This is a genomic window from Rhodanobacter sp. OR92 (genome assembly GCF_000427545.1).
Classification (GTDB): domain Bacteria; phylum Pseudomonadota; class Gammaproteobacteria; order Xanthomonadales; family Rhodanobacteraceae; genus Rhodanobacter; species Rhodanobacter denitrificans.
In genome coordinates this window covers 441,170-553,107 of the sequence record NZ_ATYF01000001.1, presented here as the reverse complement: position 1 = coordinate 553,107, position 111,938 = coordinate 441,170, and the positions used below count along the sequence as shown (strand labels likewise).

The window sequence follows — 111,938 nt, the reverse complement described above, 5'->3', positions numbered from 1 at the left end:
GGATGTCGCACGGCAAGCTGGCGACGGTGGCGAAGGACCGGCGGAAGCTGGCGACCCGCGCAGGGTCGTCGCTGTAGCGGAAGCCATCGCGGCCGAGCGCGGTGAGGCTGTCGACGTAGGCCAGTGCGAGGCAGCGTTCCTTTTCGCAGGAACGCCAGGTCCATGACGTGCTGCCCGGCGTGTGGCCTGGCGTGTAGTGCGCCGTGATGGCGATCGGCCCCACCCGCACGGCGGCACCATCGGCGACCACCTCGACCGGCGTGACCGCCGGATAGCGTGGCGCCATGCCGTATTGCGGGTCGTCGGGATCATTGCCGCCCGAACGCAACTCCTTCGCTCCGGCCACGCTCGCCGCCACCGTGGCGCCGCTGTCGTGCGCCAGCCTGGCGATCGCTCCGGCATGGTCGGAGTGGGCGTGCGAGTTGAGGATCAGCTTGACGTCATGCAGGCGGAAGCCGAGCGTGCGGATGTTCGCCTCGATCTGCGCCGCATTGCCTTCCAGCGTGCCGTCGATCAGCACGTGACCCTGCGGCGAGGTGATCAGGATCGCGCTCAGTCCCTGCGTGCCCACGTACCAGCTGTTGCCGTAGATGCGGAACGGCTGCTGCGGCGCGCTCCAGTACGCCTCATCTGCCTGCGCGACACCCGCCGCGGTCAAAAAGGCAAGCAACCATAGCGCGCGTAAAAATGGATTCATGCGTGGGACTCCGTGGGGACGAAGCCGCCATGCTGGCGGGCGGCGCGGCACTGGTGCGGGCGCCGCGCGGGCAAATTGCGGGCGCGACGCCGCTCAGGCCAGCCGCGTGCCGTTCGGTACCGGGCGTTCGACCGCGGTGAGCACCACGCCCTCGCCGGTGGGAAAGCCGGTGAGCAGGAACTGCGAGCGGAACGGGCCGATCTGCTTTTCGGGGAAGTTGATCACGCCCACGACCTGTCGGCCGAGCAGGTCCCCGGCCTGGTACAACGCGGCGATCTGCGCGCTGGTCTTCTTCTCGCCATAAGGGCCGAAATCCACCCACACTTTCCACGCCGGCTTGCGCGCTTCGGGAAACGGTTCGACCCGGATCACCGTGCCGGCGACGACCAACACTTTCTCGAAATCGGCCCAGCTGATCTCGGGGTGATTCGCTGCACTCATCCTTCCAACCTCGTCTTCAGACAGTCGCGGCTTTGCTGCCACCAGTAGCTGGCCTGCGCCGCCAGATAACCGAACGGACGGTGCGTGTTGCCCAGGCCATAGTCGGCAAAACGTTTCCAGCCATCGTCGCCATCGGCGATCGCCGCCGCCAGCAGTTCGCCGGCCGCACAGGTCGGGGCCAGGCCGTGGCCGCCGAACGCCTGCGCCCACCAGAGGCCGTCGTCGCTGCCGCCGATCTGCGGCATCTGGTGCCGTGCGTAGCTCATCAGGCCCGACCAGGCGTGCTCGATCCGCACGCCGGCCAGTTGCGGGAACACCCGCAGCAGGTCCCGCGTCAGCAGGCGCTGCACGCCGCGCGGCGAGCGGTTGAGCACCGAGATGCGCCCGCCCCACAGCAGCCGCGTATCCGGCAGCGCGCGGTAGTAGTCGAACGCGAAGCGGCTGTCGTAGATCGCCGCACGGGTGTGCAGGCATTCGTCCAGCCGATCGCCGAGCGCTTCGGTGACCATCACGTAGGTGGCGATCGGCAGGATCGCCCGGTCGATCGGTTTGCGCAGGCCGGCCAGATAACCGCCGCAGGCCAGCACGACCTGGTCGGCCAGCAGCTCGCCCTGCGCCGTACGCAGGCGCCACTGCCGGCCTTCGCGCGCGAGGCTGCGCACGCCGCTGTGCTCGTGGATGCGCACGCCCTGCCCGGCCGCCGCCGCGGCCAAACCGATCGCATAATTGAGCGGATGCAGGTGCAGCGCGTCACGCTCGTACAGGCCGTCGTGATAACGCTCGCTGCGGATGCGTGCGCGCAACTCCGCTTCGGGCAACCACTGCCAGTTCACGTGGTAGTGTTCGGCCAGCAGTTGCTGGCGCCGGCGCAGCACCGCGGGGTCACGGAACCAGTTGGCCCAGATCACACCTTCGTCGACCGCGTCGCAGGGGATGGCGTATTCGGCGACACGCCGGCGGATGCGCCCGACCGCCGCGGTGGTCAGCTGGAACAAGGCCTGCGCACGCGCCTCGCCCAACTGGTCGAGCAGCGCCTGCTCACCCAGCGAATAGCCGGCGAAGACGAAACCGCCATTGCGACCGGATGCGCCGAAACCGACCTGCTCGCGCTCCAGCAGCACCACGTCGCGCACGCCGCGCTCGGCCAGGCCCAGCGCAGTGTTCAAGCCGGCAAAGCCGCCGCCGATCACGGCAACACGTGCATGCGTGCTGCCCTGAAGCGGTTCCCAGGCCGGGTACGGCGTGGCGGTGGCGCGGTAGTAGGACGTAGGCGAGGGGGATTTCATGCTGCAGCGACAGGCGGCACCGGTGTCCGTGACTGGGCAAGCATATCCTTCATGCCAGGACGTCGTGGCAGCCGTGGTTCAAAGCTGGCCGAGGAACTCTCGCACGGTGGGCGCGAGTTTCGGGTCCTGCATGGCCATGTGCATGGTGGCGCGCACCAGTCCGGCCTTGTTGCCGCAATCGAAACGGGTGCCTTCGAAGCGGTAGGCCAGCACCTTGCCCTGCTCCTTCAGCAGCGCGTCGATCGCGTCGGTGAGCTGGATCTCGCCGCCGGCACCGGGCGTGGTCTGCTCCAGCAACTGGAAGATGCGGCCGGGCAACACGTAGCGGCCGACCACGGCCAGGTTCGACGGTGCGTCGGCCGGCTTGGGTTTCTCCACCATGCTGCGGATCCGCGCGCTGCGCTCGTTGACCGGCACGGCGTCGACGATGCCGTACTTGTCGGTCTGGTCGTGCGGCACTTCCTCCACCGCGATCACGCCGGCGGCTTGCGCATCGGCGAGCTCCGCCATCTGCCGCAGCGCGCCCTTGCCGGCGCCGTTCCAGATCAGGTCGTCAGGCAGGATCACGCCGAACGGCTCGTCGCCGACCACCGGCTTGGCGCACAGCACGGCGTGGCCCAGGCCGAGCGCCTCGGGCTGGGTCACGAAGATCGCCCGCACGTGCCGCGGCAAGGTGCCCTGCACCAGCGCCAGCAGTTCGGCCTTGCCCTTCTCCTGCAGCTTCGATTCCAGCTCGTAGGCCTTGTCGAAATAGTCGGCGATCGCGTGCTTGTAGCGGTTGGTGACGAAGACCAGGGTGTCGGCACCCGCATCCACCGCCTCGTCGACGGCGTACTGGATCAGCGGCTTGTCGAGCACCGGCAGCATTTCCTTGGCGACCACCTTGGTCGCCGGCAGGAAACGCGTGCCGAGTCCGGCCACGGGAAACACCACTTTGCGCAGGGGCTTGCTCACTCATTGATCTCCGGGTTGGCACGGCGGATCGACACCACGTTGTCCGGTTGCACCGTTTCGCTCCAGCGGAACGAGGGCAACAGGCTGGACACGCAGCGCCGAAGTTCTTCCTCATTAAAAACCTCGGCCGCCTCGGCAGCCTTGTGCAGCAGGGCCTGCAGCAACTCCCACGACACCTCGCGATGTTGTGCCAGGAAAATCTTGGCATGCGCGGTGGCGCTGTAGTTTTCCAGCGGATGGAATAGTTCCTCGAACAGCTTTTCGCCCGCGCGCAGGCCGGTGTACACGATCGGGATCTCGCTGCCGGGCTTCTTGCCGGCGAGGCGGATCATCTGCTCGGCCAGATCGCGGATCTTCACCGGCTCGCCCATGTCGAGCGCAAAGATCTCGCCGCCCTTGCCGATGCTGGCGGTCTGCAGGATCAGCTGGCAGGCTTCGGGGATCGTCATGAAGTAGCGCGATATTTCCGGGTGCGTCACGGTGACCGGGCCGCCGTCGCGGATCTGCCGGCGGAACAGCGGCACCACGGAACCGGCCGAATCCAGCACGTTGCCGAAACGCACCGTCATGAAGCGGGTAGCGGCATGTGCGTCGAGATTCTGGCAGTAGATCTCGGCAATGCGCTTGCAGGCGCCCATCACGCTGGTCGGGTTGACCGCCTTGTCGGTGGAAATCAGCACGAAACACTCGACCCCGGCTTCGCAGGCCGCATCGGCCACCGTGCGCGTGCCCAGCGCATTGTTGCGGAACGCCGCGCGAAGCTGGTTCTGCAACAGCGGCACATGCTTGTAGGCGGCGGCATGGAACACCACCTGCGGCCGGACGTCCGCAAATGCCTTGCGCATGGCGACCTGGTCGCCGCAGTTGGCCAGGATGCCGTCGAAGATCAGTTCGGGAAAATCCGCGCGCAGCTCCTGGCTGATCCGGTACAGGTTGTATTCGCTCTGCTCGACCACGGTGAGCGACTGCGCGCCCAGCCGGGCGACCTGGCGGCACAGTTCCGAGCCGATCGAGCCGCCGCCGCCGGTGACCAGCACGCACTTGCCGCTCAGCGTTTCGCGGATCGCGGTCCAGTCCAGCTCCACCGTGTCGCGACCGAGCAGATCCTCGATCGCCACTTCCTTGATCTGGTTGAACTGGGCGCGGCCAGCCACCACGTCCTCCAGCCGCGGCACCGTCCGGTACGGCAGGCCGGTGGCGTCGCACAGCGAAACCACCCGCCGCATCTCGCTCGTCGACGCACCGGGCAGCGCGATCAGCAGCATGTCGATCGCCACTTCGCGGGCTACCTCGGGCAACTGGTCGAGTTGCCCCAGCATCGGGTGGCCGTTGATGCTGGCGCCGCGCAGGCTGGGCTTGTCGTCGACGAAGCCGACCACGGCATAGCGGTTGTCGCGGTGCAGGTCGCGCGAAAGCACTTCACCGGCGCGATCGGCGCCGACGATCAGCACGCGTTTCGCAACCTGGTTCTGCAGCAGGTCGTTGCGGCTGTCTTTCCAGTAGCGGTAGGCCAGGCGCGGCACGCCGAGCAACGCGGCGAGCAGCAGCGGGTAAAGCGCCAGCACCGAACGCGGTACGCCCTCCAGCCGGTCATACAGGAACAGCGACACGCCGACGAACAGCGAACCGATCACGACCGCGCGCGCGATGTTCCACAGGTCCGGCAGACTGGCGAAACGCCAGACGCTCTTGTACAACCCGGTCCAGCGGAAGATCAGCCCCTGCACCAGCAGCACGATCGGAAACTCGAGTATCCCGAAACTGATGACCTCGTCCGGTCTCAGCGCATACCTCAGCAGTTTGGCGATCCACCATGCGAGCACGGCCATGGCCAGGTCGTGCAACACGACGGCGATACGCGGATGGATGAAGCCGACGAGCTTACGCAGCGACATGGGAGGCCTTGGGCAGATGGCGTCGCAGGCAGCGACGTTTCAGCGCCAGCCAAGTGACCGCCGCTCCAAGATAGACGGCTATGGTAATCGGCAGCGCCATGCGCAGATGACTCCAGGCCAACCAGGCCGAGGGTGCCGCAACCAGCAGGTTCCAGCCCATATAGGCCATGTCCGTCCGTGCATGCGTTCCTCCGCGGCGCACCAGCCACTGATAGAGGTGTTCGCGATGGGCAGTGTACCAGCGCCGCCCGCGCCACATGCGGGTCAGCAGGGTCAGGCTGGCATCCGCCACGAAGGCGGACGACAGGATCAGCGCCGGCCACAACGCCTCCGGCGCGACCCGCCACAGCATCGCGCTGAACGCAAAGACCAGCAGGCCTGCGCTGCCGCTGCCGACGTCGCCCATGAAGATCCGTGCGGGTGGCCGGTTGAAGCACCAGAAGCCCAGTGCCGATGCCGCGAAGACCGCCGCCGCGGCGGCCAGCGCAGGTTGCTCCGCTGCCCCCGCCAGCCAGGCCAGGCCTGCGCCCACGAAGACCGCCTGCTGTGCCAGCAGCCCGTCGATGCCATCCATGAAATTGTGCAGGTTGATGCTCCAGACACCGCCGACCAGCAACAGCGGTATCCACCATCCTGACAAGCCGGTGGCCAGCAGCCCCAGCGAGAACAGGCCGGCCGCGAGCAGCTGGGCGCCCAGCCGCGGCAGTATCGGCAGCGAGCGGTGGTCGTCCCACCAGCCGGCCAGCGCCACCAGCACCAGTGCGGCGAGCAGGCCCGCGATCACGCTTGCTGGCCAAGCCGCCGGCGCATGCCACAGCACGCCCGGCAGGCAGACCAGCATCGCCACGACGATACCGATGCCACCGCCGCGCGGGGTCGGCAGCCGATGCGAACGGCGTTGCCCGGGCTGGTCCAGCATGCCGCGCCGCTGCGCATAGCCGATCGCGCCGCGCACCAGCAGCAAGGTGATCGACAAGCTGGCCAGCAACCATCCGGTGGTCAGGTACATGCTCCGCTCACTCGCTGGCGACACCGTGGATCGGCCGGATCGTGCTCCAGCTCTTGCAGCTGGGGCACTGCCAGTGATGGGCCTTGGCGCCGAAGCCGCAGCGGCTGCAGCGATACATCGCCTGGCCTTCCAGCAGCTTGCGGGTCAGGTCGCGCAGGATCAGGAAATTCTCGCGCGCCTCGCCTTCGATCTTGTCCATGGTGGCGTCGATCAGCGCCATCAACCCGCGCACCGACGGCCGCTGGCGCAATTGGGCGGTCAAGAAGTCGACCGCTGCCCGCTCGCCGTCGCGCTGCCGATACAGGTGGGTCAGCGCCAGCACCGGCGAGACGCCGTGGTAGCGCCCGAGCATGTCGTGCAGGAAATGTTCGGCACGTTCCATCTGCTGTGAACGGGCATAGCTGTTGAGCAGCGGCGGCAGAATGTCCGGGGTGAACGCGATATCGGCCTTGATCGCCGCCTCGTAGGCTGTCACCGCCTCGGCGTGCTGGCCGTCCTCGGACAGCAGGCGGCCGGTCAGCATGAAGGCGCGCACGCAGCCGGGCTGGCATTCGAACGCCTGGCGCAGGTAGTCGCGTGCCTCGGCGCGGGCGCCATGCTGGCGCGAGCGGTCGGCCAGTTCGCAGTAGAACTGGGCGATCATCGGCGCCTCGTCCTCGCCGGTCATCACCTCCAGCCGGCGTGCGTGCTCGATCGCCTTGTGCCAGTCGCGCTCGTGCTGGTAGATCGCGATCAGGTGGCGCAGCGCCGACGGTGCATGCGCGTCCATCGCCACCAGGTCGGAGAACAGCGCCTCGGCGCGATCCAGCAGGCCGGCACGCATGTAGTCCTCGCCCAGCTCCAGCAAGGCCACCGTCTTCATCGCGTCGGTCAGGCCCGGTCGCGAGACCAGGTGCTGGTGCAGCCGGATGGCCCGGTCCACCTCGCCGCGGCGGCGGAACAGGTTGCCCAGCGCCAGGTGGGTCTCGACCGTGTCGCGGTTGTACTCGGCCAACTTGAGGAAGACCTCGATCGCCTTGTCCTGCTCCTCGTTGAGCAGGTAGTTCAGGCCGCGGAAATAGTCTGAGGACAGCTCGCTGACCTCGGCGCCGGAACGGCGTGCACCGGCCTGGCGGGAGGCCCACCAGCCCAGCACAAATGCAGCTGGCACCAGCGGAACCAGCACATACAGGAAATTCATGGCCGGGCCGGCAGCTTCTTGTCGGCACGCGGTTGCCGGCGATGCCGGCGCATGCTCACGCCGAGCCACGCGGTGAGCCCGCCCAGCAGCCAGCCGATCACCAGTGCGCCCAGCAAGGCCGCGCCCTTGGGCAGTTGCATCCGGACGAACGCGAGGTCGTAGCCGACCATGTCGGCATTGAGTGCGCCCAGCACGACGCCAGCGGCGATGAAGATCACGAGGACGATGATGGCGAGCAGTCGCATGGCCGAGACTTTACCCGATTGCTCGTGACAGGCACAGGCAGCGTGGGTGGTCCATGCGGCAACGATTCATGGCGGCCCGGTGGCCGCACGACGGCGCGCAGCAAAAAAGGCAGGACCGACCTGCGTCGCCTGCCTTCGGTCGATCTTTCCTGAGTGGTGGCCGGGATGTCAGGCGATTTTCTGCTCCAGATCCTGGTTGACGCGCTCGCGCAATTCCTTGCCCGGCTTGAAGTGCGGAACGTGCTTGCCGGGCAGCGCCACGGCCTCGCCCGTCTTGGGGTTGCGTCCCATGCGCGGCGGCCGGTAGTGCAACGCGAAACTGCCGAAACCACGCACCTCGATGCGTTCGCCATGGGCCAGGGCGTGGCTCATCTGCTCGATGACGCTCTTGACGGCCATCTCGACGTCGGCAAACGCAAGATGGGTCTGGCGCCTGGCGAGCGCCTCGATCAATTCGGATTTAGTCATGGGCCCCAATGTCCGTGACATGAAACGACGGGGCGGCGGCGACAAGCTGCCGCCCCGTGTCAGGCTGCTGCAGGCGATCAGTCGGCCTTGTTGAACTGCTCCTTGAGCAGCGCACCAAGCTTGGTCGTGCCGCTGGCCGCGGACGAGTAATCCACCGACGTGTCGGGCGCGTCTTCCTCGTCCTTGGCGCGGATCGAGAGCGCCAGCTGGCGCCCCTTGCGATCCATGCCGGTGAACTTGGCCTCGACCTTGTCGCCCACCTTCAGGTGCTGGGTGGCGTCGTCGATGCGCTCCTTGGCGATGTCGTTGGCGCGCAGGTAACCCTCCACGCCCTCGCCCAGGTCGATCACCGCACCCTTCGCATCGACTTCCTTGACGGTGCCGTTGACGATGCTGCCGCGCGGATTCGCCGCCATGAACTGGCCGAACGGATCCTGCTCCATCTGCTTGATGCCGAGCGAGATGCGCTCGCGCTCCGGATCCACCGCCAGCACCACGGCCTCGATCTCGTCGCCCTTCTTGAAGTTGCGCACGAGGTCTTCGCCGGACATCTGCCAGGAGATGTCGGACAGGTGCACCAGGCCGTCGATGCCGCCGTCCAGGCCGATGAACACGCCGAAGTCGGTGATCGACTTGATCTGGCCGGAGACCTTGTCGCCCTTCTTGTGCATGGCGGCGAACGCTTCCCACGGGTTGGAACGCGTCTGCTTGATGCCCAGCGAGATGCGGCGACGCTCTTCATCCACGTCCAGCACCATCACTTCGGTCTCGTCGCCGACCTGCACCACCTTGGCCGGGTTGACGTTCTTGTTGGTCCAGTCCATCTCGGACACGTGCACCAGGCCTTCCACGCCCGGCTCGATCTCGACGAAGCAGCCGTAGTCGGTGACGTTGGAGACCTTGCCGAACAGGCGGCTGCCGACCGGGTAGCGACGGGCGATGGCGACCCACGGGTCGTCGCCAAGCTGCTTCAGGCCCAGCGAAACGCGGTTGCGCTCCTTGTCGTATTTCAGCACGCGCACGTCCAGCTCGTCGCCGACGTTGACCACCTCGGACGGATGACGCACACGCTTCCACGCCATGTCGGTGATGTGCAGCAGGCCGTCGATGCCGCCCAGGTCCACGAACGCGCCGTAGTCGGTGAGGTTCTTGACCGTGCCCTTGACCACCGCGCCCTCGGTCAGGCGCTCCAGCAGCTTCTCGCGCTCCTCGGAGAACTCGGTCTCGACGACGGCGCGGCGGCTGACCACCACGTTGTTGCGCTTGCGGTCCAGCTTGATGATCTTGAACTCGAGTTCCTTGCCCTCGAGATAGGTCGGCTCGCGCACCGGGCGCACGTCGACCAGCGAACCCGGCAGGAACGCGCGGACGTCCTTGATGTCGACGGTGAAGCCACCCTTGACCTTGCCGGAGATCATGCCCTTGATCGTCTCTTCCTTGTCGAACGCCTGTTCCAGGTCGTCCCACACCATCGAGCGCTTGGCCTTCTCGCGCGACAGCTTGGTCTCGCCGAAACCGTCTTCCAAAGCTTCGAGGGCTACCTTCACCTCGTCGCCTACCTGCACCTCCAGCACGCCGTCCTCGCTCTTGAACTGCTCGATCGGGACGATGCCTTCGCTCTTCAGGCCGGCATTGATCACGACGACGTCGTTGCGGATTTCCACAACGATGCCGGTGACGATGGCGCCGGGCTTCAGCTTGGAGATGGCCTGTTGGCTCTGTTCAAACAGTTCGGCAAAACTTTCAGTCATGTTGATTCCATAGTGGGAAAAGACCGTGATCCGTTGCGCCTGGTTGGGTGTTGCGCACGAACTTTCCGGTCCACCGGTTGAGGGTGCCTTCGGGTGGTTGCACAGAACCGACCGTCGTCACCATTGGCCAAAACCCCCTGCCGCGGCAGGGGCACAGAAACCGCCGCGCAACCCGCTCAGGACTGCACGACGGCAAGTACTTTCGCGACGACCTCGTCGATGCCCATCCCGGTGGTATCCACCAGCACGGCATCCTCGGCAGGCTTGAGCGGCGCAACCGCCCGCGATGCATCGCGGCTGTCACGCGCCTCAATTTCTCGCTGAAGGCCGGCAAGTGTAACGCTGAGTCCCTTTTCCTTCAACTGCTTATAGCGCCTTTTCGCCCGCTCGGCGGCGCTCGCGGTGAGGAAAACCTTGTGCACGGCATCCGGGAAGATCACCGTGCCCATGTCGCGCCCGTCGGCGACCAGGCCGGGCGCCTTGCGGAAGCCCAGTTGCAGCGCCACCAGCGCCTCGCGCACCGACGGCATCGAGGCGATCGCCGAGGCCGCCGCCCCGGCGGTCTCGGTGCGCAGCTCGTCAGTGGCGTCGTGTCCGTTGACGATCACCCGGGTCTCGCCGCCGTCGCTGGCAGCGCGGAACTGGATCTTCGTGCCCTGCGCGCAGCGGGTCACCGCCTCCACGTCCGACAAGTCCAGCCCGGCCATGCCGGCGGCGTAGCCCACGGCGCGGTACAGCGCGCCGGAATCCAGCAGCCGCCAGCCCAGCCGTTCGGCCACCAAGGCGCTGACGGTGCCCTTGCCCGACCCCGACGGCCCGTCGATCGTGAGTACGGGTACGACGGGAGCATGGCTCATGGAAGGACCCTGGCTGAATGGCTAAGGCCGGAAGTTTACCGCGTTGACCCCACCGGGGACGCGTGCTATCTAGCCGATCTCCTTGTCTGCAGCCCTGTCCGAACCGCCTTATGACCGACCTTCGCCGCGAGTTCGAGCAGGCTGCCAAGGACATCCGGCAATTGGCCCGGCGCCCCGACAACGACACCTTGCTGAAGCTCTACGCGCTCTACAAGCAGGGCTCAGAGGGTGACCTCAAGCGCGTCCAGCCCGGTTTCTTCGACTTCGTCGGCACAGCCAAGCACGAGGCCTGGGCGCAGCTGAACGGCGTCTCCGAAGAAGAAGCCATGCGCCGCTACATTGCGCTGGTTTACCAATTGCTGGCCTGATCCGGGCTGCCGTACTCACGAGAGGCTTGCTTTCAAACGCCGAACACCGGCACATTCATACGATCGTTTGAGCCTCGTGTGGATCGCATGCATTACCCGAACCTGTTCGCCCCGCTCGATCTGGGCCATGTCACCCTGCCCAACCGTATCCTGATGGGCTCGATGCACACCGGGCTGGAAGACAAGGCCAGCGACTACGACAAGCTGGCTGCGTACTTCGCCGAGCGCGCCCGCGGCGGCGTCGGGCTGATGGTCACCGGCGGCATCTCGCCCAGCATCGAAGGCTGGCTGAAGCCGTTCGGCGGCCGGCTCACCCTGCCTTGGCACAAGCCACGCCATCGCAAGCTGACCCGCGCCGTGCACGCTGCAGGCGGGCGCATCTGCCTGCAGATCCTGCATGCCGGCCGCTACGGCTACCACCCGTTGTCGGTGGCGCCATCGAGGATCAAGTCTCCGATCACTCCATTCACGCCACGGGCGCTCACCGCACGCGGCGTGGAGCGCACCATCGGCGACTTCGTGCACTGTGCGCGGCTGGCGCAGGATGCCGGCTACGACGGCGTCGAGGTGATGGGCTCGGAAGGCTACCTGATCAACGAGTTCATTGCCGCGCGTACCAACCGGCGCGACGATGCCTGGGGCGGCGACGCGACGCGGCGCATGCGCTTTCCGGTCGAGATCGTGCGCCGCACGCGCGCGGCGGTCGGCCGCGACTTCATCATCATCTACCGGCTGTCGATGCTCGACCTGGTCGAGGGCGGCCAGGACTGGAGCGAGGTCGCCACCCTGGCCAGGGCGATCGAGGCCGCCGGCGCCAGCATCATCAACACCGGCATCGGCTGGCACGAGGCGCGCGTGCCGACCATCGTCACCAGCGTGCCGCGCGCCGGCTTCGCCTGGGTCACGCAAAAGCTCAAGGGCGAGGTGGCGATCCCGCTGGTCGCCACCAACCGGATCAACATGCCGGACGTGGCCGAGCGCATCCTCGCCGATGGCGAAGCCGACATGGTCTCGATGGCGCGCCCGCTGCTGGCCGACCCGGCATGGGCGAACAAGGCGAAGGCCGGGCGCAGCGAACGCATCAACACCTGCATCGCCTGCAACCAGGCCTGCCTCGACCACGTGTTTCAGAACAAGCGCGCCAGCTGCCTGGTCAACCCGCGCGCCTGCCACGAGACCGAGCTGAAGGTCGAACCGGCCAGCGTGCGCAAGCGCATCGCCGTGGTCGGTGCAGGCCCGGCCGGCATGGCCTGCGCCGCCACGCTGGGCGAGCGCGGCCATGCCGTGGTCCTGATCGACCAGGCCAGCGAGATCGGCGGCCAGTTCAACTACGCCAAGCAGATTCCGGGCAAGGAAGAGTTCCACGAAACGCTGCGCTATTTCCGCCACCAGCTGGACGACACCGGCGTCGACGTCCGCCTCGGCCAGGTTGCGGACGCCGCCTCGCTGCGCGCCGGCGGCTATGACGAAGTGGTGATCGCCACCGGCATCACGCCGCGCCAGGCGAGCTTTCCCGGCAGCGACGACCCGCGAGTGCTGGGCTATCTCGATGTGCTGGCCCGGCATCAGCCGGTAGGCGCCAGGGTGGCGGTCATCGGCGCCGGCGGCATCGGTTTCGACGTAGCCGAGTTCCTGGTCGAACATGCGCCCTCGCCCACCACCGACGTGGCCCGCTGGACCCGCGAATGGGGAGTGGACATGCAGCTGCAGCAGCGCAGCGGCCTGCAGCCGCCACAGCCGGAAGCGCCGGCGCGCCAAGTCTGGCTGCTCCAGCGCAGCGAGGGTCGCCCCGGCGCGCGGCTCAACAAGACGACCGGCTGGGTACATCGGGCCACGCTCAAGGCGAAACGGGTGACCATGCTGGGCAATGTCGGCTATGAACGTTTCGATGACCTGGGCCTGCACATCACCGTCGACGGCAAGCCACAGATCCTGCCGGTCGAGCACGTGGTGGTCTGCGCCGGCCAGCTGCCGAACCGCGGGCTGGCCGACGAACTGATCGCCGCCGGCATGAAGGTGCACGTGATCGGCGGCGCCGACGTGGCCGCCGAGCTGGATGCCAAGCGCGCCATCGCCCAGGGCACCCGCGTGGCCAGCGCAATCTAGGCGCCGGTACGCCGACACCGCTGCCCGATGGCAGCGGTGTCGGTCATCCAAAAGAAAGCGCCCCGCAGGGAAGACGCATCGACATGGGCTCAGGGGGGGAGTTGAACCAGATGTCGTATTTAGCGTCGCTGCGGGGCGAGGGCCGCCGCCACCAGGGGGGAGGGGAAGTGGCGGGACGGAAGTGATTTTATGATCGACGGAATAAAGTATCTAATATATATTTAGGCCGTTATTGATTTCGAATCACTATATGTTTGACCTTCGCCAGCTGCGCTACTTCATCGCCGTCGCGGAAGAGCTGAGTTTCACCCGCGCTGCGCTGCGTCTGCATCTCTCCCAGCCGCCCCTGTCGCAACAGATCCAGTCGCTGGAACGGGATCTGGGCGTGCGCCTGCTGGAGCGCACCAAACGCAGTGTGACGCTGACCGAGCCCGGTCGGGTGTTCCTGGAGCAGGCACGACAGATCCTGGCCAAGGTGGACGAGGCGCGTAGCCAGACGGTGGCCGCCGCCGCGGGTTACAGCGGCCAGTTGCGGCTGGCCTATACCGTCTCGGTCTCGTTCCATCCGGCCATGCCGCAAACCTTGCTGCGTTTTGGCCAGATCGCTCCCGACGTGCGCCTGCAACTCAGCGAGATGTACACCGAGCCGCAGTTCGCGGCCCTGCTCGCCGGCAAGATCGACGTCGGCTTTGTCCGTGACGAGCCGTTGCAGGCGCAGTACGCCCGCGACCTGCGCTGCAGCGTGATCGATCGCGAACCCCTGCTGCTTGCGTTGCCTGCCGGCCATCCGCTGGCTGGCCGCAGCAGCCTGCGTCTGGCCGAAGTGGCCGGCGACGCGTTCGTGTCGCAACCGCGTGAGCTCGCTGCCACGCTTTACGACCGGCTGGTGAAACTGGCGACGCGGGCCGGTTTCCAGCCGTCGATCACCCAGCATGCCCAGCAGATCAACGGCCTGCTGGCCCTGGTTGCCGCCGGGCTGGGGCTGGCCCTGGTGCCGGCCAGCATGCGCACCGTGCGCCTGGCCGGGATCTGCTACGTGCCACTGGAGGACCCCGATGCCTTTCTGTTGCTGGCCGTGGCCTGTCGGGCCAGCGATCAGTCCCCCACCCTGCAGCAATTCCTGGCCACGGTGGCGCAGACGGCCGTCGCGTCGGACTTGTGACAAACCATGTGGCTCGCTATACTTGCCCGCTTACATTTTAGTCTAGTGTCAGGAGCTGGCCGTGAAGGTGCTTAACTCTTTGAAGTCCGCCAAGGCGCGGCATCGCGACTGCAAGGTTGTGCGCCGTCGCGGCAAGGTATTCGTGATCTGCAAGAGCAACCCCCGTTTCAAGGCTCGCCAGCGCTGAGTGCAGTCTGACGATGCCACGAAAAAGGCCGCGCAAGCGGCCTTTTTCGTGGGTGTTCCTGCGGCCTGCGGCGGCGCAAGCCGTCACTCGTAACGGACGTCGATGATCTCGTAGTGCTTGACGCCGTTCGGTGCGGTGAACTCGAAGCTGTCGCCGGCGCTCTTGCCGATCAGCGCGCGGGCGATCGGGGAGGACACCGCAATCAGCCGTTGCTTGATGTCCGCCTCCAGGTCGCCGACGATCTGGTAGGTCACTAGGGTACCGGAGTCCTCGTCCTCCAGATCCACGGTGGCGCCAAACACCACGCGGTTGCCCGGGTTGAGTCGGGCGACGTCGATGACCTCGGCGGTCGACAGCAAGGCCTCCAGTTGGGCGATGCGGCCCTCGGTGAAGCTCTGCAGTTCGCGCGCCGCGTGGTACTCCGCGTTCTCCTTGAGGTCGCCGTGGGCGCGGGCCTCGGCAATCGCCGCGATGATGCGCGGACGCTCGACCGATTTCAGCCGCTCCAGTTCCGCGCGCAGGCGCTCGGAGCCGGTCTTGGTGATGGGAGCGCGACTCATGCGCTGAGCTCCTTGTGCAGTTCCTGCAGGCTGTGTACTTCACCGTCGCCGTGAAAGTCCAGCGAATGCACGAGCGCGCGGGCACCAGCCACCGTGGTGGAATAGGTGACGCGATGCTGCAGCGCCTCGCGCCGGATCGAGAACGAATCGGCGATCGCCTGCTTGCCCTCGGTAGTGTTGACGATATAGACGATCTCGCCGTTCTTGATCAGGTCAACGATGTGCGGACGCCCCTCGAGCACCTTGTTGATCCGCTCGCAGGCCACGCCGTGCCCAGTCAGGTAGCTGGCGGTACCGGCGGTTGCCACCAGGTTGAAGCCGCGTGCAATGATCTCGCGAGCCACCGGCAACAGGCGATCCTTGTCGCCGTCGCGCACCGACAGGAACGCCTTGCCGACCGTCGGCGCCTTGATCCCGGCCGCTTCGTGGCCACGCGCGAACGCCGCGCCGAAACTGCGCCCCACGCCCATCACCTCGCCGGTCGAACGCATCTCCGGGCCAAGGATCGGGTCGACGTTCTGGAACTTCAGGAACGGGAAGATCGCCTCCTTCACTGAGTAGTACGCCGGGATCACCTCGCGCGTCGCGCCCAGGCTGATCAGCGAACGCCCGGCCATCACACGGGCGGCGATCTTGGCCAGCGGCACGCCGGTGGCCTTGGACACGAACGGCACCGTGCGCGATGCGCGCGGATTCACTTCCAGGATATAGACGGTGTCGCCCTGGATCGCGAACTGCGTGTTCATCAGGCCGATGACCTTCAGCTCTTTCGCCATCGCGCTGACCTGACGGCGCATCTCGTCCTGGATCGACGTGCTCAGCGAATACGGCGGCAGCGAGCAGGACGAATCACCCGAATGCACGCCGGCTTCCTCGATGTGCTCCATGATGCCGCCGATCAGCACGGTGCCTTCGGCATCGGCGATCACGTCCACGTCGACTTCGACCGCGTGGTCGAGGAAGCGGTCCAGCAGCACCGGCGAATCGTTCGATACCTTCACCGCATCGCGGATGTAGCGCGACAGGTCGGCGTCGTCATGCACCACTTCCATCGCGCGGCCGCCGAGCACGTAGCTCGGCCGCACCACCAGCGGATAGCCGATCTCGCGGGCCAACGCCAGCGCCTCGTCGGCGTTGCGCGCGGTGCGGTTCGGCGGCTGCTTCAGGCCGATCTTCTCGATCATGTGCTGGAAGCGCTCGCGGTCCTCGGCCAGGTCGATCGAGTCGGGGCTGGTGCCGATGATCGGCACGCCGGCCGCTTCCAAGGCGCGCGCCAGCTTCAGCGGGGTCTGCCCGCCGTACTGCACGATCACGCCCTTCGGCTTCTCGACGTGGACGATTTCCAGCACGTCCTCCAGCGTCAGCGGTTCGAAGTACAAGCGGTCGGAGGTGTCGTAATCGGTCGACACCGTCTCCGGGTTGCAGTTGACCATGATGGTTTCGTAGCCATCCTCGCGCAGCGCCAGCGAGGCATGCACGCAGCAATAGTCGAACTCGATGCCCTGTCCGATCCGGTTCGGGCCGCCGCCGAGCACGATGATCTTGTCGCGACCGGTCGGCGCCGCTTCGCATTCTTCCTCGTAGGTCGAATACATGTAGGCGGTGCTGGTGGCGAACTCGGCCGCGCAGGAATCCACCCGCTTGTACACTGGGCGCACGCCCAGGGTGTGGCGCAGGTGACGCACGGCGGCTTCGTCGGTACCGATCAGCTCGGCAATGCGCGCGTCGGCGAAGCCGAGCCGCTTGAGCTCGCGCAGGCGCGGCGCATCGAGCGCGGTGATGCCCTGCCGGGTGATCTCCGCTTCAGTCAGCACGATGTCCTCGAACGCGGCAAGGAACCACGGATCGACCCGGCTGAGGTTGAACACTTCCTCCAGCGACAGCCCGGCGCGGAACGCATCGGCCAGATGGAACACGCGATCGGGGCGCGGCTCGCGCAATTCCCGCTTGAGCACGGCCAGCCCGTCGTCGGTGCCGAGGTCCAGGCCGGTGGGATTGAGGCCGGTCTTGCCGATCTCCAGCCCGCGCAAGGCCTTCTGCAACGACTCGTGGAAGCTGCGGCCGATCGCCATCACCTCGCCGACCGACTTCATCTGCGTGGTCAGGCGCGCATCGGCCGCCGGGAACTTCTCGAAGGCGAAACGCGGGATCTTGGTGACCACGTAGTCGATCGACGGCTCGAACGAGGCCGGCGTCAGGCCGCCGGTGATGTCGTTCTTCAGTTCGTCCAGCGTGTAGCCCACCGCCAGCTTGGCGGCGACCTTGGCGATCGGGAAGCCGGTCGCCTTCGACGCCAGCGCGGACGAGCGCGACACGCGCGGGTTCATCTCGATCACCACCACGCGGCCGTCGACGGGGTTGACGCCGAACTGCACGTTGGAGCCGCCGGTGTCCACGCCGATCTTGCGCAGCACCGCGATGCTCGCGTCGCGCAGGCGCTGGTACTCCTTGTCGGTGAGCGTCTGCGCCGGCGCCACGGTGATCGAGTCGCCGGTGTGCACGCCCATCGGGTCGAGGTTCTCGATGGCGCAGATGATGATGCAGTTGTCCGCGGTGTCGCGGACAACTTCCATCTCGAACTCCTTCCAGCCCAGCACCGATTCGTCGATCAGCACTTCGTGGGTGGGCGACATTTCCAGGCCGCGCTTGACGATGAGCTCGAACTCTTCCTTGTTGTAGGCGATGCCGCCGCCGGTGCCGCCCAGCGTGAAGCTGGGCCGGATGATCACCGGAAAGCCGAGCCTGGCCTGGATCTCCACTGCGTGCTCGAAGCTCTTGGCCACGTCGGATTTGGGGCTTTCCAGCCCGATCTCGGTCATCGCCTGCTTGAACAGTTCGCGATCCTCGGCCATGCGGATGGCTTCGCGCCTGGCGCCGATCAGTTCGACCTGGTACTTCTCCAGCACGCCGTGGTCGGCCAGGTCCAGCGCGCAATTCAGCGCGGTCTGGCCGCCCATCGTCGGCAGCACCGCATCCGGGCGCTCCTTGGCGATGATGCGCTCCACCGTCTGCCAGTTGATCGGCTCGATGTACACCGCGTCGGCGGTCTCCGGATCGGTCATGATCGTGGCCGGGTTGGAGTTCACCAGGATCACCCGGAAACCCTCTTCCTTCAGCGCCTTGCAGGCCTGCGCGCCGGAGTAGTCGAACTCGCAGGCCTGGCCGATCACGATCGGGCCGGCGCCGATGATGAGGATGCTCTTGATATCGGTGCGCTTAGGCATGCGTGCGGGCCTCCTGCATCAGTGCGGCGAAACGTTTGAACAGATAGCCGATGTCGAGCGGGCCCGGGCTCGCTTCGGGATGGCCCTGGAAGCAGAACGCCGGCCGGTCGGTCAGTGCGAAGCCCTGCAGCGAACCGTCGAACAGCGAGGTGTGGGTAAGCCGCACGTTTGCCGGCAGCGTGGCCGGATCCACCGCGAAGCCGTGGTTCTGGCTGGTGATCAGCACGCGGCCGTCGTCCAGATCCTTCACCGGGTGATTGGCGCCGTGATGGCCGAACTTCATCTTCAGCGTCTTGCCACCCAGCGCCAGGCCCATCAGCTGATGGCCGAGGCAGATGCCGAAGAGCGGAATTTTCGCGTCGAGGAATTGCCGGGTCGCCGCGATGGCATAATCGCACGCCGCCGGATCGCCGGGGCCGTTGGACAGGAACACGCCGTCGGGCTGCATGGCGAGCACTTCGGCGGCGGGCGTCTGCGCCGGCACCACGGTGACCTCGCAACCCTGCTCGGCCAGCAGGCGCAGGATGTTGAGCTTGGTGCCGAAGTCGTAGGCGACCACCTTGAAGCGCGTCGCGGGCTGGTTGAACGCGGTGCGGTCGAGGTCGTACACGCCCTGCTTCCACACGTACGGCCTGGCGGTACTGACCACCTTGGCCAGATCCATGCCGTTCAGGCCGGGGAACGCGCGCGCCTTGGCCAGCGCCGTTTCCGCGTCAACCTGCTCGCCCGCCACGATGCAGCCGGCGAGCGCGCCCTTGTCGCGCAGGATGCGGGTCAGTCGACGGGTGTCGATGCCGGCGATCGCGACCGTGCCGTGGCGCCTCAGGTAATCGGGCAAGCTCTCGGTGCTGCGCCAGCTGCTGGCGCGGCGCGGCACGTCGCGCACGATCAGTCCGGCCGCATGCACCGCGGTGGACTCGACGTCCTCGGCGTTGACGCCAGTGTTGCCGATGTGCGGATAGGTCAGCGTGACGATCTGGCGTGCGTAGGAAGGATCGGTGAGGATTTCCTGGTAGCCGGTCATCGCCGTGTTGAAAACCACCTCGCCGACGGTCTCGCCGACAGCGCCGACGGCGTAACCATGAAACAGGCTACCGTCTTCGAGGGCCAGCAGGGCAGGAATAGGCATCGGGGTAACCGCCTTTTGGATGCAGCAAAATCCGCAAGCCGCAGTATTGCTGGCTTGTGGAGCTTTGGTGGGGAAAGAAATTCGGGCGGGTGGAAATGATAAGCGGCGAGGTCGTTTCTGTCCACCTCACAGAACGTGAATCCGGGCATTCCCTGGCTCTTTTGCGCCGAGCGGTCGGCGCTACACTAGGCCACTGTTTTGCCGGAGTCCGATGCCCCATGCGTGCTGCCGTACTGCTCGATCCCGCCCGTCTCGATCGTCCGGATACCACGGTTCAGCACCAGCCTTTCCCGTTCATGATGGCGCACGGTCAGTTGCCCGACGAAGTGCGCGACGACCTGGATCGCGACTTTCCGCGATACGCCAGCGCCGGCTTTTTCCCCTACGACCTGGCCGACTGCGGCCCGAGCGTCAACGCGCTGATCGAGAGCATGACCGCGCCGGCGTTTGCCCGTGCCATCGGCGCGCGCCTGGGCGTCGAGCATCTCGACCAGTACCCGACCCTGGTGACACTGTGCCGCCTGCTCAACAAGCGCCACGGCACCATCCATACCGACAGCAAGTCCAAGGTGGTCACCGCGCTGATCTATCTGAACCCGCAATGGCCGGACACCAGCGACGGCTGCTTGCGCTTTCTGCGCAAGATCGACGACATCGACAGCATCGTGGCACCGGAGCTGGCGCCGCTCTACGGCGAGTTCGCCGTGTTCAAGCGCTGCGAGAACTCCTTCCACGGCCACTTGCCTTACGAAGGCGAGCGGCGGGTGATCCAGGTGGCCTGGCTGACCAGCGAAGAAGAGAAGCGGCGCAAGACGAAACGCGGCAAGTTCTCACGCGCTTTCAAGAAATTGTTCGGTAGTTTCGATACCCGGCTGGGCGCAGGCCGCGATCGCAACGCTTCGCATCGCGACTGAATCCGATCACGCCGTGGGCGCACCATGCTGGCGCTGGCGGCTCAGCGCGGCGCGGCGATCATGTCGTCCAATTGCCATGACCCTGCTGCACGCCCCGCCAGCCAGTGTGCTGCGTGCAAGGCGCCACGCGCGAGGATCGTGCGGTCGGTGGCGCGATGGATCAGCTCCAGTCGTTCGCCCTGCCCAATCAGCATGGCGGTGTGTTCGCCCACGATGTCGCCGCCGCGTACCACGGCGAAACCGATGCTGCCTTCGTTCCGCTCGCCGGTACGGCCTTCACGGCTGCAGACCGCCGCTGCTTCCAGCGTGGTGTCGCGTGCCACCGCCGCCGCCCGGCCGAGCGCCAACGCGGTACCGGACGGCGCATCCTGCTTGCGGCCGTGGTGCGCCTCGACGATTTCCAGATCCCAGTCCGGCAGGGCCGCCGCTGCCTCGCGCAGCAGGCGCGTCAACACCGCCACGCCCAGGCTGAAATTGGCGGCGCGCAGGATCGCGATGCGCCGGGCGGCATCGGCCAGCCGCGCCTCGAGCGCGGCGTCGATGCCGGTAGTGCCGCTGACCAGCGCCGCACCTTGCGCGAGGCAATGATCGAGCGCATGTGCCAGCGCGGCGGGACTGCTGAAGTCGATGACGACATCGATCGGCGGCGCGTGCAGCCAGTCATGTGCATAACGCAGGAAACCCGCCGCGGAGCCGGGCACCGGCTGGCCGTCGTGAACCGAACCGGGCGCCACCACGGCATGCACCAGTTCGATGTGCTCGTCCCCGCCGAGCAGGTCGAGCAGCGCGCGGCCCATGCGACCAGAGGCGCCGCTCAAGGCAAGGCGAAGGGGACGGGTCATGGGCGGCGCGCTCGCAGAGTCGGGGCGTACATGCTAACCGCGCAACGGGATTTACGCGGTGACCTTGGACCAGAATTTCTTCACGCCGTCGACCCAGCCCTTGGCACGCGGCGTATGCTTGCCGGCGTCGCTGCTCTCGAAGGTGGCTTCCAGCGACTCCAGCAATTCGCGCTGTTGCCTGGTCAGCCGCACCGGCGTCTCCACCACCACGCGGCAGATCAGGTCGCCGTGGCGGCTGCTGCGCACCGACTTGACACCGCGACCGCGCAGGCGGAACTGGGTGCCAGTCTGGGTTTCCGGCGGAATGCTGACCGGTACTTCGCCCTCCAACGTCGGCACCGGCAGTTCGGCCCCCAGAGCCGCCTGCGAGAAACGGATCGGCAATTCGCAGTACAGGTCGTTGCCGTCTCGCTGGAAGATGTCGTGCTCGCGCACGCGCACTTCCACGTACAGGTCACCGGCCGGTGCGCCGGCCGGGCCGGCCTCGCCCTGCCCGGAAAGGCGAATGCGGTCGCCGTTGTCGACGCCTTCGGGGATCTGCACCGACAGCGTGCGGTTTTCCTCCAGACGGCCTTCGCCGTGGCACTTCTTGCACGGCTTTTCAATCGCCTGGCCGCTGCCGCCGCAATGCGGGCAGGCCTGCTGGATCGAGAAGATGCCGTTCTGCATGCGTACCTGGCCGTGGCCGTGGCAGGTCTTGCACTTGCTGATCTTGCCGTCCTCCGAGCCGCTGCCGTTGCAATGGTGGCAGTTGACCTGGGTCGGCACCTCGATCTGCCGGCTGACGCCGAACACGGCCTCCTCCAGGTCCAGCTCGATGATGTAGCGCAGGTCGGCGCCGCGTCGAGGCCGACCACGCCCGCCGCCGCTGCGGCCGAAGATGTCGCCGAAGATGTCACCGAAGATGTCGCCCATGTCGCCGAAGCTGGCGCCGCCGCGACCGCCGCCCATGCCGTTCTCGAAGGCGGCGTGGCCGTGCTGGTCGTACATCGCGCGCTTCGACGCGTCGGACAGGACTTCGTAGGCCTCCTTGGCCTCCTTGAACTTGTCCTGCGCGGTCGGGTCGTCCGGGCAGCGGTCCGGGTGGTATTTCATTGCCAGCCGGCGGAAGGATTTCTTCAGTTCGGCTTCGCCAACGCTGCGCTCGACGCCCAGCACCTCGTAGTAGTCACGCTTGCTCATTCATGCATCCACACTGCTTGTCACCACTCCGGCCGGCGAGGTCGACGGTCCCGCATACCCAATCAACAGACAGCCCGTGCCGGGGTTTCCCGGCACGGGCTGATTCATCGGCCGTGCCGACAATGCTTGCCGATTACTTCTTGTCGTCCTTCACTTCGGTGAACTCGGCGTCGACCACATCGTCGGGCTGGGCCGAGCCGCCCGGTGCGGATTGTGCACCGGCATCGGCCGTGCCACCACCCTGCGCAGCGGCATGGAGCGCCTGGGCGACCTGCTCCAGCTTCTCCACCTTGGCCTCGATCGCCGCCTTGTCGTCGCCGTCCTTGACCTTCTCCAGGTCGGACAGCGCGCCCTCGATGCTGCTGAGCTGATCGGCCGGCACCTTGCCGCCGTGCTCCTTCAACGCGCTGCGGGTGGCGTGCACCAGCTGGTCGGCCTTGTTGCGGGTGGCGACCAGTTCGTGGAACTTCTTGTCCTCTTCCTTGTTCGCCTCGGCGTCGGCGACCATCCGCTGGATCTCTTCCTCGGACAGGCCCGAACCGGCCTTGATCTCGATCTTCTGTTCCTTGCCGGTCTTCTTGTCCTTGGCCGACACGTGCAGGATGCCGTTCGCGTCGATGTCGAAGGTGACCTCGATCTGCGGCATGCCGCGCGGCGCCGGCTCGATGCCCTGCAGGTCGAACTTGCCCAGCGACTTGTTCGCGCTGGCGCGCTCGCGCTCGCCCTGCAGCACGTGCACGGTCACCGCGGTCTGGTTGTCGTCGGCGGTGGAGAAGGTCTGCGAGGCCTTGGTCGGCACCGTGGTGTTCTTCTCGATCAGCTTGGTCATCACGCCGCCCATGGTCTCGATGCCCAGCGACAGCGGGGTGACGTCGAGCAGCAGCACGTCCTTGACCGAACCGCCCAGCACGCCGCCCTGGATCGCCGCGCCCACGGCGACGGCCTCGTCCGGGTTGACGTCCTTGCGCGGCTCCTTGCCGAAGAAGTCCTTCACCGCTTCCTGCACCTTCGGCATGCGGGTCTGGCCGCCGACCAGGATCACGTCGTCGATGTCGGCCACGCGCAGGCCGGCGTCGTTCAACGCGGTGCGGCACGGCTCGATGGTGCGCTTGACCAGGTCTTCCACCAGCGCTTCCAGCTTGGCGCGGGTCAGCTTGATGTTGAGGTGCTTCGGGCCGGACGCGTCGGCCGTCACGTACGGCAGGTTCACGTCGGTCTGGTGGTTCGAGGACAGCTCGATCTTGGCGCGCTCGGCCGCGTCCTTCAGACGCTGCAGCGCCAGCGGATCCTTGCGCAGGTCGATGCCCTGCTCTTTCTGGAACTCCTCGACCAGGTAGTCGATGACGCGCATGTCGAAGTCCTCGCCGCCGAGGAAGGTGTCGCCGTTGGTGGCCAGCACTTCGAACTGCTTCTCGCCGTCGACTTCGGCGATCTCGATGATCGACACGTCGAAGGTGCCGCCGCCGAGGTCGTACACCGCGATCTTGCGGTCGCCGCCCTTCTTGTCCAGACCGTAGGCCAGCGCGGCCGCGGTCGGCTCGTTGATGATGCGCTTCACGTCGAGGCCGGCGATCTTGCCCGCATCCTTGGTCGCCTGGCGCTGGCTGTCGTTGAAGTACGCCGGCACCGTGATCACCGCTTCAGTGATCGTCTCGCCGAGATAGTCCTCGGCGGTCTTCTTCATCTTCATCAGCACTTTCGCGGCGATTTCCTGCGGCGCCATCTTCTTGCCGTCGGAGGTCTGCACCCAGGCATCGCCGTTGTCGTGGGCGAGGATGCCGTAGGGCACGATGTGCAGATCTTTCTGCACTTCCTTGTCGGTGAACTTGCGGCCGATCAGGCGCTTCACCGCGTAGAAGGTGTTCTTCGGATTGGTCACGCTCTGGCGCTTGGCCGAGGCGCCCACCAGCACCTCGCCATCCTTGGTGAAGGCGACGATGGAGGGGGTGGTGCGATCGCCTTCCGAGTTCTCGATGACCTTGGTCGTGCTGCCGTCCATCACGGACACGCAGGAGTTGGTCGTGCCCAGGTCGATACCGATGATCTTGCCCATGTGATTGCTCTCCGAATTTTGCTTGCGGCCCCCGCGGCCGCGATGGTTTCCAGATGGGGGTCTGCCTTGGCGATTCAATGCCGGCAAGGCCCCGGATGCGATTTGGCGATGTCCGCCACCGCGCCGTTCAGGCGGGCGCCAGCAGCGGCGCCGCTCAGTCCTTTGCGACCGCGACCAGCGCAGGACGCAACAGGCGATCGTTCAGTACATAGCCTTTCTGCAGCACGCTGACCACGGTGCCCGGCGCCTGGCCCGGCGCCTCGACCATGCTCACCGCATGGTGGCGTTCCGGATCGAGCGGCTGGCCCAGCGGGTCGACCTGCGCCATGCCGTGGTTCTCGGCCACCTTGAGCAGCGCCTTCAGGGTCAGGCCGAGGCCTTCGCGCATCGAGGCGACGTCGCCGCCCTCCACGGCAAGGCCGCTTTCCAGGCCGTCGTAGACCGGCAGCAGTTCGCTCAGCAGTTTCTCGTTGGCGAAGCGGCGCGCCTGTTCCAGGTCGCGATGCAGTCGGCGTCGCTGGTTTTCGAGTTCGGCCTTTTCGCGCAGCACGGTCTCGCGCAACTCGGCATTGCTTGCCTCCAGCCCAGCCACGCGCGCCTGCAGGTTCTCCAGTTCCGTGTTCGACGATTCACCCGGCTGGCCCTGGACTGGCGTATCGCCAGGCGACTGCGGATCGTTGTTCTGCATGCTCACTCCAAACGATTGTCAATGGCCGGCATGCATGCCGACCGCCCTGGAAAATTGGCGAGAAACCCCGCTCCCGCAGCGGTTATAAGGTCGTGGCGGCGCGATTCAAGGCGTCGCTGAGCAATCCGGCGGTGGCCTGCACCACCGGGATCACCCGCTCGTAGGCCATCCGGGTGGGGCCGATCACGCCGACCGCGCCGAGCACGCGCCCCTGCGCGCCGTAACTGGCGGTGACCACGCTGCAGCCGTCGAGTGCGGTGAAGCCGGATTCCTCGCCGATGAACAGGCGTACGCCTGGCGCCCGCGCGCAAACTTCCATCAACTGCAGCAATTCGTTCTTTTGCTGGAACGCCTCGAACAATTCGCGCAGGCGCTGCAGGTCGGCCAGCTCGGAGTAGCCCATCAGATTGGTCTGGCCGCTGACCAGCACGTCCGGGCCAGCCGGGCCGCTCGCCGGCGGTGCGAACGAGGCGGTGGCCAGCTCCACCGTGCTGGCCAGCAGCTGGTTGAGTTCGCTGCCGGTCTTGCGCACTTCGGCCAGCAGGTGGGCGCGAATATCGTCCACGCGCAGACCGGCGAAATGGCTGTTCAGATAGTTCGCCGCCTGCTCCAGCTCGCGGCTGCCGAGCGGCCGGGCCAGTTGCACGATGCGGTTCTGCACCTGGTTGTCGCTGAACACCAAGATCACCAGCACCCGTGCGTCCGGCAGCGCCATGAAATCGATATGCCGCAGTGGGAAATCGGCCTGGCGCGGCACGGTGACCACACCGGCGAAATGGGTCATCGCCGACAACAGGGTCGACACGTTGCCGAGCAGGTCGCGCGTGGTAGTCGGCCCCGGCGGCAGTTCACGCTGCAGGCGGGCCATCTCCGCGCGCGGCAGCGGCTGCAGTTCGATCAGGCTGTCGACGAACAGGCGCAAGCCGCGCGGCGTGGGCACCCGCCCCGCCGAGGTGTGCGGCGAGGCGACCAGCCCGGCATCCTCGAGGTCGGCCATGATGTTGCGGATCGTCGCCGGGCTCACGTCCAGGCCGGACGAACGCGACAGCGTGCGCGAACCGACGGGCTCGCCATCGACCAGGTACTGGGCAATCAGCGTGCGCAACAAGCGGCGCGCGCGCGCGTCGAGGTCGTGGCCATGCGGCTTGATCATGCTGTCGTAGCAATCCTTGAGACGCTACAGAAATAAGGTCTGCGCGCGCAGCTTGCAAGTGGAACGGTGTCTTGTGCCGCCGGGCTGCCGCTACAATCCCGCCATTCCACCACCAGCCTGCCCATGCTCACTTCGCTCTACGTCCGCCATTTCGCCGTCGTCGAAGCCGCCGAGGTCGCGTTCGGCCCGGGCCTGACCGTGGTCAGCGGCGAGACCGGTGCCGGCAAATCGCTGCTGGTCGACGCGCTGATGCTGCTGGCCGGCGCCCGTGCCGACAGCGGCATGGTACGCGCCGGCAGCGATCGCGCCGAACTGGCGGCCGAATTCGATCTGACCGGACTGCCCGCCGCGCGCAACTGGCTGCAGCGCGAGGAACTGGATGAGGACGGCGGCTGCCAGCTGCGCCGGGTGATCCGCGCCGAGGGTAGTTCCAGGGCCTGGATCAACGGCCGCCCCGCGAACGCCCGCCAGCTCGGCGAGCTGGCCGCGCTGCTGGTCGAGATCCACGGACAGCACGAGCACCAGGCGCTGCTGTCGCGCCCACACCAGCTCGCCCTGCTGGATGCTTACGCCGGCCACGATGAGCTGCTGGCGCAAGTGCGCGACAGCGCCGCGCAGTGGCGCGAGCTGGGTGCGCGCATGCGCAAGCTCAGCGGCGGCGACGATCGCGGCCAGCGCATCGAACTGCTGCGCCATGAAATCGGCGAACTGGAGAAATGGGCGCTGCCTCCTGCCGAACTGGCCGAACTGGAGGCGGACCACCGACGCCTCGCCAACGCCGGCCGTCTGGCCGAAGGCTCTGCGGGCGTGGTCGAGCTGCTCGATGGCGACAGCGAATTCGCATTGCGCCGCGCCCTCGGCCGGGCCCACGCCGAACTCGGCAAGCTGGCTGCGCTCGACGACAGGCTGAACCCGCTGCTGGAACTGCTCGACAATGCCGGCATCCAGCTCGGCGAATCCGCCGACGGCCTGGCGCGCTATGCGCAGGATGTCGACCTCGACCCGCAGCGATTCACCGAAGTCGACAACCATCTGGCCCGCCTGCACGAGCTCTCGCGCCGGCACCGACTGCCGGTGGCCGAGTTGCACGACCGGCTGGCCGCCCTGCAGGCCGAACTGGCCGAGCTCGAAGGCGCCGGCGACGCATTGGAACGGCTGGCGGAGCAACGCCGGCGACTGCAGGACGATTACGTCGGTGCGGCGGCCAGGCTCAGCGCGGCGCGCGCGGCGGCCGGCGACCGGCTTGGCGACGAGGTCAGCACGTTGATGGCTGAACTGGGCATGGCCGGCGGGCTGCTGCGCGTCGAGCTGGAGCCATCCGCCGGCAGCGAGCCGGACCCGCAGGGCGAGGAGCGCTGCGAATTGCTGGTGAGCGCGAACCCCGGGCAGCCGCCGCGGCCGCTGCGCAAGGTGGCCTCCGGCGGCGAGCTGGCGCGCATCAGCCTGGCGATCGAAGTGGCCACTCTGGGCAAGGACACCATCGGCAGCATGATCTTCGATGAGGTCGACAGCGGCATCGGCGGCGCGGTCGCTGAAGTGGTCGGGCAGAAACTGCGTGCGCTGGGCGTCCAGCGCCAGGTGCTGTGCGTCACTCACCTGCCGCAGGTGGCCGCCCAGGGCCATGCGCATCTCAGGGTCAGCAAGTCCAGCGATGGCGACGCCACCCGTACCCAGATCGAACGGCTCGACGCTGCCGGCCGGCGCGACGAGCTGGCCCGCATGCTGGGCGGCGTCGAGATCACCCGCGAGACGCGGGCCCATGCGAAGCAGATGCTGGAGCGCGCGCAGACCGTCTGATCCGGCGACCGCTCACCCGGCCGGCGGCAACATCCCGCGCTCGGTGGCCATCCGGTACAGGTCCAGTTCCGAACCGGCGCCCAGCTTGCCCATCAGGCTGGCACGATGGATGTAGACCGTCTTCTGGCCGATACCCAGTTCCGCCGCTACCTGCTTCGGCGCGCGACCACCGGCCAGCAGCAGGAAGACCTCGCGCTCGCGTGCGGTCAGCCGGTTGATCGGGTCCAGCGCCGCATCCGGCCGGTCGGCCCGGCGCTGGCGCAAGTCGGAGCTGAGGAAGCACTCGCCCTGCATCACTGCACGCAGGCCTGCCACCAGTTCCTCCGGTGCCACGCCCTTGGTGACGTAGCCACTGGCGCCGCGACGCAGCGCTTCGGACACGTAAGGCTCGCCGTCGTGCATGCTCAGCACCACCACATGGGTTTGCGCATGCACGCTGAGCAAATGTTCGATCAGCGGCAACCCGCTGCCATCCGGCAGCGAAAGATCGAGGGCGACCAGGTCGGGGTGCCAGTGTCCCACCGCCTCGACCGCGTCGTCGGCGCTGCGGCACTCGGCCACCACGTCGAGATCGGGCTCCATCTCGATCAGCCGCTTGAAACCCTCGCGAACGATGGCATGGTCATCAACCAGAACGATGCTGTACATCCCACTACTTTACACAGGGACTCCCCGGTCATGCACATCCGGCTCGCCGACAGCCGGGCCGGCCACCGCGCCGCGGCGCACATGTAACATCCGCGCATGCGCCTGAAACCCCTACGCCTGCCCGACTCCGGCCCGCTGCTTGCCGCCGGCTACCTGTTGCTGTGGCTGCTGCTGTGGCTGACGGTGCAGCCGTACTGGATGCTGCCGTACGGCCTGCGTTTCGGCGCCCTGCTGCTGACCCCGGTCCGTTACTGGGGCTGGCTGCTGGGTGGCGAACTGGTCGCCACCGCCGGCATCGGCCTGGCCCATGGCCTGCCGCAGGGCTGGCTCGGCTTTGCCATCGACGAGTTGCCCGAGCCGCTGGTGATGGCCGCCGGCTTGTGGCTGCTGCGGCGATTCAACCTGCACGCCAGCCTGCACAGTCCGCAGGAAGTGACCCGCCTGCTGCTTTCCGTGGTGCTGGTGGTGACCGCCACCACCGCCGTCGACGCCGCCCTGCTGGCACTGGTCAGCACGCCGGGCTCGCCGGAATTGATCATCGGCGTACTCGGCGAGGAACTGCTCAGCCACTACCTGGGCATCCTGCTGATCGTGCCGCTGATGATCATGCTGCTGCGTACCCGGATCGAGCAGCGCGCCCTGGTCAGCCTGTTCATGGATGGGCTGCTGGTGATGCTGCCTTCCATGACGATCCTGCTGGTGCTGTCCGAGCAAGCCGCTCCCCAGCCGCAATTCGCCCGCGTGCTGTCGCTGGCGCCGGTGCTGTTCTTCGCATTCCGCCATGGCTGGCGCGGCGCCAGCCTGGCCATGCTGATCACCAGCCTCGGCATGACCCTGGCCGACCAGCACCTGGGCCACGCCCCCTCGAACGCCGCGGCCTATCTGTTCCTGGCCGTGGCCGGGACCGGTGCGCTGATGCTGGGTTCGGCCACCGATGCATTGCGCCGGAGCAGCGAGCGAGTCGCCGAGCAGAACGTCTACCTGGGCGCGGTCAATCGCCGCCTGGATCAGTTGGCCCATCAATTGCGCGATGCCGCCCGCGGCAACCTGCAGGCGGACGAGAACCAGCGCCGGCACCTGGCCGCCGAACTGCACGACGAACTGGGCCAGAACATCACCGCGATCCAGACCCACGTGAAACTGGCCCAGGCACGCCTGCTGCAGGCCGGCATGGAGGACATCAGTACCTCGATCAACACCATCCTGGCCCATATGCGGCGTGCCCTGCACCGCCTGTTGGACGACCTGCGCCCTGCCGTGCTGGACGAATTCGGATTGCTGCGCGCACTCGACGAGGGTCCGATCCGCGACCTGTTGAACGCCGCCGGGATGGCCTACTGTACCGAACTGCACGGCGATCCGCGCCTGCTGGACGACGACACGCGCACCGCGATCTACCGGCTGGTGCAGGAGAGCGCGACCAACGCCGTCAAGCATGCCAAGGCCAGCGAGTTCCGTCTGCGTCTGCGCATCGGCGAACGCCAGGGCATCGCAGTGGCCCTGCTCGATCTGCGCGATGACGGCACCGGCCTGCCCAGTCGACTGCCCCGGGGCGGTCGCGGCCTGCAGGGCATGCGCGACCGGGTCACTTCGCTGGGTGGGCAGTTCCGCCTGCGTCCCACGCCGGCCGGTGTCCACCTGCGGATTTTGCTGCGGGGCAACAACCATTTCTCCGAAAACAGCCGGTGAAACTAGGAATTTTTCCGATACCGGAAACGTGAAGCCCTCGTTAGCATCCTTCCATCGATGTGGGGGAGCCACCATCGCGAGATGGTGGATCAGGGTCGCCGTGGGGACGGAGGCTCTGAAACAACGGCAGGATGCCGTTTCGCCGCTACCTGGCGAGAGTCAAAAGGCGATGGCGAGCCATTCGCGTCGCCGACCGGCAGGTAGCGGAGCCGCCGCGGGTGGACAGGAGTCCTCCCCGCGGCTTTTTTATGTCCGTCTGCCTGCGCCCTTACGCCCGGGCCGATGCTCCGCGGTCGGCACGCCCCTCAGCTTTTGTGCGCGCGCTGCTTCGGCCGCACGTACAGCACCAGGCTGTGATCCTCGATCACGTAACCGTGCTTCGCGGCTATCTCGTGCTGCAGTCGTTCGATCTCTTCGCTGATGAACTCGATCACTTTTCCGCTGTCCACATCGATCATGTGGTCGTGGTGCTTGCCGCGGTCGAGCTCGTAGACAGCCTGGCCACCTTCGAAATTGTGCTTGACGATGATGCCCGCTGCCTCGAACTGGGTCAGCACGCGATACACCGTGGCCAGGCCGATGTCTTCCTGGTGGGCCAGCAGTTTCTTGTAGACATCCTCGGCGGTGAGGTGCTGTGTGCCCTCCTCGTCGAAGATTTGCAGGATGCGCATGCGCGGATGAGTCACCTTGAGGCCAACCCTGCGCAGCTCTTTGGTTTCCTGTTCCATGACTCACCCCGCACACGGCGTTTCCGAGCCGGTAGTGTATCATCCGACACCTTCACGATCCGGACGCAACACGCATGCAAAAGCTGATCACCCTGCTGGTTTTCGCCATGCTGGCGCTCTCCGTCGCCGGCTGCCATATCGTCTACAAGCCCGACGTGCAGCAAGGCAACCTGCTCGACAAGAAAACCGTGGATCAGCTCAAGCCCGGCATGACCAAGCACCAGGTTCTGGTGCTGATGGGCACGCCTTCGGTGAATACGCCGTTCGACCAGAGCCGCTGGGATTACGTATCGACCTTGGCGCACCGCGGCGGCGCGATGAAAGTGCGTACCTTCACCCTGACCTTCAACAACGACACCCTGGTGCGCACCGAGGGCGATTTCTTTGCACAGGATGCCCAGCAGTTGATCAAGGACAGCAAGAAATACAACGCCGGCTACCCGGTCAACGAGACCCAGGGCGACAAGAGCACGTCACCGGACGACAAGAAGAACGACGGCGGCTTCGGCCAGGGCGGCAATCCGGGCGGCAACGACGGTCATTGAGCTGAGCCTGGCGGGCCGATCCTCAACGAGCGCGTCGACGGCGCGCCTCCATCGGATCAAGTACCAGTGGCCGGCAGATCTCGATCCGGTCTCCTTCGCGCAGCAGCCGCTCTGGTGTCACCCTTCGCGCAAACATGCCGAGGCGAGCTGGATCAATCGCGTCGCCCGGAAGCAAGGCGGCGATTCCCGAAGCAGCAATCGCCTGCATCACGGTGCTGCCATCGGCCAGTTCGACGCGACGCCGGATCGGTTGCCCCGCTCCGGCGTAAACCACCTCGACGCGAATGGTAGGCTCAGCCATAGACCCGCTCCGCCTCGCGGCAGAAGTCGTCCACCATGCGACCGGCCAATCCCTGGAAGCCCAGTTTCAAGGCGCCTCCACCGAGCCGGCCGGCGTAATCGAAATCCAGCGCGAACGCGACCTTGCAGCCGGCGTTGCCCAGCGCGATGAAATCCCACGTGCCTTCCAGGCTGCGAAACGGGCCGTCGACCAGATCCATGCGCAGGCGCCGCGGTGGGTCGATCGTGTTGCGCGTGGTGAAACTCTGGTGAAACCCGGCAAACGTGAGATCCAGCCGCGCCACCAGGGCATCGCCGTTGCGCCCGAGGATCTCGGCCCCGGCACACCAGGAGAAGCGCTTTGGGTATGCTTCAACCTCATTGACCAGGTTGAACATCTGCGCTGGTGAATATTTCACCAGTGCACTGCGACGAATTTCGATCACGGCGATCCTCGATGGTTCTTGCATTCGTCCTTGAATGCGGGAATCAGGAAGCGGCTATCCATGGCTGCACCTTTCAACGAGTCCGTTCCCCACGGGACAGGGCCGACCACAGGGCGACGCGCCCGAGTTTAACGGACATGGCGAAAACGAAGGAAAAGGACAACAAGGGCGGCGGCACCATCGCGCTCAACAAGCGCGCACGCTTCGAATACCACATCGACCAGCGCTTCGAGGCCGGCGTCGCCTTGCAGGGCTGGGAGCTGAAGGCGCTGCGCGCGGGCCGGATCAACTTCGGCGACAGCTACGCGGTCGTGTTGAAGAACGAGCTTTTCCTGGTCGGTGCCTCGATTCCGCCGTTGATCAGCGCGTCCACCCACGTGGTCGCCGAGGACCGACGCACCCGCAAGCTGCTGCTGCACCGCAAGGAGATCGATCAGCTGGTCGGCGCGGTCGAGCGCAAGGGCTATACCCTGGTGCCCACCGCGATGTACTGGAAAGGCAACAAGGTGAAGGTCGAGATCGGGCTTGCCCGCGGCAAGCAGGAGCACGACAAGCGCGACACTGAGAAGCAGCGCGACTGGCAGATCGAAAAACAGCGAACCATGCGCTCGCACAATCGTGCCGCCTGACGCCACCACCTTCGAACCATAAAAAACCCCCGATCGCTCGGGGGTTTCGTGTTGGTGGAGGTGGCGGGAGTCGAACCCGCGTCCGAAGGCGTTCAACGCCTGGATCTACATGCTTAGCTCACCGTTCGATCTCGTTCCGCGACAAGCACGATGGGCGAGGCGCACCGCGGAACCAGCCTGATTGATCTAGCCTAGAACCGCCAGGCGGCAGCGTTCGGCGATCTCATGATAATGACCCTACACCGACGAGCATGAGCACAAGTGGGTTCGGGGCTTACGCCTTAAGCGGCGAGAGCGTAGTTGTCGTCGTTGGCAACTATGAGTTTGCTGCTGGATTAACGAGGAAAGCTGCCCCCTCGGCATGCACCAAGTCATCTCACTACCCCCGTCGAAGCCAGGACACCCCCGGGGAAAACGATCCGACTGCGACAGTATATGGGGGCATGCATCGCAACACCAATACCGCGCGATGAAGCCGGCCATATCGGATATGTGCTGCGCAAACATTGACCAACGTCAAGTCGAGTGTTGTTAGGGTGTTAACGCAACGTCTATACTTGGTGACTGGCGTACTTCCGTATCCGTCGCACTCGTGGGAATGATCTCGATGACTCGATTGCCATTGCTTGGCCTGACCGTGGCCGCAGCCCTCTTTGCCACCAGCCTTCACGCCGAGGGCGACAAGGCCGCCGGGCGTGCACTGGTCTATACCTGCGCCGGTTGTCACGGCGTGCCCGGCTACACCAATGCCTATCCGCAGTACCCGGTGCCGAAAATTGCCGGACAGAACGAGCAATACATCATCAATGCGCTGCAGGGCTACCAGAGCGGGGGCCGCAAGCATCCGACCATGGATGCGCAGGCGCAAAGCCTGTCGGCCACCGACATCCAGAACATCGCCGCCTATCTTTCCAGCCTCGCCAAGTAAGTAGCCAAGGACTTCCCGCATGAAACGTGCGATCACCCTGCTTTCATTCGGCGCCATCCTGGCGTTCGCTTCCTCCCAATTGCTGGCCGCCGGCAACGCCGAAAACGGCAAGCAGAAGGCGGCCACCTGCTTCGCCTGTCACGGCACCGACGGTAATGCGGTGGATCCGCAGTACCCGCGCCTCGCCGGCCAGTACAACCTCTATCTGCAACGCGTGCTGCATGAATACAAGGAAGGCCAGCGCGACAACCCGATCATGAAGGGCATGGTGGCCACCCTGTCCGACCAGGACATCGAAGACGTTTCGGCGTACTTCTCCAGCCTGCCGAGCAAGCTCGACACCCTCAAAGGCCACATCAGCGGCAACAGGTAAATCCGCCGCGGCGTCGTACGAAGAACAAAGGGTCCGCATCTGGCGGGCCCTTTGTTTTGGCGGCCGCGCCGCCACTCAGGCGAGTGCCGACTTGCCCCCGGCTTTGCCGTAGTACGGCTTTTCGCCGGAGGCATGGTCGGTGGCGTCGCGCACCGAGGTCACTTCCGGCACCCGCTCGCGCAGAGTCTTTTCCACGCCCTGCTTCAATGTCACGTCGACCATGCCGCAGCCATGACAGCCGCCGCCGAACTGCAGCAGCACGGCACCGCTGGCATCGATCTCCAGCAGGCTGACCCGGCCGCCGTGCGAAGCCAGTTTCGGATTGATCTCCGCTTCCAGCACATAGCGCACGCGTTCGATCAGGCCCGCTTCCACGCCGGGTACGTCGCCCTTGATCTTCGGCGCGCGGATGTTGAGCTGACCACCGGTGGCGTTCGGCTCGAAGTCGATGCTGGCCTGGTCCAGCCAGCTGGCGCTGTCGCCGTCGATATGGAAGTCGAAGCCGGCGCATTCGATCGTCCACTCCCCACCGGCCAGGTCCGCGGGCTCGCAGAACTCCAGCTCGCAGTTGGCCGCCGGCGTGCCCGGCGAGGTCACCCGCAGGCGGATGCCCAGCCCGTCGATGCCTTGCTGCGAAAGAAGCCGCAGGAAATGCTGCTGCGCGCGTTCCGAGATTTCGATCATGCCTGCTCCAGGGTCGCCAAATCGATGCCGGCGGGCCACACCGGCGAAACAGCACCATTTTAGTCCGGTTTCGCGTCCGGGTGCGTGCTTTGACATTTGCGCAGGCAACTTCGACGCTTCACCCTTCCAGAATCTCAAACCCGATGGAGACCTCCATGAACGCCAACGACCTGGCCAGCCGGCATTGCCAACCACGCAAGGGCAAGGAACATGCGCTGGACGCCGCGCAGGTGGTCGAACTGCTGCAGCAACTGCCGGACTGGCAGCTGCGTGGGGACGGCATGGCCATCGCCAAGGATTTCCGTTTTAGCGACTTCCACCACACATTGGGCTTCATCAACGCGGTGGGCTTCATGGCCAACCAGGAAGACCACCACCCGGATCTCGAGGCCGGCTACGGCCATTGCCAAGTGTTGTGGTCGACCCACGACGTGGGCGGCCTGTCGCTGAACGATTTCATCTGCGCGGCGCGGGTCGATGCCCTGCTGGCGCGCTGATCAGAAGTCGATGCGTGATTTTTCCTGCATCCACACCAGTCTCTTGCCCTTCACCGCCAGCACGTCGAGAAAATCCTTGAGGTCTTGCGGCAGTGGTGCGGAAAAGCTGTAGGCACGCCCGTCCAGGTCGAAACTCATGTGCGAGGCGTGCAGGAACATCCGGTTCAGGCCCATCTCGCGGTAGCGCTTGTTCATCTCGCGATCGCCGTATTTCGGGTCGCCGGCCAGCGGATGGCCGATGTGTGCCGCGTGCACGCGGATCTGGTGGGTGCGGCCGGTACCCAGCGTGGCCTGCATCAGGCGGGCGCTGGGGTATTGCTCCATTTCGCGGAAAAAGGTCAGCGACGGCTTGCCGTTGTCGGCCACCCGCACCATCCGCTCGCCGCCCTGCAGCACGGATTTCAGCAGCGGCGCGTTCACGTCAAATTTCGCCTTGGACGGGTGGCCGAGCATCAGGCACAGGTACTGCTTGGTCACCTCGCCGGCCCGGATCGCCGCCTGCAGACCGGTCAGTCCCGCCCGGGTACGGGCGAACACCAGCACGCCGCTGGTGTCGCGGTCGAGCCGGTGCACCAGTTCCAGGTGCTCCTGCGGGCGAGTGGCGCGCAGCAGTTCGATCGCACCGTGGCTCACCCCGCTGCCGCCATGGCTGGCCACGCCGGCCGGCTTGTCGATCACCAGGAAGTGCTTGTCCTCGAAAATGATCGCGTCGGCCACCGAGGCCACCAAGCCGCTGGCCGGGGCCCGTTCCTCCGGCCGTTCCGCCACCCGCACCGGGGGGATTCGCAGCGTATCGCCGTCGGCGAGACGCGTGTCCGGCTTGGCTCGCTTGCCGTTCACGCGCACCTGGCCAGTGCGCAAAAGCCGGTAAATCATGCTCTTGGGCACGCCCTTGAGCAGCGTCACGAGTGCGTTGTCGATGCGTTGCCCGTCCCGCTCGGGGCCGATCTCGACTTGACGTACACCGTGAGGTGCATCATGGGAAGTTGCCGTCTGCATTGAAAAAAACCTGCTGAAATAGGATACTCGGCGGGCGCTACATTCTGCCCGCCGAAGTCCGGACTGGGCCGAGTGCCCGCCCGTAACGTCGGCGAGGATTGCTCCAGTTGCCTTCGGGCGGCCGGTCGCGACTCCCTTTCATCGTAACGGTTTGGGCCGTCGTTTGTCCGATGCCATTGCGGTGTCGGGGCGGCAGGCGCAGCTGACCGAATCATCCCGACGCCGGAAACGGTGCCGTTTTTTTTGCCGCTTAACCGCAGCGGCGCGATCCCCGGCAGGCCGCCATTGTGGCGCCACCGTGGCACGCGACGCGCGGCCAAGCCGAGGATTACCACCATGAAACGCATGTTGATCAACGCGACTCAGCGTGAAGAGTTGCGCGTGGCCATTGTCGATGGCCAGAACCTCTACGACCTGGACATCGAAATCCCTTCGCGGGAGCAGAAAAAGTCCAATATTTACAAGGGTCGAATCACTCGGGTTGAGGCTTCACTCGAAGCCTGCTTCGTCGAGTACGGCGCCGAACGTCATGGCTTCCTGCCGCTGAAGGAAATCTCCCGCGAGTACTTCACCGCCGGCCTGGATCCGCACAAGGCGAACATCCGCGAGCTGATCAAGGAAGGTCAGGAAGTCGTCGTGCAGGTGGAAAAAGAGGAGCGCGGCAACAAGGGCGCTGCCCTGACCACATTCATCAGCCTGGCCGGCCGCTACATGGTGTTGATGCCGAACAACCCGAAGGCCGGCGGTGTCTCGCGCCGGATCGAGGGCGAGGATCGGCAGGCGCTGAAGGAGGCGCTGGATCACGTCACAGTGCCCGACGATGTCGGCCTGATCGTGCGCACCGCCGGCCTCGGCCGCGATGCCGAAGAGCTGCAGTGGGATCTGGACTACCTGCTGACCCTGTGGAAGTCGATCTCCGAAGCGGCCAGCAAGCAGAAGGCGCCGTTCCTGATCTACCAGGAATCGAAGCTGTTCATCCGTGCCCTGCGCGACTACCTGCGCAGCGACATCGGCGAGATCCTGATCGACGACGAACCGCTGTACAACGACGCCCGCGATTTCATGCAGCAGGTGATGCCCAACGCCCTGCGCAAGCTCAAGCTGTATCGCGACGACACCCCGCTGTTCACCCGCTACCAGATCGAGACGCAGATCGAGAGCGCGTTCGACCGCCAGGTACGCCTGCCGTCGGGCGGTTCGATCGTGATCGACCAGACCGAAGCGCTGACCGCGATCGACGTCAACTCGTCCAAGGCCACCAAGGGCAGCGACATCGAGGAAACGGCGTTCAACACCAATTGCGAGGCCGCGGTGGAAATCGCCCGCCAGGCGCGCATCCGGGATGCCGGCGGCCTGCTGGTGATCGACTTCATCGACATGGACAGCCCCAAGCACCAGCGCGAAGTGGAAGATCGCCTGAAAGACGCGCTGAAACTGGACCGCGCCCGCGTGCAGATCGGCCGCATCTCGCGCTTCGGCCTGCTCGAGATGTCGCGCCAGCGGTTGCGCCCGAGCCTTGGCGAGGCCACTCAGATCACCTGTCCGCGCTGCGAAGGCCACGGCCACATCCGCGGCGTGGAATCGCTGTCGCTGTCCACCCTGCGCCTGATCGAAGAGCATGCGATGAAGGACAACACCGGCCAGGTGCTGGTGCAGGCGCCCACCAGCGTCGCCAACTTCCTGCTCAACGAAAAGCGCGCCAGCGTGGTCGAGATCGAGCTGCGCCACAAGGCGCACGTGGTGATCGTCGCCGACGAGAAGCTGGAAACCCCGCACATCGAGATCCAGCGCATCCGCGAGGCGGAGATGGGCGAGCACAGCAAGCCCAGCTACGAACGCCTCACCGCGGTCGAGGCCAGCGAACTGCCGAAGATGGGCCAGACCCTGGGCAGCGGCGAGCAGCCTGCCGTAAGCGGCATCGTGCCGGCCAGTCCGGCACCGGTGCGCGAAGAAGTCGCCGCACCGGTCGCTGCGGCGGCTCCGCCGGCCGCACGCCGTCAAGCGGCGGCAGCACCCGCCGCCGCAGCGCCAAGCGGCGGCATCATCTCGCGCCTGTTTGGCTGGTTCCGCAGCGCGGAAGCGGCAGCGCCCGCGCCGATACCGAAACGCGTCGACAACGGCGGCGACGGCAGCAGCCGCAGCCGTCGTGACGAGCGTGGCAATCGTCCCGGCGCCAGCTCGGGCGCACCATCCCCGCGCCAGCCGCGGCGCGAGGCCGCCCAGCAAGGCTCGTCGAAGCCCTCTGCCCAGCAGCCGGCCCGCGGCAACCGTCAGCGCGGCAACGAGACCCAGCCGCGCCCGGCACAGCAATCCCAGGCCCAGGCCGCCAGGGCGGATCGCCAGCCCAAACCGGCCGCAGCAACCGAGAACACCCCTGCGCGTGCAGAGCGCAAGCCGAATCCGCCTCAGTCGCCCAAGGTCGAACGCCAGCCGCGCATCACCGTCGACGAGCGCCCCACCGCGGCACCACCGGATGATGCCGCGAAGGAAGCCGAGCCGTTGCTCGCACCGCTGGCCGCCTCGTCGGTGCCCGAATCTGCCGACAGCCCCCTGGATGCCGAAGGCAGCCAGGCGCGCCGCCGCCGCGGTCGTCGTGGTGGCCGCCGGCGTCGACGTCACGACGAAACCGCCGAGAACGGCACGGACATCGACAGCGCCCTGGCGCTTGACGACGAGGATCGCGAGGAAGCCATTGCAGACGCCACTGCAGCGACCCCGGTTTCGCACAGTGGGCCGTCGCCGCGTGAATCGTCGCCCGTGGTCGCCGCAAGCTATGGCGACACCGCACCGGCCATCGTGCCGGCTCGCCCACCGATGCCTGCCCGGCCGATCGAAACGAGCACCACGCCTTCCATCGACGCGGAGATCAGCGCCACGGTGCCTGCCGCCACGGCATTCAACCTGCCAACCCTGCCGCCGATTCCCGACCCGGTGAAATCCGCAGTGGCAACGGCCGCGGCTGACGAACACGATCTTGTCCGGATGACCCCGGCGAGCACGCCTGCGCCAGAACCGCAACCTGCCGCAGTCGCGATGAGCGCCGGGGATAGCCATGCGACGAAGGCGGACCCTCTTCCGATGGCCGTCACCATGGCCGCCGCCACACCGACGACGCTCAGTCGGCCGGCTTCCGACACGGTGTCATCGACGGTCGTGGCATCGTCGAGCACGCAGCCGGCGCTGGCAGCAGTGACTGCGGCAAGCCCGACGGTCGTGATTCCCGGGTCGGCTGCAGCTTCGGCACCGACCGCGCCGTTTGCGCAAGAGGTCGACCCTTCGATGAGCGTGGCGGTACCGGCGGTTGCCACCGACAAGCCTGAATCGGCAACCGATCCCGTGACTTCGCTGCAGCAACCCACGCAAGGCGATTTGCTGGCCCAGCCGAATCACCCGGCAAGGCCGCTGCCGTCGCTCAGCGAGGAAAGCGAACCTGCCTCGCCGCGCTCGCACGACGAGTCCGACGCGCACAAGGGCGACACGAACAGCTGAGTGGTCACGCCACCGTGCAGCACGACGAAAAAAACCGGACCTCACGTCCGGTTTTTTTTACCGCTTCCGATCACCCGGATGCCTGGCCTGTTGCATCAATTGCCGACGTGGTGATTCGGAGTATCGATCAGTCCATGTACGGTCATCAGATGGGCCAGGCTGAGCACGTGGTCCACGTGCAGTTTCTCCATCAGGCGCTGTTTGTAGGTGGACACGGTCTTGGGACTCAGGTTGAGCTGTTCGCCAATGATGGTCAGCGGTTTGCCGCGCACCAGCATCATCGCCACTTCGAGTTCGCGACTGGACAGTACGTCGAACGGCGAGGCGCTGCCGTCGAGGGTGGCCAGCGCCAGCTGCTGGGCGACGGCCGGGGCAAGATAACGCCGGCCACCGGCCACCTGGCGCACGGCAGACACCAGCTCATCGGCGCTGCAACCCTTGGTCAAGTAGCCGAGTGCGCCAGCGTCGAGCAGACGCTTGGGAAAACGTGCGTCATCGACCACCGTCACGATGACGACGTGGGTGGACATTTTCGAGCGGCAGACGCGCTCGGTAAGCTCGATCCCGCTCATGCCGGGCATGTGCACGTCGACCAGGGCGATGTCCGGCGCCAGGCTCCGGATCAGGTGCAGGCCTTCTTCGGCGCTGCCTGCCTCGCCGCCGACACGAATGTCCGGTTGCTGCTGCAAGATCATTCGGAAGCCGGTGCGAACCAGCTCGTGATCGTCCACCAGGACCACATTGATCACTTGACGCCCTCCTTGGTTGGGCTGCATGAAATTAGGCCGCACGGAGCGCCTTTGCAAGCGGTTCGCCAGGTGAAGCGCTCGGCACGGCATACTCGCCGACGGCGGCTGCGTCGGGGAATGTCGACGTCAGGCCACCAGCGTCACGGCGGCATCGCTGCTGCTTCCATCACCATCATCATCGCCAGCGTAATGGGCCAGCACGATTGCGGAACTCGGCCCGGGCATTTCCACGCGGACCCGATGTCCGAGTCGCTCATGTTCATCACGAGCCATCTCGCGGGCAAGCTTGATCGCCACACCCAGTTGCAGGTTGCTGAACAACGTGATCTGGCCGCGACGGACGCACCAGTCACCCGCGACCGCCTGTCTCAGCGAAATCGTCACCATGGACACCCCTGCCCCCTTGCCCCGAGGAAGCTGGCAACGGCATGACCGGCCGGCCATTCGACACCCTCGTGGTCTGGGCGCAATGTGTCATGTCCACCGCGGCGGATATGTCGGCCGACGCCTACGCACGCTGTACGGGAAGCGTGCTGCGGTCGTCGATCCAATACTGGTTTGCGTCGAGCTGCGCATCGTTGGCCTGAATACGTTCACGGCCCGATCCGTCGCAAACAAAAAAACCGCCAACGGCGGTTCTTTTGTTTGCGGCTTCAGTGTGACGCTCAGCGAAGCCTTCTATGTGGTGCCCAAGAGGGGACTCGAACCCCTACGACTTGCGTCGCTACCACCTCAAGGTAGTGCGTCTACCAGTTCCGCCACCTGGGCAGGTGTGTTGCTCAGTGTTTCGCCGGCGGCTCGGTGGCTGCCGGCACCTCGCCCTGACTGCGGGTCGGAGCGGGGGCTGCCGCCGGCTGTGCGGCCGGAACGGCGTTGTTGGTTGTGGCAGGAGCCGCCGACGGCACTTCCGTGCCGGCCGCAGGTTTGGCCGGAGTCGCCTTGCCCACAGCAGGCTTGTCGGCCAGCGCCCCCATCACGCCCAGGTCTTGCGTACTGGCGTGCGGTGCGCCGTTGCCGTGCAGGTAGATGCCCATGCCGAGGCTGAGCAGGAAGAACAGGCCCGCGAGAACGCCGGTGGCACGGGTGAGGAACGTGGACGAGCCACGCGCGCCGAACACCGTGGCCGAAGCGCCGCCGCCGAAGCCCGAACCGGCATCGGCGCCGGCACCGTTCTGCAGCAGGATCAGCACGATCATCGCCGCAGCGATCAGGATGTAGAACACGCTGAAAATGACGAACATAAGGTTTCTATTGAGCCTGTGGCGCCTGGTGCGCCGCGGCGCAGATTCCAAGGAAGTCGGATGCGGCCAGGGAGGCCCCGCCGATCAGCCCTCCATCCACGTCCGCCTGCGCGAACAATTCCGCGGCATTGGCCGCCTTGACGCTACCGCCGTAAAGCAGCCGGGTCAGACGGGCAATCATAACATCTTCTTTTTCCAGTTGGCTACGAATGAAGGCGTGTACCTGCTGCGCCTGCTCCGGGCTGGCGGTGCGGCCGGTGCCGATCGCCCAGACCGGCTCATAGGCAATCACCGCGGTGTCGAAACTGGCCACGCCATTGAGTGCCAGCACCGCCCGCAATTGCCGCGCGATGACCGCCTCGGTCTCGCCGGCTTCGCGCTGGGTCAGGGTTTCCCCCACGCACAGGATTGGCGTCAGGCCACCGGCGCGGGCCGCGGCGAATTTGCGCGCCACCAGTTCGTCGCTCTCGCCATGGTATTGGCGCCGCTCGGAGTGGCCGACCAGCACCCACTGTGCGCCGATGTCCGCCAGCATCGCGGCGGAGACTTCGCCAGTATATGCACCCTGCCCTTCATGCTCGCTCACATCCTGTGCGCCGATGCCGAGGCCGGAGTCGACATGCTGCCGAGCCAGTTCGGCCATGTAGGGAAAGGGAGGGAACACCGCCACGTCGATGCCATCCGGCATGCCGCTGGCAATATCCTCCACCAGCGCCTGGGCCATCGAGCGGCTGCCGTGCATTTTCCAGTTTCCGGCGACGAGTTTCTTGCGCATGGCTGCTTCCGTTGCGGTCAAACCGCAAGCTTACCGATGGCTCCGAAGATGGGCAAACCTGTGCGGCCACTGGCGCCAGCGGGAATCTCCGGTCAAGAATGGTGTGATTCGCCACACGGAACGCCGCATGACGCCTCCCCGCCCGCTCAGTCTGGTCACCGGCGCTTCCTCGGGCATCGGGGCCGCCTTTGCCCGCCAGCTTGCCGCGCTCGGCCACGACCTGGTGCTGACTGCGCGTCGTGTTGACCGGCTGGAAGCCCTCGCTGCCGAACTCCATGAGCGCCATGCTGCCCAGACCACCGTGCTGCCTCACGACCTGGCCGAGCCGACCGCGGCGCAGACGCTGTGCGACGAGCTGGAACGGCGCGGCCGGCAGGTGGACTGGCTGATCAACAACGCCGGCTACGGCGTACCCGGCACCTTCGTCGCCAACGACTGGGCAACCCACGCGGATTTCCTGCAGGTGCTGCTGGCCGCGCCGACCGAACTCGCCTGGCGGCTGCTGCCCGGCATGCGCCAACGCGGCCACGGCCGCATCATCAACGTTGCCTCGCTGGCCGGACACGTCCCTGGCCCGGCCGGGCACACCCTGTACGCCGCCAGCAAGGCCTACCTGATCAAGTTCTCGCAGTCGCTGGCATTGGAAAACCACGCGGCCGGCGTGAACGTCTGTGCGCTGTGCCCGGGCTTCACCTGGTCCGAATTCCACGATGTCACCGGCACCCGCGACAAGATGAACCGGCTGCCCGGCTTCATGTGGCTGAGCGCGGAAGAAGTGGTGCGCCAAGGCATCGCGGCGGTCGAGCGCGGCGACGCCGTGTACATCCCCGGCCGGGTCAACCGCACCCTCAAGACGCTGGTGCAGTTGCTGCCGGACCGGCTGGCCCTGTGGCTTTCGGCACGGGAATCGAAGCGCTATCGAAATACCTGAATCCAGACGACGTCGCCGCTTCCGTTACTGTTGCCCGCATCTTCGCCACCGGCTTTCACCGACATGTCCCTGTTCCCGACCCAGATGCGTCCACTGCCCTACCGCAAGCCCGTCGAGGGGCGCGACTACTGGGTGATCGACGAGGCGCTGCCGAACGCCGACGAGGTGCGCGCACGCTGCCTGGCCAAAATCGACTGGGAAATGGGCTATCCGTACACCGGCGAAGTCTGGCCGGGCATGCGCGCCAGCCCCGCCCTGCTGGATGACGAACTGGCCGCGCTGGAGGCGCAGGTGCGCCGGCTCACGGGTGTGAAGAAACTGTGGGTCGAGCAGACCGAAGCCGGCATCCGGCTCAACCACAACTGCGTGCAGGTGGTCGGCGCGGTCGAGGGGGCGGTCAAGCCGCACACCGATTCATCGAATCTGTGCCGCTACGCCGCCGTGCTGTACCTCAACCCCGACGTGCCCGAACACTGCGGCACCAGCTTCTTCCGCCAGCGCATGCCCGGCGGCCAGCTCGGCGGCAACATCGTGCTGCCGCCGCACCGCAACCTGGCCGAGGCGCTGGGCAACCGCTTCGTGCAGCCGAACGCCTTCGTCGAGGACGTGCGCGTGACGCACCGCTGCAACCGCCTGCTGGTCTACAAAGCCAACCTGATCCACAGCGCCAGCGCGTACTGGGGCCTGGAAGGAGCTGCCAGCAAGCGCATGACCGCGGTGTTCTTCTGGATGGCGTGACTGCCGGCCCGATCTCGCCAGGCCCTCCTGAAACCCGGCTCAGATCAGCTTGATCTCGCGCAGGCGCTGCAGCAGGTACTCGTGCGAGGTGATCGAGCTGTCGTAGCGGCGCGGGTTGTCCGGCGTGACGCATGAATCGAGCGGATCCAGCACCACGTCCGGGTTCGGGTGCAGGAAGAACGGCACCGAGTAGCGCGGCTTGCGCGCGTTCTCGTTCTTCGGGTTGACCACGCGGTGCGTGGTGGACGGGAACACGTGGTTGGACAGCCGCTGCAGCATGTCGCCGATGTTCACCACGATCGCATCGCCCTCGGTGGTGATCGGCAACCACTTGCCTTCGCGGGTGAGCACTTCCAGCCCTTCCGCGCTGGCGCCGACCAGCAGGGTGATGAAGTTGATGTCCTCGTGCGCGCCGGCGCGCACGTTCGGGATGTTCTCTTCCGTGATCGGCGGGTAGTGGATCGGCCGCAGGATCGAGTTGCCGACGTCGGTCTTGTCCTCGAAGAAGTTCTCCGCCTCGCCGAGGTGCAGGGCCAGCGCACGCAGCACGCGGGTGCCGAGCTGGTCCAGCGCCTGGTACAAGCCGTAGCCGTACTGCCTGAACTGCGGAACCTCGGCGGGCCAGAGGTTCGGCGGCATCACGTCGGCGAATTTCGAGTCGCGCGGGATCTCCCGGCCGATGTGCCAGAACTCCTTGAGGTCGGCGTACCGGCTGTCCTTGGCGGTCTCCACCTTGAACGGGGTATAGCCGCGTGCGCCGCCGGCACCGGCGAGGTGGTACTTCATCTTGGTGTCGGTGGGCAGCGCGAAGAAGCGCCGGAACACGTCGTACGAGCCGTCGATCAGCTCGCGCGCAATGCCGTGGCCGCTGATGCAGCAGAAACCGAATTCGCGGTAGGCCGCGCCGATCTCGGCGACGAAGGCGCCGCGGTCGGTGTCGTAACGGCGGATGTCGAGAGTAGGAACATTCTTCATGGCTGTAGTCATCAGGTTGGCGTGCGGTCGATTCATCCGCCACCGCAAGAGGCGGGGCACGTCGGGCCAATCCATGGCGACCCGGTACGGCTACAGGTTCACGAGCGTTCGGCGGCGGATTTTACCGTTCCGGCAAGCTTTTCCGCCAACTGCTGCACTTCCGCCGCATCGGCTCCCTCGATGGTGACGCGCACCAGCGGCTCGGTGCCCGAGGCGCGCAGCACCACCCGGCCGCGACCGTGCAGGACCTGCTCCACTTCGGCCAGTGCCTGCCGCACCTGGTCGCTGGCCAACGCCTCGCGCGCACCGACCGCGCGCACGTTGAGCATCACCTGGGGCATCTTGCGCAGGCCCTGCCGCGCCGCGGCCAGATCCTCTCCCGAACGCACCAGCGCCTCCAACACGGCCAGCGCGGCGATGATGCCGTCGCCGGTGGTGGCCCGGTCCAGGCACAGGATGTGGCCGGAGGTCTCGCCGCCGAGCACGCCGCCGTGCTGCTTCAGCTGCTGCAGCACGTAACGGTCGCCGACATTGGCGCGGATCAGCGGCACGTCGAGCCCGGCCAGCGCCAGCTGCAGGCCGTAGTTGCTCATCAGCGTGCCGACCACCGGCCCATGCAGCTTCCCCTGCGCCTGCCAGCTGCGCGCCAGCAGGTAGAGGATGTCGTCGCCATCGGCGAGCACGCCAAGCCGGTCGACCAGCTGCACGCGGTCGCCGTCGCCGTCGAACGCGATGCCGAGATCGGCACCGTGCGTCAGCACCGCTTGCTGCAGGGCCTGCGGATGGGTCGAGCCGACCTCGCGGTTGATGTTGAAGCCGTCCGGCTTGTCGCCGATGGCAACCACCTCGGCGCCGAGTTCGGCAAATACCTTCGGCGCCACCTGGTAGGTCGCGCCGTGCGCGCAGTCCAGCACCAGCCGCAGCCCGTGCAGGCTGAAATCCTCGGCCACCGTGGACTTGCAGTATTCCGCGTAACGGGCGGCCGCATCGTCGAGCCGGCGTGCCTTGCCGAGTTGTTCGGAGGGCACGGTGACGAACGCGGCATCGACCTCCCGCTCGATCGCCAACTCGACTTCGTCGGACAGCTTCTCGCCGTCGGCGGAGAAGAACTTGATGCCGTTGTCGTGGTGCGGGTTGTGCGAGGCGCTGATCACGATGCCGGTCTGCGCGCGCATCGAGCGGGTCAGATAGGCCACCGCCGGGGTCGGCATCGGACCGAGCAGGTCCACGTCGGCGCCGGCTGCGACCAGGCCCGCCTCCAGCGCGGCCTCGAACATGTAACCGGAGATGCGGGTGTCCTTGCCGATCAGCACGTTCGGCCGCTTGGTGCCCTCGCGCGCCAGCACGCTGCCGACGGCGCGGCCCAGCTTCAGCATGAAGTCCGCGCTGATCGGCCATTGCCCGACCAGGCCGCGGATGCCGTCGGTACCGAAATACTTGCGTTGAGTCATGGGCTGCCTGGAAGCGGTGATGGGGCGAAGGGAAAGAGGAAGGCGCCGCTCAGTCGTCGTCCGGCCAGCGCGGCATGGCCGGCTTGTCAACGCGCCGCGGCACGGCATCGACCGCATGCACCGCCTGCCATACCGCCAACGCATCGACTGTGGTGGCCACGTCGTGCACGCGCACCAGGCGTGCGCCGCGCTGCACAGCGATCAGCGCGGCCGCCGCCGAACCGGCGGCGCGCTCGGCCGGCACCGTCCTGCCGGTCATCTCGCCGATCATCGCCTTGCGCGACAGCCCGATGTACGCGCCGCTGCCGAGGTCGGCAAAACGTTCCAGCGCGCACAGCAGCGCCAGGTTGTGCTGCAGCGTCTTGCCGAAGCCGAAACCCGGGTCGACCATCACCTTGCGCCGGTCGATCCCGGCCAGTTCGCAGGCAAACAGCCGGTCGGTGAGGAAGCGGTGCACCTCGCCCACCACGTCGTCGTAATGCGGCTCGGCCTGCATGCTGCGCGGCTCGCCCTGCATGTGCATCAGGCACACCGGCACGCCCAGCTCGGCCGCCGCCGCCATCGCGCCGTCGCGGCGCAGCGCATACACGTCGTTGATCATGCCGGCGCCGGCGGCCACCGCCGCACGCATCACTTCCGGCTTGGAGGTGTCGATCGCGATCGGCAGCGTGGTGCGCGCCATCAGCTGCTCGATCACCGGCAGCACCCGGCGCAATTCTTCCTCCACCGGCACCTCGGCCGCACCGGGGCGGGTCGACTCGCCGCCGACGTCGATCATGTCGGCGCCCGCCTCCGCCAGCGCCAAACCATGCGCCACGGCCGCGTCCACGCTGTCATGCGTGCCGCCGTCGGAGAACGAATCGGGGGTGACGTTGAGGATGCCGACCACGCGCGCGCGGTCGAGCCGCAACGGACGCCCGGCACAATCCAGCACCGGCGCCAACAGATCGTTCGACATGCTCATGGCCTCGTCAATATGCGGGAACAGCGCGGCGCTCAGGCTTCGAGCCTGCCGCCAAGCTCACCCATGTAGCGGCGATAGTGACGCAGTTCGGCGATGGAATCGCGGATGTCCGACAGCGCGGTATGCGCCGATTCCTTGCCGACGCTCCTGGCAATCTCCGGCGCCCAGCGGCGGGCCAGTTCCTTGAGCGTGGAGACGTCCAGGTTGCGGTAGTGGAAGTAGCGTTCCAGCCGCGGCATCTGCCGATGCAGGAAGCGGCGGTCCTGGCAGATCGAGTTGCCGCACATCGGCGACTTGCCCGGCGGCACCCACGCGCGCAGGAAATCCACGGTGGCCTGCTCGGCCATCGCATGATCGGTTTCCGAGATCAGCACCTGACGCCACAGGCCCGACTTGTGGTGCTGATTGCAGTTCCAGCTGTCCATCGATTCCAGCCGATCGATCTCGTGGCGTATCGCGAACACCGGCCCTTCGGCCAGCACGTTCAGTTCCTTGTCGGTGACAATCGTGGCGATCTCCAGGATCGAGTCGTTGTCGGTGTCGAGGCCGGTCATCTCCAGATCGATCCAGATCAGGTTGTCTTCGTGGGCTTGGCTCATGGGCTCTCCTTGTGCGCCGGAGTTTATCAGCCCCATGCCGTGCCGGTCCGGCTTTCGGCCATGCGATCATGCCCGCATGCAGACCTTCTTCTGGCACGACTACGAGACCTCCGGCGCCGACCCGCGGCGCGACCGCCCGCTGCAGTTCGCCGGGATCCGCACCACGCCGGAGCTGGAAATCGTCGGCGAACCGGTGATGTTCTACGGCAGGTTGTCGCTGGAGATGCCACCGCACCCCGACGCCTGCCTGATCACCGGCATCACCCCGCAGCAGGCCGAGCGTGAAGGGCTCGGCGAGGCCGAATTCGCCGCCCGCGTGCACGAACAGCTGGCGGCGCCGGGCACCTGCGGCGTCGGCTACAACTCGCTGCGCTTCGACGACGAGTTCACCCGGCAGATGCTGTACCGCAACTTCTACGAGCCGTACGGCCGCGAGTGGGAGAACGGTAACTCGCGCTGGGACCTGATCGACCTGGTGCGCATGTGCCAGGCGCTGCGGCCCGAGGGCATCGTCTGGCCGCTCCGCGAGGACGGCTCGCCCAGTTTCAAGCTGGAACACCTGGCCAGCGCGAACCGGCTCACCCAGGAACGCGCCCACGACGCGCTGTCGGACGTCCACGCGCTGATCGAGCTGGCCCGGCTGATCCGCGTGCGCCAGCCACGGCTATGGGACTGGTACTACGGCCTGCGCCGCAAGCAGAAGGTGTTCGAGCTGCTCGACGTGGTGAACATGACGCCGCTGGTGCACGTGTCCTCGCGCTACCCGGCCAGCCGCCATTGCCTGGCCGTGATCGCGCCGCTGGCAGCGCACCCCAGCCGCGCCGGCGAGGTGATCGTGTACGACCTGGCCACCGATCCGGCCACATGGCTGGCGCTGGACGAGGACGAGATCGCCGACCGCATCTTCACCGCGCGCACCGACCTGCCCGAGGGCATCGAGCGCATCCCGTTGCGCACCGTGCGCGCGAACCATGCGCCGGCGCTGGCGCCCCTGTCGGTACTGCAGGGCGTGGACCTGGATCGCCTGCAACTGGACCTGGCCCGCTGCCAGGCCCATCGCGACGTGCTGCATGCCGTCGACGGACTCGCCGAGAAACTGCGCCGCGTCTTCCAGCGCGCCGCCGAACTGCCGCCACCGGAGGACCCCGAACTGGCCCTGTACGGCGGCGGCTTCCTGCCTGACGCGGACAAGCGCCTGCTGGCCCAGGTACGCGCCACCCCGCCGCAGGAACTGGGCGCGCGCGCGTTCCCGTTCCGCGATCCGCGCTATCCGGAGCTGCTGTTCCGCTACCGCGCCCGCAACTGGCCCGAGACGCTGGATGCCGACGAACACGCGCGCTGGGAAGATTTCCGCCGCGCACGCCTGACCCGCCACACGCCGCTGACCGGGCTCACCCTCGACGACTACTTCGCCCGCCTCGGCGAACTGCGCCGCGATCCCGCGGTGCAGGACAAACTGCCCCTGCTCGACCAGTTGCAGGCCTGGGGCGAACAGCTCGCCGCCAGCGTCAAACCTCTCTGATCCCCCACCCGATCCGCCCTCCAGACCCGCCATGCCCCAGAGCTACTTCACCCCGGCCACCTTCCGCTTCCTGCGCGCCGTCGAACGCAACAACAACCGCGAATGGTTCCACGCGCACAAGGACGATTACGAGCGCCACGTGCGCGAGCCGTTCCTGCGCCTGATCGCCGACCTGCAGGCGCCGCTGGCGCAGATCAGTACGCACTACCGCGCCGACCCGCGCAAGAACGGCGGCTCGCTGTACCGCATCTACCGCGACACGCGCTACTCCAACAACAAGCTGCCGTACAAGTCGTGGCAGGGTTCGCGCTTCTTCCACCAGCGCCGGCACGAGATCCAGGCGCCGGGTTTCTACCTGCACATCGAGCCCGGCGAGTGCTTCGCCGGCGGCGGCATGTGGCACCCCGAACCCGATGCGCTGAAGCACATCCGCGAGTTCCTGGTCGACAACCCCGCCGCGTGGAAGCGCGCCACCCGGGGCAAGGCGTTCCGCGAACACCTGCAGCTGGGTGGCGAATCGCTGGTGCGTCCGCCGCGCGGCTACGACCCCGCGCACGAGTTGATCGCGGACCTCAAGCGCAAGGACTTCATCGCCACCACCGCGCTCAGCGAGGCGCTGGCCTGCTCGGACGAACTGCTGCCGTGGACGGTCGCCACGTTCAAGCAGGTCGCGCCACTGGTCGACTACCTGTGCGCGGCGCAGGAACTGGAGTTCTAGGCAGGAACCGCCGCGCGCCGTGCGGACAACAGCCAGACCGCCACGGCGATACCGATCACGGCGGTGAACGCCACGTAGTGCGCCGGTGCGAGCACGCCGAACCGCCTCATCAGCAGGCCGATCAGCGGTGGCGTCAATCCGCCGAACAACGCATAGGCGACGTTGTACGAGAACGACAGGCCGGAAAAACGCACCGCCGGCGGAAACGCCACCACCATCAGCGCCGGCACCACGCCGACCACGCCCACGGCAAACCCCGCCAGCGCGTACAGCGCGACGAAATGCGCGGCACCGGCCTGCAGGTCGAAATACAACGCGTAGCCGCACACCAGCAAGCCGATCGCGCCGGCCAGCAGCGCCCGCGCGTAGCCGAGGCGGTCGGCCAGCCAGCCGTAGAAGAGACAGCCCAGCGCCAGCGCGAACGAGGCCACGCTGTTGCCGAGGAACGCGCGCGTCGGCACGACATGGAACGCCGACTGCACCAGCGTCGGCGTCATCAGGATCAGCACCACGATCGCGGCGGTGAGCATCCAGGTCACCAGCATCGACAGCAGCACGCCGGGCAGATGCCGTTCGAACACCCGCCGCAGCGGCAGCCCCGAGGCCAGCTCCTTGCGTGCATGCATCGCCTCGAACACCGGCGTCTCGCTGAGCCAGCGGCGCAGCCACACCGCGAAGAAGCCGAATACGCCGCCGGCCAGGAACGGCAGCCGCCAGCCGTGGTCGAGCACCTCGGCCGGAGTCATCCGGCTGTTGATGGCCGCGGCCACCAGCGAACCGATCAGGATGCCCACGGTGAGGCCCGAGGTAAGACTGGCGCAGGCAAAACCGATCCGCTTCGGCGGCACGTGCTCGGCCACGAACACCCACGCGCCCGGTACTTCACCGCCCACCGCGAGGCCCTGCACCACCCGCAGCAACAGCAACAGCAGCGGCGCCAGCATGCCGACCTGCGCGTACACCGGCAGCAGGCCGATACCCAGCGTCGGCAGCGCCATCAGGAACACGCTGAGCGTGAACATCCGCTTGCGCCCGCGCTTGTCGCCGTAGTGCGCCATCACGATGCCGCCCAGCGGCCGCGCCAGGTAGCCCGCCGCAAAAATGCCGAACACGGGGTTTGGGGAGCAATGGAACGGAAAACCGGGATAAGAACGAAAAGTCGTTACGGATCATAGTATTTCGTATTGACCATGTTCTCATTTTTGCTTGGATTGACGGCGTTTGTGGCCCACAGTCAACTGACTCTCTGCGGCCACTGCGCGGGCTTCCGCTGATTGAAGCGCCAAAGTCAGGCCACTGACCTGTCCTCGCGTGGCAGCCAGCTCCAAGGCGAGCTGGTCACGCTCGCCGGTGACGCTGGTCATCGCCGCCAAGCGCGCTTCGCCATCGGCCAATTCTCGACGAATGCGCGCCATGTTCAATCGCAATTCCGTGAGGCTGGTCTGCTGGTCTTCGCTACGTTGCCGCAGCTTGGCCAATTGCTGCTCTGCCTGCCGCTGTCCTTCCCGTGCTGCATCGGTTTCTTGCAGCATGCGGGCTTGAGCGGCCTCCACGCGCGCGTTGGCTTTGTCCCGTTCCACCTGAAAGGTAGCATCGCGGGCTGCAACGGTCGCTTGGAATTCGGTGGTCAATCGGTCGTGGGCCTGCCGTGCGGCCTCTAGTTGCTGAGCCATGTCGGTACGAACGGCCGCCACCTCGTGCTGCAACGATTGAACCTGGCCAAGGGCATCGCGCTTGGCCTCGGTTTCCCGGGTGAGCTGCTGCTGCACCTCGATGCCTTGCTCGCGTAGTTGACTGACCTCGTGCTGCAGCTGATGAACCGTGGCCTGTGCCGCATCCCGTTCGACAGCAACGTCATCGTACGCACGCTTCTGTGCGTCCAGATCAGGGGTCCAGCCGAGATACGTGTAAAAATGGGACACTTGTTCTGAAAAGGAATGCTCTTTCAGAAGCTTGGCTAGAAATTTAGCTTGAGAGCTCAGCGTTCGCCCGGCTGAACGGACTGCGGCTATTCCAGCATGAGTTCCACCACAAAGGGATCGGGAACAGCTTCGATATCGATCAGATAGTCACCGAAGCGCTTAATGTGACCGGTCATATACGGACTCATGATGGCGACGTCCTCTCGCTTCGGCTTCAGTCCCTCGGTCGCCAGTTCACGAAGAATGCGTGTGAGGTCCACCGCATTGCTGAAAATGATCGCGTTGGTGACCAGATCGTTGTACTTGACTGTCTTCTCCTGCTCTTCGGGATCGTTGTCGGCGATCACCCCTTCCCCGCCGAAGAAGTTCCACTTGGCGAAGCCATTGTAGGCTTCGACCTTGTTGGTTGAGGCCGTGATTTTCTCGCGCAAGTCCAAGTCGGAGATGTAGCGCAACAGGAAGTTGGTGCGTACCACACGACCCAACTCGCGGAATGCCTGATAGAGCCGATTCTTGCGGCTGTTGTTGCCCAGTTTGCGCAACAGTGTCACGGATGAAATCTTGCCGGCGGTGATCGACAGCACCACCCGCATCAAATCCTTCCAGTGGGTTTCGATGAGCGCCCAGTCGATGGTGTCTTTGAACAGCGAGTCGATGTGTTCGTAGCGCGTCTCGGCGGAAGGGCGAAAGAACTTCAGATCCTGCCAATTGCGGATACGTGGCATCAGCTTTATGCCAAGCAGGTGCGACAGTGCAAAGACCGGCGCCGACTGTCCCTGGGTATCGGCATGCACCGTGTCGGGCTGAATATCGGACTTGTTCTTCAACAAGCCTTCGATGATGTAAATCGCCTCCCACACGCCGGACGGGATGAAGTGGGAGAACAGCGCGACATAGGTATCGGAGACATGGTGGTAGGCGATGCCGCCGTAGCCGCCATAACGGATGTGGTACTCGGCCATCAGATTCTGATCGCGCATGTCGTACTTCGTGCCGTCGGCGGCGGCACTCTTCCCGTCTCCCCACACCTTAGGCAGGTGCAGGGTGTTGTAGGCGTTGATGATGTCCTTGATCGCCAGGTCCAATTTCTTGCCGTTGATATGCCTGCGATTGACGAAAGAGAGCATGTGCGGTGTCACCGCGCCCCGGAAATGCCGTGCCGCCTGCACGGGCCCCAGATTGCTGCCATAGGTGAACGTGGTCAGGACGTAGCGTTCGGTGGCGCGTTCGAGCTTGGGATCGGAGCCGGAGAGCGGACCAAAATGTCGAGGGAAATTCACCCAATGGGCGACGTTGCACAGGATGTCGAGAATGTTGCGCTCGGGCATACGTTGAAGAATGGCGGTCTCCAGCGCCTTGGCCGATTCGGTGGGCTCCTTGGCGACAACGCGCTTGAGAACGGGAACCCCACGGTCATCGATCACGATCTGATTGTTGTCCGGATACGCGGCATCGATCTCTTCCGCCGTGCGGGTGAGTTCCTCCCGTAGTTGCGCAACAAACAGCGCGGCATCGGCGGGCAAGCCCAACTGGCCGCAGTAATCGGCCAGTCGGCTTTCGCATTCGTCCCAGGTCAAAAGCTGGCCACGATAGTCGGCATATTCCTCGGAGCCGCCGATTGCCATGTCGCCGGTCTTCAGCTCGTTGGCCAGGCAGGAAAAGACGCACACCTCAAGGTGCCGGCGGTGCAGACGAACGGTGCCGTCCTCGGCCCGATGGGACACGACACGCCGCCATCGCTCGTTGGCAAACGCCAGATCAACGGGCTCGTCGATCCAGTCACCGCGACGGGATTCGTGTTCCAGCACCAGCGCCAGGGCCTCCACCAGCGAACGATCTTCGCTGGTCGTGGATAGCTCAAGAAGCCGGACCATGCGATAGATCGTAGGCCGGTGGCTCTTGAAGAACTTCCATAGCAACGGGTAGTAGTTGTCGCCACTGTACGCATTGATCGCAGCGCAATCTTCCTGCAGCACCTCGATACCGCCTCGCTTGCTCAAGAGCTGCCGGATTTCACGCCCCGCCTCGGTGTCGCTCGGGTGCGTATCCAGCACCTGGATGACGTCGGTGAGAGTGGCAACGATGGTCTCGGTCTTCTCGCGATGGCGGACACGCAGCCGGTCCAACTCCTCCTTGCCACGACGATGCAGATTGTTCATCCGCTTGATGTACATCGCGGCCAAGTCGTCTCGGGCCTGAATGCGGGCCCGGTGAATGAGGCTGAGCAGCAGCAGGTGCCGTTTGGGCGGACCGAAATCCCGCAGTTCGGCGGCATCCAACGCTTTCGCTTCCGCCGCAAAATGCTTGATTTTGGTCTCGGGTACGCCGGCCAGGAGGTGGGCTTCACCGACCAGATTCGAGAGCCTGGCAATATGCTCGATCAGTCGCTGGAAATGTTGCAGCGAAGAGCGCTTGGGCAATTGCTTGATCAGCTGAAGCGGACTCTGGCGACGGCCGGACTCGACATCGAGCAACGCGTCCAGCTGGCTGATGTCGGACGGCGACAGGCGTTGTTGGACCAGGTTGAACAGTCGCTGGTTGACCAAGGCACGGATTCGCCGTGCCATCCGATCCAGCGTACTGAAGGCCGGCAGCTCGATCTTGTCTTTGATGAGCTGCTCGATCGATGCGTTGATCAGATCCGCCGGATGATCCATCACCTGGGCGGCCGTTCCCATGGCGCGGGCGGCGACGTGCATGCCGCGGTCGCGGAAGGCTGTCACGCCCAACCATCGGCGGATGGCAGCGTGGTACCGATAGAGCGTGCGTGGTTCAAGAACGGCCGGGCGTGCATGGCCGCTCAGACGCAAGGCATCGCGAACGCATCGCATGATCGCCAGAGGCACGTCATCCACGACGGGGAAGTAGCCCAGCCGCTGAAACCCCTTCAACAGGAGCAAGAAGCTCAGACGGCGGGCGGGCTCTCGAACTTGTCTGGTGGCCAGCGAGAGTTCGTCATCGGTGGGGGTATAGATCTGTTCGAGTTCATCGGTCGAAGGATGACGTTTGAAGCGCGGGTATGCAGTCCGTTCGATCGATGCCATGGTGACCTAGCCGATAGCGGCGCTCAGGCGCCGGTTCCATCACACTTTCAGGTAGTCGTCGCATTCCACAATAAGTTGCTGGATGCTCGGCTGATCCGCGTCGGGCCGTGACAGCAAAATGGCACGTAGATCACCGATCTGTTCATTGTTCGGGATCAGCTCCGAGGGGCTTTCCCACATCCAGTCGATCACGATCGGAGCCAATGCCGCCGCCTCAAGCGTGGCCACTTCGCGCCGGGTGGGCACATACATGCCGGCCCGGATGACCGGGTTATCCCGTCCATGGCTATCTAATGCTGCCTCGAATGCAGTGGCGGGCATACCAAAACGGTCATCGTCTGATCGAGGCATGGGTGTTTCTCCGGTGCTCGGGAACTTGAGAACTTTTCACAGGCTCAGATGATCTTCAGTGCGGTTGCGCTGCTCTGCCGGCTAGGCGCGCGGTTGAGTCGAGCGCATGGCGGGGTTGCGCTCATTCCGTGCCCCCGTGCGTCGCCAATAAGGATCGCCAGGCGGTGCGTGTTAGATGCCATCGTGCCCCACCTGCAAGGTAGCTCCATCGGTTAATCCGCGCTCGATGCGAGCTTGCGCAAACGGGTCGTTTCCGTCGAGGTAGCGCATGGCCGAGTGCACGTCTTTCCAGCCGACGTATTCCATTAACGCTTTCACATCCCAGCCGTTGGTGTTGGCCCAGCCGGCAAAGCCCCGGCGCAGCGAGTGACCGCTGTAGAGATCCGGGGTGGACAGGCCGGCCAGAGTGAACAAGCGGCGCATTAGGGGAATGATGCTATTGACGTGCAGCGGGCGCTCCGGCACGTGACCCCAACGATCGACCTGGCGAAATAACGGTCCGTGGGTAAGCTGCGCGGCAGCGATCCAGTCCATCGTGGCCGTGACCGGGCACCAGCACGACAGCGCCGGAACGCGAAACGTGGTGCCCTCGTGCTGACGATCGCCCTTCGTGCGAGGCAGAAAGCAGGTCATGCCCTGACCTGGCACAAGCTGCAGATGCTCCACCTGCAGGCGGATCAGCTCGTCGCCGCGGAAGCCACGCCAGAAGCCGAGCAGAATCAGGGCGCGATCGCGACGGTACCGAAGAGCTGCGGCACCGTCGTTCCGTCCAAGCGCACCTTCGATGACCAGGTCAAGCCAATCGACAACCGTGGCTAGTTGGGTCAGTTGCAGAGGCTCGGCCCGCTTTTCCATCGCTGGATGCAGGGCCTGGATTCCCTTGAGCACCTGTTTGACGACGGGTGCACCCGTCGGATCGACAAAGCCCTGCGCGGTGTGCCATTGCGCAAGTGCAGCGAGGCGCTGTTTGAGCGTATTGGTCGACAGCGTGCCAGCATAGGCGGCCAGATAGCGCGCCACGCTGTCGGCCGTGGCCGGCAAGTGGCCACCCCAGGTAACTTCGAAATGACGCACCCCCGACGCATAGCTGCGCCGGGTATTGGCGCGCGTGGCGGCGGCGAGGTACCGATCGATCGACGGCGGCGGCGAATCGTTCATCTCAACGGCTGTGCAACGAGGCAATCAGGGGACAGGCAATCGTGCCGCGACGCGAATCGCACTGAGCCACCAGTCGGGACAGGACCGTCTCCATGCGCTTGAGGTCTTTCAGGCGCGCGCGCACGTCGACCAGATGCCGCGAGGCGAATTCCGCCGCCTCGCTGCAATGGGTGCCATCCTCCAAGGTGAGCAGTTGTGCGATTTCGTCGAGGCTGAAACCCAGCCGTTGCGCGGATTTGATGAATTTCACCCGAGCGACATCCACACCACCATAGCGCCGGATGCTGCCATACGGTTTATCCGGTTCCGGGAGCAGACCCTTGCGTTGGTAGAACCGGATGGTTTCCAAGTTGACCCCGGCGCTTTTGGCGAACGCGCCGATGGTCAATGACTCTGCACTATGTTCCATACCGGTTGACTCCGTATATGACTACGGAAGTAGCTTACGCCCGGTTCATCCCTTTGGAGAAGTCCATGTCCGTGTCCGTTGGCATCTACTCGGTGCCGCTCGTGTGCGAGGCGGTGCCGCAGATCGGTTGCGGGTGCCTTGCCAAACCCGTATTGGCACGCCTGGACGTTCACCCTGATATTGCTGAAGCCTGGCTGCACCATCGCGGTGACGTGATCGCGATCGAATGGTTGCGTGAGCTTGAGGTCGACCAGCAGATCGGCCTCTTGCGTGCGGCCCTCGGCGGTGACAGCCATGTTGCTTTGGTAGCTGCTGCGTCGTCGTTGGCGTTGCTTGCTACTTTTCCGAACCCTTCGTCCTGGTACCAGCACGAGACGGTCGATCAGCTCAGTCAGCAGGAGGCACACACCATCGCCGCTCGTCTCGTCCAACGGCTGTCACGCGCGCGCATTGCGTTGCCCGATGGGGCCGCGCTGCAATGCGATCTCGCGTGTGCGCTGCAAGAGGTTCTTGTGGCGGACGAAGCCATGCCCATCGAAGCCCGGCTTGCACGGCTACTCGGGGTGGCGCGAAACACATTCCAGCGGTATCTCGGATCACAGGCATTGTCGCAGCTGGATGCGTGGTTGACGCCCGCAACGCTCCTACCCGAGGACGCGGGTTGACGTGCCGAATTCGCACCGTGGATCGTGGATACGACTCCGTGCCTCAGGCTAATGCAGGGGGCGACGTCTGCGATCCGCTGCGTCTCAGGCTACGACAGGACGGCCCCGCCACGCGAGCTGGATCATGAATGACGTTTGCGTGTGCAACAGCGTGACCGAGGAGGACATCCGCCACGCGGTGGTGGCGGGGGTGCGCAGTTTCGAAGAATTGCAATGGCTCACCGGTTGCTCGGGTGGCTGCGGAGGCTGCGAACAGGAAGCACGCCAGCTGCTAAACGACATCATCACGGAAATCGCATGCGCACATCCGACCTTCCATCTCAGGCCGGGTCAAGACGGACAGTAGGCGTCGGCCAAGGCTTCCGTGGGTCTTGGAACCCATGCTTGATGTCGTACCAAAGTACGGCAGTAGGCTCTGTGACATTGGCGGGCAATGACCGGTCGCGCGATTCGAAGATGAGGAGGTCGCTGGTCGGTATGGAAAATGTTTCCGCATGCGTTCCGCGTGTCACCTTCAAAGAAGGCCAGAGGGTTTCTGGCCACGTACTGGAGAGTTGAGAATGAACACCGCAGCCATTCTGAAATCGGTTCTGGCGGGAGGACTCACGTTGGGTCTAACCACGGTCGCATCGGCTGCAGCCATGCAGAGCAAAACGATGTCGATGAGCAATATGGAGAAATGCTACGGCATCAACGCCGCGCACAAGAACAATTGCAAAACGCCGGGTCACTCCTGCGCCGGTCAGGACACCAAGGCCCGCGATCCAAACTCCTTTGTCGCGGTACCCAAGGGTCTTTGCGAGAAAATCGACGGTGGCAAGCTCGAACCGGCGCAAAAGGGCTGAGCAGCGCCGTGATGCACGATGCGAGCACGCTCGCGACGCGACCGATCCCGGCTGCGGCCGGGGTCGGTCTGCGTGCCCCCCACATGCAACGCGTACTGGACGAGCATCCACGCGTGCCGTGGTTCGAAGTGCACAGTGAAAATTTCTTCGGCGCGGGCGGCGCCGCCCTTGACGTCCTCGAACGCGTGCGTGCCGACTACCCGCTGAGCCTGCACGGCGTGGGTCTCTCGCTGGGATCGGCCGACACCTTCGACGACAAGCATCTGGCGCAGCTGCGCATGTTGGTGCAGCGTTATGAGCCGGGTCTGGTTTCCGATCACATCTGCTGGGGCGCGATCGACGGCACCCACTTCAACGATCTGTTGCCGCTGCCGTTCACCCGCGAGGCGCTGGACCTGATGGTGGCACGCGTGCAGCAGGTACAGGACACACTGGGCCGCGAGTTCCTGGTCGAGAACGTCTCCAGCTACCTCACGTTCCAGCATGCCGAGATGAGCGAGTGGGCGTTCGTCGCCGAGTTGGTGCGCCGTAGCGGCTGCGGCCTGCTGCTCGACGTCAACAACGTCTACGTCAACAGCATCAACCACGGCTTCGACGCGTACGCCTACCTGAGCGCGATGCCGCGCGTGGCGGTGCGCGAAATTCACCTTGCCGGCTTCACCCGCAAGACTGGTCTCGCGGTACCGCTGCTCATCGACAGCCATAGCCGGCCGGTCGACGAGGACGTCTGGGCGCTCTACGCCAAGGCGCTGGATCTGTTCGGCCGCGTCCCCACGCTGGTCGAATGGGATCAGGATATTCCCGAACTTGAGGTGTTGCTGGCGGAAGCCACTCGCGCCGAGGCGCTGCTCGATGCCTGCCGTGCCCACACTGCTTGAGCTGCAACGCGGTTTCGCCGATGCCATGCTTCATCGTGGCGACGACGTCGTCGCGCAATGGGTTGTCGGTGCCGGCCTCACCTCCGCTGCGAGATTACAGGTGTATTGCAACGCCATCGCCGGTACGCAGATCGAAACGCTGCGTACCACGTACCCCGCGGTGAGGGCGTTGGTTGGTGAAGCTTTCTTTGAGGCTGCAGCGACGCGTTATTGCCTGCACCATCCGTCGACGCACGGCAACCTGCAGACGTTCGGAGACGCCTTCGCCGCGTTTCTCGCCACGATGCCTGAAGCAGCAGCGCTTACCTATTTGCCCGATGTGGCGCAGTTGGAGTGGCTACGGCAGCAGTCCGCGCTGGCCGCCGAGGCATCGGCGCTGGATCCGGCCACGTTCGACGAGACAATATCGTTGCCCATTCGGTTACATCCCAGCTTGCGCCTGCTGACCAGTGCGCACCCGGTGCTGACGATCTGGCATTACACCAACGCCCCTGGGGGTGAGCGGCTGCAGCTGGATGGGCGCGGTGAACAGGTCGCGCTGTGGCGCGACGGCAGCGAGGTGGCGATGGCTAGCCTGGACCCAGCGAGCTTTGTCTGCATCGCTGCGCTGATCGATGAGCGCGATCTGGCAGTCGCGCATGCGGCGGCGCTGGCCATTGACGGGAAATTCGATCTTGTAGCGTGTCTGCACACCCTGCTGGCACGCCGGCTGGTCGTCGCGGATCGCCGCGTGGGTCGCCGTCCAGAAATTGACGCTTGACTCTGTACCTAAGTACGCGAATAGAGTGCTCCCGTAGATTCCTCACTCATCTGGATCATCCATGGAAACCACCACACAAAGTCCCAAGAAAACCGGTTCTGGCGCGCTTCTGGCCGGCGGTCTTACCGCACTTCTTGCGTCGACCTGTTGCTTGGGTCCACTGGTGTTGGTCGCTCTCGGGTTCAGTGGCGCCTGGATCGGCAATTTGGCCGTGCTTGAGCCGTACCGCCCGTACTTTATCGGCGCGGCGCTGATCGCAATGGTTTTTGCCTGGCGACGCATCTACCGGCCTGCAGCGGCCTGCGCGCCCGGTGACGTCTGCGCTGTGCCGCAAGTCAAGACGGCCTACAAAGTGTTGTTCTGGATCGTCGCAGCCCTGGTGCTCGTGGCGCTGACCTTCCCCTATCTCGCCCCGCTGTTTTACTGACCCGTCGGAGGATCCACCCATGAAGAAACTTGCCGCTCTCATCGTTCTTGCCACCGTCGTTTCTGCCCCTGCCTGGGCGGCTACGAAGACCGCCACTCTGTCGGTGTCCGGCATGACATGTGCCACGTGCCCCATCACCGTCAAGAAAGCGCTGTCCAAGGTTCCCGGTGTCGAAAAGACCGAGATCCTGTTCGACAAGAAGGAAGCCGTCGTGACCTTCGATGACGCCAAGACCAGCACCCAGGCACTCATCAGTGCCACGACGGATGCGGGCTACCCCTCCACCGTTAAGAACTGAAGCGTCCAAGGTCATTCCTATGTCCCTAACTAATCCTCTCACACGCACGGCCGACAAGGCCGGCGTGATCGGTGCCATCGTCACGGCGATGGGCTGTGCGGCGTGCTTTCCCGCCCTTGCCAGCCTGGGTGCCGCCATCGGGCTGGGCTTTTTGAGCCAGTACGAGAGCGTGTTCATCCATTACCTGCTGCCGCTGTTCGCCGTCATCGCCTTGCTGGCCAACGTGATCGGCGGACTTCGCCACCGGCAATGGCTGCGGATGGTCCTTGGCATGGTCGGTCCCGTTCTGGTGCTGGCGGCTGCCTTGCTCATGAGCAGCATGGGTTTGCCCACGGCGTGGTTGCTCTATCCCGGCCTGGTGCTGATGGTAGGGGTATCGATCTGGGATCTGGTATCGCCGCCAGGAAAAGGTCACGGCGGAGCGAACCCGGACCCCACTTGTTGTTGAGTGGCCGCCATGGCCTTCCGCTGACTTGGTCTTGGATCGAGCCCGCGAATAGCCAACGGCTAGGCCCCTTGGCATCGCATCTGGAGATGAAACACATGAAGGCGTGGCTGATGGCCAAGAAAACCGACCTCATCACGGCAGCGATCGTCATTGGCATTGTGCTTCTGTTGATCGTCGTCGTGCCCTATTGCTGCTGATCGGGGCCATACCGTGACCGTGATGGTTGGTACGGCCTTTTTATCGATTCAACGATGTGCCGCTCTGCTCGAAACCGAAGCGACGCATGCTTATTTGCCAGGAACATCATGAACGAACAGACCCTCTCCGTAACCGGCATGACCTGTGCGGATTGCGCCCGGCATGTCGAAAAGGCGCTCAAGACACTCACCGACATCGTCGCGGCCGATGTCGCCTACCCGCAAGGCGTGGCGCACATCCGCAGCATCCAGCCCATGAGTCTGGATCAACTCAACGCGACCTTGCCAAAAAACTACCGCGTCGCCGCAGCCCCGCCATCGCACGCCGACACACCCGCGGCCAAGCCGTCCAAGCTCAATCAGGCACTAGACTCGTTGGGCGGTTTGTTCAAGCCTCGCGGCGATGGCGACACCAAGCCCACCGATACCGAGCAGCGTCTGCGTGTCGCTGTCATCGGCACGGGCGGTGCGGCCATGGCTTCGGCACTGAAGGCCGCGGAACTCGGCGCTCAGGTGACGGTCATCGAGCGCGGCACCATCGGCGGCACTTGCGTCAATATCGGTTGCGTGCCATCGAAGATCATGATCCGTGCCGCGCACGTGGCGCACCTGCGCCGGACCAGTCCGTTCGATGACGGCATCTCCAGTACGGCGCCGGTGGTTCGGCGTGACCGACTGCTCGCCCAACAGCAAGGTCGTGTCGACGAACTGCGTCACGCCAAGTACGAGGGCATTCTCGACACTAGCCCCAATATCCAGCTGCTGCGTGGCGAAGCGCGTTTCAAGAACGCGAACACCCTGGTCGTCAGGTCGACGGTGGGGGATGAAACGGAGGTGTCCTTCGATCGCTGCCTGATCGCCACCGGTGCCAGCGCGGCGGTTCCGCCCATCCCGGGCTTGAAGGACACGCCGTACTGGACGTCTACCGAAGCACTGGTGAGCGGCACCATTCCACCACGGCTCGCCGTCATCGGCTCGTCCGTGGTCGCCGTGGAACTGGCGCAGGCGTTTGCCCGGCTGGGCAGTCGCGTGACGATCCTGGCTCGCAGCACCTTGTTCTTCCGTGAAGACCCAGCGATCGGTGAGGCCATCACGACGGCGTTCCGCGCCGAAGGCATCGACGTCTTGGAGCACACGCAAGCGAGCCTGGTCGCGTATACGAACGGTGAATTCGTGCTCGCCACCGGACACGGTGAAGTGCGTGCCGATCAGTTGCTCGTCGCGACCGGCCGCACTGCCAATACGCGCGCTCTCGCGCTGGATGCCGCGGGTATTGCCGTCAATGCCCAGAACGCCATCGTGATCGACCGCGGTATGCGCACCAGCGCGCCGCACATCTACGCCGCTGGCGATTGCACCGACCAACCGCAATTCGTCTACGTGGCAGCGGCCGCCGGCACACGCGCAGCCATCAACATGACGGGCGGCGCAGCGACCCTGGATCTCACGACCATGCCGGCAGTGGTGTTCACCGATCCGCAAGTAGCCACCGTGGGCTTGTCGGAAGCCGAAGCGCACTTGAAAGGCACCGAGACCGATAGCCGCACGCTTTCCCTCGACAACGTGCCACGGGCGCTCGTCAACTTCGACACCCACGGGTTTATCAAGCTGGTCGCCGAGGCCGGCAATGGCCGGCTCATCGGGGTACAGGCGGTCACGCCCGAAGCGGGCGAGATCATCCAAGCGGCTGCACTTGCCATCCGGGCACGCATGACGGTGCAGGAGCTCGCCGACCAGTTGTTCCCCTACCTGACGATGGTCGAGGGCTTGAAGCTGGCGGCGCAGACCTTCACCAAGGATGTAAAACAGCTGTCGTGCTGCGCGGGATAACCGTAAGGAAGGTGGAACCATGAGCTGTTGCAGCCTGCCAGTGGTCGAGTGCGTTGTTTGCGGTACGTGGATTCCTTACGACTCGGTATTCGCGTTTGAGGACGGACAGGATTCCGAACCGGTTTGCAGCGCGGCATGCCGCGCTGCCTTCCTGAAGCCGCGTTCCTTCAATGAGGAACGCGGCAAGGCGAGTATCGAAGTGAGACGACCGTGACCGCCTACACGATATCCAAACTGGCGCAGGACGCTGGCGTGAGCGTTCACGTGGTGCGCGACTACGTGCTGCGTGGCTTGGTCCACCCAGCGTGGCGCACACAGAGTGGCTACGGCATCTTTGATGGCCTAGCCTTGGCGCGGCTGCGCTGCGTGCGCATGGCCTTCGAGGCCGGCGTCGGTCTGGATGAATTGGTTCGCCTGTGTCACGCGCTGGACCGCGGTACCACCGATGTCGAGGGATGCCTGGCGCGCCTACATTTGTGGATTGCGGCACGACGCGAGACGCTGGCGCTGCTGGACCGGCAGTTGGTGACGATGGTGACTGCCCAGTCTTCGCGTGCTGAAGCGGAAAGCACCCATGCGTAATACCGATCTCAACGGAGCAACACACACCTCGCGTGGGCGAGTCTACGCCTGGGGTGTGCTCGCATTGTTGACGTGTCCTTGCCACCTTCCGCTGTTGGCACTCCTCCTGTCAGGGACAGCCGCGGGTGCTGCGCTCAGCAACCACTTCGGTGTTGCCATCCTCGGGTTAGCCACACTATTCATTCTGTCGTTGACGAGCGCGCTGCGAGCCTTGCGGAAGCGGCCATGACGGTGTCGCCGGCCAACGGTGCGCTGATCACGAGACCTCGACCGCAGGGGGACCTCCCCATGAATACGCTCCACACCCCCATCGTCAATTGCGCGATCTGTTGCACAGAGATTCCACTGAGCGCCGCGCTGACGCCGGAAGGTATGGCCTACGTCGCGCACTTCTGCGGCCCGGCGTGCTTGCAGCGTTTCTCGGCGCGCGCCGAGCACGAAACGGTGCCGGCGGCCACGCCTTCCCCGGAAAGTAACGAGACGGATCAGGCTCAGAGCTAAAGGCTCTGTCACCCATGAATCCCGTGCCGCCCGCAACGCCTCATGCTGATACCGCAACCTCGTTGTTTTCGGTGCTGACGCTGGATGGCGGTGGCGCTCGCGGATACCTGACCCTCAAGATTCTCGAACGCGTCGAGGGGTATCTGAATACACTGACCGGCGTCGTGCTTCCTTTGGGTGCCCGGTTCGACCTCATCTGCGGCACCTCGACCGGCGGGATCATCGCTCTGGCACTGGCGCTCGGCCGACCGGTCAGCGAGATATCGGCGTTGTACGAGGCACATCTGCCACGCATCTTCGGCTCAGCGATGCGGCGCTTCGGGTGGATCGGGAACTTCCGCCCCCGTTACCGCAGGGATGCGTTACGTGAGGCCATGCAAGCCTTTTTCGGCAACCTGACGCTAGCTGAGGTGCAGACCGATGTCTGCGTCACTGCGGTCTCGCTGATCAACGCTCGACCTCATCTGTTTCGGAGCGACTATGTCAAGTCAGGGGTATGGCGCGACGATGATCGCCTCGCCGAACTGGCGCTGGCCACGTCCGCTGCACCAACCTTCTTCGCTGCCCATTCGACGGACCATCTGGCCGACCTCGTCGACGGTGGGCTGTATGCCAACAATCCCGCACTGCTGGGTGTGGTCGAGGCGTTCCGGTTCAGCCGCCCGAGTCGTCGCGGCATTGCACCGCCTTACGATCTTGGCGCCACCTGTCTGGAACAACTGGCCGTACTGTCGGTGGGCACCGGTGAACAATGCGCCATGCCCTACGACCCGGATCGCTTGCGTAGCGGTGGGCGCCTGGCTTGGGGCGCGCATTTCCACAGCGTTGTCAACGAAAGCCAGTCGCAGTACATCAATCTGTTGGCGGCAGGCCTGCTCGGCTCGGCCTACCACCGCATCAATCCCCGCCTGGATTTTCCGATGGCCATGGATGAGGTACGCCGCCTGCCAGCACTGAAGAACTTGGCGGAACTGTCCGAACTGGATGAGACATTCCTACGCACCCGAATCGCTGCGTTCTGAAGCATGTATGGCCTTCACGCGTTACGGGCAACGACCCCCTTATCGTTAGTTAAAGGAGAGCGTCATGATCAAACCGTATGATCTCGTCGTGATCGGTACCGGAACAGCGGCCATGGTGGCTGCGATGCGGATACGCGCAGCTGGTTGGCGCGTTGCGGTTATCGATCGCCGTCCCTTCGGTGGCACCTGCGCCTTGCGTGGCTGTGATCCCAAAAAGATGCTCATTGGCGGTGTGGATGCCACCGACCACGTCCGTCGGATGCAGGGCAAGGGCGTGGCCGGAAACGTCACGATCGATTGGCCCGATTTGATGGCGTTCAAACGCAGCTTCACCGATCCCGTGCCGGCGAACCATGAACGTCGATATCGCGAAAAAGGGATCGATACCTATCATGGGCAAGCGCGGTTCACGGGGCCCAACACCATCGAGATTGATGGGGACATCCTCGATGCCAAACACGTAGTGATTGCCTCCGGTGCGGAGCCCGTCAAATTGCATATCCCGGGCGAGGAGCATCTGGTCACCAACGAGGACTTCCTGGCGTTGCCCGCGCTGCCACGACGCATCGTGCTCGTCGGTGGCGGTTACATCGCTGCCGAGTTCTCGCACATCGCGGCTCGCGCCGGTGCGCAGGTGACCATTCTTCAGCATGGCGCGCGCCTATTGAATGGCTTTGATCCCGACCTCGTCGCCTGGCTCATGCAGGCATTCGATACTATCGGCGTAAATGTACGGCTGGAGACCACGGTCACCGCGGTCGAAAAAACAGCCACCGGCTACCGTGTGCGTTCAACCTCCCATGGTGCGACAACGACGACCGATGCCGATCTCGTCGTTCACGCCGCCGGGCGAGCGCCTGCACTGGCGTCGCTTGACCTCGAAGCGGGCTAATTTTGCCCAACCCCCAAAAATGTAAAGTGCTCTTTCAATGTTCAATGTTGCCGGCGTTTTCGAGGCGTAGCACGTGTCTCAGCCAACCAAGCCTCGCGGCTTTCGCCCTGGCTTTGAGCGACTGCTTGATGCGACTCACGCCGCTGGCCGCATGCCTAGCTGCCCACGGCATGCCGTGCGATTTTCTTCTCCTAGCCGCTAGCTTGATTTTCGCGTCCGCCGTGGCGCCATCCAACTTTGCTTGGAGCGCCATTTCCACAAGTGATTGTTTTTAAATAATTAGCTGAACCTTGCTAAAATTAGCAAGAAGAGCGAAAGCGTGCTAATTCCTGCTGGATGGCCATCGGCTACCGGGCTCCAGACGGACTTCGTGGTTTCTTTCTAGTGCCCGACGGCTTCACCTTGAGGCTCTCCAATTTAGTGTGTAGCGCCGCTTCACGCAGGGTCGCCGCGTGCAGCGCCTGCTGAGCCGCGAGCAATGCTGCGGGAAGACCGTCCATCCGTGCCAGTTGCTGCTCCAGCATCTGGGCGCGGGTTCCTTGTTCGGCGGCGAGATGCTCCGCTGAGCGAGTCGACATCAAAGCCTTTTCCAGCCGCGTGGCGACGGTCGATGCTTCTCGTTCCTGCCGGTGTAGCGTTGTCTGGAGGGTTTTGGTTTCTGACCTGGCTCGGTCGACTTCGGCATGCGCCCGATCTTCGACGGCCCGCAGATGTTGCGATTGGGTTTCACGCTCAGTATCCATCGCGCTTTTGTGCGTCTCCAACGCTTCGGCGAGTTGATCGGCGCGCTGTTGCAGCCCGTCGCGTTGCCGGCTTAACTCATTTAACTGGGTGGCCTGCTGCTCGACAAGACGTTGCACATCCATCAGTCGCGTTTCGGCGATACCACGCGCCTGAGCGGCGCTGTGAGTTTGCCTCTGGGCCTCGGCGAGCTGTTCTTCCCATTGGATCCGTTCTTGGGCCAAGACGGTCTGTGCAACGACCAACTCTCCTTGCTCTTGGGCTAATCCAGACCGAGCGGCACCGGCGGCATGCTCGCTGGCAGTCGCCCACACCGCCCGAAACGCCGCGGCTACCTCTGGCGGTAGTTCGGGCAATCGCGCCTCACCGGCAAGCCGTTTGGCCAACGCCTCCCACCACGTTTCCAACAGCTGGCCGACGCGCGCCGGACTGCCTCGTCCCAGTTCGGACCGCACGCGCTCCACCGTTGGGCGCTCGCCACGTGCCAGCACCCGATCGGCCGCGGCAAAAACGTCTGTTTCCGGCACCCCGATCGCCATGCCCTGCCCTCCATAAATAAGGTACGATAAGGGAACGGTTATCGTACCTTATCTGCCTGATAGCGCAATTTTACTACGGCCAACGTAATGAATATACTACATGAGCTGCGACCGCTCGCTAGCGTACCGGTCCTGGATCCGGCGCTGTTGGACGCCGCCGGCGCCCGCGCGGCCCAGGAATTCGTCGCTGATGGCACGCCGGCCAACACCGCGCGCAGCTACGCCAGCGCCCTGCGCTACTGGGCGGCTTGGTATGCGTTGCGTTACGGCCAGGTATTGGGCGACACGCCGGTGTCGGTCGCCGTGGCCAGCCAGTTCATCGTCGACCACCTCGAACGCAAAGCGGCCCACGGACTGCAGCACGAACTGCCGGCGGCCCTCGATGCGCGGCTCGTGGCGCTCGGGGCCAAAGCGAAGCTCGGAGCGCTGGCGTATGCCACGGTGGCGCACCGGCTCGCGGTGCTGGCCAAGTGGCATCGCCTGCACGACTGGGAACCGCCCGGCGACGATCATCGGATCAAAACCTTGATGGCCAAGGCGCGCCGCGCCCAAGCCAAGCGCGGCGTGACGGTGCGCAAGAAGACCGCGTTGGTGGCTGAACCGCTGCAAGCGATGTTGGCCACCTGTACGGATGGCGTCCGCGGCCTGCGGGATCGCGCCCTACTCCTGCTGGCCTGGAGCGGCGGTGGTCGGCGCCGCTCCGAAGTGGTGGGGATCCAGATCGATGACATTCGCCGGCTGGGTCCCACCACGTGGACCTACGCCTTGGGTCATACCAAAACCAATGCCACCGGCGGGCGTCGGGAGAAGCCCCTGCGCGGCGAGGTGGTGCTCGCCCTAGAGGCCTGGATCGAGGCCGTGCAGCTCACCGAGGGCGCTCTCTTCCGCCGGGTATACCGCAACGGTCGCGCCGGCGCCGCGCTCACGCCGGATCAGGTGGCCCGTATTGTCCAGCGGCGCGCGACGCTCGCAGAGCTGCCGGGCGATTGGGCGGCGCACAGCCTGCGCTCAGGCTTTGTGACGGAAGCCGGCCGTCAGGGCGTGCCGCTGGGTGAGGTGATGGCGATGACCGAGCACCGCAGTGTGGGCACAGTGATGGGGTATTTTCAGGCGGGGGCGCTGCTCAGCAGCCGTGCCACCGATCTGCTGGCAAAAAAATGAGGTCAATGCCGGTTCGACGACAGGTGGAGAGTCGGCAGGAATTCATCCAAAAATCGGCAATTCGGCTTCTAAGTTACCGTTTGTAGGAACATTTCAGTTGCCTAGTAGTTCATTCTCGGGCAATTGTGCAGCAGCCTGCTGCACAATTCAGGCGCCCCAGTGACGGTTCATCGGCCTACGGCACTACTTTTCTGGATCGCGGCCTTGCCTGCTCGTCACATACTGCGGTGACATGAAATGACTGCTATTACACTTAGTGTGGTAAGGTCATTGACACAAAAATGAAGGGGCGCTAGGCTCAACATCATGGATGTGGATTTCGAAGACGCCTCGCTCAAGAGGCTTGAGGCGGACCCGGGATTTACGGCCGGCTACGAGGCCGCCATCGTCAAGGCGTTCCGAAAACGGATGCAACTCATCCGTGCGTCGGTCGACGAGCGCGCCTTTTATGCCATGAAGTCCCTGCATTACGAAAAACTGAAAGGAGACCGGGACGGTCAATGTTCGATGCGATTGAACGATCAATGGCGGCTGCTCTTGCGCGTGCGGCAAGACGAGGACGGTAGAACGGTCGTGATCATTTCCATCATCGATTATCACTAACCTTTCCCGAGGATGACCCCATGAACACTGTTGCTGAAATCTTCCCGCCGGGTGAGTTTCTCCGCGAAGAACTGGAAGCTCGCGGTTGGTCGCAGACCGAGCTGGCCGAGATCATCGGCCGTCCGGTGCGGCTGATCAATGAGCTGATCGCCGGCAAGAAGGCGATTACTCCGGAAACGGCCATCCAGTTGGGCGACTCGCTGGGCACCGGCCCGGAGTTGTGGATGAATCTGGAAAGCCAGTATCAGCTGTCCAAGGTCCGCTCTACCGACGGCCTGATTGCTCGGCGCGCCAAGCTCTACGAGCGGTTTCCGGTACGCGAGATGATCAAGCGCGGCTGGATCGAGGCCACCAAGAGCATCGAGGTGCTTGAACAGCAGTTTCTCACGTTCTTCGACGTGAACAGCCTGGAGGATGAGATTCCGTTCTGCCACGCCGCCAAGAAAACCGAGGTCCACGATCTGCCCAGCATGTTGCAGCTGGCCTGGCTGTGCCGGGCTCGCCGCATTGCGTCGGAGCTCGTGATCGCCCCCTACACCGAAGCCGGCTTGCGGCAGGCCCTGCCGCGTCTGTCGGCGCTCTTGTCCGCCCCCGAAGAAACTCGGCATGTCGCTCGGGTGCTCGCCGAGTGCGGCGTACGCTTTGTGATTGTGGAGCCCATTCCGGGCTCCAAGATCGACGGCGCCTGCTTCTGGCTCACCGACGTGCAGCCCGTGGTGGCGCTGTCGTTGCGCCTGGATCGCATCGACAACTTCTGGTTCGTGCTGCGCCATGAGCTGGAGCACGTGCTGCGCCGCCATGGTCGGGAACGCGGATACATCCTGGACCAAGACATGGAAGGGACCGCGGCCGACCAGATCAATGACGAGGAAGTGGTGGCGAACACCGAAGCTGCTGAATTTTGCGTGGCGCAGGACGAGATGACCGGATTTGTGGCCCGCGTGGCGCCATTTTTCGCCGCAGAACGCGTCGTGCTATTTGCGCAGCGCCTCGACGTGCACCCCGGCCTGGTGGTCGGCCAATTGCAGCGGCGACTCGGACGCTACGACCTGTTTCGCAAGTTTCAGGTCAAGGTGCGGCAAGCGGTGACGTCGTCGGCGCTGACCGATGGCTGGGGTATGGTTCACACGGTTTAGAGGAGCGGAACATGTCTGGTTATACGAATGCCGTCAAAGAGTACGTCGAGCGCTACAAGGCCGAGGTCGGATCCGATGCGTTGCTCGATCCGCACGCGGTCGCCGAATGGGCTTTTCGCAACGGCCTTCACAAGCCCAGCGTCAAGACCGTCATCGACGCGATCGCCACTGACATCGCCCAAGTCTTTCGCGAGGAATACCGAGTCGATCGCCTCGGGCGCCGCTATCGCGCCAAACATGCCGCGACTCAGAAACGGGGCACCCAGACGCTATCGCTATGGGCGGATCTTGACGATCCAAACGCGCCCCACACCCACTTCGTCAAATCGTTCGCCCAGCGCCGCCTGCAAATCGTTGGCGACTGCGTGCAACTGGCGACGGACGTGGACGTCTACAACGACAAGCGTTGCCCCACCGTGCCGATCCAGGTCCCGCTCGACTTCACTCTGGACGTGATGGAGTTGCAGCAGGCCGTCAAGAAAGTGGCCTAGTCGAACGGATGAAGTACCCAGCACGACTGCCGGACGTACGTAGCACAGGTTGTTTTAGCGATCAGGTCCTCATTCCACCAGGAGAAGACGCATGGCAAAGAACGAAAAGACCGGCCCTACGGTGACAAAAGCCGCTTCGACGGTCTTGCGCGACCCCGGGGCCAGCAGGGTTGCCAAGTCGTTGGCGGGCAGCGCGCTGGCCCAGGCCCACACGGGCAAACAGTCCTCGCCGTCGACCGCGAAGACCGCCGCCAAAGTGCTCAACGATGGCCGCACGAGCGCGACCACGAAGTCGCTCGCCGGCAGCGTATTGACGCAGAAGACCCGGAAGTAATGGCCGGACTCGTGGACCGAGCTATCCATCGAATGCTCCACAGCGACCGGTATTCATGGGCTGCTCAAGCAAGGTATCCGCGTCCTTGCATTTTTTGGATGTGAAGTCCGGGCAGCGCCATGAGCCAACCGTTTGACGAGGCCAGCGACCATGCTCTCCTGCGACGCACGGTGCTCCTCGTGGCGTTGCTCAACCTCGGCTACTTTGGCATTGAATTTGTCGTGGCCCTTCGCATTGGGTCCGTCTCGCTGTTTGCCGACAGTGTGGATTTCCTGGAGGACGCATCGGTCAACCTGCTGATCTGGACCGCCTTTGCGTGGTCGCTCAAAGCCCGCGCACGCGTCGGCATGGGGCTGGCGGCCATCCTGCTCATCCCTGCGCTCGCCACGCTCTGGGCGGCATGGAACAAATTCCACGCGCCGCTTCCACCGGCACCGATACCGCTGTCGATCACGGCGCTGGGCGCGCTCGTTATCAACCTCTCCTGCGCGTTGATGCTTGCACGTTACCGAGCCCATCGAGGAAGCCTGACACGGGCGGCTTTTCTCTCGGCGCGCAACGACGTCTTGGCCAACATCGCCATCATCGCCGCCGGCCTCGTGACGGTTTTTTCTCCGTCGGCGTGGCCCGATCTGATCGTCGGTCTTGGCATCATGGCGATGAATGCCGACGCCGCCCGCGAGGTCTGGCGGGCAGCTCGGGACGAACATCGCAGCGCGATCGAAGCGGAGTCCTGATCCGTTTTATCGCACGACGAAGCTCCACCCTGACCGACTCATACGGACCCTGCTCCAACCTCTGCCATGGTCAACCAGCGGATGGCATCCCTTGGCAAGGGATGCAAGTTTCCATAGATGTCCGGTTCGGCGTTGCGATGAAGCGCCTCTCGCGCGGCATCGGCAAATCCGGAGTCGCGATGGGCGAGCCGTTCACGGCACAGGACCGCCAGAGCTACGCAGTCACTCAGTGCACCGCGGATCAGTTCGGCCCGACGTATGTTGTCCTGCGTGTCGTCGAAAAGTGCAGCGGCTGCACGAATCGCCGGATGGCCGTCTGCAAGCGCACGGCGTAGCACCCAAGGCGGCAAACGTGCGTGCATTCGCCGCAGAACAAGCAAGGCGCGTATGGCGGCAAGCCGACTGTGTACTCGCGACCCAGCCTCTTCGAACAGCGCCGGCAATGCCTGCAGCAAGGCGGCCCGGCCATATTCTTCAAGGCTTTCGAGGGAATCGGCCGCGGCTCGCTCCAGCACATCGTCTCTCAGCATGTCGACGAGTACAGGAGCCAGCGACGAAAGTCCAAGTCGGCCGGCCGCAGCCACGGCCGATGGCAGGCGCTCCACGTTGGCCGCGTAGATAGCGTCGACGCATCGTTCAGGGTAGTCACGCGTGATCAGGTGGCGAATGGCGACATCCTTGACCTGATACTCAGCCTCGCGCCGACTCGACGGAAGCCGCCGCCATGGGATGTCGTGCAAGACGTCCCTCAAGCCCTCACGAGCCATCGGCGACCGCAGACGTGCGAGCATGGAGATGGCAAACAGACGCCCGTGTGGGATTACCTGCGCGCCTTCACGCAGATAGCGACGCAGCGGTGCAATCGCGTGCTCACCCAGCGCCATGATGCGCTCGGTCGCGTCCACGCGATTTGCAAGATCATCGATGGATGCTTGCACCTCGGCCTCCCGATCCGGGGAACCTGGCACAAGGGTCGTGGCGGCATGCTTCGGGGTATGAAGTTCCCTAGCCGTGCGCGCAACAGCCCGCACCGGATGGTCGTGGAGCAATCGAACGGCGTCGTTCCATGATTCGTCGCGCCGCAACTTGGCCACTGCCCTGACAATCGCCAGGCCCTGCGTCACATCCACGGGGTGCGCAAGCGCGCATCGCGCCAATGGCAGGGCCGCCGCCGGATCACCGCGGCGTCCGAGCGCCTCGATGGCCATCATCCGCACATCGGCCAGCGGATGCCCCAAAGCGTGCACCAGGCGCGTATCGTATGGACGGCAACACCACTGCGCGATGTCGACACCGCAGCGCGGGCAGATCGGTAGCGCCTGCTCGATTTCGGCAAAGCAGTGCGGGCAGAAATAGACTGTCGTGGTCGCCTACCACGGCGACGCAAAGCCGGACCGCACCAACCAACGCGCGTGGCGGGAAAAACCCAGCCTAGACACGGGATGCAGATCATCACTCGACTCCTGATCCGGAGATTTCGAGTCACTGCAGGAGTCATCAGCCCTAGAGGCGATCGTAGGCGAACTCCATCGCCCATGCGCTTTCACGATACACCACGTCATTCAAGGATGGGGCGGCGGTCTCATCGGTCTGCGAGCTTGCTTTCCCCTGCCGTGTACGGCTAACGTCTGAGCTGGAGATGGCATTCTCCTGGAACCGCCGCAAGGCTGATGATGCCTACCTGTCCGGTTTCCGGAGGTAGGTTGCGTCCCTCCTCCGTCAAACCCGCTATGTATCGCCACGGGTGACGACGATGAATATTGAATCCCGAAGTTTCGCTAGATACCGCTCCTGCTCCGACGGTGCAGGCGCGTGGCTGCGTCAGTCCCGACCAGTCGCGATGGATGCAACCCTCGAACCCGTTAAAACGAATTCCGCGGAGGTTCTATGAACGGCTGCTCGCTTCGTTTCTACATGCACGAGAACCAGAAGCACCGGGGCATGCTCCTGTACGAATGTACGAATGGTTGCTTGAGCAGGCCAAGAAGCAAGGTATTCATGGCGGTTCCGCCTTCAAGGCCATTGCCGGTTATGGACGCCACGGTGTGATGCACGAACAGCATTTCTTCGAGCTTGCCGGCGACAATACCGTGCTGGTGGAATTCATCCTGGGCGATGCGGAAACCACCACCATGCTCAAGATCGTCCAGCAAGACGGTGCCCCCTTGTTCTGGGCGAAATTCCCGGCCGAGTTCGGCATCGTCGCCAGCACGGACACTGTGAAGTAATCGCGCGTTAGCCACCGCTATTTCGCAAGGAATACACCCCTGATGGTCGATAACGAACGCAACTGAAATCGTCGCGAGGAGATGGCATTCTCCCCGAATTGCCGCAAGGCTGATGATGCCTACCCGTCCGGGTTTCCGGAGGTAGGCATTTTTTTGTGTCCGCCTTCGCCAGACCTGCCCGTCTACCGGCCGCGAACGGTATCGAAGATTGGAACTTGGCATGGGTGCTGCACGATGCGCAGCGGTTCTGGCCCATCAGCAAGGAAGCATGCGTTTGCGGCAACACGCTGGCGGCTTCGTCAGGGCAGTACGACGAGCGCCGGGGAGGCTCCCATGAAGGGTTGTTCACTGCGTTTCTACCTGCATGAAACCGCGATGCATCGTGGTGGATTTTTTACCTATGAACAGGTGCTGGCGCTGGCCAGGAAACAGGGCATTCACGGGGGCACCGTGTTCAAGGCGGCCGATGGCTATGGCCGACACGGCACCATGAATGAGCAACGCATGCATACGCTGTCGGGATACCAGATCCTGATCATCGAATTCATTCTGGATGAAGCCGAGGCCGACGCCTTGCTCAAGGCTATCCAGGAGGATGACTTTCCGTTGTTCTGGGCGAAGCTTCCTGCCGAGTTCGGTTCGTTCGGCATGGACTGATCGCGAAACGTGGGGACGCCTTCCCATACGTCAGCAGCCCTTACCTTCGACGCGAGGGGACGGCACGGAAGGTGGTGTTGGGTGCGTGCCGGCGAGCAACGCACGGATGCGTTCCAAATCGGTACGCATCGCGGCTTCGCCCGCATGAGAACCCTGCGTCGCAAGCACACCGCTGCCCAACGATTGTCGCAGTTGCTGGCAGACGTGGGCCAACCAGTCCTTGAGTTCCTGGGCGTAAGCCAGGAACGCATGTTGAAGTGGTGCCTGCCAATCTTGCCGCAGGTACCGTTGTAGCCGGTACTGTCGCCAGGCCCGCGGGCCGCGCAGCAAGTAGCGGTGCGGCATGTCCGAGGGTGGAAGGACAAACGGGGGTGCGCCACGCAACATGGCCGACAGCCGCTCATCGTCGAGATCCTTACCCACGCGCTGCAACTGGGTGACGATATCGCGCACCACCTCGTCCGCCAGTTGCCCGGCCAATGTGCCGAGGTGATGGGGCACCTCCGGAGCGTCTGCCATAAGCACATGCACGGCATCCTTGAGTACGACGTCCGCCCCACGATAACCAAGGTCACTGCACAAGTTACGCAAGGTGGCTTCGGCTCCCGATAACGCGTCGAGTGCCGCACCGGAGCCTTGTTGAGCCTGGGGTGAAGTATCCGCCGACGGTTCGTTCAACGCCTGCTCAAGCATCATGCTGACACGCCGCGCCAGATGGCCGAGACGCTGCTGTGCGCGCTCATTGCTCTGCGCCGCGCACGCGGCCAACGTCGTCTGCAGTTCAGTATCCCGCCAGCGGTGCAACGAAACGCTGTGCGAGGGCGCCACACTGACTTCAGCCACGGTCACGGGTTCCTGCAAGACCTCCGATAACGAACGCTCGATGTAGCTCCGCTGCTGTTCCAGTGCGTCGGCTGACACGGTATCGGATTTGGTCAGCAGCACGAGGCACGAAGCATGGGCCTGCTGCAAGGCACGTGCGAGATCCACGTCCTGCAACGAAAGAGTGGCCGACGCATCAATGGTTATGATGCCGAGGTCGCACTGGGGCAGATAGGTAAGCGCATGAGCAGACGCCTTGGCATGCAGCGAACCGAGTCCGGGCGTATCGGTGAGCACCACGCCGCTGTGCAGCACGTCGGCGGCCACTTCGATGGTGACTTCCCGCAGCCGCCGATGGTTGCCGGCATTTCCGCTCTCGGCGATGTACTGCGGCAACGCATCCACCGAGACTTCCTCGACGCGCCCCTCCAGGTCGATGGCCCGGATGCGCAGGGCATCGCCATGGCGGATACGCGTGACCACCGCCGTTACAGGAATCGCGCCCACCGGCAGCAGCGCCTGCCCCAGCAACGCGTTGACCAGGGACGATTTGCCGCTGCTCACGCGACCCAGCAACGCTACCTCGACCCGGTCGCTCTCCTGCCCGGCCAGCAGGATCTGCACGCTGCTTCGCAGCTCCAGCAGATGGTGGCGTTCGATCACTTCGGCCAGCGTCACCAGCAAGGCATCCTTGGTGCGGTCAGCCGGCAACAACAAGGGCTGGCGGCGCAGCTCCCGGGCGATGTCATCCAGCAGCAGGCCCAGTTCCGCCGCCATCGCTCGGCAATCCTGCTCGCCCTGCGCGTCCAACTCACCGTAGCCGCGCACATAGCTCGGGCGCAGTTCGAACACCGCGTTGCGCGCCATGCTCATGCGGGTCTGGAATCCCCACGATGCGTCGATGGTTGGCAGCGTGGTGTACGCCATCTCCTGCGTATCCATGAAGCGACGCATCACCGAGCGAAGCCGCGCGAGATGCGCGCGCAGGACCTCGATGCGCTTGGCATCCGGGTAATCCGCATAACGCGGAAACAGCGCGGCCGGATCATCGCCTTCGAGCGTGGCAATGCCGTCCTGCACTTCATGTTCGATGTGGGTCAGCAGGTTCTGGATGTAGTGCCGATGGTTGTTCGTCAGCATGGGCAAGGATCAAATCAGCGCCACAGCCATGATCAGTACCAGCAGCAGCCCGACCAGACCCAGGTAGATATTCATGTTGCCCGATTGCAGCGGGCTCAGCTTCGCCGCGAGCCATTGCACCATATGCGTCGGCCCGCGAAACACCGCCGCTTCGAACAGCGGCGACACGTCGGCACGATGGTGTACCTGTCGCACGAAATAGGCGCTGCCGCTGTGCTCGTGTCTGATCTCGTTCGCTGGCCGATAGACGAAGCGGTAGAACGTGCGCATCGCATTGGAAAAGCTCAATGCCGTGGTCATGCCGTGGGGCGGCGCCGGACAGCCGCCGTACCATACCGGCGCGCGACGCACGCGAAAGCGCCGGCGCGCGCGGAACAGCAACGCCAGTGGAAGCAGTGCCAGCAACGGACAGACGATCACCAGCAGGGTCGGCGAAATAAACGCAAACGTGTCCGTCAACGGCACCAGGATCCACCCCTTGTGCAACGCCGCGCTGCTCTGCCCCGCAAAATCGCTCGCCACGACATCGTTCAACCCTTGCAGCCACCATGGCATGCCCACGGCCAGCGCCAGCACGCCCAGCCCCAGCAAGCCACAGGCCATGGCATGCAGGCGACCAACGCCCGGCACCGAACTGCTTGATGGTCGACCGAGGATGCCCAGGCCGACCAGCTTGACGAAGGTGGCAAACGCGATCGCCGCCGTCAGCGCCATGCCGGCACCCGCCAGCGAGAGTGTCAAACGTCCCGCCAATCCGCTTAGATGAAAACCCTGAAACAAAGTCTGGAAAGTGAACCACTCGCTGACGAAGCCGGCCTGCGGCGGCATCGCGGCCAGGCTCATGCCCGCAAACACCACCCCGACCCCGTACAACCACGGACTGTGCCGCATCAGTCCCTGCTGATTCACCGCATAGCTTCCCGTCGCGTGGAACGATCCGTCCGCGGCCAGCATCAGCGCGCCTTTCGCCAGCGCATGCCCAGCCAGATGCAGCAGCGCCACCACGAAACCGAGCGAGGCCAGTGCCAGCAAGCCCTCGCCGCGAAAGACCTGCGAGGCACCGAGCAAGGTCACCGCAATGGCGGCATTCTCGGCCGAAGAGAACGCCAGCAACCGCCGCCAGTCGTCTTCCTGGAACGCGTACAGCACCGCCAGGATCGCGCTCAATACACCCACCGCCACCGTGACGATAGCGAGCAGACCACCGCCCGGCAGCCACAGCGTGAAGGCGCGCTCCAGCGCGAAGAACGCCGCGTTCAATACGATGCCCGACAGCAGCGCACCGCTGGCACCGCTGCCCTGACCATACGCGCCGGGATACCACTCGTAGAACGGCAGCAGGCCCAGCTTCGCGCCGAAGCCGATCAGCAGCAGCACGCCGATCAGCAGCATGTGGCCGTCTGCCGGATGCGTGGCCAGACTGGTGAAAGCAACGAAGTCGATGCTGCCCACCGAGTGGGCAAGCAGCAGCATGGCCGCCAACAGGGCCACCGCACCGACCTCCAGCAATGCCAGCATGAACAGCAGCCCGTGCCCTTCACGCGTCGCGCCGAGCCGCTCGCCGATCAGCAGCACCGCACCGCCGAGACTCATCACTTCCCACGCCACCAGAAAGCCGATCGCATCCTGCAGGCCGAAACAACCCAGCGCACCGAGCATGCTCAGACCGGCGCCCACCACCCAGCTGCGCCAATGCGCAGCCGGCGTGCCCAGCGCCGTCGCAAAGAACGCCGCGATCGCACCGAACAGCAGCAACCATAATGCGTCCGGCGCGAGCTGGAAGCGCCCGCCGACCACACCGGGCCAAGTCGTGATTGGCAACATGCCGCCCGGCAACTGCCATAGCGCGGCCAGCACGATCGCGGCCGCACCCAACGCCAAAGCGCCACGCGCGATCACGCGGCCGTAGCCCACACAGCCCAGCACGACGGCCAGCAACCACAGCGCCGCTGCCAACGCGATCAACCGATCAGGGTTCATGCGGACGACCTCCCTGCACGCGCTGCGGTTTGCGTTCGAGCAACAGCAGCAGCGCCTCGATGATGGCCGCCGGATTTGGCGGGCAGCCCGGCAGCCAGATGTCGACCGGCAAGATGCCGTCCAGCCCCTTGCCGCTGGCGTAGGTTCCGCCGCAGACGCCACCGCTGACGGCGCAGGTGCCGCACGCCAGCACGCGACGTGGCTCGGCCATCGCCTGCCAGGTGGCGAGCAACGGTTCGTGCATCGCCGCGGTCACGGTGCCGGTAACCAGCAACAGGTCCGCTGCACGCGGCGAGGCGGTGAAGAAGATACCCAGCCGATGCAGGTTGTAGAACGGGTTGTTGAGAGCCTGCAGTTCCGACTCGCAGCCATTGCACGAGCCGGCATCGACGTGGCGGATATGCAGACTGCCGCGAAAACTCTTCTCGATGTGCATCGCGAGTTTCTCGCTGGCCAGCGCCTGGGGCTCCAGCGTCCACTGCAGATCGGCACGCTCGCGCACGCCGAACGCCCACGCTTCGCTGGGCTGCAAGGTGCTGGACGGACAGACTTCCACGCACAGCTGGCAGGCGATGCAGCGTCCGTAATCGAGCGCCGCAAGATGGCCGCGCGTATCGAGCCGGATCGCCTGGGTGGGACACACCTGCTCGCAGCGCTGGCAGTCATCGCTGCAACGCTCGGCAGTGATCTGCGGCATGCCGAGCGTGCCATGCTGACCATGATCGCCATCGGCCTTTTGCGGCCAGTCCGTGGTGGCGGAGCCATGCCCAAGACCTCGAAGCGTCCACAAAGCCATGTCAGGTCTCCTAGCGGTCGCAGCCGGCGATGGTGAGGCCGAAGCTGGCCTCGTTGATCGCGTAATCCATCATGTTGCTCCCGTGAACGGTGAACGGAAACGCGCGCCAGTTGGAAAACGAGGGCGACTTGATCTTCACCCGAGCAAGCCGTCCCTGTGCATCGATGTGCACGGCGTAATACAGCGAGCCGCGTGACGATTCGACCCAACCCAGGCCGCAACTCGACGGCCGTACCGCGCATGTCGTTCGGATCTCGCCCGGCTGCACTTGTGGCAGCAGCAACTCGATCAGGTCAAAGCTGACGCGCACTTCGGCGGTGCGCACCCGCGCCCGCGCGTAGGCGTCGCCCTCCTCGGCCAGTGGCACGGCGACCGGAAGATCGGCATACGCCGCGTAGGGATGATCGCGCCGCATGTCGCGATCGAGGCCCGATGCACGTTCCACCGGTCCGGTCGCGCCTTGATCGAAGGCGACTTCGCGCGTCAAGACCCCGGTGGTGATCAGACGATCCAGATAACTGGTAGTTCGTTCGAGCTGCACCAGATACGATTCCACCTCGTCGCGCAAACGGCTCAGCGTATCCGGCAGATCGGCGGGCAAGACGATGTCGCGGCGCAGCCCACCAGGCATCAGCACGTTGCGCATGAAACGCTGGCCGCTCAGCCGCCCGGCGAGTTGTTTGATCTTCTCCTCCAGCAAGCGTCCCTCGGCCTGGCCCACCTTCAGCGTGGTGGCATCGGCCAGCGCGCCGAAGTAGTGCAGATGGTTGTAGAGACGTTCCAGCTCGGCCAGCAGCACGCGCAACTGCCGGGCGCGCCGCGGCACCACGCAGTCGGCGGCATCCTCCACCGCCTGACAATAGGCCAGCCCATGCGCCACGCTGCCGACCCCCGATACTCGTTCGGCCAGCACGCAGCCGACCAGCGGGTCGGTACCTTCAAAGCACGTTTCCATGCCGCGATGCTTGAAGAACAGGCGCGGCTGGTAGTGCATGATCGCCTCACCCAGATAGAAGAACAGGAACTGCGCCGACTCCATCACGTCCGCGCGTACCGGCCCGAAGCTGAGCAACTGCACCTGGGGATCGCGCACTTCGGGTAGCACCAGCGGTGCGCGCAATGACGGATCGGGCGGCCCCTCGACTCGCCTCAGTGCGATACCACGCGCCGCGCCATCGACGATCAGCGGATACGGCTCGGGATGTCCGTCGAACGTCAGGCCATACAGGTCCTGCATCTCGCGTTCGTACCAGCCCAGCAACGGCGCGCGCAGCGCCAGACTCGGCAGATGACCGTGCGTGGTCGGGCATTGCCATACCTGCAGCGGCTGGCCCGCGCCGGGGGCCGCCAGATAACGCACCTCGGCCACCCCCGGCTGCGGAAACCAGGCATACGCCATCTGCATGCGGCCACCGCTGCCGAGCAACTGCTCCAGATACTGGTGCAGCGAGTCCGGTTTGACTTGGAAGTATTCCACGCGGGCATTCATGGGGTCGCTCCCAAGGCGTTCGCGATGGTGTGGAACAACGCTGCCCACGAAGCGGGCCACCACACCCCGAGCAGCAGCAGCGGCACCAGCGGCAAGGCCATCGGCAGTACCCGCCAGGCCGTGTACCAACGCTCGTGTTCGTCAGTCTCGCGATTCACCGGCACGACAATGGGGTCGGCCAGATACATCGCGCGAAAATGATTCAGGAATGCCACGAAGATCACGATCAGAAGCACCAGCATGACGATCGCCGCCCACAGATAAGGCCCGGCCCAGCCCGCCCGCAGGATCGCAACCTCGCTGAGAAACATGCCGAACGGCGGCGCACCGGTAATCGCCACCGCGCCGCATAGCCAGAGCGCGCCGGACACGGGAAACACCTGCCACACGCCGCGCATGTCGTCGATGCGCTTGCTGCCGTAGCGATGCATCGCGTTGCCCGCACCGAAGAACAGCAAGGGCTTGGCCAGTGAGTGATTGAGCATGTGATACAGCGCGCCGGCCACGCCGAGCGGGCCGCCAAAACCGAAGCCCAGCGCCAGCACGCCCATGTGCTCCACGCTCGAATACGCCATCAGCCGCTTGATCTGGGTTTGCCGCACGATGAACAGCGCACCCACCAGCAGCGACAGCACACCCAGGATGATCAGCGCGGTATGCGGCAAGGCACCCTGCCCGGCCGCATCCGTCGCCGCCAGAAAACGCACGATGCCGACCATCGCGGTATTGAGCAACGCGCCGGACAGCATCGCCGACACCGGCGCCGGACCTTCGCTGTGCGCATCGGGCAGCCAGGTGTGCATCGGTGCCAGACCGACCTTGGTGCCGTAGCCGATCAGGGTCAGCAGAAAGCCCATCTTCAACAGCACCGGCGGCATCTGCGGCGCGGCATGCACCAGCGACGCCCAGGTCAGCTGATACGTTTCGCCATAGACAAACGTGCCGCCCCAATACAGCAGCGTGGTGCCAAGCAACGCCAGACTGATGCCCGACGACACCACGATGATGTACTTCCACGCTGCCTCCATGCTTTCGGCGTTGCGCTCGAAGCCGACCAGAAAGGTGCTGACCAGGGTGGTCAGCTCGATCGCGATCCAGTACACGCCGATGCTGTTGACCAGCGGCGCGACCAGCATGGTCAGCGCAAAGCCGGCCAGCAGCGCGTAGAACAGCGGCAGTTGCGCCTGCCGGCGCACGTCATGGCGCATGTAACCGATGGCGTAGATCGAGGACAGCAGATAAACCACCGCCACGCACATCACCACCCAGCCGCCGAGCGGATCGACGATCAGGTAGCCATCCAGCAGAGTTGCCGGCAGACCGGCAAGAAAAGGCAGCGGGCATGCTACCCACACGACCACCCCACTGACGACCAGATTAAGGTATTCGCTGAAGCGGGCACGACGCACGGCCAACCCCAGCACCACCACCAGTACCGGTGCCAGCAGCAGGATGAGCAGGCGTGTGGTGAGGCTCATCCGGTCAGCCTCCGCAGGTCGCGGCTGCTGGTGCTGCCGATCTGGGTGAGGAGGTAGCGCACCAGCACACCGAAACACGCCACGGCGACCAACAGATCGAACAACAGCACCAGTTCGATCATCAACGGCATGCCGGGCACCAGGATCTGCGCGCCGAGGAAAATGCCGTTCTCCAGCACCAGGATGCCGAGGATCTGGCTGATCGCCTCGTGCCGCAGGGTCAGCATCAGGAACCCGATCAGCTTCATCGAGAACATCACCGTCAACGCCAGCACCACCACGTTCGAGACGATGTGCAGGTCCGTCGTGAGGCGCATCGCCACGACCAGCGCGAAGATCACCGCGGCCGCACCGATCACCAGACTGGTGGAGGTGCTGAGCACCTCATGCAATTCCCGCGCGGTGTTCAACCGGCGCAGGATGCGCAGGATCAACCACGGCAGCACGATGCCGCGAAACAGCACAGTCAACAGCGCGACCCAGTACAACTCGCGGTAGCCACCGTAGTACCCGATGAGCGCCGAGAGCATGCCGATCAGCCACGACTGTGCGGCGAACGCGAGCATGTAGTCCTTCAGCCAGCGTGAACCCAGCATCACGAAAGCGAGTAGCAGGCTGGCGATCGCCAGCAGGCTGAACAGCGAGGCGGCCAGAGGATCGAGGTGGGCAGCGAGCATGGCGTTCATCGGATCTGATTCGCAACGATGGCCAGCACGGCCAGCATGAAGGCGGCGGCCAGTGGCTCCTGGTAGCGATAAAAGCGCAGACGTGCCTGCGCGGTTTCCACCGCGATCACCGCGCAGGCGACGACGCCAAACTTGATCAGGATCGCCAGCACCGCCCCGGCCAGGCCCAACGCGGTGCCCAGCTTCGACAGCCCCCACGGCAGCAGCAGCACGTGGCAGAAAATCGTGTAGAGGATGAATTGCTTCATCATCCCCGACCACTTCAGCAAGGCCAGCAGCGGGCCGGCATACTCCAGCACGCGCGCCTCCTCGATCATGTACACCTCGATGTGTGTGCTGGAATGGATCGGCAACCGATCCGTCTCGGCCAGCAGCAACACGAAGAACGCGGCGACCAGGAACAGGTGGGTCGGGCCCCAGTAGATGGCCGGCTGCGCGATCAACAAATGATTCACCACGAACGGCAGCATGGAGTGCGCCATCAGGGTGATGCCGACAAACACCAGGATCAGCGTCGGCTCGGCCAGGATGGTGATCATCACCGTGCGGCTGGCACCCACGCCGCCATAGGCGCTGCCGGAGTCGAGTGCGGCCAGATTGACGAAGAACGTGCCGAGCGTGAGCACCAGCCCGCCGCCGAGGATGTCGCCCATGTCCGACAGCGGTAGCGGGTAATTGGTGAGCACGGGAATCAGGATCGGCACGGTCAACATCGCGGTGAAGGCGACGATGGGCGCGGTCCAGAAAATCCAGCTGGCCGTGTCCGGCACCACCAGCTGTTTGCGGAACAGTTTGCGCAGATCGCGATACGGCTGCAGCAGCGACGGCCCCTGCGCGCGCTGTGCGCGCTCCTCGTAGCGCAGGATGAAACCCTGCAGCAACGGCGACAGCAGGAGCGCTGCGAGTACCTGGGCTAGCTGGGCGAGGACGTCCCTGAGCATGCCAGCGGGTCAGCGATGCCGGCCGGGATCGTCGACATGATCGACGCCAATGCGCTGTCTTCGACCCGATGCTGCGCTGCATGGCGTCGCCATGCAGATCGCAAGGGGGACAAGCGGAATGAAAACCGGGGGCACGGTGGTACAGGCCATGAGTGGCTCCTTGAAGGGATAGCCATCGATCTACCTGTAGGAGTCATCAGCCCTGAGGGCGGTCGTAGGCGGACTCCATCACCCTACGCGATTGCGCGTTTCACGTTAGCACGCCGATCGCCGCTCATGGAATACCCCAGGACGAGCATGCCGTTTGAAGGTCAGTCGTCGATATATTCACTCGACCGCGACAGGGCTGGTCACTTGTGGCGCACACGTTGTCATGCACGGGGCCGCATCGACCACCCACAAGTGATCGATGCGGCGGACTCCCGCACCGACCTGGCGTTGCGATTCCGGCTGGAAGGCCGAGCGCCGGCCGATGATCCCGGATCGTTGCGGATCGACGATTTCACGGACGCCCCGACCCACTCGCCTTCTAATCCGGAGCATCAGGTCTCTCGCAACAAGCAAACGTGTCAGTTCCCGTTCGTGCCCGACGTGAGCTCTTCTTCCAAGGTATGAATTTTATCGAGAGCCGACATCAGCGCCTGCTGTCGTGGCACCACGTCGCCCCCGCTGCGGATTCTCACTTCCCGTCCCTTGTCGATTGCCAGCGCAATACCCGTCGCCGTAGCTTCGATACGCTCGTGCATGTCACGGCGAAAGTTCTGCATGCTTCTCTTGATTCGTTCCTCGAAGTCGTGGCGCAGGCGGCCTGATTGCATGTCCACCAGCTCATCCGCACGTCGATGCGCATGGCGCAGGATCAGCGGATGACCAAGCACGCCTGGCAATAGGCGCATCAGCGCGCGGCCGACCAGTTGCATGGTCGGCAGTTCTTCCCAGAATTTGTAGTAGAACGTCGCCGGCGCAGGCTGCAGGGAGCCGCTGGCGATAGCAGTGAACGGCACGGCGAACAACTCGGCCGAATAGCGCAGCAATTCGTCCACCAGATCGTGCATGCCTTGCCAGAAGCGCTGGCACACATGGTCGAAGGCCTGGTTTGCAACCATATTCTCCTCGGCTCGCCAGGTCTCGAAGGCGCTGCGTACTTCGTCAATCAGCCGATTTTCCAGGCCGGCCTGCAACGCGGTGGCGCCTTTGTCTCGTAACTCTGCGTACCAAACGGGGAGCGCCGCATGAATGCGGACCAGCAGTGCCTGTGCGAAAGCGCTCAGGTTGGGCTCGATCTGCTGATTGAGCAACTTGCGGGCGTCCGAGTCGAGCAAGGCATCCAGATCGGACTGGGCTTGCCGTGTCTGCTGCTGCTTTTGTCCAAACGCCTGCAGCTTGGCATCCAGTGAAGCCAGCGGCAACGACAGCGCTTGCTGCTCCAGTTCCAGCAACAGCCGGCTCTCGGCCAGCAGGCGCAGTAGCTGGCGTCGCACCGATTCGAGCCAGATATCACCGCCGTCCTCCTGCAAGAACCATTGCAACGTCTGATCGAACTGCGCCAGTCCACTGTCGACCCATTGCCGAGTGTCGCCACGGATTCGCGCCTGCAATGCCTGTCGCGCCGACACGGCGAATACCGGAACGTCGGCAGCTATCGCCTCGCGAAGTACCCCGACCGCAAACGCCATCGATTCATCGCGTTCTGCTGCGGAGAGGTAATCGATCTTGTTGAGCAGGCAGAACACCTTGCCCGCATACCGGCGGATCTCGGCGAGAAAGTCCAGTTCGTTGCGGCTCAACGGCTGATCGGCAGACACCATGAAGATCACCGCATCGGCCTCGGGCAGATAACGGGAGGTGACCGCGCTGTTGTGGCTATGCACCGAGCCGACACCGGGCGTATCCACCAAGCGGATGCCGCCCTTGAGCCATGCCGCCGGAAAGGCCACGGCGACCTCGCGAACGCGCTTGATGTTGTCGGGGTTCCCCCGCTCGGTGACGTAATCCGCCAACGCCTCAAGCGGGATACCGCGGATCTCGCCGCTCTCGAAGGTCACGTTGGCGCTGGCGACATCGCCATAGTGCAACAGCGTGACCACGGAAGTGAGTGGTACCACGCCGGTCGGCAACAGGTCCGCGCCGAGCAAGGCATTGATCAGCGTGCTCTTGCCGCGCTTGAACTCCCCTGCCACCACCAGGTGGAAGGCATGCTCGGAAAACTTCGTGCGAATAGCGTCTAGCGCAGGCGCGCTGATCGATGGAACGCCGGCCGCGTCCGCTATCACCGCTGCGAGCGTGACATGGGACGATTCAAACGCGACGCTCATCGGCAAGCCCTCATGCGTCGCTGCGCGGCGGGACCATGTCGCGCAGCAACCGCGGCGCCATCTGCCTGGCCAGGGTCGTCAGCGCCAGATAGGTCAACGTGATATCCGGCAACGCGCCGGCCGCGCGGGCGAAGCCGCCATTGCCGGTCTGGCAGCTGAGCATGAACGCGACGGCGTCCTGGGCATGCGGAACGGACAATCCCAATCGGCAACAGCTGCGCATGCCGGCGCATACCGTTTCCAGATTGGGCGATAGGGAGCCCGCGGTCAGGCGAAAGCCGAACCCCGGTACCGCCATGCGATTCACGAAGTCGCCGGTGCGCGAGGAAGCGGCGTGACCGCACAGCATCAGCACAGCGATAGCTGCCTCGGTATCGAGCAGGTTCGCAGGCGTACCATACCCGCCGTCGTCATGTTCTCCCTGCAGCAACGTCCGCGCCAAGTCATCAACGGCCATCGGCAGACCGAAGCGCCGTTTCAGCCACACGGTACATTTGATTCGCTGCAACGCGGCGGAAAGGGACGCATACGTTGCGATGTCTGGAAAATGCGTCTGAAGCGCCATCACGGCCGATGCCACTTCTGCTGACTCCGGATCACCAACCTCCAAGGCAAGCAACGCGCGTACCCGGTAATAGAGCGCGAGCGGCTGCGGCTCCACCGGTTGCCCGATGATGAAGCTGGCGTGGCTGCTCTTCTCCGGCAAGACAACGCCCAGCAACTCGGTCAACACCACGATGGCGTGCCAGGTGTCGGAGAGATTGGGCTCCTCCACGTAGTAGCCGCGGTAGAAGCAGAACCCTCCATTGGGCGACTGTCGCTCCAGCAGGTAAGTGCGCACCCGATCCAGCGCTGATACCAGCGGGTTTTTCCGGGAATCGATGGAGATGGCAGAATCGGATGACATTAATGCTCCCTAATACGCCGTTGCGTAACAAGGAACACTGACGATGCAACGAACGATCGCGCACTACAGGACACGGTGGGACTCCTTGCGGATGGCCTTCGAGTTGCCTGTAGGAGTCATCAGCCCTGGGGGCGGTCGCAGGTGAACTCCATCACCTGACTGACAACTTAGCACGTCATGGCAGCGCGCAGAATCTCCCGGCACGTCGTGATGCACAATGGTTCAGAACGGCTGGATCACGGGACGAAAATAACGATGATGCGCACCGAACCGGAGCCCCCCGCATCACTTCGCGCCGCTGAGCGCACGGCATGGAAGTCGATGGTCAGACGCAAGCTGGCGCGCCTCTCTCATCGAGCCTTCCAAGTGGGCGTCGTGCTCAAAGGGGTGGATGGTGTGCTGGAATTGCTCGGTAGCGCGGCGTTGCTCCTGACCACGCAAACGACGATTCGACGGGCAGTTTCCCTCCTGACGAATGAAGAGTTGGCTGAGGATCCGCGCGATTACCTCGCGAATCACGTTGTCCACATGGCGCAACAGTTGTCCCTGCGCACACAGCATTTTGCGGCGATCTACCTCTTCGCTCATGGAGCGATAAAAATAGTCCTGGTGGTCGGGTTGCTTCGCGGATTGCGCTGGTCGTATCCAGCCGCGCTGCTGGTGCTGACGGCTTTCATTGGCTATCAACTCTATCGGCTGGCGTACCTGCCCTCGCTGGGGCTGTATGTGCTCACCGCCCTCGATCTTGCGGTGGTGCTCCTGATATGGCGCGAATGGCGACATGCCCGCGCCTGGCACGACAAGCCGTGAACCCGACCCGGTTGGCGGCCAGGCTTTGCGCGGTGCGTACGGATGCCCTACTTTGCTGGAAGCGCTCACCCCACCGCTTCATCCGTACGTCGTTGTCCAGGTAGCCACGCCATGAAGATCCTGATTGTCGAGGACGAGCCCAAGGCTGCCGCCTATCTGAAGCGCGGCCTGGAGGAGAGCGGCTTCGTCATCGACTGCGCCGACAACGGCGAGGATGGCAGTCATCTCGCCCAAACCGGCAGCTATGACCTGATCATCCTCGATGTGATGCTGCCGATCCGCGACGGCTGGTCGGTGCTGACGGAGTTGCGGCGCGGCGGCATGACGACGCCGGTGCTGTTCCTGACCGCACGCGACGCTGTGCACGATCGCGTGAAAGGACTGGAGCTGGGCGCCGACGATTACCTGGTCAAGCCGTTCGCATTTTCCGAACTGCTCGCACGGGTCCGCACGCTGTTGCGGCGCGGACCGGCGCGACAAGCGACTGTGCTCGCCGTTGCCGATCTGGAAATCGATCTGCTGCGACATCGGGCCACCCGCGCGGGCGTCGTGCTGGAACTCACGCCCAAGGAATTCCTGCTGCTCGCCTTTCTGATGCGCCGGGCGGGCGACGCACTGTCGCGCACGCTGATCGCCGAGCAGGTGTGGGACATCAATTTCGAGAGCGACTCGAACGTGCTGGACGTCCATTTGCGGCGCCTGCGGTCCAAGGTGGACGACCCCTTCGAAAAGAAGCTCATCCACACCTTGCGCGGCGTCGGTTACGTACTGGAAGAGCGTCCATAGCATGGACTTGCATTTCCGCCGCCACTGGTCCCTGTCCATCGCGGGACGGATGACGATCTGGTACACGCTGTCGGCGTTCGCGCTGATTATGGTCGCCACCGGCGTACTGTATTGGGGGCTGGTGACCAGCCTGGCACAGGAAGACGCACGCACGCTTGATGACAATCTCAACAACATGCGGCTGCTGCTGGCGGGCTCTCCGGCGTCAGATGTCGAACTGATCCGCAGAAGCCAGGACGCCGTCTGGAAGACTGGACGAACGCCGCAGTTCTATTTCCGCATCCTGGATGGGGACGCCCATACCCTCGTTGAAACGCCAGGCATGCCCGCCATGCTGCCGGCGCCGACAGCTACCGAGCTGGCGAGGTTCCCGCTGCTGGCGACTTCCGACAGCCGCGCCGTGCTGTCTCGCTCCAGCGATCAATTCGAGGTGCTCAGCGCGCGACTGGTTGGCGCCACGCCGGACGCCCCGGCGCGTTTCATCGAAGTGGCGATGATGCGCGACAACGACGAAGATCTGCTGGCGCGCTACCGCGAGCGGTTGGGATTGGTGCTGGGCTTGTCGCTGATCCTCTGCTCGCTCGCCGGCTACGTCATCGCGCGATTCGGCATGCGTCCGATCCAGCGGATCAGCCGCGCCGCCGAACACATACGCTCGACCACCCTGCACGAACGCATCGATACGGCCGGGCTGCCGGCGGAACTGCTGGGCATGGCGCAGACCTTCAACAGCATGCTCGACCGTCTGCAGGAAGCGTTCGCGCGGGTCTCGCAGTTTTCCGACGACGTGGCGCATGAGCTGCGCACGCCGATCAACAACCTGCGCGGCGAGATCGAGGTGGCGCTGAGCAAGGCTCGCTCCGACGACGAATACCGCGAAACGCTGGGCTCGGGGTTGGAGGAATGCGCGCGTATTTCGCGGGTAATCCAGAGCTTGTTGTTTCTGGCCCGCACCGAAAACACGGTCGAACCGCTGCCGCGCGAGTCGGTCGACGTTGGTCGTGCCTTGGTCGCCGTGCAGGAGTTCTACGAAGCGGCCGCTTCCGAGGCGGGCCTCGCGCTGCGGGTCGACGCCGCGCCGGGTAGCTGGGCACCGCTAAATCGGACGCTGTTCCAGCAGGCCATTGGCAATCTGGTGTCCAATGCGATCGCGCATACACCGCGAGGCGGATCGGTGCAAATGACGACTCGCGTGGAAGCGGATTGGCTGCAAGTGATCGTGGCTGATACCGGCAGCGGCATCGCGAGCGAACACTTGCCGCATGTGTTCGAACGGTTCTATCGCGCCGATACCGCGCGCTCGGGCGCCGAACAGCGGGTCGGGCTGGGTCTGGCGGTAGTCAAACGTATCGTCGAGCGCCACAACGGACGGATCGAGATCGAAAGCCCGCCGCTGCGGGGAACGCAGGTCAGGATTCGGCTGCCCCGTTTCGGTTGATCGCCCCAGCCCCCAGCGCACGTCGTCGAGATGACGATTTCGTCATGCGCGCTTCATGGCTGCGTTAGTTGCGACCTTTAACCTTCTCCTTTTGCCATATAGGCCGGTGCGCATTGCCACGGTCGAAGGGATCGTTGAATGCCGCGAAGACATCGATCGCTGCTGCTGGGCGGCTCCATCGCCTTGCTGCTGGCGGGTTGCGCAAGCTACCAGGCGCGCCCGCTTTCACCGGCAACCCAGGCGGCCGCGCTGGATCAACGCACACTCGATGCGCCCCGGCTCCGGCATTTCCTCGCCGCCAGCGTGCCGGCGACCACAGCCGCGCATCCGACGGGCGCATGGGACCTCACCGCGCTCACCTTCGCTGCGCTCTATTACCAACCCGATCTGGATCTGGCGCGCGCGAAACTCGCCACCGCCAGAGCGGGCATCACCACCGCAAAACAACGGCCTAACCCGACGCTGGATTTCTCGCTCAACTACGACGCCAGCTCGCCGATCGCCGTGCCGTTCACCGTCGGTCCGGTCGTCAACTTCATCATCGAAACCTTTGGCAAACGCGGTTACCGCACCGCTCAGGCGCAACATGCACTGGCGGCGGCGCGCTGGGAACTAGCCACCACCGGATGGCAGGTGCGCAGCCATGTCCGCACCGCGCTGCTGGACCTGTGGGCGGCCCGGCAACGCCTGCAACTGGCGTGTCGGCGCCTGACCTTGCAACAGCAGCTGGTGAGCCTGATCGATAAACGGCTGGCCGTGGGCGAGGCCTCGTCGCTGGACAGCACACGCGAGCACATCAACCGCGCGCAGCTGGACCTCGCCGTGCAGGATCTCGAACGCGCGATGGGCGAAGCACGGGTGCAACTGGCGACCGCGATCGGCGTTCCGGTCCAGGCGCTCGATGGCGTATCGCTGTCGTTTCAAGCCTTCGAGCAGCCGCCATCATCGGCGCAGACACCAGCCAGCGGCGCCTTGCGCGAACGTGCGCTGACCCAGCGCACCGACGTGCAGGCCAGCCTGGCCGACTACGAGGCCAGCCAGTCGGCCCTGCAACTGCAGATCGCCCATCAGTATCCGAACCTGACCCTGGGGCCGGGATACAACTACGACCTTGGCGACAACCGGTATCTGCTGGGTTTCGGTGGCGAGCTGCCAATCTTCAACCAGAACCAGGGCCCGATCGCCGACGCTGTCGCCCGGCGCGCACAAGCCGCTGCTACGTTCGAGGCATTGCAGGCCAGAATCATCGGCGCGATCGATCAAGGCACGGTGGCGTACCGCGGCACCATGCAGAGTCTGGCGCACGCTGATGCGTTGCTGGCCGATGCACGGCGTCGCCGGCAGCAGATCGAAAGCGCGTTCCAGGCCGGACAGGCCGACCGGCCCACTTTGGTGACCGCTGAACTGGAACTGGCGTCGATCGAGGCCTCGCGCTTCGACGCGCTGGTCGCGCAACGGCAGGCGCTGGCCGCGCTCGAAGACGCCTTGCAGCAGCCGCTGTTCGATCCCGGCCTGTGGCCCAAGATCCCCGAACAAAATCCCCGCACCATCACCGACACGGAGCCGTCGTCATGATCGGCCAACAACGCCCTCACTCCCGACGCACGCTGGTGCGCGTACTTCTCGTTATCGTGGCCATCGCACTGATCGCCCTGGTGATCTGGGGCTTCATCGCCGGGCGCAAGGAGGCGGCCACCGAAGGCCAGCGCGAGAGTCCGGTGGAGGCACCCTTGCGCGTGTCGACGCAGAACGGCGCGTCGGTCGTGACGCTCGACGCGAAAACGGAGCAAAGCAACGCCATCGCGACCGCCGCGCTCGCGAGAGCGCCGTACCAGGCGCAGTTGCACGCGTACGCCTCGGTGCTCGATCTGACGCGGCTGACCGATCTCAGCAACAGCTACCTCGGCGCCAAGTCGCAGCGCGATACGGCGCAGGCTAAATTGGCCGCATCGAAGATGGCCTATGCGCGCGCGCAAGGTCTCTACAACGACGAGCAGAACGTCTCGTTGGCGCAGCTGCAGCTGGCCGAAGCCGCTTTTCGCACCGACCAGGCCGCACTCGCCGCCGCGCAGTCGCAACTGCGCACGCTCAGCGACACCGCGCAGCAGGAATGGGGCAGCGTGCTCGCGCAATCCATCGTCGACGGCTCGCCGCTGATCCGCCACTTGATCGAACGCCAACAGGTGCTGGTGCAGGTTACCTTGCCGCCCGGCAAGACCCTGCCAACGCCGCCGACCACCGCGTCGCTGCAATTGGATGGCAATGCGCGCACCACGATCACCTTCGTGTCGATCGCGACGCGTACCGACCCCAGGATTCAGGGTGTCAGCTTTTTCTACGTCGCGCCGGCATCCAGCGCGCTGCTGACCGGCATGAACGTGCAGGCGCTGCTGCCGTCCGGCCCGACGGCCGAGGGTGTCGCCGTGCCGGGAAGCGCCGTGGTGTGGTGGCAGGATCGCGCATGGGTCTATCTCAATGCGGCGCCGCACGCGTTCGTGCGCACCGAGATTCCGACTGACCAACTCGCGCCCGGCGGCGGCTTCATCGTGAAGAACCTGCCCAGGCAGTCGCGCATCGTCGTCCGCGGCGCACAACTGCTGCTGTCCGAAGAGTTCCGCGCCCAGATCCAGGTGGACGACTGATGCCGAGCGCAAATCATCAAGCCGGCCATTACGGCGGTCCGCAAGCCGCGCTCGTTCGTTTTGCGATCCGTTTTCGCGGCATCGTCATCGCGCTCGCGTGCGCGTTGCTGGTCTATGGCGTCTATGCGCTGGGACACGCCAAATACGACGTCTTCCCGGAATTCGCCCCACCGCAAGTAGGCATCCAGACCGAAGCCGCCGGCCTGACGCCGGAGCAAGTGGAAATCCTGGTCACACGGCCGATCGAGAATGCGGTCAATGGCGTGTCGGGCGTGAGTACGCTGCGCTCGACCTCGATCCAGGGCCTGTCGGTGGTCACCGTGTTCTTCGACCCGGCCAGCGACATCTATCGCGATCGCCAGGTGGTCGCCGAGCGGCTGGCGGTCGCGGCCCAGCAGCTTCCGCAGGGCGTGCAACCGCCGGCCATGACGCCGCTCACGTCATCGACCGGCATCGTGCTGGTCGCCGGCCTGACCTCGAACACACGCTCGCTGATGGACGTGCGCACGGCCGCGGAGTGGACGCTGCGACCGCGCCTGCTGGCCGTGCCGGGCGTGGCCGACGTCACCGTGTTCGGCGGCGACGTGCGCTCGCTGCAGATCCAGGTGCATCCGGATCGGTTGATTCGCTATGGGTTGACGTTGAACGATGTGGCAGCGGCCGCCGGCCACGCCACCGGTGTGCGCGGCGCGGGGTTCATCGATACGCCCAACCAGCGCATTGTGTTCCAGAGCGAAGGTCAATCGCTCACCGCTGACGAGATGGCGCGCACCGTGCTGGTGAGTCAGGGCACCGCCCATGTCAGCCTGGGCGACGTGGCCAACGTGGTCGAAGCGCCGGAGCCGCCGATCGGCGGCGCGACGATTCAGGGCAAGCCGGGCGTGGTGCTGGATATCTCCGAGCAGTACGGCGCCAACACGGTCGACGTGACCCAAGCGGTAGAAGCGGCGCTGAAGGATTTGCAGCCGAGCCTGCAGGCCGATGGGCTGATCCTGCAGAGCGATCTGTTCCGTCCGGCGAATTTCATCCATACCGCGACCAGCAACGTGCGCAGTTCGCTGCTGCTCGGCAGCGTGCTGGTCATCGTGGTGCTGTTTTTGTTTCTGTTCAATTTGCGCACGGCGGCGATCTCCTGCACCGCCATTCCGCTATCGCTGCTGGCCGGCGCAATCGTGCTCGGTTTGTTCGGCGTAACGCTCAACACGATGACCCTGGGCGGCCTGGCGATCGCCATCGGCGTGGTGGTGGACGACGCGGTGATCGACGTCGAGAACATCATTCGGCGGCTGCGCGAAAATGATCGCCTGGAACAACCGCGTCCGGTGGCGCGGGTGGTGCTTGATGCGTGCCTGGAAGTACGCAGCGCGGTGGTCTACGCCACCTTCGCGGTGATCCTCGTGGTGCTGCCGATCATGGCCTTGTCCGGCATCGCCGGCCGGCTGTTCGGACCGCTGGGTCTGGCTTACATCCTGGCCGTGCTGGCTTCGCTCATCGTGGCACTGACGGTGACGCCGGCGTTGTCGATGGCGCTGCTGGCCAATCACAAGGCGCCGGAACAAGACCCGCCGGTGATGCGCTGGAGCCGCAGCCGCTACGAACACCTGCTGAGCAACACCGCCCGGCGTCCGCGCCTGCTGATCGCGGTGGCGGTGATCTTCACCGTCCTCGGCTGCGCCGCGTTGCCGTTCTTCGGCGGCAGCTTCATTCCCGAACTGAAGGAAGGCCATTTCATCGTCCACATGTCGGCGGTGCCCGGCACCTCGATCGACGAATCCATGCGAATTGGCACGCGGGTTACCGCGGCGCTGCGGCAACTGCCGACGGTGCGCTCGGTGGCGCAACGGGTGGGCCGGGCGGAAAAGGCCACCGACACCTACGGCACGCATTACAGCGAAATCGAGGTCGACCTGAAGCCCGGGTTGTCCGGCGATGAGGCCGAAGCGGCGCAGGCGGATATTCGCAAGGCGCTGTCCGGCTTCGTCGGCCTGAATTTCTCGGTGAAAACATTCCTGACCGAGCGCGTCGAGGAGACCCTTTCCGGCTACACCGCCGCGGTGGCCGTCAATATCTTCGGCAACGACCTGGACGTGCTCGATCAGAAGGCGCAGGACGTCGCCAAGGTTCTGGGCACGGTGCCGGGTGCCACCGAGGTGCAGGTGCAGTCGCCGCCCGGACTACCGCAATTGACCATCCATCTGCGCAAGGCGGATCTGGCCCGTTGGGGGTTCGATGCGGTGGACGTGCTCGACCTCGTGCGCACAGCCTATCAAGGCGACGTGGTCGGGCAGGCCTACCAGGGCGATCAGGTGTTCAACGTCATCACCGTGCTCGACCAGGCCAGCCGCGACAACCTGACCCAGATCGGCAATCTGCCGCTGCGCAGTCCCAGTGGCGCCTATGTACTGCTCAAGCAGATCGCGGATGTCTACGAGGCGTCGGGCCGCTATCAGATATTGCACGAGGGCGCCCGACGCTTGCAGACGGTCACGGTGAACGTCGCCGGCACCGATGTTGCGTCGTTCGTGCAGGCGGCCAGGAGCGCCATCGCCAGCAAGGTCACATTGCCGGCCGGCACCTATATCCAGTTCGCCGGCGCCGCCGAGGCGCAAGCGCAATCGCAACACGATCTTCTCGTCAATTCATTGCTTGCTGGGCTGGGCATCATTCTGCTGCTCTCGGTCGTGGCCCGCACCTGGCGCAACCGCCTGCTGATTTTGGCCAACCTGCCGTTCGCGCTGGTCGGTGGCGTGCTGGCCGTGTTCGCGACCGGCGGATCGTTGTCGCTCGGCAGCATGGTCGGCTTCGTGACGCTGTTTGGCATCACGCTGCGCAACTCGATCCTCATGATCGCCCACTACGAGCATCTGGTCGAAGTGGAAGGCATGCATTGGGAATTGGACACCGCCATTCGCGGTGCCGCCGATCGACTGACGCCGATCCTGATGACGTCGATCGTCACGGGCCTCGGCGTGTTGCCCTTGGCGATCGGCATGAACGCGCCCGGCCGCGAAATCGAGGGGCCGATGGCGCTGGTGATCCTCGGCGGCCTGCTGACCTCGATGGTGCTGAACCTGCTGGTGCTGCCGACGCTCGCGCTGCGCTATGGAAGTTTCGAGCCCTACCACGACGAGCTGGATGTGGAAGCGCTTGCGCATGACGGTACGGATCGCTGACCCATGCATACGCCCTGTCCCGACACGATTTCCTGCGACGCGATGGATCGCCCCAGTGCGGACTTGCCATGACCACGACGCGCCTAACATCGTGGTACCGGCCTACAACGAAGCCGACGTCCTGCCGTTGTTTCATGCGCGCCTCACGGCGGTGCTCGATCGCATGCCGATACGGGGCACCATCATCTATGTTGATGACGGCAGCCAGGATGCGACGTGGTCGTTGCTGGATCGGCTGGCCGCCGCCGACGATCGTATCCATGCGCTTCGCCTGAGCCGCAACTTCGGCAAGGAGGCGGCGCTCACGGCCGGCATCGACGCGGTATCGACGCCGTCAAATGCCGACGTGGCGAGTCCCCGTAAACCGGGATTGCCGCATCGAGTCGGCGCGGGCACAGCCAGGCAAGCCGCGGCATTGCAGCGCATCGCAAGTCCCCCGTCCGCGCTTGAAGCAACGCCCGCGGGTACGGTATTGTCCAGCATGGGAGATGGCATGCCTCCTCGCACGACCCAACCGCCGCAAGGCTAATGATGCCTACCAACGACGCGCCATCAGGCTCGCGATGCTTTGGTAGGTATGGCTTTCCTCCAAGAAGTCCGATCCGGAGCGCGTCTTTGACAAGAAGCGGCTTCGGAGGTTGTCATGTGCGCGTACGACTGGATCGACACGTCCCTTCCCTATTCGGGGTACCAGAGAGCCTGTAACGGACTCGCGTACAGCCGCTCTCACGCCGACTGTCGGATCGCCACCGTGGTGTCAGCGATGCTTGTCTCTTGGGTCTTTATGGGCGAGTTGACCTGGTTCGCCGTGGGCATGCTGCTCTGGGGAATGGGGTTCGGCACCCATGAATCCACCCTGCGGATTGCAGTAGCCCGGCAATTTCCGCCTGCGCGTCGCGCGTCGATCTTTGGCGTGTTCGACGCCGCATTCGGTGTGGCCTGGTTCCTTGGAAACCTGGCGCTGGGCGCTGCGCATGCCTACGCGATGTGTGCCGTCGTCCTGGTATCCGTTGTCCTGCAGGGGCTGGGTTTGCCATGTCTTGCGGCTGTCCGATCCACGACCACCACGAAGGAGACCTTCGCATGACCACCTTGATCCTCGTTCGCCACGGTGAGGTCGAGGGCCTCGATCCACCCACCTTTCACGGCCGCATCGTTCTCCCGTTGACCGACACGGGCGCAAAGCAAGCCGCGCTGACCCAGGAAATCATGCACGCCCGATGGGCGGTCGAGGCCATCTATTGCAGCCCGCTGACGCGTTGCGTTCGCACGGCCGACATCATCAACGAAGCCTTTCGATTGAATACGGTGCCGCATCAAGGGCTGACCGACATTGACTATGGCGCCTGGACCAACATCCCCGCCGACGAGGTGGGGAAGCGCTGGCCGCGTGAACTCGGGCGGTGGAAAAGCCAGCCGCATGGTTGCCGCGTCCCCGGTGGGGAATCCTTGCAGGAAGTGGCCGCGCGGGTCATCGCCACTTTCAACACCCTTCTCGATGCGCATGCGCGAGGAACCGTCGCGATCGTCACCCACGACAGCGTCCTGCGCGTGTTGCTCTGCCATGTGATGGGGCTTCCCCTCTCCAGTTACTGGCTGTTCAACCCGACGCCTTGCGGGATCAGCGTCGTGTCGCATGACGAAAACCGTTTCACCGTCCATTCGATCAATGAAACCCAACACCTGCTCAATGCATAAGCGAGGCGTTACATGGCTCTTCACGACATAAGCCCAGGCAAGAACATCCCGTACGAAATACACGCCATCATCGAGATCCCGATGGACTCGAATCCGATCAAGTACGAGGTGGACAAAGCCTCCGGCGCGATCTTCGTGGATCGCGTGCTGTCCACGCCGATGCGCTATCCGTGCAACTACGGCTACATGCCGCAAACCCTGTGCGGCGATGGCGATCCCATCGATGTGCTCATCGTCATGCCGATTCCGCTGATTCCCGGCTCCGTGATCGAGTGCCGCCCGGTCGGGGTGATGGCGATGACGGACGAGCACGGCGAGGATGCCAAGATCATCGCGGTGCCGGTTCCCAAGGTCTTTCCTGCCTACCAGGACATCCGCTCGGTCTTTGAACTGCCAGAGTCGACGCGCGACCGCATCCAGCATTTCTTCGAGCACTACAAGGATCTGGAAAAAGGCAAATGGGTGCGCATGGACGGCTGGCTCGACGCGGATGCGGCCCGCGAGGAGATCAATCGTTCGATTGCCGCCTATCACGCCTCGCAGACGTAGTGTTCTTGCTTAACTGGAGTCGTCATGGCTTCTCGATCGGACATCAAGGCACCGAACCGCATGGATGACGCGCGGTGCACGCTGATGGACACGGTTCGGCAGCTTGCGCTGGAGCAGCACTTCAGCCGCACGGTACTGAAGGCGGCCGAACCGCTGGCCGCGCGTAGCCAGGACTGGTGCAAGCCGTTGGCCTGGTTCCGGCCGGAGGGTGGGCATGCCGACGCCCTCCAGTGTGGGGTGATCGATGCGGATGGCGCGAACCAGCGTGTCACCACCTACCTGTATCCCCTGTTCGGCCAGATCAAGGTCGAATCGAATTGCACTTGCGGTCAGACGCAGTGCCTGCATGCCGCGGCCATGCTGATCCGGTTGCAGCAACTGGTCGATTGGCCACGTGCCATGACGCCGCTGCAGCGCTGGCAGCAGAGCATCGAAACGACTCGCGAACCTTTGCCACTTGCCGAGTCGATCGACCGCGATGAAGTGTGGCCAACGGTGTGCCTGTTGCAACCCGATGGCGATCGTCAGCCGGCAGCGCTGATTGCGCACCTGATCTTGCTGCCTGACGCCGATGCGCTGCCGCGCATCGAGGAGTGGGTTTCCGCCAAATTACCGCGCGCGCAGCCGCACCTGTCACGTCAGGCCTTGATGTGGCAGGCCCAGCTGGACCGGACACAGAAACGCCATGCATCGAACAAGTCCGGATACGTGCTGCGGGGGCATAGTGGCGCCGACTTGTTGAGCGAATTTCTGCAGGCCGGCATTTGTCACGACGCGCGGACCCTGCAAGAGATACGCTCCGGTGCCGTGCGGCTGCCTCGCTGGCAGTGGTCGCACGATGGTCAAGGCTGCGCTTCGATCGAACTTGCCTGGTCGACATCGCACGAGGTGCATGTGATCGACCTCTCCGGATTGCATTATCTCGATGGGGCGAGCGGCGAATTCGGCGCGTTGCACCTGTCCCCTACCGCGTGGGAGATGCTCGCACAGATGCCGCCGATACCGCCGGCGGAAGCCGCCGTACTCGCGGCGGAATGGCCGCCACATCCCCTGCTTGCGTCGGTTCCACCCCCTCCTCTCCCGCCGTCCGTGCGCGAGCTGGGTGCGTCGCTGCGGCTCATCGTGATGCTCGGTGCATCGCGCCATACGCAGACAGGCGATCATGTCTTTCATGTGCAGGCTTTCGCCGACTACGGTGGCTGCCGCCTGCCATTGGCCAGCGAACCCTACGCGCAGGACGTGATTCGCAAAGTGAGTGGCGAGTACGTTCGGATCCGGCGCGAAATCGACCGGGAGACAAGCGCCTGGAAGGCCGTCGAAGACGCTGGCTTTGTCGGCTTGAACACGTTGCTGCCCGATAGCCGCCGCATGCTCGCACCAATACCCGATGCGCAGGCGCTGGGGCACCGCGTGCATTATCGCGGCGGTGCGGAGACGTTCATCGCCCTTGAAGCGCAACTGCAGACGCTCGTCGCGGCTGGCATCGTGCTGGACTACGATTCCGAACTTTCGTTTATCGCGCTGCCACCGGAAACGAAACTGCAGGCCACGCTGGAGCATGGCCAGCGTCCCGGCTGGACGCAGTTCGAGCTGGCCGCCACCATCGACGGTGAGGAGATTGACGTGCTGCCGATCATCCTCAGCGGTCTGGCGCGACAAGCCTTCTCGCTCACGCCTTCGCCCGGCGAACCCCGCGATGCCCACTGGTTGGCACCTATCGGATTCCAGCGCTGGTTGCCGCTGCCACTGGCCCAATTGCGGGAGTGGATATCGCCGTTGGTGGAATGTCTGGATCAGCCTTCCGGCAACACCGGCACCCATCTCCTTCTGTCGCGCTCGCAGGCGATGGCCCTGAGCGATTGCCTGCAGACGCAAGGCATCGCCGTGGAAGGCGCACAGGCGGCGAACATTGCCGACACGCTGGCTTCGCTGCGCGCCGCCCTCGCCTCGGCACAAACGGCGGTGTTGCCGGCATCCTTCCAGGGCAGCCTTCGCGCCTACCAGCAAGAAGGCCTGCAATGGTTGCAGGCGTTGCGGCAAAGCCGGCTTGGCGGTGTGCTGGCCGATGACATGGGCCTGGGCAAGACCGTCCAGATCATCGCGCATCTGCTGGTTGAACTGGAATCCGGGCGACTGGACCGGCCGGCGCTGATCGTGGCGCCGACCAGCCTGATCTTCAATTGGCTCGATGAAATGGCGCGGTTCGCACCGGCGCTGCAATGCCTGAATTTCACCGGCTCCGCCCGGGCGTCGCTGTACGATCGCCTGGCACAGGCGCACGTCATCATCACCAGTTATGCGTTGCTGGCCAATGACCTGCCCCAGCTTGAAGGCATCGACTATGCCATGCTCGTGCTGGATGAGGCACAGTGGATCAAGAATCCGCGGACCCAGACCGCTCGCGCTGTGCGTTCCCTGCGCGCCGACCACCGGCTCGTGGTTACCGGCACGCCGCTCGAAAACCATCTGGGCGAACTGTGGGCGCACTTCGATGCCGTGCTGCCGGGTTATCTGGGCGACTACCGCTCGTTCAACCGCAGCTTCCGTGTCCCCATCGAGCGGCGCGAGGACGATGCCCGTCGCGCGATCCTGCGCCAGCGCATTGCGCCGTTCCTGCTACGGCGCAGCAAGGCAAAGGTCGCGCCGGAGCTGCCACCGAAGACCGAAACGAGGTATGGCCGGGATTCTGGAAATTTTCGCAGAAACACATCTAAGTAACTGTAGCGTCTAAGGTTCTGTTCCATTGAATTAGCTCAACTCAGCTAAAATTAGCAACATCGAAGAATTGCTGCGAATCGCGGCTGCACATCGAAAACGCCGAACATGCTGTCACCCGATCAGCATGGCGATGTGGGTTACGGAACCGGCGGCTTACGCTGAACAACTCCCGGAGCGTGCATGCACCTGAACGAAATCTCACGGGGCGTCTAACTAGGTAAGGCTCAGCTAAGAGCAAACAAGCAATCTGAGCCTGCCAAACACTTCGCGAGGAGCTGTTTCGGTACCAACAACCTCAATTCTGGAGAACCAATTATGCGCAAGTCCCTGCTCGTCAGCTCGTCCCTTGCACTGTGTGCCATGGCGTTTTCAACCATCGCCGCCGCTACTCCTGCAGATCTGGCGGCACAGGCCCACGTCAAGATGGCCGAGGCGCGTAGCATCGCCCTGAAAGCTTCTCCCGGAAAGATTGTCAAGGAAGAACTTGAAAAAGAGTCGGGCGGAAGCGGCCTGCGCTATTCCTTCGACATCACCGCAGCCGGTGTTACTCACGAGATCGGGGTAGACGCCAAAGACGGCAAGATTTTGGAAAACTCCATCGACAACGGCAACGATTAATCCTCAGCCGGCCGGCATCCGGCCAGCGACATTAATTTGAAGCGAGCCCCAACACGGAGTGATCCGAGGCCGCTCCGGCCGCGCAGTCGAAGTGGCTTTTTGCTGATCGAACTTGCTGCAGCTCACGAAGGGACCGTGCCCGGAAATGGGTAAAATCGACGCGTAGGCCTCAAACGAGGCCTACGCGTCGCGCTGCTTGCCCTGTTTTTTCCGAGGCATTGCTGGCGACATCCGTTCTGCCAGTAGCGCACTGATACGCGATTCGGCCGTGGTCGCCCGAGTTTCCAGCGATCGCATCGCCGTTCCCAGTCCATCCAATTGCCCGCGAGCCGCGGCCAGTTCGACCGCCATCCGATCGCGATCCGCGACAGTAGCGGCCAATGCCTCTAAGCGGGTATCACGTTCGGCCAGTTCACGACGGTGATGTCCTGCTTCCAAGCGCAGCTCCGCCAAACTGGCCTGCTGTTGCTCCAGCCGCTCTCGCGTTTTGCCGGCCTGCTGTTCTGCGCGGCGCTGACCTTCGCGAGCTGCATCGATCTCCTGCAGCATTCGGGCTTGGGCGACTTCCAGCCGTCCGCTCGCTATATCGCGTTCGGCCTGAAAAGCCGCATCCCGACTCGCTATCAAGGCTTGGAACTCCTCAGCCTGCTCGGTTTGAGCTCGCCGGATACGTTCGATTTGTTCAGCGGTTTCAGCCTGCAAAGCCATGAGTCTTTGTTGTAGTTCCTGCCCATCCTGGAGAGCTTGGTTCTTCGCGCCAATCTCAGTCTCTGCTCGCGCTTGCTGCGCGGCGACTTGATGCCGGAGTGTTTCACATTGTTCACTCAGTGCTGCCACCGTCGCCAGTGCTATGTTGCGCTCTTGCGCGGCTGCATTCCGTTGCTGGTCGGCCTCCGCCAAGGCAGTTTCCAAGGCGCCACTCTGTTCGGCAAACACCGCTTGGCCCTGCTCGACAGCGGCTACCCACAGAGCCTCCATGGCATCGGCCACGGCGGCCGGGAGATCAGCACCGAGGGCGTCAACCTTCGTGCGATCGCCTTTCCACAGTTTTAGCTCGTCATTGATCGTCGTACGGCTGCCTTGCTGGATGGCGGCGTAGATTTGATCGACGGTGATTTCGTGGGGCCGCTTCCCGTCGGCAACGAGCTGCGCAGCGGCTTCGCGGGTACGTTGGCGGGTGTCACTGATGCGGCTCATGGCATTTCCAGTCGCTCGGAGGGTCAATTTTTGAAGTGACGATAGATGTATATCACAGTATTACATTATATATATAACGATTAATCCTAGAAATTTACGATAACTCCCATAATCGAAAGTCTTTTGGCAGTACGCTGCGTTTCCCGTGGTGTCGGACATCGGAAAGCATGACTGAGCCCTTGTTGAGCCTTATGACGTGGCCCCTCACCTTGCCGCCCGCCCTGTCGGGAGGTAACGGAAGCAACCGAGCCCCGGCCAGCGTGGCGCGGCAGATCGCCGCCAACGACGACGTGGCCGCCATCGGCCTGTGGCTGGCGGAATATCACGACTCGCCGCATACCTTCCGCAGCTACCGCAAAGAGGCCGAGCGGCTGCTGCTCTGGGCCACGCAAGTGCGTGGCAAACCGGTGTCCAGTCTCACCCGCGAGGATGTGATCGCGTATGAGGCGTTTCTCGCCCAGCCACCGGCGACCTGGTGCGATGCCGGTCTCGCCCGCCGGGGTGAGCATCGACGACTGTTCGTCGGGCCGTTGGCCGAGCGCAGTCGCCGCCAGGCGCTGGGCATCCTCGCCGGACTGTTCAACTACCTCGTGCGCGCCGGCTATCTCGCCGGCAGCCCGTTTGTGCTGCAGCGACGACGGGCGCGCCGCGGCACCCGACGCACGATCGAACGCTATCTGGACCGTGCTCTCTGGGAAGAGGTGCTGCGCGTCGTCGACGATTGGCCCCAGGACACAGCGCGGGAACGGCAACGCCACGAACGCGCTCGCTGGGTGCTTCGTTTTCTCTATGAGACTGCGCTGCGGGCTGCCGAAGCGGCGGCCGCCGGCGAAGGTGATTTCCAACATCTTCGGGGACGGTGGTGGCTGCATACCGTGGGGAAAGGTGGCGTCGAAGGCACCATTCCCCTGGGCGATGGCCTCATGGACGACTTCGCACGCTATCGGCGCTTCCACGGACTGCCCGCGTTGCCTTCGGGCGACGGCAACATCCCGGCCATTCTGGGCATCGCCGGACGTCCGTCCCCGCTGACGCCCACGGCGGTCTATCAGGTCGTCAAGGACACCTTCCGACGCGTGGCCGAGACACTGCAGCGGCAGGATGAGGTCAAGGCCACACGAGTGCGCCGCGCATCGACGCATTGGTTGCGGCATACGGCCGCCACGCACCAGGCCGAGGACGGCACACCCATCCATCACATTCAGCAGAACCTCCGCCACAGTTCCATTGGCACGACGTCGATCTACGTTCATGCGGAAGAAGATGCGCGCCATGCCAGTACCACCAAACCACGCATCGCGACCTCGGTGCCTCACGGAGATGTGCCATGACTGACCCCGACGATCGCTTTGGCATGCCGGCGAGCGCATTCCAGGCTGCCCGGGAAAGCCATGGTTTGGATAGCCCGGTTTTTTGGATGGGTATGTACGTACCCACCCGCCAGGAGGTGGCGACATTGCCGGCCACCCAGCTCCTGCCGATCGTGATCGACTGGATGTGGGAAAGTCCGTCGGAGTTGATCCCGAATAACGATCAGATTGCGCAACTGTGCACCATCCTTCGGGCACGACCTGACGCCACCGAGTCCGAGATACGCGAACTGATCGTGGCCTGCGAGGATTATTTGAAGGTGTAACCCCATGGCCTGCAGCAAAGTGGATCATCGGCCAGAATTTCAACGTCCGTACACACGATTGGGCGCACGCTCCCACTGTTGCGTCTGGCAACGCATCGTTGGGACGGCTATATGACCATTTCACGCAAATCATTACTTTCGATGCTTGGCGCCTTGGCGCTCGCATCGGCCCTCAGTGGTGTCGCCTTGGCCCAGGACAGCACGCCCACGAGCGGCATGGACAAGATGGGTGCGATGCACTCGGACATGAAGGGTATGCACCACAACATGATGGGCATGCACATGATGCCGGCGACCGTGACGGCAGCGGATGCGAAGACCGGTGTGGTCGAGGTGACGACCGAAGGCATGACCCTGAAGGTGCATTTCCCACCGTCCGCCATGGCCGGCCTGAAAGCCGGCGACAAAATCACCTTGCATATGGGTTTCAGCAAGCCGTGAATCCCCTTGAACCCACCTCCAGAGTTGAGAGGGCCAGATCGCCCGAGTAAGCTCACTCTATGAGATTCTCGTTGCGTCAGCTTGCGCGTTCTCGTCGCCTCCGGGCGATGAGCGTGTTGGCGTGGCTGATGCTCGTGATCCAATCCGTGGCAGCCGCTCCCATGAGCATGCCGATGGCATCGCATGCTCAGGCCGAGCATACGATGGTCGCCGCGGCCGCAGCACACGGCATGCATTGCCATCACGCGGCCACGTCCACAGCCGCTGATTCCTGCTGCCATCACTCGGCGGACTGCTGCAACGGTGCGGTTGGCCAGTGCGCCTGTGCCGCGATGTGTGCCACGGCGCTTCTGTCGAGGGCGGCATTGATGCCGGCTTCGATGGCATTGACGGCAACCTACGCGATGCCCTCAGGCATAACGGCCCCTTCGGGGACGAACGCGCCACCGCTCCGACCGCCGGCGGTCTGACTCTCCCATCGTTTCGATGAGCATGGCTCACGACGGTCGCGTGTCGACCCTCGTAGCCATCGGCTGTGATCGGCATCGCCACGAGGATGCCGCCTGCCTTGGAGAGGCCCATGAAAATCCTTCCCCCGTCCGCGATGGACTGGTCGCGGCGTCGTTTCGTCCAGGGTGTCGCCTTCGGCGGCACCGTCGCTGCCCTCGGTCTGCTGCGCCCGTCAAAAGCCTGGGCGCTGAACACTGCGGGGCAACCTGCCATCCTCAGCGGCACCGACTTTGCGCTCGACATCGCCGAAACGCCGGTGAACTACACCGGGCGCCCGCGCTTGGCCACCACCGTCAATGGCAGCGTCCCTGGGCCAACCCTGCGCTGGAAGGAAGGCACCACGGTCACGCTGCGCGTCACCAATCGTTTGCGCGTGCCCACGTCGATCCACTGGCACGGCATCATCTTGCCGTTCCAGGAGGATGGCGTGCCGGGCATCAGCTTCCCCGGCATCGCGCCGGGCGAAACCTTCACCTACCGTTTCCCGGTGCGCCAGAGCGGCACCTACTGGTACCACTCGCACTCGGGATTCCAGGAACAGACCGGACTGTACGGCTCGCTGGTGATCGATCCGGCCGGGTCGGAGCGACACCCCACCGCGCGCGATTACGTGGTGATGCTCAACGACTGGACGGATCAGAACCCCGAGCACATCCTCGCCACGCTGAAACGCCAGAGCGATTACTACAACTTCGCGCAACCCACCGCGCCCGAGTTCTTCCGCGACGTGCGTGAACAGGGTCTGCGACAGGCGCTGGCCGAACGCAAGATGTGGAATCAGATGCGCATGAACTCCACCGATCTCAGCGACGTCTCAGGCTACACCTATACCTACCTGATGAACGGCGCCGCCCCGGCCGGCAACTGGACCGGTCTGTTCAAGCCCGGCGAGAAGGTCCGGCTGCGCTTCATCAACGGTTCGTCGATGACGATCTTCGACGTGCGCATTCCGGGCCTGAAGCTGACGGTGATCTCCGCCGACGGCCAAGATGTGGCACCGGTGCCGGTCGACGAGTTCCGCATTTCGGTGGCCGAAACCTACGACGTGATCGTCGAGCCGCAGGAAGACCGGGCGTTCACGATCTTCGCCCAGTCCATCGACCGCACCGGTTACGCGTGCGGCACGCTGGCGCCAAGGCCCGGCATGCAGGCGGTGGTGCCGGCGATGGATCCGCGCATGCCTGTGAGCATGGTGGACATGATGGGGGCGATGGCCCAGGGCGGCGGACACGGCGGCATGTCCGGGATGGCGGGCATGGCCGGGATGCAGGATATGCCCGGCATGGACATGAGCGGCATGGCAACAGCTGCCGCACCGGTGGTGCATCACGCCCGCACCGAATACCACAACCCGGGCGTCGACATGCACGTGGACATGCCACGCACCAACCTCGATGACCCGGGTACCGGCCTGCGCGACAACGGCCGACGCGTGCTCACCTATGCCGACCTGCACACGATTGGCGGCTCCATCGACCCGCGCGAACCGAGCCGCGAGATCGAGCTGCACCTCACCGGCAACATGGAGCGCTACATGTGGTCGTTCGACGGCGTGAAGTTCTCCGACGCCAAGCCGGTCCATTTCCGCAGCGGCGAGCGGCTACGCCTGGTGCTGGTCAACGACACCATGATGAACCACCCGATCCACTTGCACGGTATGTGGAGCGAGCTGGAGAACCCGGACGGGCAGTTCCAGGTGCGCAAGCACACCATCAACGTGCAGCCAGCTCAGCGCATCGCCTACGGCGTGAGCGCGGACAACCTGGGCCGCTGGGCCTACCACTGCCACATGCTGTATCACATGGAAGCGGGCATGTTCCGTGAGGTGGTGGTGTCATGACGATCAACCGTTGCATCCGCCCATTGCGTGCACATCGGTCACTGTTACTGGCCGCTCTCCTGCTGGCGTTGCCATTGGTGGCCACCGCGCAGAGCGCACCAGCGTTCAGCAGCACGTCGCCGATGGATATGAGTTCCATGTCAGGCATGAATCACGGCAGCATGCCCGGCATGACCATGCCGGCTCCCGCGAGCAGCACGCTGAAACCCGCGACGAAAGCGCCCGCCAAGAAAGCCAAGAAGAAACTCCGCGCTGCACAGCCAACTCCAGCCTCCCACACCATGCAAGACATGAAGGGTATGGATCACGGTGCGATGCAGGGCATGCCGATGCCCGCCAAGCCGGCTTCGTCGGCGGCACCCACCGGTGACATGTCGGGTATGGATCACGCCTCGATGCCCGGCATGAGTCCGGAGGGCATGAAGGGGATGGACCACGCTGGCATGGTCGGCATGGATCACGGCGCGATGCCCCCAAAGGCACAGGGTGGCATGGCCGGTATGGGCGCGATGCCCGGCATGACGATGGGCCCGATGCAAGGCGGCAGTCCACCACCGAACGCGCGCAGCCCGGACTATTCCGACGGCGTCGGCTACGGCCCCATGCTGGGTATGCACATGCTCGACGACGCATCGCAAGGCATGCTGCTGATCGACCAACTGGAAGTGTTCCACGGCCGTGACGCGAACGGCCAGGTCTGGGAGGCCGAAGGCTGGTACGGTAACGACGAGAACAAGCTGTGGATCCGCACGGAAGGCGAACGCAGTCGCGGCAAGCTCGACGATGGTGATCTGGAAGCGTTCTGGAACCACGCCATCGCTACCTACTGGAGCACCCAACTGGGTGCTCGCCAAGACATAGGCGCAGGTCCGAAGCGGACGTGGGCCGCGTTCGGCGTGCAAGGCCTGGCGCCGTACTGGTTCGAGCTGGAAGCGACCGGCTACGTCGGCACCAACGGCCGCACGGCCGCGCGCCTACGGGCCGAATACGAGCTGCTATTCACCCAGCGATTGATCCTGCAGCCCGAGGCCGAGGTCAATCTGTACGGCAAGGACGATCCGCAACGACGCATCGGCAGTGGCGTATCCGATGTGCAGTTCGGCCTGCGCCTGCGCTACGAGTTCCATCGTCAATTCGCGCCGTACATTGGCGTGAACTGGGTTCGCCGCATCGGCACCACGGCCGACTATGCGCGGCAGGATCATCAACCCGTACTCGACCGGCAGATCGTGGCCGGCGTCCGCATCTGGTTCTGAGGGACACCCATGAAAAAACACACTGCGCACGTCATCACGGTCGCCGTCACCTTGGGCGTGTTGGCCATCGGCGCCGGCGCGTTCGTCTATTCCGGCCTGTACAACATCGGCGCGGACGACCATCACACCAAGCCTGTGTTCACCGTGCTGCAAACCCTACGCGACCGCTCGATCCACTTGCGTTCGGACGATCTGACCGTGCCGAACCTCGACGATCCGCAACTGATCCTGAAAGGTGCCGGCCAGTACGCGGCGATGTGCACCGGCTGCCACCTTTCGCCGGGGGTGAACGACTCCGAGTTGCGGACCGGCATGTACCCGCAGCCGCCCAATCTCTCCAAGGTGCACGTCGATCCGAAGGATGCCTTCTGGGTGATCAAGCACGGCATCAAGATGAGCGCGATGCCCGCCTGGGGCAAGGCGGGCCACGACGATCCGACGATCTGGAGCATGGTGGCCTTCCTTGAAAAACTGCCTGGCATGACGCCCGCCGAATACAAGGCGATTGTGGCCAAGGCGCCGCCGGACGAGGACATGGACATGGATGAAGGTGGCGCCCACAGTCACGAAGACGGCGACGCGCATGCCCACGGTGAGGCGGCCATGAAGGATATGGACATGTCCGGCCAGGATGCGACTTCCGCACCGACGCCTGCAACGGCCCGCTCGGTCGGTGCGAAGCCGACCGGCGACGGGCACGCGCATCCGTAACGGACTTCGCATGGCACGCACCCGATTCATGCCACGCAGACCGCGCCCATGGCGATTGCGTGAGCTTCGTCGCGCCCGCCTGACACGCGGGCTGCTGCTGGTCGGTGCGCTGTTCATGCTGGGTCTGCAGACGGCCTTGGCGGCGTACGCCTGCACGATGCCGCCGACCCTGATGGGGCCGGTCATGGCGATGGGCATGGTTGCAGGAGATGCCGCCATGCGCGGCACCTGCCCGGAGATGCAACACGCGGCGAGCGACCACGTTCTGTGCGCCCAGCACTGCGCGGCGCAGGCATCCGTACCCAGCGACACGCGGCCCATGACCGTGCCTCCCACTTTGTTTGCGATGTTGCCGCCCGCCTTGCCGCTCGTCGTTCCGCCAACGCCGGCGACCTCCGTTCCCGAGCGCTACTACCGGCTGCGTGCGCCGCCGCCACCGGTCACCCTGTTGTTCTGCTCCCTGTTGATCTAGCGCCTCCCGGCCATCGCCGAGGTGCCGTCGTGCCTGCGTGGCGCGACGCCTGATCGATTACGGGAGTGAACCCTCATGCTATTTTCCTGTTTGGCCCGGCGCCGTTGCGCGTGGGCGCTGCTTATCATCCTGGGCGGATCGGTGACTGTTGCCGCGGCGCAAACCGCCAGTGCGCCACCCCTGACGCTCGACGCCGCCGTGCGGCAGGGCGTGATCCATACGCCACTGCTCACCGCGCGCAACGCCGATCTCGATGCGACGCGCGAGGAGTCCGTGCGCGCGGGCCGCTTGCCCGACCCGTCGCTGACCTTCGGCGTCTCCAATTTTCCGGTCACCGACCCGGGCGCCTTCAGCCTGCGCTCGGACACGATGACCATGCGCACGATCGGCGTGATGCAAACGATCCCCTCGCGTGCAGCACGGACGGCCGAACGGTCGCTCGCGGCCGCGCAGGTCGACGCTGCCGAGGCCGAGCGCACCGCTACAACACAAGATGTGCGTGAGCGCATCGCCGATGCCTGGATCGGCGTATGGGCGGCCACACAACAGCGCACGCTGCTGGATGCCTTGCGTGACGAAAGCACCCTCGCCGTACAGGTCGCCAAAGCGCGGCTGCGCGGCGGCACCGGCAGTGCCGCGGACGTGCTGGCGGCACAGGCCCAGGCGCTGACGCTGGCCAACCGGATCGAGGCGGCCGACGCGGAGTTGCAGGCGGCGCGTGCCTCCTTGCAGCGCTGGCTGGGCGACGCGCCGACGGCGCTGGCGGACGCCCCGGACTTCGACCAGTTGCCGGTCGCGCCGGATCAACTCGAACAGCACACCGATCGGCAGGCGCCAATGCAGGCGTGGCAGGCGCGCGAGCAGGTGGCCGATGCCGCACTGGCGCAGGCGCGCGCCTCGAAGCATCCGGACTGGAGCGTGGACGTGACCTACGGCCGCCGCGCGCCGTATCTGTCGGACATGGTGATGGTGCAGATGGGTGTGAGCCTGCCGCTGTTCACCCGCAACCGGCAAGACCGCGCCATCAGCGCGAAGCAGGCGCAACGCGATGCGGTCGAGTCGGCGCACGAGGATGCCCGCCGTGCGCAACGCGAAACCGTCGCGCGCGACGTCGCCGCCTGGCAGGGCTGGGGGCGGCAGATCGCACGCGATCGCACGGCGCTGCTGCCGCTGGCCCGCGATCGCAGCCGGGTGGCGCTGGCCGCCTACCGCGGCGGCGGCACGCTGCAACCGTGGCTCGATGCGCGCCGCGACGAGATCGCGCTGCGCCTCGACTACGCCGATGCGC

General features: G+C 64.7%; 107 protein-coding genes, 1 tRNA gene, 1 other RNA gene, 3 pseudogenes and 6 riboswitches (2 of these 118 running past the window's edge). Of the genes and pseudogenes, 58 read left to right on the top strand and 54 right to left on the bottom strand.

Going from position 1 to position 111,938, the window contains the following annotated elements; all coding sequences use genetic code 11:
- The 11 genes from bla to cmk form a co-directional block, all read right to left on the bottom strand.
- Positions 1-697, bottom strand: partial view of a subclass B3 metallo-beta-lactamase gene (gene bla, locus RHOOR92_RS0102800; protein WP_027489530.1) — the 5' portion only. Its footprint begins 182 nt before the window's first position; 697 of the gene's 879 nt are visible here — the first part of the coding sequence; the start codon lies at positions 695-697; its stop codon lies off the left edge, out of view.
- A 93-nt stretch (positions 698-790) separates the two neighbouring features.
- Entirely contained in the window at positions 791-1,138 is a 348-nt protein-coding gene (locus RHOOR92_RS0102795; RefSeq protein ID WP_027489529.1) for a tRNA-binding protein, read from the bottom strand.
- Positions 1,135-2,424, bottom strand: a complete 1,290-nt coding sequence (locus RHOOR92_RS0102790) for an FAD-dependent oxidoreductase (protein WP_015447677.1) — start codon at positions 2,422-2,424, stop codon at positions 1,135-1,137. Before RHOOR92_RS0102790 ends, RHOOR92_RS0102795 begins: the two co-directional genes overlap by 4 nt.
- A gap of 78 nt (positions 2,425-2,502) precedes the next feature.
- Positions 2,503-3,378, bottom strand: coding sequence for a UTP--glucose-1-phosphate uridylyltransferase GalU (gene galU, locus RHOOR92_RS0102785; protein WP_027489528.1), 876 nt, complete (start codon positions 3,376-3,378; stop codon positions 2,503-2,505).
- A complete protein-coding gene (locus tag RHOOR92_RS0102780; RefSeq protein WP_007508286.1) occupies positions 3,375-5,273 on the bottom strand; it encodes a nucleoside-diphosphate sugar epimerase/dehydratase in 1,899 nt (632 codons plus the stop codon). Before RHOOR92_RS0102780 ends, galU begins: the two co-directional genes overlap by 4 nt.
- Entirely contained in the window at positions 5,260-6,282 is a 1,023-nt protein-coding gene (locus RHOOR92_RS0102775) for a glycosyltransferase family 4 protein (protein ID WP_007508284.1), read from the bottom strand. Before RHOOR92_RS0102775 ends, RHOOR92_RS0102780 begins: the two co-directional genes overlap by 14 nt.
- A 7-nt stretch (positions 6,283-6,289) precedes the next feature.
- Entirely contained in the window at positions 6,290-7,462 is a 1,173-nt protein-coding gene (gene lapB, locus RHOOR92_RS0102770; RefSeq protein ID WP_027489527.1) for a lipopolysaccharide assembly protein LapB, read from the bottom strand.
- Entirely contained in the window at positions 7,459-7,707 is a 249-nt protein-coding gene (locus tag RHOOR92_RS0102765; protein WP_027489526.1) for a LapA family protein, read from the bottom strand. The genes lapB and RHOOR92_RS0102765 overlap by 4 nt, the downstream gene beginning before the upstream one ends.
- A 168-nt stretch (positions 7,708-7,875) precedes the next feature.
- Positions 7,876-8,175, bottom strand: coding sequence for an integration host factor subunit beta (locus RHOOR92_RS0102760; RefSeq protein WP_007508279.1), 300 nt, complete (start codon positions 8,173-8,175; stop codon positions 7,876-7,878).
- 77 nt (positions 8,176-8,252) lie between these two features.
- Positions 8,253-9,926: a 30S ribosomal protein S1 gene (gene rpsA / locus RHOOR92_RS0102755; protein WP_007508277.1), complete on the bottom strand. Its 1,674-nt coding sequence runs from the start codon at positions 9,924-9,926 to the stop codon at positions 8,253-8,255.
- Positions 9,927-10,102: 176 nt separating this feature from the next.
- On the bottom strand, positions 10,103-10,783 hold the full coding sequence (cmk, locus tag RHOOR92_RS0102750; RefSeq protein WP_015447682.1) for a (d)CMP kinase: 681 nt from the start codon (positions 10,781-10,783) through the stop codon (positions 10,103-10,105).
- 110 nt (positions 10,784-10,893) lie between these two features.
- On the opposite strand from cmk, the gene RHOOR92_RS0102745 reads away from it, so the two are divergent.
- The 4 genes from RHOOR92_RS0102745 to ykgO all read left to right on the top strand — a co-directional run bounded on the left by RHOOR92_RS0102745 (position 10,894) and on the right by ykgO (position 14,606).
- Positions 10,894-11,151, top strand: a complete 258-nt coding sequence (locus tag RHOOR92_RS0102745) for an acyl-CoA-binding protein (RefSeq protein ID WP_015447683.1) — start codon at positions 10,894-10,896, stop codon at positions 11,149-11,151.
- An 87-nt stretch (positions 11,152-11,238) separates the two neighbouring features.
- The gene (locus tag RHOOR92_RS0102740; RefSeq protein WP_007508271.1) at positions 11,239-13,257 is read left to right on the top strand and encodes an NADPH-dependent 2,4-dienoyl-CoA reductase; all 2,019 of its coding nucleotides are present in this window, start codon (positions 11,239-11,241) and stop codon (positions 13,255-13,257) included.
- Between the two features lie 250 nt (positions 13,258-13,507).
- On the top strand, positions 13,508-14,419 hold the full coding sequence (locus RHOOR92_RS0102735; RefSeq protein WP_007508268.1) for a LysR family transcriptional regulator: 912 nt from the start codon (positions 13,508-13,510) through the stop codon (positions 14,417-14,419).
- Positions 14,420-14,480: 61 nt separating this feature from the next.
- On the top strand, positions 14,481-14,606 hold the full coding sequence (gene ykgO, locus RHOOR92_RS18475) for a type B 50S ribosomal protein L36 (protein WP_007508267.1): 126 nt from the start codon (positions 14,481-14,483) through the stop codon (positions 14,604-14,606).
- A gap of 83 nt (positions 14,607-14,689) precedes the next feature.
- Here the strand turns inward: ykgO and greA are convergent, their stop codons facing one another.
- The 3 genes from greA to carA are packed head-to-tail and all read right to left on the bottom strand — an operon-like array spanning position 14,690 to position 19,519.
- Positions 14,690-15,166, bottom strand: coding sequence for a transcription elongation factor GreA (greA, locus tag RHOOR92_RS0102730; protein ID WP_007508260.1), 477 nt, complete (start codon positions 15,164-15,166; stop codon positions 14,690-14,692).
- Positions 15,163-18,390: a carbamoyl-phosphate synthase large subunit gene (gene carB, locus RHOOR92_RS0102725; RefSeq protein ID WP_007508257.1), complete on the bottom strand. Its 3,228-nt coding sequence runs from the start codon at positions 18,388-18,390 to the stop codon at positions 15,163-15,165. The genes greA and carB overlap by 4 nt, the downstream gene beginning before the upstream one ends.
- Positions 18,383-19,519 (bottom strand): glutamine-hydrolyzing carbamoyl-phosphate synthase small subunit, encoded by a 1,137-nt coding sequence (carA, locus tag RHOOR92_RS0102720; protein ID WP_007508255.1) that lies wholly within the window; start codon positions 19,517-19,519, stop codon positions 18,383-18,385. The genes carB and carA overlap by 8 nt, the downstream gene beginning before the upstream one ends.
- Before the next feature lie 218 nt (positions 19,520-19,737).
- Here carA and RHOOR92_RS0102715 point away from each other — a divergent pair, with 218 nt between their 5' ends.
- On the top strand, positions 19,738-20,433 hold the full coding sequence (locus RHOOR92_RS0102715) for a 2OG-Fe(II) oxygenase (protein WP_007508253.1): 696 nt from the start codon (positions 19,738-19,740) through the stop codon (positions 20,431-20,433).
- A 41-nt stretch (positions 20,434-20,474) separates the two neighbouring features.
- Here RHOOR92_RS0102715 and dapB read toward each other — a convergent pair whose 3' ends face one another.
- The 5 genes from dapB to hrcA form a co-directional block, all read right to left on the bottom strand.
- The gene (gene dapB, locus RHOOR92_RS0102710) at positions 20,475-21,275 is read right to left on the bottom strand and encodes a 4-hydroxy-tetrahydrodipicolinate reductase (protein ID WP_027489525.1); all 801 of its coding nucleotides are present in this window, start codon (positions 21,273-21,275) and stop codon (positions 20,475-20,477) included.
- Positions 21,276-21,326: 51 nt separating this feature from the next.
- Complete coding sequence (gene dnaJ / locus RHOOR92_RS0102705) at positions 21,327-22,457, bottom strand: molecular chaperone DnaJ (RefSeq protein ID WP_027489524.1); 1,131 nt, start codon at positions 22,455-22,457, stop codon at positions 21,327-21,329.
- 133 nt (positions 22,458-22,590) lie between these two features.
- Positions 22,591-24,510 (bottom strand): molecular chaperone DnaK, encoded by a 1,920-nt coding sequence (gene dnaK, locus RHOOR92_RS0102700; protein WP_007508248.1) that lies wholly within the window; start codon positions 24,508-24,510, stop codon positions 22,591-22,593.
- A gap of 154 nt (positions 24,511-24,664) precedes the next feature.
- Positions 24,665-25,198, bottom strand: a complete 534-nt coding sequence (gene grpE, locus RHOOR92_RS0102695) for a nucleotide exchange factor GrpE (RefSeq protein ID WP_027489523.1) — start codon at positions 25,196-25,198, stop codon at positions 24,665-24,667.
- An 82-nt stretch (positions 25,199-25,280) separates the two neighbouring features.
- Positions 25,281-26,351: a heat-inducible transcriptional repressor HrcA gene (gene hrcA, locus RHOOR92_RS0102690; RefSeq protein ID WP_027484961.1), complete on the bottom strand. Its 1,071-nt coding sequence runs from the start codon at positions 26,349-26,351 to the stop codon at positions 25,281-25,283.
- Between the two features lie 123 nt (positions 26,352-26,474).
- Here hrcA and recN point away from each other — a divergent pair, with 123 nt between their 5' ends.
- On the top strand, positions 26,475-28,148 hold the full coding sequence (recN, locus tag RHOOR92_RS0102685; protein WP_015447693.1) for a DNA repair protein RecN: 1,674 nt from the start codon (positions 26,475-26,477) through the stop codon (positions 28,146-28,148).
- A 12-nt stretch (positions 28,149-28,160) separates the two neighbouring features.
- Here recN and RHOOR92_RS0102680 read toward each other — a convergent pair whose 3' ends face one another.
- A complete protein-coding gene (locus tag RHOOR92_RS0102680) occupies positions 28,161-28,796 on the bottom strand; it encodes a response regulator transcription factor (RefSeq protein ID WP_015447694.1) in 636 nt (211 codons plus the stop codon).
- 96 nt (positions 28,797-28,892) lie between these two features.
- Here RHOOR92_RS0102680 and RHOOR92_RS0102675 point away from each other — a divergent pair, with 96 nt between their 5' ends.
- On the top strand, positions 28,893-30,485 hold the full coding sequence (locus RHOOR92_RS0102675; RefSeq protein ID WP_007508237.1) for an MASE1 domain-containing protein: 1,593 nt from the start codon (positions 28,893-28,895) through the stop codon (positions 30,483-30,485).
- Positions 30,486-30,790: 305 nt separating this feature from the next.
- Here the strand turns inward: RHOOR92_RS0102675 and fur are convergent, their stop codons facing one another.
- Positions 30,791-31,213, bottom strand: coding sequence for a ferric iron uptake transcriptional regulator (gene fur / locus RHOOR92_RS0102670; protein WP_007508235.1), 423 nt, complete (start codon positions 31,211-31,213; stop codon positions 30,791-30,793).
- A 74-nt stretch (positions 31,214-31,287) separates the two neighbouring features.
- Between fur and bamE the strand changes: the two genes are divergently transcribed.
- Positions 31,288-31,758 carry an outer membrane protein assembly factor BamE gene (bamE, locus tag RHOOR92_RS0102665; RefSeq protein WP_007508233.1) on the top strand — a complete coding sequence of 157 codons (471 nt, stop codon included), beginning with the start codon at positions 31,288-31,290 and terminating at the stop codon, positions 31,756-31,758.
- Positions 31,759-31,780: 22 nt separating this feature from the next.
- On the opposite strand, the gene RHOOR92_RS19160 is transcribed toward bamE, so the two are convergent.
- Together RHOOR92_RS19160 and RHOOR92_RS0102660 are read right to left on the bottom strand one after the other, a co-directional pair.
- On the bottom strand, positions 31,781-32,059 hold the full coding sequence (locus RHOOR92_RS19160) for an RnfH family protein (protein ID WP_015447695.1): 279 nt from the start codon (positions 32,057-32,059) through the stop codon (positions 31,781-31,783).
- Positions 32,052-32,483 carry a type II toxin-antitoxin system RatA family toxin gene (locus tag RHOOR92_RS0102660; RefSeq protein WP_007508228.1) on the bottom strand — a complete coding sequence of 144 codons (432 nt, stop codon included), beginning with the start codon at positions 32,481-32,483 and terminating at the stop codon, positions 32,052-32,054. Before RHOOR92_RS0102660 ends, RHOOR92_RS19160 begins: the two co-directional genes overlap by 8 nt.
- Before the next feature lie 137 nt (positions 32,484-32,620).
- Here RHOOR92_RS0102660 and smpB point away from each other — a divergent pair, with 137 nt between their 5' ends.
- Positions 32,621-33,112, top strand: coding sequence for an SsrA-binding protein SmpB (gene smpB / locus RHOOR92_RS0102655; protein ID WP_007508226.1), 492 nt, complete (start codon positions 32,621-32,623; stop codon positions 33,110-33,112).
- Positions 33,113-33,164: 52 nt separating this feature from the next.
- Here the strand turns inward: smpB and ssrA are convergent.
- Positions 33,165-33,519: a transfer-messenger RNA gene (gene ssrA, locus RHOOR92_RS19155) on the bottom strand.
- Between the two features lie 200 nt (positions 33,520-33,719).
- Here ssrA and RHOOR92_RS0102650 point away from each other — a divergent pair.
- Both RHOOR92_RS0102650 and RHOOR92_RS0102645 read left to right on the top strand, forming a co-directional pair.
- The gene (locus RHOOR92_RS0102650) at positions 33,720-34,040 is read left to right on the top strand and encodes a cytochrome c (protein WP_015447696.1); all 321 of its coding nucleotides are present in this window, start codon (positions 33,720-33,722) and stop codon (positions 34,038-34,040) included.
- Between the two features lie 19 nt (positions 34,041-34,059).
- The gene (locus RHOOR92_RS0102645) at positions 34,060-34,413 is read left to right on the top strand and encodes a cytochrome c (RefSeq protein ID WP_007508221.1); all 354 of its coding nucleotides are present in this window, start codon (positions 34,060-34,062) and stop codon (positions 34,411-34,413) included.
- Positions 34,414-34,488: 75 nt separating this feature from the next.
- Here RHOOR92_RS0102645 and RHOOR92_RS0102640 read toward each other — a convergent pair whose 3' ends face one another.
- Positions 34,489-35,097: an NfuA family Fe-S biogenesis protein gene (locus RHOOR92_RS0102640; protein ID WP_007508219.1), complete on the bottom strand. Its 609-nt coding sequence runs from the start codon at positions 35,095-35,097 to the stop codon at positions 34,489-34,491.
- Between the two features lie 155 nt (positions 35,098-35,252).
- Between RHOOR92_RS0102640 and RHOOR92_RS0102635 the strand changes: the two genes are divergently transcribed.
- Positions 35,253-35,594, top strand: coding sequence for a 4a-hydroxytetrahydrobiopterin dehydratase (locus RHOOR92_RS0102635; RefSeq protein ID WP_007508217.1), 342 nt, complete (start codon positions 35,253-35,255; stop codon positions 35,592-35,594).
- On the opposite strand, the gene RHOOR92_RS0102630 is transcribed toward RHOOR92_RS0102635, so the two are convergent.
- Positions 35,595-36,593 carry an RluA family pseudouridine synthase gene (locus RHOOR92_RS0102630; protein WP_015447697.1) on the bottom strand — a complete coding sequence of 333 codons (999 nt, stop codon included), beginning with the start codon at positions 36,591-36,593 and terminating at the stop codon, positions 35,595-35,597.
- 336 nt (positions 36,594-36,929) lie between these two features.
- On the opposite strand from RHOOR92_RS0102630, the gene RHOOR92_RS0102625 reads away from it, so the two are divergent.
- The gene (locus RHOOR92_RS0102625; RefSeq protein ID WP_027489522.1) at positions 36,930-40,082 is read left to right on the top strand and encodes an Rne/Rng family ribonuclease; all 3,153 of its coding nucleotides are present in this window, start codon (positions 36,930-36,932) and stop codon (positions 40,080-40,082) included.
- Positions 40,083-40,177: 95 nt separating this feature from the next.
- Here RHOOR92_RS0102625 and RHOOR92_RS0102620 read toward each other — a convergent pair whose 3' ends face one another.
- From RHOOR92_RS0102620 to tpiA, 5 genes are all read right to left on the bottom strand, one after another.
- On the bottom strand, positions 40,178-40,831 hold the full coding sequence (locus RHOOR92_RS0102620; protein WP_007508208.1) for a response regulator: 654 nt from the start codon (positions 40,829-40,831) through the stop codon (positions 40,178-40,180).
- Positions 40,832-40,957: 126 nt separating this feature from the next.
- Entirely contained in the window at positions 40,958-41,218 is a 261-nt protein-coding gene (locus RHOOR92_RS0102615) for a hypothetical protein (RefSeq protein WP_027489521.1), read from the bottom strand.
- A 296-nt stretch (positions 41,219-41,514) separates the two neighbouring features.
- A tRNA-Leu gene (locus tag RHOOR92_RS0102605) sits at positions 41,515-41,599 on the bottom strand.
- 11 nt (positions 41,600-41,610) lie between these two features.
- A complete protein-coding gene (gene secG / locus RHOOR92_RS0102600; RefSeq protein ID WP_027489520.1) occupies positions 41,611-42,072 on the bottom strand; it encodes a preprotein translocase subunit SecG in 462 nt (153 codons plus the stop codon).
- Positions 42,073-42,079: 7 nt separating this feature from the next.
- Positions 42,080-42,847 (bottom strand): triose-phosphate isomerase, encoded by a 768-nt coding sequence (tpiA, locus tag RHOOR92_RS0102595; RefSeq protein ID WP_027489519.1) that lies wholly within the window; start codon positions 42,845-42,847, stop codon positions 42,080-42,082.
- Positions 42,848-42,974: 127 nt separating this feature from the next.
- Between tpiA and RHOOR92_RS0102590 the strand changes: the two genes are divergently transcribed.
- Together RHOOR92_RS0102590 and RHOOR92_RS0102585 are read left to right on the top strand one after the other, a co-directional pair.
- Positions 42,975-43,778 carry an SDR family oxidoreductase gene (locus RHOOR92_RS0102590; RefSeq protein ID WP_027489518.1) on the top strand — a complete coding sequence of 268 codons (804 nt, stop codon included), beginning with the start codon at positions 42,975-42,977 and terminating at the stop codon, positions 43,776-43,778.
- Between the two features lie 63 nt (positions 43,779-43,841).
- Positions 43,842-44,516, top strand: a complete 675-nt coding sequence (locus RHOOR92_RS0102585; RefSeq protein WP_027489517.1) for a DUF6445 family protein — start codon at positions 43,842-43,844, stop codon at positions 44,514-44,516.
- A gap of 39 nt (positions 44,517-44,555) precedes the next feature.
- On the opposite strand, the gene RHOOR92_RS0102580 is transcribed toward RHOOR92_RS0102585, so the two are convergent.
- The 4 genes from RHOOR92_RS0102580 to orn all read right to left on the bottom strand — a co-directional run bounded on the left by RHOOR92_RS0102580 (position 44,556) and on the right by orn (position 48,505).
- Entirely contained in the window at positions 44,556-45,491 is a 936-nt protein-coding gene (locus tag RHOOR92_RS0102580; RefSeq protein WP_027489516.1) for a 2-oxoglutarate and iron-dependent oxygenase domain-containing protein, read from the bottom strand.
- A 98-nt stretch (positions 45,492-45,589) separates the two neighbouring features.
- Positions 45,590-46,942, bottom strand: a complete 1,353-nt coding sequence (gene glmM / locus RHOOR92_RS0102575; protein WP_027489515.1) for a phosphoglucosamine mutase — start codon at positions 46,940-46,942, stop codon at positions 45,590-45,592.
- Between the two features lie 49 nt (positions 46,943-46,991).
- The gene (gene folP, locus RHOOR92_RS0102570; RefSeq protein ID WP_037114712.1) at positions 46,992-47,906 is read right to left on the bottom strand and encodes a dihydropteroate synthase; all 915 of its coding nucleotides are present in this window, start codon (positions 47,904-47,906) and stop codon (positions 46,992-46,994) included.
- Between the two features lie 32 nt (positions 47,907-47,938).
- On the bottom strand, positions 47,939-48,505 hold the full coding sequence (orn, locus tag RHOOR92_RS0102565; protein WP_007508188.1) for an oligoribonuclease: 567 nt from the start codon (positions 48,503-48,505) through the stop codon (positions 47,939-47,941).
- A gap of 76 nt (positions 48,506-48,581) precedes the next feature.
- On the opposite strand from orn, the gene sbcB reads away from it, so the two are divergent.
- A complete protein-coding gene (gene sbcB, locus RHOOR92_RS0102560) occupies positions 48,582-50,027 on the top strand; it encodes an exodeoxyribonuclease I (RefSeq protein ID WP_027489513.1) in 1,446 nt (481 codons plus the stop codon).
- Between the two features lie 31 nt (positions 50,028-50,058).
- Complete coding sequence (locus tag RHOOR92_RS0102555; protein ID WP_027489512.1) at positions 50,059-50,745, top strand: DUF2461 domain-containing protein; 687 nt, start codon at positions 50,059-50,061, stop codon at positions 50,743-50,745.
- Here the strand turns inward: RHOOR92_RS0102555 and RHOOR92_RS18470 are convergent.
- The 6 genes and pseudogenes from RHOOR92_RS18470 to merR form a co-directional block, all read right to left on the bottom strand.
- On the bottom strand, positions 50,742-51,857 hold the full coding sequence (locus RHOOR92_RS18470; RefSeq protein ID WP_255326660.1) for an MFS transporter: 1,116 nt from the start codon (positions 51,855-51,857) through the stop codon (positions 50,742-50,744). The two genes, RHOOR92_RS0102555 and RHOOR92_RS18470, sit on opposite strands and share 4 nt — an antisense overlap.
- A gap of 84 nt (positions 51,858-51,941) precedes the next feature.
- Positions 51,942-52,667 carry an integrase gene (locus tag RHOOR92_RS18465; protein ID WP_231378300.1) on the bottom strand — a complete coding sequence of 242 codons (726 nt, stop codon included), beginning with the start codon at positions 52,665-52,667 and terminating at the stop codon, positions 51,942-51,944.
- Between the two features lie 86 nt (positions 52,668-52,753).
- Positions 52,754-55,711: a Tn3 family transposase gene (locus RHOOR92_RS0102540; RefSeq protein ID WP_027489511.1), complete on the bottom strand. Its 2,958-nt coding sequence runs from the start codon at positions 55,709-55,711 to the stop codon at positions 52,754-52,756.
- Between the two features lie 39 nt (positions 55,712-55,750).
- Positions 55,751-56,062 (bottom strand): hypothetical protein, encoded by a 312-nt coding sequence (locus RHOOR92_RS0102535; RefSeq protein ID WP_037114708.1) that lies wholly within the window; start codon positions 56,060-56,062, stop codon positions 55,751-55,753.
- Positions 56,063-56,284: 222 nt separating this feature from the next.
- Positions 56,285-57,220, bottom strand: a pseudogene (locus tag RHOOR92_RS0102530) (site-specific integrase); the annotation flags it as partial.
- Position 57,221: 1 nt separating this feature from the next.
- Positions 57,222-57,629: an Hg(II)-responsive transcriptional regulator gene (merR, locus tag RHOOR92_RS0102525; protein WP_027489508.1), complete on the bottom strand. Its 408-nt coding sequence runs from the start codon at positions 57,627-57,629 to the stop codon at positions 57,222-57,224.
- 65 nt (positions 57,630-57,694) lie between these two features.
- Between merR and RHOOR92_RS0102520 the strand changes: the two genes are divergently transcribed.
- From RHOOR92_RS0102520 to RHOOR92_RS18445, 14 genes are all read left to right on the top strand, one after another.
- Complete coding sequence (locus tag RHOOR92_RS0102520; RefSeq protein WP_231378299.1) at positions 57,695-58,294, top strand: hypothetical protein; 600 nt, start codon at positions 57,695-57,697, stop codon at positions 58,292-58,294.
- Between the two features lie 124 nt (positions 58,295-58,418).
- Positions 58,419-58,640, top strand: a complete 222-nt coding sequence (locus RHOOR92_RS18460; RefSeq protein ID WP_037114706.1) for a (2Fe-2S)-binding protein — start codon at positions 58,419-58,421, stop codon at positions 58,638-58,640.
- 214 nt (positions 58,641-58,854) lie between these two features.
- Positions 58,855-59,139 (top strand): DUF2282 domain-containing protein, encoded by a 285-nt coding sequence (locus RHOOR92_RS0102515; RefSeq protein WP_027489506.1) that lies wholly within the window; start codon positions 58,855-58,857, stop codon positions 59,137-59,139.
- 11 nt (positions 59,140-59,150) lie between these two features.
- On the top strand, positions 59,151-60,017 hold the full coding sequence (locus RHOOR92_RS0102510) for a DUF692 domain-containing protein (protein ID WP_027489505.1): 867 nt from the start codon (positions 59,151-59,153) through the stop codon (positions 60,015-60,017).
- Positions 59,992-60,777 carry a DNA-binding domain-containing protein gene (locus RHOOR92_RS0102505; protein ID WP_027489504.1) on the top strand — a complete coding sequence of 262 codons (786 nt, stop codon included), beginning with the start codon at positions 59,992-59,994 and terminating at the stop codon, positions 60,775-60,777. The genes RHOOR92_RS0102510 and RHOOR92_RS0102505 overlap by 26 nt, the downstream gene beginning before the upstream one ends.
- A 61-nt stretch (positions 60,778-60,838) precedes the next feature.
- On the top strand, positions 60,839-61,204 hold the full coding sequence (gene merT, locus RHOOR92_RS0102500) for a mercuric ion transporter MerT (RefSeq protein ID WP_027489503.1): 366 nt from the start codon (positions 60,839-60,841) through the stop codon (positions 61,202-61,204).
- A gap of 19 nt (positions 61,205-61,223) precedes the next feature.
- Complete coding sequence (gene merP, locus RHOOR92_RS0102495) at positions 61,224-61,502, top strand: mercury resistance system periplasmic binding protein MerP (protein WP_027489502.1); 279 nt, start codon at positions 61,224-61,226, stop codon at positions 61,500-61,502.
- Positions 61,503-61,521: 19 nt separating this feature from the next.
- Entirely contained in the window at positions 61,522-61,950 is a 429-nt protein-coding gene (gene merC / locus RHOOR92_RS0102490) for an organomercurial transporter MerC (RefSeq protein WP_027489501.1), read from the top strand.
- Between the two features lie 305 nt (positions 61,951-62,255).
- Positions 62,256-63,977, top strand: coding sequence for a mercury(II) reductase (gene merA / locus RHOOR92_RS0102480; RefSeq protein WP_027489500.1), 1,722 nt, complete (start codon positions 62,256-62,258; stop codon positions 63,975-63,977).
- A gap of 210 nt (positions 63,978-64,187) precedes the next feature.
- Positions 64,188-64,559 carry a mercuric resistance transcriptional repressor MerD gene (gene merD / locus RHOOR92_RS0102470; protein ID WP_027489499.1) on the top strand — a complete coding sequence of 124 codons (372 nt, stop codon included), beginning with the start codon at positions 64,188-64,190 and terminating at the stop codon, positions 64,557-64,559.
- Positions 64,552-64,788: a broad-spectrum mercury transporter MerE gene (merE, locus tag RHOOR92_RS19150; protein WP_081660204.1), complete on the top strand. Its 237-nt coding sequence runs from the start codon at positions 64,552-64,554 to the stop codon at positions 64,786-64,788. Before merD ends, merE begins: the two co-directional genes overlap by 8 nt.
- 59 nt (positions 64,789-64,847) lie before the next feature.
- A complete protein-coding gene (locus RHOOR92_RS19145) occupies positions 64,848-65,060 on the top strand; it encodes a DUF3330 domain-containing protein (protein WP_231378297.1) in 213 nt (70 codons plus the stop codon).
- 14 nt (positions 65,061-65,074) lie between these two features.
- Complete coding sequence (locus tag RHOOR92_RS0102460) at positions 65,075-66,082, top strand: CBASS cGAMP-activated phospholipase (RefSeq protein ID WP_027489498.1); 1,008 nt, start codon at positions 65,075-65,077, stop codon at positions 66,080-66,082.
- Positions 66,083-66,146: 64 nt separating this feature from the next.
- Positions 66,147-66,974: an NAD(P)/FAD-dependent oxidoreductase gene (locus RHOOR92_RS18445; RefSeq protein WP_037114788.1), complete on the top strand. Its 828-nt coding sequence runs from the start codon at positions 66,147-66,149 to the stop codon at positions 66,972-66,974.
- A gap of 347 nt (positions 66,975-67,321) precedes the next feature.
- On the opposite strand, the gene RHOOR92_RS18440 is transcribed toward RHOOR92_RS18445, so the two are convergent.
- Positions 67,322-68,254, bottom strand: coding sequence for a DNA-binding protein (locus RHOOR92_RS18440; protein WP_037114699.1), 933 nt, complete (start codon positions 68,252-68,254; stop codon positions 67,322-67,324).
- Between the two features lie 147 nt (positions 68,255-68,401).
- On the opposite strand from RHOOR92_RS18440, the gene RHOOR92_RS0102435 reads away from it, so the two are divergent.
- From RHOOR92_RS0102435 to RHOOR92_RS0102420, 4 genes are all read left to right on the top strand, one after another.
- Entirely contained in the window at positions 68,402-69,415 is a 1,014-nt protein-coding gene (locus tag RHOOR92_RS0102435) for a tyrosine-type recombinase/integrase (protein ID WP_231378296.1), read from the top strand.
- Positions 69,416-69,721: 306 nt separating this feature from the next.
- The gene (locus RHOOR92_RS0102430; RefSeq protein WP_027489496.1) at positions 69,722-70,018 is read left to right on the top strand and encodes a type II toxin-antitoxin system RelE/ParE family toxin; all 297 of its coding nucleotides are present in this window, start codon (positions 69,722-69,724) and stop codon (positions 70,016-70,018) included.
- Positions 70,019-70,038: 20 nt separating this feature from the next.
- Complete coding sequence (locus RHOOR92_RS0102425; protein ID WP_027489495.1) at positions 70,039-71,154, top strand: HigA family addiction module antitoxin; 1,116 nt, start codon at positions 70,039-70,041, stop codon at positions 71,152-71,154.
- Between the two features lie 11 nt (positions 71,155-71,165).
- Positions 71,166-71,645 carry a hypothetical protein gene (locus tag RHOOR92_RS0102420; RefSeq protein WP_027489494.1) on the top strand — a complete coding sequence of 160 codons (480 nt, stop codon included), beginning with the start codon at positions 71,166-71,168 and terminating at the stop codon, positions 71,643-71,645.
- Positions 71,646-71,714: 69 nt separating this feature from the next.
- On the opposite strand, the gene RHOOR92_RS19515 is transcribed toward RHOOR92_RS0102420, so the two are convergent.
- Positions 71,715-72,008, bottom strand: a complete 294-nt coding sequence (locus tag RHOOR92_RS19515) for a hypothetical protein (protein ID WP_027489493.1) — start codon at positions 72,006-72,008, stop codon at positions 71,715-71,717.
- Between the two features lie 90 nt (positions 72,009-72,098).
- On the opposite strand from RHOOR92_RS19515, the gene RHOOR92_RS0102410 reads away from it, so the two are divergent.
- Positions 72,099-72,716, top strand: coding sequence for a cation transporter (locus RHOOR92_RS0102410; protein ID WP_051257489.1), 618 nt, complete (start codon positions 72,099-72,101; stop codon positions 72,714-72,716).
- A gap of 38 nt (positions 72,717-72,754) precedes the next feature.
- Here the strand turns inward: RHOOR92_RS0102410 and RHOOR92_RS19825 are convergent, their stop codons facing one another.
- Entirely contained in the window at positions 72,755-73,927 is a 1,173-nt protein-coding gene (locus RHOOR92_RS19825; protein ID WP_196802000.1) for a hypothetical protein, read from the bottom strand.
- 270 nt (positions 73,928-74,197) lie between these two features.
- Positions 74,198-74,259, bottom strand: a riboswitch (Fluoride riboswitch).
- 83 nt (positions 74,260-74,342) lie between these two features.
- A riboswitch (Fluoride riboswitch) is annotated at positions 74,343-74,403 on the top strand.
- 268 nt (positions 74,404-74,671) lie between these two features.
- Between RHOOR92_RS19825 and RHOOR92_RS18435 the strand changes: the two genes are divergently transcribed.
- Both RHOOR92_RS18435 and RHOOR92_RS0102390 read left to right on the top strand, forming a co-directional pair.
- Entirely contained in the window at positions 74,672-74,944 is a 273-nt protein-coding gene (locus RHOOR92_RS18435) for a DUF190 domain-containing protein (protein WP_231378295.1), read from the top strand.
- Between the two features lie 68 nt (positions 74,945-75,012).
- A riboswitch (Fluoride riboswitch) is annotated at positions 75,013-75,073 on the top strand.
- A 204-nt stretch (positions 75,074-75,277) separates the two neighbouring features.
- Positions 75,278-75,601, top strand: coding sequence for a DUF190 domain-containing protein (locus RHOOR92_RS0102390; protein ID WP_027489489.1), 324 nt, complete (start codon positions 75,278-75,280; stop codon positions 75,599-75,601).
- Between the two features lie 30 nt (positions 75,602-75,631).
- Here the strand turns inward: RHOOR92_RS0102390 and RHOOR92_RS0102385 are convergent, their stop codons facing one another.
- The 9 genes from RHOOR92_RS0102385 to RHOOR92_RS18425 form a co-directional block, all read right to left on the bottom strand.
- Positions 75,632-77,563 carry a dynamin family protein gene (locus tag RHOOR92_RS0102385; protein ID WP_027489488.1) on the bottom strand — a complete coding sequence of 644 codons (1,932 nt, stop codon included), beginning with the start codon at positions 77,561-77,563 and terminating at the stop codon, positions 75,632-75,634.
- Positions 77,564-77,572: 9 nt separating this feature from the next.
- The gene (locus RHOOR92_RS0102380; RefSeq protein WP_027489487.1) at positions 77,573-79,543 is read right to left on the bottom strand and encodes a proton-conducting transporter membrane subunit; all 1,971 of its coding nucleotides are present in this window, start codon (positions 79,541-79,543) and stop codon (positions 77,573-77,575) included.
- Positions 79,533-80,240, bottom strand: a complete 708-nt coding sequence (locus tag RHOOR92_RS0102375; protein ID WP_196801999.1) for a 4Fe-4S dicluster domain-containing protein — start codon at positions 80,238-80,240, stop codon at positions 79,533-79,535. The genes RHOOR92_RS0102380 and RHOOR92_RS0102375 overlap by 11 nt, the downstream gene beginning before the upstream one ends.
- Positions 80,241-80,349: 109 nt before the next feature.
- Positions 80,350-81,828 carry a nickel-dependent hydrogenase large subunit gene (locus tag RHOOR92_RS0102370; RefSeq protein ID WP_027489485.1) on the bottom strand — a complete coding sequence of 493 codons (1,479 nt, stop codon included), beginning with the start codon at positions 81,826-81,828 and terminating at the stop codon, positions 80,350-80,352.
- Positions 81,825-83,306, bottom strand: a complete 1,482-nt coding sequence (locus RHOOR92_RS18430; RefSeq protein ID WP_051281133.1) for a proton-conducting transporter membrane subunit — start codon at positions 83,304-83,306, stop codon at positions 81,825-81,827. The genes RHOOR92_RS0102370 and RHOOR92_RS18430 overlap by 4 nt, the downstream gene beginning before the upstream one ends.
- Complete coding sequence (locus tag RHOOR92_RS0102360) at positions 83,303-83,992, bottom strand: hypothetical protein (protein ID WP_196801998.1); 690 nt, start codon at positions 83,990-83,992, stop codon at positions 83,303-83,305. Before RHOOR92_RS0102360 ends, RHOOR92_RS18430 begins: the two co-directional genes overlap by 4 nt.
- Entirely contained in the window at positions 83,989-84,933 is a 945-nt protein-coding gene (locus RHOOR92_RS0102355; protein ID WP_027489483.1) for an NADH-quinone oxidoreductase subunit H, read from the bottom strand. Before RHOOR92_RS0102355 ends, RHOOR92_RS0102360 begins: the two co-directional genes overlap by 4 nt.
- Positions 84,934-85,113: 180 nt before the next feature.
- A riboswitch (Fluoride riboswitch) is annotated at positions 85,114-85,175 on the bottom strand.
- A 327-nt stretch (positions 85,176-85,502) separates the two neighbouring features.
- The gene (locus RHOOR92_RS0102350) at positions 85,503-87,248 is read right to left on the bottom strand and encodes a dynamin family protein (protein WP_027489482.1); all 1,746 of its coding nucleotides are present in this window, start codon (positions 87,246-87,248) and stop codon (positions 85,503-85,505) included.
- Positions 87,249-87,258: 10 nt separating this feature from the next.
- Positions 87,259-88,155 (bottom strand): prenyltransferase/squalene oxidase repeat-containing protein, encoded by an 897-nt coding sequence (locus RHOOR92_RS18425; RefSeq protein ID WP_027489481.1) that lies wholly within the window; start codon positions 88,153-88,155, stop codon positions 87,259-87,261.
- A 103-nt stretch (positions 88,156-88,258) separates the two neighbouring features.
- Positions 88,259-88,320: riboswitch (Fluoride riboswitch) on the bottom strand.
- Between the two features lie 90 nt (positions 88,321-88,410).
- Between RHOOR92_RS18425 and RHOOR92_RS0102340 the strand changes: the two genes are divergently transcribed.
- The 12 genes and pseudogenes from RHOOR92_RS0102340 (at position 88,411) to RHOOR92_RS0102285 (ending at position 102,587) form a co-directional block, all read left to right on the top strand.
- A complete protein-coding gene (locus tag RHOOR92_RS0102340; RefSeq protein ID WP_196801997.1) occupies positions 88,411-88,965 on the top strand; it encodes a DUF2127 domain-containing protein in 555 nt (184 codons plus the stop codon).
- Between the two features lie 111 nt (positions 88,966-89,076).
- Positions 89,077-89,751, top strand: a complete 675-nt coding sequence (locus RHOOR92_RS0102335; RefSeq protein ID WP_027489479.1) for a heavy metal response regulator transcription factor — start codon at positions 89,077-89,079, stop codon at positions 89,749-89,751.
- Between the two features lies 1 nt (position 89,752).
- On the top strand, positions 89,753-91,189 hold the full coding sequence (locus RHOOR92_RS0102330; RefSeq protein WP_051281129.1) for a heavy metal sensor histidine kinase: 1,437 nt from the start codon (positions 89,753-89,755) through the stop codon (positions 91,187-91,189).
- Between the two features lie 183 nt (positions 91,190-91,372).
- Positions 91,373-92,764: a TolC family protein gene (locus RHOOR92_RS18415; RefSeq protein ID WP_196801996.1), complete on the top strand. Its 1,392-nt coding sequence runs from the start codon at positions 91,373-91,375 to the stop codon at positions 92,762-92,764.
- The gene (locus RHOOR92_RS18410; protein WP_037114693.1) at positions 92,761-93,831 is read left to right on the top strand and encodes a hypothetical protein; all 1,071 of its coding nucleotides are present in this window, start codon (positions 92,761-92,763) and stop codon (positions 93,829-93,831) included. The genes RHOOR92_RS18415 and RHOOR92_RS18410 overlap by 4 nt, the downstream gene beginning before the upstream one ends.
- Positions 93,831-97,004: an efflux RND transporter permease subunit gene (locus RHOOR92_RS18405; RefSeq protein ID WP_051281124.1), complete on the top strand. Its 3,174-nt coding sequence runs from the start codon at positions 93,831-93,833 to the stop codon at positions 97,002-97,004. The genes RHOOR92_RS18410 and RHOOR92_RS18405 overlap by 1 nt, the downstream gene beginning before the upstream one ends.
- Positions 97,005-97,092: 88 nt before the next feature.
- Positions 97,093-97,329 (top strand): annotated as a pseudogene (locus RHOOR92_RS19895) (glycosyltransferase); the annotation flags it as partial.
- Between the two features lie 150 nt (positions 97,330-97,479).
- A riboswitch (Fluoride riboswitch) is annotated at positions 97,480-97,549 on the top strand.
- Between the two features lie 98 nt (positions 97,550-97,647).
- Positions 97,648-98,091, top strand: coding sequence for a hypothetical protein (locus RHOOR92_RS0102305; protein WP_027489476.1), 444 nt, complete (start codon positions 97,648-97,650; stop codon positions 98,089-98,091).
- On the top strand, positions 98,088-98,702 hold the full coding sequence (locus RHOOR92_RS0102300) for a histidine phosphatase family protein (RefSeq protein ID WP_027489475.1): 615 nt from the start codon (positions 98,088-98,090) through the stop codon (positions 98,700-98,702). Before RHOOR92_RS0102305 ends, RHOOR92_RS0102300 begins: the two co-directional genes overlap by 4 nt.
- Positions 98,703-98,714: 12 nt before the next feature.
- The gene (gene ppa, locus RHOOR92_RS0102295) at positions 98,715-99,251 is read left to right on the top strand and encodes an inorganic diphosphatase (protein WP_027489474.1); all 537 of its coding nucleotides are present in this window, start codon (positions 98,715-98,717) and stop codon (positions 99,249-99,251) included.
- Between the two features lie 24 nt (positions 99,252-99,275).
- The gene (locus tag RHOOR92_RS18985; RefSeq protein WP_081660201.1) at positions 99,276-101,969 is read left to right on the top strand and encodes an SNF2-related protein; all 2,694 of its coding nucleotides are present in this window, start codon (positions 99,276-99,278) and stop codon (positions 101,967-101,969) included.
- 315 nt (positions 101,970-102,284) lie between these two features.
- On the top strand, positions 102,285-102,587 hold the full coding sequence (locus RHOOR92_RS0102285) for a PepSY domain-containing protein (RefSeq protein ID WP_015447590.1): 303 nt from the start codon (positions 102,285-102,287) through the stop codon (positions 102,585-102,587).
- 180 nt (positions 102,588-102,767) lie between these two features.
- Here RHOOR92_RS0102285 and RHOOR92_RS19130 read toward each other — a convergent pair whose 3' ends face one another.
- Positions 102,768-103,784, bottom strand: a complete 1,017-nt coding sequence (locus RHOOR92_RS19130; protein WP_015447591.1) for a DNA-binding protein — start codon at positions 103,782-103,784, stop codon at positions 102,768-102,770.
- A gap of 260 nt (positions 103,785-104,044) precedes the next feature.
- Between RHOOR92_RS19130 and RHOOR92_RS0102270 the strand changes: the two genes are divergently transcribed.
- The 8 genes and pseudogenes from RHOOR92_RS0102270 to RHOOR92_RS0102235 all read left to right on the top strand — a co-directional run.
- Positions 104,045-105,115 carry a site-specific integrase gene (locus RHOOR92_RS0102270; protein WP_231378294.1) on the top strand — a complete coding sequence of 357 codons (1,071 nt, stop codon included), beginning with the start codon at positions 104,045-104,047 and terminating at the stop codon, positions 105,113-105,115.
- Entirely contained in the window at positions 105,112-105,420 is a 309-nt protein-coding gene (locus RHOOR92_RS0102265; RefSeq protein WP_027489471.1) for a hypothetical protein, read from the top strand. The genes RHOOR92_RS0102270 and RHOOR92_RS0102265 overlap by 4 nt, the downstream gene beginning before the upstream one ends.
- A gap of 111 nt (positions 105,421-105,531) precedes the next feature.
- On the top strand, positions 105,532-105,861 hold the full coding sequence (locus RHOOR92_RS0102260) for a hypothetical protein (protein ID WP_027489470.1): 330 nt from the start codon (positions 105,532-105,534) through the stop codon (positions 105,859-105,861).
- Between the two features lie 580 nt (positions 105,862-106,441).
- Positions 106,442-108,211 carry a copper resistance system multicopper oxidase gene (locus RHOOR92_RS0102255; protein WP_027489469.1) on the top strand — a complete coding sequence of 590 codons (1,770 nt, stop codon included), beginning with the start codon at positions 106,442-106,444 and terminating at the stop codon, positions 108,209-108,211.
- Positions 108,208-109,467, top strand: a complete 1,260-nt coding sequence (locus RHOOR92_RS19890) for a copper resistance protein B (RefSeq protein WP_027489468.1) — start codon at positions 108,208-108,210, stop codon at positions 109,465-109,467. The genes RHOOR92_RS0102255 and RHOOR92_RS19890 overlap by 4 nt, the downstream gene beginning before the upstream one ends.
- A gap of 9 nt (positions 109,468-109,476) precedes the next feature.
- A pseudogene (locus RHOOR92_RS18390) lies at positions 109,477-110,097 on the top strand (cytochrome c); the annotation flags it as partial.
- A gap of 91 nt (positions 110,098-110,188) precedes the next feature.
- On the top strand, positions 110,189-110,650 hold the full coding sequence (locus RHOOR92_RS0102240) for a hypothetical protein (protein ID WP_027489467.1): 462 nt from the start codon (positions 110,189-110,191) through the stop codon (positions 110,648-110,650).
- 141 nt (positions 110,651-110,791) lie between these two features.
- Positions 110,792-111,938, top strand: the 5' portion of a protein-coding gene (locus RHOOR92_RS0102235; RefSeq protein WP_338110204.1) for a TolC family protein. Its footprint extends 80 nt past the window's final position; only the first 1,147 of its 1,227 coding nucleotides appear in the window; the start codon lies at positions 110,792-110,794; the stop codon falls past the right edge of the window.

Coding starts and splice junctions, on each gene's coding strand:
- RHOOR92_RS0102795 (WP_027489529.1), bottom strand. CDS start 1,138: ATGAGTGCAGCGAATCACCCCGAGATCAGCTGGGCCGATTTCGAGAAA.
- RHOOR92_RS0102790 (WP_015447677.1), bottom strand. CDS start 2,424: ATGAAATCCCCCTCGCCTACGTCCTACTACCGCGCCACCGCCACGCCG.
- RHOOR92_RS0102780 (WP_007508286.1), bottom strand. CDS start 5,273: ATGTCGCTGCGTAAGCTCGTCGGCTTCATCCATCCGCGTATCGCCGTC.
- RHOOR92_RS0102775 (WP_007508284.1), bottom strand. CDS start 6,282: ATGTACCTGACCACCGGATGGTTGCTGGCCAGCTTGTCGATCACCTTG.
- lapB (WP_027489527.1), bottom strand. CDS start 7,462: ATGAATTTCCTGTATGTGCTGGTTCCGCTGGTGCCAGCTGCATTTGTG.
- RHOOR92_RS0102765 (WP_027489526.1), bottom strand. CDS start 7,707: ATGCGACTGCTCGCCATCATCGTCCTCGTGATCTTCATCGCCGCTGGC.
- RHOOR92_RS0102760 (WP_007508279.1), bottom strand. CDS start 8,175: ATGACTAAATCCGAATTGATCGAGGCGCTCGCCAGGCGCCAGACCCAT.
- rpsA (WP_007508277.1), bottom strand. CDS start 9,926: ATGACTGAAAGTTTTGCCGAACTGTTTGAACAGAGCCAACAGGCCATC.
- cmk (WP_015447682.1), bottom strand. CDS start 10,783: ATGAGCCATGCTCCCGTCGTACCCGTACTCACGATCGACGGGCCGTCG.
- RHOOR92_RS0102745 (WP_015447683.1), top strand. CDS start 10,894: ATGACCGACCTTCGCCGCGAGTTCGAGCAGGCTGCCAAGGACATCCGG.
- RHOOR92_RS0102740 (WP_007508271.1), top strand. CDS start 11,239: ATGCATTACCCGAACCTGTTCGCCCCGCTCGATCTGGGCCATGTCACC.
- RHOOR92_RS0102735 (WP_007508268.1), top strand. CDS start 13,508: ATGTTTGACCTTCGCCAGCTGCGCTACTTCATCGCCGTCGCGGAAGAG.
- greA (WP_007508260.1), bottom strand. CDS start 15,166: ATGAGTCGCGCTCCCATCACCAAGACCGGCTCCGAGCGCCTGCGCGCG.
- carB (WP_007508257.1), bottom strand. CDS start 18,390: ATGCCTAAGCGCACCGATATCAAGAGCATCCTCATCATCGGCGCCGGC.
- carA (WP_007508255.1), bottom strand. CDS start 19,519: ATGCCTATTCCTGCCCTGCTGGCCCTCGAAGACGGTAGCCTGTTTCAT.
- RHOOR92_RS0102715 (WP_007508253.1), top strand. CDS start 19,738: ATGCGTGCTGCCGTACTGCTCGATCCCGCCCGTCTCGATCGTCCGGAT.
- dapB (WP_027489525.1), bottom strand. CDS start 21,275: ATGACCCGTCCCCTTCGCCTTGCCTTGAGCGGCGCCTCTGGTCGCATG.
- dnaJ (WP_027489524.1), bottom strand. CDS start 22,457: ATGAGCAAGCGTGACTACTACGAGGTGCTGGGCGTCGAGCGCAGCGTT.
- dnaK (WP_007508248.1), bottom strand. CDS start 24,510: ATGGGCAAGATCATCGGTATCGACCTGGGCACGACCAACTCCTGCGTG.
- grpE (WP_027489523.1), bottom strand. CDS start 25,198: ATGCAGAACAACGATCCGCAGTCGCCTGGCGATACGCCAGTCCAGGGC.
- hrcA (WP_027484961.1), bottom strand. CDS start 26,351: ATGATCAAGCCGCATGGCCACGACCTCGACGCGCGCGCGCGCCGCTTG.
- recN (WP_015447693.1), top strand. CDS start 26,475: ATGCTCACTTCGCTCTACGTCCGCCATTTCGCCGTCGTCGAAGCCGCC.
- RHOOR92_RS0102680 (WP_015447694.1), bottom strand. CDS start 28,796: ATGTACAGCATCGTTCTGGTTGATGACCATGCCATCGTTCGCGAGGGT.
- RHOOR92_RS0102675 (WP_007508237.1), top strand. CDS start 28,893: ATGCGCCTGAAACCCCTACGCCTGCCCGACTCCGGCCCGCTGCTTGCC.
- fur (WP_007508235.1), bottom strand. CDS start 31,213: ATGGAACAGGAAACCAAAGAGCTGCGCAGGGTTGGCCTCAAGGTGACT.
- bamE (WP_007508233.1), top strand. CDS start 31,288: ATGCAAAAGCTGATCACCCTGCTGGTTTTCGCCATGCTGGCGCTCTCC.
- RHOOR92_RS19160 (WP_015447695.1), bottom strand. CDS start 32,059: ATGGCTGAGCCTACCATTCGCGTCGAGGTGGTTTACGCCGGAGCGGGG.
- smpB (WP_007508226.1), top strand. CDS start 32,621: ATGGCGAAAACGAAGGAAAAGGACAACAAGGGCGGCGGCACCATCGCG.
- RHOOR92_RS0102650 (WP_015447696.1), top strand. CDS start 33,720: ATGACTCGATTGCCATTGCTTGGCCTGACCGTGGCCGCAGCCCTCTTT.
- RHOOR92_RS0102645 (WP_007508221.1), top strand. CDS start 34,060: ATGAAACGTGCGATCACCCTGCTTTCATTCGGCGCCATCCTGGCGTTC.
- RHOOR92_RS0102640 (WP_007508219.1), bottom strand. CDS start 35,097: ATGATCGAAATCTCGGAACGCGCGCAGCAGCATTTCCTGCGGCTTCTT.
- RHOOR92_RS0102635 (WP_007508217.1), top strand. CDS start 35,253: ATGAACGCCAACGACCTGGCCAGCCGGCATTGCCAACCACGCAAGGGC.
- RHOOR92_RS0102630 (WP_015447697.1), bottom strand. CDS start 36,593: ATGCAGACGGCAACTTCCCATGATGCACCTCACGGTGTACGTCAAGTC.
- RHOOR92_RS0102625 (WP_027489522.1), top strand. CDS start 36,930: ATGAAACGCATGTTGATCAACGCGACTCAGCGTGAAGAGTTGCGCGTG.
- RHOOR92_RS0102615 (WP_027489521.1), bottom strand. CDS start 41,218: ATGGTGACGATTTCGCTGAGACAGGCGGTCGCGGGTGACTGGTGCGTC.
- secG (WP_027489520.1), bottom strand. CDS start 42,072: ATGTTCGTCATTTTCAGCGTGTTCTACATCCTGATCGCTGCGGCGATG.
- tpiA (WP_027489519.1), bottom strand. CDS start 42,847: ATGCGCAAGAAACTCGTCGCCGGAAACTGGAAAATGCACGGCAGCCGC.
- RHOOR92_RS0102590 (WP_027489518.1), top strand. CDS start 42,975: ATGACGCCTCCCCGCCCGCTCAGTCTGGTCACCGGCGCTTCCTCGGGC.
- RHOOR92_RS0102585 (WP_027489517.1), top strand. CDS start 43,842: ATGTCCCTGTTCCCGACCCAGATGCGTCCACTGCCCTACCGCAAGCCC.
- RHOOR92_RS0102580 (WP_027489516.1), bottom strand. CDS start 45,491: ATGAAGAATGTTCCTACTCTCGACATCCGCCGTTACGACACCGACCGC.
- glmM (WP_027489515.1), bottom strand. CDS start 46,942: ATGACTCAACGCAAGTATTTCGGTACCGACGGCATCCGCGGCCTGGTC.
- folP (WP_037114712.1), bottom strand. CDS start 47,906: ATGAGCATGTCGAACGATCTGTTGGCGCCGGTGCTGGATTGTGCCGGG.
- orn (WP_007508188.1), bottom strand. CDS start 48,505: ATGAGCCAAGCCCACGAAGACAACCTGATCTGGATCGATCTGGAGATG.
- sbcB (WP_027489513.1), top strand. CDS start 48,582: ATGCAGACCTTCTTCTGGCACGACTACGAGACCTCCGGCGCCGACCCG.
- RHOOR92_RS0102555 (WP_027489512.1), top strand. CDS start 50,059: ATGCCCCAGAGCTACTTCACCCCGGCCACCTTCCGCTTCCTGCGCGCC.
- RHOOR92_RS0102540 (WP_027489511.1), bottom strand. CDS start 55,711: ATGGCATCGATCGAACGGACTGCATACCCGCGCTTCAAACGTCATCCT.
- RHOOR92_RS0102535 (WP_037114708.1), bottom strand. CDS start 56,062: ATGCCTCGATCAGACGATGACCGTTTTGGTATGCCCGCCACTGCATTC.
- merR (WP_027489508.1), bottom strand. CDS start 57,629: ATGGAACATAGTGCAGAGTCATTGACCATCGGCGCGTTCGCCAAAAGC.
- RHOOR92_RS0102520 (WP_231378299.1), top strand. CDS start 57,695: ATGTCCGTGTCCGTTGGCATCTACTCGGTGCCGCTCGTGTGCGAGGCG.
- RHOOR92_RS18460 (WP_037114706.1), top strand. CDS start 58,419: ATGAATGACGTTTGCGTGTGCAACAGCGTGACCGAGGAGGACATCCGC.
- RHOOR92_RS0102515 (WP_027489506.1), top strand. CDS start 58,855: ATGAACACCGCAGCCATTCTGAAATCGGTTCTGGCGGGAGGACTCACG.
- RHOOR92_RS0102510 (WP_027489505.1), top strand. CDS start 59,151: ATGCACGATGCGAGCACGCTCGCGACGCGACCGATCCCGGCTGCGGCC.
- RHOOR92_RS0102505 (WP_027489504.1), top strand. CDS start 59,992: ATGCCTGCCGTGCCCACACTGCTTGAGCTGCAACGCGGTTTCGCCGAT.
- merT (WP_027489503.1), top strand. CDS start 60,839: ATGGAAACCACCACACAAAGTCCCAAGAAAACCGGTTCTGGCGCGCTT.
- merP (WP_027489502.1), top strand. CDS start 61,224: ATGAAGAAACTTGCCGCTCTCATCGTTCTTGCCACCGTCGTTTCTGCC.
- merC (WP_027489501.1), top strand. CDS start 61,522: ATGTCCCTAACTAATCCTCTCACACGCACGGCCGACAAGGCCGGCGTG.
- merA (WP_027489500.1), top strand. CDS start 62,256: ATGAACGAACAGACCCTCTCCGTAACCGGCATGACCTGTGCGGATTGC.
- merE (WP_081660204.1), top strand. CDS start 64,552: ATGCGTAATACCGATCTCAACGGAGCAACACACACCTCGCGTGGGCGA.
- RHOOR92_RS19145 (WP_231378297.1), top strand. CDS start 64,848: ATGAATACGCTCCACACCCCCATCGTCAATTGCGCGATCTGTTGCACA.
- RHOOR92_RS0102460 (WP_027489498.1), top strand. CDS start 65,075: ATGAATCCCGTGCCGCCCGCAACGCCTCATGCTGATACCGCAACCTCG.
- RHOOR92_RS18445 (WP_037114788.1), top strand. CDS start 66,147: ATGATCAAACCGTATGATCTCGTCGTGATCGGTACCGGAACAGCGGCC.
- RHOOR92_RS18440 (WP_037114699.1), bottom strand. CDS start 68,254: ATGGCGATCGGGGTGCCGGAAACAGACGTTTTTGCCGCGGCCGATCGG.
- RHOOR92_RS0102430 (WP_027489496.1), top strand. CDS start 69,722: ATGGATGTGGATTTCGAAGACGCCTCGCTCAAGAGGCTTGAGGCGGAC.
- RHOOR92_RS0102425 (WP_027489495.1), top strand. CDS start 70,039: ATGAACACTGTTGCTGAAATCTTCCCGCCGGGTGAGTTTCTCCGCGAA.
- RHOOR92_RS0102420 (WP_027489494.1), top strand. CDS start 71,166: ATGTCTGGTTATACGAATGCCGTCAAAGAGTACGTCGAGCGCTACAAG.
- RHOOR92_RS19515 (WP_027489493.1), bottom strand. CDS start 72,008: ATGGATAGCTCGGTCCACGAGTCCGGCCATTACTTCCGGGTCTTCTGC.
- RHOOR92_RS0102410 (WP_051257489.1), top strand. CDS start 72,099: ATGAGCCAACCGTTTGACGAGGCCAGCGACCATGCTCTCCTGCGACGC.
- RHOOR92_RS19825 (WP_196802000.1), bottom strand. CDS start 73,927: ATGATGGCCATCGAGGCGCTCGGACGCCGCGGTGATCCGGCGGCGGCC.
- RHOOR92_RS18435 (WP_231378295.1), top strand. CDS start 74,672: ATGTACGAATGGTTGCTTGAGCAGGCCAAGAAGCAAGGTATTCATGGC.
- RHOOR92_RS0102390 (WP_027489489.1), top strand. CDS start 75,278: ATGAAGGGTTGTTCACTGCGTTTCTACCTGCATGAAACCGCGATGCAT.
- RHOOR92_RS0102385 (WP_027489488.1), bottom strand. CDS start 77,563: ATGCTGACGAACAACCATCGGCACTACATCCAGAACCTGCTGACCCAC.
- RHOOR92_RS0102380 (WP_027489487.1), bottom strand. CDS start 79,543: ATGAACCCTGATCGGTTGATCGCGTTGGCAGCGGCGCTGTGGTTGCTG.
- RHOOR92_RS0102375 (WP_196801999.1), bottom strand. CDS start 80,240: ATGCCGCAGATCACTGCCGAGCGTTGCAGCGATGACTGCCAGCGCTGC.
- RHOOR92_RS0102370 (WP_027489485.1), bottom strand. CDS start 81,828: ATGAATGCCCGCGTGGAATACTTCCAAGTCAAACCGGACTCGCTGCAC.
- RHOOR92_RS18430 (WP_051281133.1), bottom strand. CDS start 83,306: ATGAGCCTCACCACACGCCTGCTCATCCTGCTGCTGGCACCGGTACTG.
- RHOOR92_RS0102360 (WP_196801998.1), bottom strand. CDS start 83,992: ATGAACGCCATGCTCGCTGCCCACCTCGATCCTCTGGCCGCCTCGCTG.
- RHOOR92_RS0102355 (WP_027489483.1), bottom strand. CDS start 84,933: ATGCTCAGGGACGTCCTCGCCCAGCTAGCCCAGGTACTCGCAGCGCTC.
- RHOOR92_RS0102350 (WP_027489482.1), bottom strand. CDS start 87,248: ATGAGCGTCGCGTTTGAATCGTCCCATGTCACGCTCGCAGCGGTGATA.
- RHOOR92_RS18425 (WP_027489481.1), bottom strand. CDS start 88,155: ATGTCATCCGATTCTGCCATCTCCATCGATTCCCGGAAAAACCCGCTG.
- RHOOR92_RS0102340 (WP_196801997.1), top strand. CDS start 88,411: ATGATGCGCACCGAACCGGAGCCCCCCGCATCACTTCGCGCCGCTGAG.
- RHOOR92_RS0102335 (WP_027489479.1), top strand. CDS start 89,077: ATGAAGATCCTGATTGTCGAGGACGAGCCCAAGGCTGCCGCCTATCTG.
- RHOOR92_RS0102330 (WP_051281129.1), top strand. CDS start 89,753: ATGGACTTGCATTTCCGCCGCCACTGGTCCCTGTCCATCGCGGGACGG.
- RHOOR92_RS18410 (WP_037114693.1), top strand. CDS start 92,761: ATGATCGGCCAACAACGCCCTCACTCCCGACGCACGCTGGTGCGCGTA.
- RHOOR92_RS18405 (WP_051281124.1), top strand. CDS start 93,831: ATGCCGAGCGCAAATCATCAAGCCGGCCATTACGGCGGTCCGCAAGCC.
- RHOOR92_RS0102305 (WP_027489476.1), top strand. CDS start 97,648: ATGTGCGCGTACGACTGGATCGACACGTCCCTTCCCTATTCGGGGTAC.
- RHOOR92_RS0102300 (WP_027489475.1), top strand. CDS start 98,088: ATGACCACCTTGATCCTCGTTCGCCACGGTGAGGTCGAGGGCCTCGAT.
- ppa (WP_027489474.1), top strand. CDS start 98,715: ATGGCTCTTCACGACATAAGCCCAGGCAAGAACATCCCGTACGAAATA.
- RHOOR92_RS18985 (WP_081660201.1), top strand. CDS start 99,276: ATGGCTTCTCGATCGGACATCAAGGCACCGAACCGCATGGATGACGCG.
- RHOOR92_RS0102285 (WP_015447590.1), top strand. CDS start 102,285: ATGCGCAAGTCCCTGCTCGTCAGCTCGTCCCTTGCACTGTGTGCCATG.
- RHOOR92_RS19130 (WP_015447591.1), bottom strand. CDS start 103,784: ATGAGCCGCATCAGTGACACCCGCCAACGTACCCGCGAAGCCGCTGCG.
- RHOOR92_RS0102265 (WP_027489471.1), top strand. CDS start 105,112: ATGACTGACCCCGACGATCGCTTTGGCATGCCGGCGAGCGCATTCCAG.
- RHOOR92_RS0102260 (WP_027489470.1), top strand. CDS start 105,532: ATGACCATTTCACGCAAATCATTACTTTCGATGCTTGGCGCCTTGGCG.
- RHOOR92_RS0102255 (WP_027489469.1), top strand. CDS start 106,442: ATGAAAATCCTTCCCCCGTCCGCGATGGACTGGTCGCGGCGTCGTTTC.
- RHOOR92_RS19890 (WP_027489468.1), top strand. CDS start 108,208: ATGACGATCAACCGTTGCATCCGCCCATTGCGTGCACATCGGTCACTG.
- RHOOR92_RS0102240 (WP_027489467.1), top strand. CDS start 110,189: ATGGCACGCACCCGATTCATGCCACGCAGACCGCGCCCATGGCGATTG.